84 protein-coding genes and 1 tRNA gene are annotated in these 83,947 nt (G+C 65.9%); 41 read left to right on the top strand and 44 right to left on the bottom strand.

The window, feature by feature from the left end; translation table 11 throughout:
- Positions 1 to 272: 272 nt before the first annotated feature.
- The 5 genes from J2Y55_RS27880 to J2Y55_RS27860 form a co-directional block, all read right to left on the bottom strand.
- On the bottom strand, positions 273 to 926 hold the full coding sequence (locus tag J2Y55_RS27880) for a 3-oxoacid CoA-transferase subunit B (protein WP_310159847.1): 654 nt from the start codon (positions 924 to 926) through the stop codon (positions 273 to 275).
- Positions 927 to 938: 12 nt separating this feature from the next.
- On the bottom strand, positions 939 to 1,646 hold the full coding sequence (locus tag J2Y55_RS27875; RefSeq protein WP_310159846.1) for a CoA transferase subunit A: 708 nt from the start codon (positions 1,644 to 1,646) through the stop codon (positions 939 to 941).
- A gap of 146 nt (positions 1,647 to 1,792) precedes the next feature.
- Positions 1,793 to 2,413 carry an Isoquinoline 1-oxidoreductase subunit gene (locus J2Y55_RS27870; RefSeq protein WP_310159845.1) on the bottom strand — a complete coding sequence of 207 codons (621 nt, stop codon included), beginning with the start codon at positions 2,411 to 2,413 and terminating at the stop codon, positions 1,793 to 1,795.
- A complete protein-coding gene (locus tag J2Y55_RS27865; RefSeq protein ID WP_310159844.1) occupies positions 2,413 to 4,578 on the bottom strand; it encodes a xanthine dehydrogenase family protein molybdopterin-binding subunit in 2,166 nt (721 codons plus the stop codon). Before J2Y55_RS27865 ends, J2Y55_RS27870 begins: the two co-directional genes overlap by 1 nt.
- Before the next feature lie 2 nt (positions 4,579 to 4,580).
- Positions 4,581 to 5,042, bottom strand: coding sequence for a (2Fe-2S)-binding protein (locus J2Y55_RS27860; protein ID WP_310159843.1), 462 nt, complete (start codon positions 5,040 to 5,042; stop codon positions 4,581 to 4,583).
- Positions 5,043 to 5,233: 191 nt separating this feature from the next.
- Here J2Y55_RS27860 and J2Y55_RS27855 point away from each other — a divergent pair, with 191 nt between their 5' ends.
- The 6 genes from J2Y55_RS27855 to J2Y55_RS27830 all read left to right on the top strand — a co-directional run bounded on the left by J2Y55_RS27855 (position 5,234) and on the right by J2Y55_RS27830 (position 10,982).
- Entirely contained in the window at positions 5,234 to 5,875 is a 642-nt protein-coding gene (locus J2Y55_RS27855; protein WP_310159841.1) for a TetR/AcrR family transcriptional regulator, read from the top strand.
- Positions 5,876 to 6,039: 164 nt separating this feature from the next.
- Positions 6,040 to 6,804: an ABC transporter ATP-binding protein gene (locus J2Y55_RS27850; RefSeq protein ID WP_310159840.1), complete on the top strand. Its 765-nt coding sequence runs from the start codon at positions 6,040 to 6,042 to the stop codon at positions 6,802 to 6,804.
- Complete coding sequence (locus tag J2Y55_RS27845; protein WP_310159838.1) at positions 6,794 to 7,537, top strand: ABC transporter ATP-binding protein; 744 nt, start codon at positions 6,794 to 6,796, stop codon at positions 7,535 to 7,537. Before J2Y55_RS27850 ends, J2Y55_RS27845 begins: the two co-directional genes overlap by 11 nt.
- A 92-nt stretch (positions 7,538 to 7,629) precedes the next feature.
- Positions 7,630 to 8,835: an ABC transporter substrate-binding protein gene (locus tag J2Y55_RS27840; protein ID WP_310159836.1), complete on the top strand. Its 1,206-nt coding sequence runs from the start codon at positions 7,630 to 7,632 to the stop codon at positions 8,833 to 8,835.
- 232 nt (positions 8,836 to 9,067) lie between these two features.
- Entirely contained in the window at positions 9,068 to 9,955 is an 888-nt protein-coding gene (locus tag J2Y55_RS27835) for a branched-chain amino acid ABC transporter permease (RefSeq protein WP_310159835.1), read from the top strand.
- Positions 9,956 to 9,989: 34 nt separating this feature from the next.
- Entirely contained in the window at positions 9,990 to 10,982 is a 993-nt protein-coding gene (locus tag J2Y55_RS27830; protein ID WP_310159834.1) for a branched-chain amino acid ABC transporter permease, read from the top strand.
- Between the two features lie 172 nt (positions 10,983 to 11,154).
- Here J2Y55_RS27830 and J2Y55_RS27825 read toward each other — a convergent pair whose 3' ends face one another.
- The 3 genes from J2Y55_RS27825 to J2Y55_RS27815 form a co-directional block, all read right to left on the bottom strand.
- Positions 11,155 to 11,535, bottom strand: a complete 381-nt coding sequence (locus J2Y55_RS27825; protein WP_310159832.1) for a c-type cytochrome — start codon at positions 11,533 to 11,535, stop codon at positions 11,155 to 11,157.
- Positions 11,532 to 12,536 carry a Vgb family protein gene (locus tag J2Y55_RS27820; protein ID WP_310159830.1) on the bottom strand — a complete coding sequence of 335 codons (1,005 nt, stop codon included), beginning with the start codon at positions 12,534 to 12,536 and terminating at the stop codon, positions 11,532 to 11,534. Before J2Y55_RS27820 ends, J2Y55_RS27825 begins: the two co-directional genes overlap by 4 nt.
- Positions 12,537 to 12,737: 201 nt before the next feature.
- Entirely contained in the window at positions 12,738 to 13,268 is a 531-nt protein-coding gene (locus J2Y55_RS27815; protein ID WP_310159829.1) for an isochorismatase family protein, read from the bottom strand.
- A gap of 108 nt (positions 13,269 to 13,376) precedes the next feature.
- Here J2Y55_RS27815 and J2Y55_RS27810 point away from each other — a divergent pair, with 108 nt between their 5' ends.
- The gene (locus tag J2Y55_RS27810; RefSeq protein ID WP_310159828.1) at positions 13,377 to 13,781 is read left to right on the top strand and encodes a VOC family protein; all 405 of its coding nucleotides are present in this window, start codon (positions 13,377 to 13,379) and stop codon (positions 13,779 to 13,781) included.
- A gap of 112 nt (positions 13,782 to 13,893) precedes the next feature.
- On the opposite strand, the gene J2Y55_RS27805 is transcribed toward J2Y55_RS27810, so the two are convergent.
- The 3 genes from J2Y55_RS27805 to J2Y55_RS27795 form a co-directional block, all read right to left on the bottom strand.
- Positions 13,894 to 14,976, bottom strand: a complete 1,083-nt coding sequence (locus tag J2Y55_RS27805; protein ID WP_310159826.1) for an alpha/beta fold hydrolase — start codon at positions 14,974 to 14,976, stop codon at positions 13,894 to 13,896.
- A gap of 260 nt (positions 14,977 to 15,236) precedes the next feature.
- Positions 15,237 to 15,443, bottom strand: coding sequence for a hypothetical protein (locus J2Y55_RS27800; protein WP_310159824.1), 207 nt, complete (start codon positions 15,441 to 15,443; stop codon positions 15,237 to 15,239).
- Positions 15,444 to 15,494: 51 nt separating this feature from the next.
- Positions 15,495 to 15,758: a DUF1488 family protein gene (locus J2Y55_RS27795; RefSeq protein ID WP_310159822.1), complete on the bottom strand. Its 264-nt coding sequence runs from the start codon at positions 15,756 to 15,758 to the stop codon at positions 15,495 to 15,497.
- 465 nt (positions 15,759 to 16,223) lie between these two features.
- On the opposite strand from J2Y55_RS27795, the gene J2Y55_RS27790 reads away from it, so the two are divergent.
- Positions 16,224 to 17,717: an MDR family MFS transporter gene (locus J2Y55_RS27790; protein ID WP_310159821.1), complete on the top strand. Its 1,494-nt coding sequence runs from the start codon at positions 16,224 to 16,226 to the stop codon at positions 17,715 to 17,717.
- A gap of 162 nt (positions 17,718 to 17,879) precedes the next feature.
- Positions 17,880 to 18,431: a DUF1269 domain-containing protein gene (locus J2Y55_RS27785; protein WP_310159820.1), complete on the top strand. Its 552-nt coding sequence runs from the start codon at positions 17,880 to 17,882 to the stop codon at positions 18,429 to 18,431.
- A gap of 67 nt (positions 18,432 to 18,498) precedes the next feature.
- On the opposite strand, the gene dapD is transcribed toward J2Y55_RS27785, so the two are convergent.
- From dapD to J2Y55_RS27770, 3 genes are all read right to left on the bottom strand, one after another.
- On the bottom strand, positions 18,499 to 19,344 hold the full coding sequence (gene dapD, locus J2Y55_RS27780; RefSeq protein WP_310159819.1) for a 2,3,4,5-tetrahydropyridine-2,6-dicarboxylate N-succinyltransferase: 846 nt from the start codon (positions 19,342 to 19,344) through the stop codon (positions 18,499 to 18,501).
- 160 nt (positions 19,345 to 19,504) lie between these two features.
- On the bottom strand, positions 19,505 to 19,774 hold the full coding sequence (locus tag J2Y55_RS27775; protein WP_310159818.1) for a BrnA antitoxin family protein: 270 nt from the start codon (positions 19,772 to 19,774) through the stop codon (positions 19,505 to 19,507).
- The gene (locus tag J2Y55_RS27770; protein ID WP_310159817.1) at positions 19,737 to 20,006 is read right to left on the bottom strand and encodes a BrnT family toxin; all 270 of its coding nucleotides are present in this window, start codon (positions 20,004 to 20,006) and stop codon (positions 19,737 to 19,739) included. Before J2Y55_RS27770 ends, J2Y55_RS27775 begins: the two co-directional genes overlap by 38 nt.
- 95 nt (positions 20,007 to 20,101) lie before the next feature.
- Here J2Y55_RS27770 and J2Y55_RS27765 point away from each other — a divergent pair, with 95 nt between their 5' ends.
- Together J2Y55_RS27765 and J2Y55_RS27760 are read left to right on the top strand one after the other, a co-directional pair.
- The gene (locus tag J2Y55_RS27765; protein ID WP_310159816.1) at positions 20,102 to 21,436 is read left to right on the top strand and encodes an 8-oxoguanine deaminase; all 1,335 of its coding nucleotides are present in this window, start codon (positions 20,102 to 20,104) and stop codon (positions 21,434 to 21,436) included.
- Positions 21,437 to 21,512: 76 nt separating this feature from the next.
- Positions 21,513 to 21,764: a hypothetical protein gene (locus J2Y55_RS27760; protein ID WP_069689820.1), complete on the top strand. Its 252-nt coding sequence runs from the start codon at positions 21,513 to 21,515 to the stop codon at positions 21,762 to 21,764.
- A 96-nt stretch (positions 21,765 to 21,860) separates the two neighbouring features.
- Here the strand turns inward: J2Y55_RS27760 and J2Y55_RS27755 are convergent, their stop codons facing one another.
- Entirely contained in the window at positions 21,861 to 22,379 is a 519-nt protein-coding gene (locus tag J2Y55_RS27755) for a MarR family winged helix-turn-helix transcriptional regulator (RefSeq protein ID WP_310159813.1), read from the bottom strand.
- Positions 22,380 to 22,603: 224 nt separating this feature from the next.
- Here J2Y55_RS27755 and hydA point away from each other — a divergent pair, with 224 nt between their 5' ends.
- From hydA to J2Y55_RS27740, 3 genes are all read left to right on the top strand, one after another.
- Entirely contained in the window at positions 22,604 to 24,067 is a 1,464-nt protein-coding gene (hydA, locus tag J2Y55_RS27750; RefSeq protein WP_310159811.1) for a dihydropyrimidinase, read from the top strand.
- Positions 24,068 to 24,230: 163 nt separating this feature from the next.
- Complete coding sequence (locus tag J2Y55_RS27745; RefSeq protein ID WP_310159809.1) at positions 24,231 to 24,893, top strand: aspartate/glutamate racemase family protein; 663 nt, start codon at positions 24,231 to 24,233, stop codon at positions 24,891 to 24,893.
- Between the two features lie 160 nt (positions 24,894 to 25,053).
- On the top strand, positions 25,054 to 25,266 hold the full coding sequence (locus tag J2Y55_RS27740) for a hypothetical protein (protein WP_310159807.1): 213 nt from the start codon (positions 25,054 to 25,056) through the stop codon (positions 25,264 to 25,266).
- 21 nt (positions 25,267 to 25,287) lie between these two features.
- Here J2Y55_RS27740 and J2Y55_RS27735 read toward each other — a convergent pair whose 3' ends face one another.
- Together J2Y55_RS27735 and J2Y55_RS27730 are read right to left on the bottom strand one after the other, a co-directional pair.
- On the bottom strand, positions 25,288 to 25,455 hold the full coding sequence (locus J2Y55_RS27735) for a hypothetical protein (protein ID WP_175525563.1): 168 nt from the start codon (positions 25,453 to 25,455) through the stop codon (positions 25,288 to 25,290).
- A 49-nt stretch (positions 25,456 to 25,504) separates the two neighbouring features.
- A complete protein-coding gene (locus J2Y55_RS27730) occupies positions 25,505 to 25,732 on the bottom strand; it encodes a hypothetical protein (protein ID WP_310159806.1) in 228 nt (75 codons plus the stop codon).
- Between J2Y55_RS27730 and J2Y55_RS27725 the strand changes: the two genes are divergently transcribed.
- The 4 genes from J2Y55_RS27725 (at position 25,731) to J2Y55_RS27710 (ending at position 30,333) form a co-directional block, all read left to right on the top strand.
- Complete coding sequence (locus tag J2Y55_RS27725; RefSeq protein ID WP_310159805.1) at positions 25,731 to 27,227, top strand: ABC transporter substrate-binding protein; 1,497 nt, start codon at positions 25,731 to 25,733, stop codon at positions 27,225 to 27,227. The genes J2Y55_RS27730 and J2Y55_RS27725 overlap by 2 nt on opposite strands.
- Before the next feature lie 172 nt (positions 27,228 to 27,399).
- Positions 27,400 to 28,320 carry an ABC transporter permease gene (locus J2Y55_RS27720; RefSeq protein WP_310159804.1) on the top strand — a complete coding sequence of 307 codons (921 nt, stop codon included), beginning with the start codon at positions 27,400 to 27,402 and terminating at the stop codon, positions 28,318 to 28,320.
- The gene (locus J2Y55_RS27715) at positions 28,317 to 29,198 is read left to right on the top strand and encodes an ABC transporter permease (protein WP_310159803.1); all 882 of its coding nucleotides are present in this window, start codon (positions 28,317 to 28,319) and stop codon (positions 29,196 to 29,198) included. Before J2Y55_RS27720 ends, J2Y55_RS27715 begins: the two co-directional genes overlap by 4 nt.
- 151 nt (positions 29,199 to 29,349) lie before the next feature.
- Positions 29,350 to 30,333 (top strand): LysR family transcriptional regulator, encoded by a 984-nt coding sequence (locus tag J2Y55_RS27710; protein WP_310159802.1) that lies wholly within the window; start codon positions 29,350 to 29,352, stop codon positions 30,331 to 30,333.
- A gap of 31 nt (positions 30,334 to 30,364) precedes the next feature.
- Here J2Y55_RS27710 and J2Y55_RS27705 read toward each other — a convergent pair whose 3' ends face one another.
- From J2Y55_RS27705 to J2Y55_RS27675, 7 genes are all read right to left on the bottom strand, one after another.
- Positions 30,365 to 31,609, bottom strand: a complete 1,245-nt coding sequence (locus tag J2Y55_RS27705) for a Zn-dependent hydrolase (protein ID WP_310159800.1) — start codon at positions 31,607 to 31,609, stop codon at positions 30,365 to 30,367.
- Positions 31,610 to 31,771: 162 nt separating this feature from the next.
- The gene (locus tag J2Y55_RS27700; protein ID WP_310159798.1) at positions 31,772 to 32,971 is read right to left on the bottom strand and encodes a serine hydrolase domain-containing protein; all 1,200 of its coding nucleotides are present in this window, start codon (positions 32,969 to 32,971) and stop codon (positions 31,772 to 31,774) included.
- A 157-nt stretch (positions 32,972 to 33,128) separates the two neighbouring features.
- Positions 33,129 to 34,031, bottom strand: a complete 903-nt coding sequence (locus J2Y55_RS27695) for a LysR substrate-binding domain-containing protein (protein WP_310159796.1) — start codon at positions 34,029 to 34,031, stop codon at positions 33,129 to 33,131.
- A gap of 87 nt (positions 34,032 to 34,118) precedes the next feature.
- Positions 34,119 to 35,009 (bottom strand): ABC transporter permease, encoded by an 891-nt coding sequence (locus J2Y55_RS27690; RefSeq protein WP_310159794.1) that lies wholly within the window; start codon positions 35,007 to 35,009, stop codon positions 34,119 to 34,121.
- A 3-nt stretch (positions 35,010 to 35,012) separates the two neighbouring features.
- Positions 35,013 to 35,963, bottom strand: coding sequence for an ABC transporter permease (locus tag J2Y55_RS27685; protein ID WP_310159793.1), 951 nt, complete (start codon positions 35,961 to 35,963; stop codon positions 35,013 to 35,015).
- Positions 35,964 to 35,981: 18 nt separating this feature from the next.
- A complete protein-coding gene (locus J2Y55_RS27680) occupies positions 35,982 to 37,640 on the bottom strand; it encodes a peptide ABC transporter substrate-binding protein (RefSeq protein WP_310159792.1) in 1,659 nt (552 codons plus the stop codon).
- A gap of 65 nt (positions 37,641 to 37,705) precedes the next feature.
- The gene (locus J2Y55_RS27675) at positions 37,706 to 38,845 is read right to left on the bottom strand and encodes an NAD(P)/FAD-dependent oxidoreductase (protein WP_310159791.1); all 1,140 of its coding nucleotides are present in this window, start codon (positions 38,843 to 38,845) and stop codon (positions 37,706 to 37,708) included.
- 257 nt (positions 38,846 to 39,102) lie between these two features.
- Between J2Y55_RS27675 and J2Y55_RS27670 the strand changes: the two genes are divergently transcribed.
- The 4 genes from J2Y55_RS27670 (at position 39,103) to J2Y55_RS27655 (ending at position 43,076) form a co-directional block, all read left to right on the top strand.
- Positions 39,103 to 39,534, top strand: a complete 432-nt coding sequence (locus J2Y55_RS27670; RefSeq protein WP_310159790.1) for a Rid family hydrolase — start codon at positions 39,103 to 39,105, stop codon at positions 39,532 to 39,534.
- Positions 39,521 to 40,876: an NAD(P)/FAD-dependent oxidoreductase gene (locus tag J2Y55_RS27665; RefSeq protein ID WP_310159789.1), complete on the top strand. Its 1,356-nt coding sequence runs from the start codon at positions 39,521 to 39,523 to the stop codon at positions 40,874 to 40,876. Before J2Y55_RS27670 ends, J2Y55_RS27665 begins: the two co-directional genes overlap by 14 nt.
- A gap of 109 nt (positions 40,877 to 40,985) precedes the next feature.
- Positions 40,986 to 42,509: an aldehyde dehydrogenase gene (locus J2Y55_RS27660; RefSeq protein WP_310159788.1), complete on the top strand. Its 1,524-nt coding sequence runs from the start codon at positions 40,986 to 40,988 to the stop codon at positions 42,507 to 42,509.
- A gap of 120 nt (positions 42,510 to 42,629) precedes the next feature.
- Positions 42,630 to 43,076 (top strand): helix-turn-helix domain-containing protein, encoded by a 447-nt coding sequence (locus J2Y55_RS27655; protein WP_310159787.1) that lies wholly within the window; start codon positions 42,630 to 42,632, stop codon positions 43,074 to 43,076.
- 58 nt (positions 43,077 to 43,134) lie between these two features.
- Here the strand turns inward: J2Y55_RS27655 and J2Y55_RS27650 are convergent, their stop codons facing one another.
- A complete protein-coding gene (locus tag J2Y55_RS27650) occupies positions 43,135 to 43,356 on the bottom strand; it encodes a hypothetical protein (RefSeq protein WP_310159786.1) in 222 nt (73 codons plus the stop codon).
- Positions 43,357 to 43,411: 55 nt separating this feature from the next.
- Positions 43,412 to 44,449 carry a LysR family transcriptional regulator gene (locus J2Y55_RS27645; RefSeq protein WP_310159785.1) on the bottom strand — a complete coding sequence of 346 codons (1,038 nt, stop codon included), beginning with the start codon at positions 44,447 to 44,449 and terminating at the stop codon, positions 43,412 to 43,414.
- 271 nt (positions 44,450 to 44,720) lie between these two features.
- On the opposite strand from J2Y55_RS27645, the gene J2Y55_RS27640 reads away from it, so the two are divergent.
- Positions 44,721 to 45,920, top strand: coding sequence for a GNAT family N-acetyltransferase (locus J2Y55_RS27640; protein ID WP_310159784.1), 1,200 nt, complete (start codon positions 44,721 to 44,723; stop codon positions 45,918 to 45,920).
- A complete protein-coding gene (locus J2Y55_RS27635; protein ID WP_310159782.1) occupies positions 45,907 to 46,122 on the top strand; it encodes a hypothetical protein in 216 nt (71 codons plus the stop codon). The genes J2Y55_RS27640 and J2Y55_RS27635 overlap by 14 nt, the downstream gene beginning before the upstream one ends.
- 62 nt (positions 46,123 to 46,184) lie before the next feature.
- Here J2Y55_RS27635 and J2Y55_RS27630 read toward each other — a convergent pair whose 3' ends face one another.
- The 14 genes from J2Y55_RS27630 to J2Y55_RS27565 all read right to left on the bottom strand — a co-directional run bounded on the left by J2Y55_RS27630 (position 46,185) and on the right by J2Y55_RS27565 (position 62,536).
- A complete protein-coding gene (locus tag J2Y55_RS27630) occupies positions 46,185 to 47,609 on the bottom strand; it encodes an FAD-binding oxidoreductase (protein WP_310159781.1) in 1,425 nt (474 codons plus the stop codon).
- 4 nt (positions 47,610 to 47,613) lie between these two features.
- On the bottom strand, positions 47,614 to 48,378 hold the full coding sequence (locus J2Y55_RS27625; protein ID WP_310159778.1) for an SDR family NAD(P)-dependent oxidoreductase: 765 nt from the start codon (positions 48,376 to 48,378) through the stop codon (positions 47,614 to 47,616).
- The gene (locus tag J2Y55_RS27620) at positions 48,375 to 50,123 is read right to left on the bottom strand and encodes an SMP-30/gluconolactonase/LRE family protein (protein ID WP_310159775.1); all 1,749 of its coding nucleotides are present in this window, start codon (positions 50,121 to 50,123) and stop codon (positions 48,375 to 48,377) included. Before J2Y55_RS27620 ends, J2Y55_RS27625 begins: the two co-directional genes overlap by 4 nt.
- A complete protein-coding gene (locus J2Y55_RS27615) occupies positions 50,063 to 51,055 on the bottom strand; it encodes an NAD-dependent epimerase/dehydratase family protein (protein WP_310159774.1) in 993 nt (330 codons plus the stop codon). The genes J2Y55_RS27620 and J2Y55_RS27615 overlap by 61 nt, the downstream gene beginning before the upstream one ends.
- Positions 51,052 to 52,179: an ABC transporter ATP-binding protein gene (locus tag J2Y55_RS27610; protein ID WP_310159773.1), complete on the bottom strand. Its 1,128-nt coding sequence runs from the start codon at positions 52,177 to 52,179 to the stop codon at positions 51,052 to 51,054. The genes J2Y55_RS27615 and J2Y55_RS27610 overlap by 4 nt, the downstream gene beginning before the upstream one ends.
- A 15-nt stretch (positions 52,180 to 52,194) precedes the next feature.
- Positions 52,195 to 53,025 carry a carbohydrate ABC transporter permease gene (locus J2Y55_RS27605; protein ID WP_310159771.1) on the bottom strand — a complete coding sequence of 277 codons (831 nt, stop codon included), beginning with the start codon at positions 53,023 to 53,025 and terminating at the stop codon, positions 52,195 to 52,197.
- Positions 53,026 to 53,035: 10 nt separating this feature from the next.
- Positions 53,036 to 53,941, bottom strand: coding sequence for a carbohydrate ABC transporter permease (locus tag J2Y55_RS27600; RefSeq protein ID WP_092170704.1), 906 nt, complete (start codon positions 53,939 to 53,941; stop codon positions 53,036 to 53,038).
- 186 nt (positions 53,942 to 54,127) lie between these two features.
- Positions 54,128 to 55,390: an ABC transporter substrate-binding protein gene (locus tag J2Y55_RS27595; protein WP_404979052.1), complete on the bottom strand. Its 1,263-nt coding sequence runs from the start codon at positions 55,388 to 55,390 to the stop codon at positions 54,128 to 54,130.
- A 164-nt stretch (positions 55,391 to 55,554) separates the two neighbouring features.
- Entirely contained in the window at positions 55,555 to 56,724 is a 1,170-nt protein-coding gene (locus tag J2Y55_RS27590; RefSeq protein ID WP_310159770.1) for a mandelate racemase/muconate lactonizing enzyme family protein, read from the bottom strand.
- Entirely contained in the window at positions 56,721 to 57,653 is a 933-nt protein-coding gene (locus tag J2Y55_RS27585; RefSeq protein ID WP_310159769.1) for a dihydrodipicolinate synthase family protein, read from the bottom strand. Before J2Y55_RS27585 ends, J2Y55_RS27590 begins: the two co-directional genes overlap by 4 nt.
- A gap of 243 nt (positions 57,654 to 57,896) precedes the next feature.
- Positions 57,897 to 59,405 (bottom strand): argininosuccinate lyase, encoded by a 1,509-nt coding sequence (locus J2Y55_RS27580; RefSeq protein ID WP_310159767.1) that lies wholly within the window; start codon positions 59,403 to 59,405, stop codon positions 57,897 to 57,899.
- A gap of 133 nt (positions 59,406 to 59,538) precedes the next feature.
- The gene (locus tag J2Y55_RS27575; protein WP_310159765.1) at positions 59,539 to 60,702 is read right to left on the bottom strand and encodes a M20 aminoacylase family protein; all 1,164 of its coding nucleotides are present in this window, start codon (positions 60,700 to 60,702) and stop codon (positions 59,539 to 59,541) included.
- The gene (locus tag J2Y55_RS27570; protein WP_310159851.1) at positions 60,699 to 61,328 is read right to left on the bottom strand and encodes a glutathione S-transferase family protein; all 630 of its coding nucleotides are present in this window, start codon (positions 61,326 to 61,328) and stop codon (positions 60,699 to 60,701) included. Before J2Y55_RS27570 ends, J2Y55_RS27575 begins: the two co-directional genes overlap by 4 nt.
- An 11-nt stretch (positions 61,329 to 61,339) precedes the next feature.
- Positions 61,340 to 62,536, bottom strand: a complete 1,197-nt coding sequence (locus tag J2Y55_RS27565) for a diaminopropionate ammonia-lyase (RefSeq protein WP_310159763.1) — start codon at positions 62,534 to 62,536, stop codon at positions 61,340 to 61,342.
- Positions 62,537 to 62,652: 116 nt separating this feature from the next.
- Here J2Y55_RS27565 and J2Y55_RS27560 point away from each other — a divergent pair, with 116 nt between their 5' ends.
- Positions 62,653 to 63,132, top strand: coding sequence for an Lrp/AsnC family transcriptional regulator (locus tag J2Y55_RS27560; protein WP_310159762.1), 480 nt, complete (start codon positions 62,653 to 62,655; stop codon positions 63,130 to 63,132).
- 161 nt (positions 63,133 to 63,293) lie between these two features.
- On the opposite strand, the gene J2Y55_RS27555 is transcribed toward J2Y55_RS27560, so the two are convergent.
- Positions 63,294 to 63,626 (bottom strand): GIY-YIG nuclease family protein, encoded by a 333-nt coding sequence (locus J2Y55_RS27555; RefSeq protein ID WP_310159761.1) that lies wholly within the window; start codon positions 63,624 to 63,626, stop codon positions 63,294 to 63,296.
- A gap of 109 nt (positions 63,627 to 63,735) precedes the next feature.
- Between J2Y55_RS27555 and J2Y55_RS27550 the strand changes: the two genes are divergently transcribed.
- The 10 genes from J2Y55_RS27550 (at position 63,736) to J2Y55_RS27505 (ending at position 76,044) form a co-directional block, all read left to right on the top strand.
- Positions 63,736 to 64,356 (top strand): DUF2239 family protein, encoded by a 621-nt coding sequence (locus J2Y55_RS27550; RefSeq protein WP_310159759.1) that lies wholly within the window; start codon positions 63,736 to 63,738, stop codon positions 64,354 to 64,356.
- An 18-nt stretch (positions 64,357 to 64,374) separates the two neighbouring features.
- A complete protein-coding gene (locus J2Y55_RS27545) occupies positions 64,375 to 65,280 on the top strand; it encodes an alpha/beta fold hydrolase (RefSeq protein ID WP_310159758.1) in 906 nt (301 codons plus the stop codon).
- A gap of 401 nt (positions 65,281 to 65,681) precedes the next feature.
- Complete coding sequence (locus J2Y55_RS27540) at positions 65,682 to 68,879, top strand: chemotaxis protein CheB (protein WP_310159757.1); 3,198 nt, start codon at positions 65,682 to 65,684, stop codon at positions 68,877 to 68,879.
- Between the two features lie 47 nt (positions 68,880 to 68,926).
- Positions 68,927 to 69,301, top strand: coding sequence for a response regulator (locus J2Y55_RS27535; protein WP_310159756.1), 375 nt, complete (start codon positions 68,927 to 68,929; stop codon positions 69,299 to 69,301).
- Between the two features lie 375 nt (positions 69,302 to 69,676).
- A complete protein-coding gene (locus tag J2Y55_RS27530) occupies positions 69,677 to 70,090 on the top strand; it encodes a DUF1236 domain-containing protein (RefSeq protein ID WP_310159755.1) in 414 nt (137 codons plus the stop codon).
- A 380-nt stretch (positions 70,091 to 70,470) separates the two neighbouring features.
- Complete coding sequence (locus J2Y55_RS27525) at positions 70,471 to 71,430, top strand: class I mannose-6-phosphate isomerase (RefSeq protein ID WP_310159754.1); 960 nt, start codon at positions 70,471 to 70,473, stop codon at positions 71,428 to 71,430.
- Positions 71,427 to 73,706, top strand: coding sequence for a glycosyltransferase family 4 protein (locus J2Y55_RS27520; protein ID WP_310159752.1), 2,280 nt, complete (start codon positions 71,427 to 71,429; stop codon positions 73,704 to 73,706). Before J2Y55_RS27525 ends, J2Y55_RS27520 begins: the two co-directional genes overlap by 4 nt.
- A gap of 37 nt (positions 73,707 to 73,743) precedes the next feature.
- Positions 73,744 to 75,066, top strand: coding sequence for a glycoside hydrolase family 130 protein (locus J2Y55_RS27515; RefSeq protein ID WP_310159751.1), 1,323 nt, complete (start codon positions 73,744 to 73,746; stop codon positions 75,064 to 75,066).
- 314 nt (positions 75,067 to 75,380) lie between these two features.
- Complete coding sequence (locus tag J2Y55_RS27510; RefSeq protein WP_069689777.1) at positions 75,381 to 75,590, top strand: cold-shock protein; 210 nt, start codon at positions 75,381 to 75,383, stop codon at positions 75,588 to 75,590.
- A 184-nt stretch (positions 75,591 to 75,774) separates the two neighbouring features.
- The gene (locus tag J2Y55_RS27505) at positions 75,775 to 76,044 is read left to right on the top strand and encodes a hypothetical protein (protein WP_310159749.1); all 270 of its coding nucleotides are present in this window, start codon (positions 75,775 to 75,777) and stop codon (positions 76,042 to 76,044) included.
- Between the two features lie 98 nt (positions 76,045 to 76,142).
- On the opposite strand, the gene J2Y55_RS27500 is transcribed toward J2Y55_RS27505, so the two are convergent.
- A complete protein-coding gene (locus J2Y55_RS27500) occupies positions 76,143 to 76,340 on the bottom strand; it encodes a hypothetical protein (RefSeq protein ID WP_310159748.1) in 198 nt (65 codons plus the stop codon).
- A 323-nt stretch (positions 76,341 to 76,663) separates the two neighbouring features.
- Between J2Y55_RS27500 and J2Y55_RS27495 the strand changes: the two genes are divergently transcribed.
- Both J2Y55_RS27495 and J2Y55_RS27490 read left to right on the top strand, forming a co-directional pair.
- A complete protein-coding gene (locus tag J2Y55_RS27495) occupies positions 76,664 to 78,262 on the top strand; it encodes an alpha-amylase family glycosyl hydrolase (protein WP_310159747.1) in 1,599 nt (532 codons plus the stop codon).
- Between the two features lie 37 nt (positions 78,263 to 78,299).
- Positions 78,300 to 79,307 carry a glycosyltransferase family 4 protein gene (locus tag J2Y55_RS27490; protein ID WP_310159746.1) on the top strand — a complete coding sequence of 336 codons (1,008 nt, stop codon included), beginning with the start codon at positions 78,300 to 78,302 and terminating at the stop codon, positions 79,305 to 79,307.
- Between the two features lie 138 nt (positions 79,308 to 79,445).
- Here J2Y55_RS27490 and J2Y55_RS27485 read toward each other — a convergent pair.
- Positions 79,446 to 79,535, bottom strand: a tRNA-Ser gene (locus J2Y55_RS27485).
- Positions 79,536 to 79,708: 173 nt separating this feature from the next.
- Here J2Y55_RS27485 and J2Y55_RS27480 point away from each other — a divergent pair.
- From J2Y55_RS27480 to J2Y55_RS27470, 3 genes are all read left to right on the top strand, one after another.
- Positions 79,709 to 80,032, top strand: coding sequence for a hypothetical protein (locus tag J2Y55_RS27480; protein ID WP_310159745.1), 324 nt, complete (start codon positions 79,709 to 79,711; stop codon positions 80,030 to 80,032).
- A gap of 82 nt (positions 80,033 to 80,114) precedes the next feature.
- Positions 80,115 to 80,771: a peptide-methionine (S)-S-oxide reductase MsrA gene (msrA, locus tag J2Y55_RS27475; RefSeq protein WP_310159743.1), complete on the top strand. Its 657-nt coding sequence runs from the start codon at positions 80,115 to 80,117 to the stop codon at positions 80,769 to 80,771.
- Positions 80,772 to 80,884: 113 nt separating this feature from the next.
- On the top strand, positions 80,885 to 81,451 hold the full coding sequence (locus tag J2Y55_RS27470) for a TIGR00645 family protein (RefSeq protein ID WP_310159741.1): 567 nt from the start codon (positions 80,885 to 80,887) through the stop codon (positions 81,449 to 81,451).
- Positions 81,452 to 81,511: 60 nt separating this feature from the next.
- Here J2Y55_RS27470 and J2Y55_RS27465 read toward each other — a convergent pair whose 3' ends face one another.
- Entirely contained in the window at positions 81,512 to 82,021 is a 510-nt protein-coding gene (locus J2Y55_RS27465) for a GNAT family N-acetyltransferase (protein WP_310159739.1), read from the bottom strand.
- 190 nt (positions 82,022 to 82,211) lie between these two features.
- Here J2Y55_RS27465 and J2Y55_RS27460 point away from each other — a divergent pair, with 190 nt between their 5' ends.
- Positions 82,212 to 83,750, top strand: a complete 1,539-nt coding sequence (locus J2Y55_RS27460; protein WP_310159738.1) for a YifB family Mg chelatase-like AAA ATPase — start codon at positions 82,212 to 82,214, stop codon at positions 83,748 to 83,750.
- Positions 83,751 to 83,947 lie beyond the last annotated feature (197 nt).

Raw genomic sequence — 83,947 nt, 5'->3', positions numbered from 1 at the left:
CCAGAAAACTCGGCTGCCCTGAAACCCGGTGCATCGCGATCAATCCCCTTTATCCAAAGGGAATCACGACACTGCCGGTTATGCAAAGGTCTCCGTAGGGAGAGGGCAGGGTGAGGGGTCGGCCGTTTGACGCTTTGGCCGGAACCCAACCGCATTCCGCCGCAAGGTTGGCATTCCACTGGTCCAGGGGCCTACACCTCACCCCTGCCCCTCTCCTTACAGGAGAGGGGTTCCCCGCGCCTCCGACTGACAGCCGGTGCAGATTTTCAACGCTACAGCGCCACCTTGAACGCCGCTTCCGTCTTGCTGGTGATCTCCTCCAACGTGACGCCCTCGGCCAGTTCGATCAGGCTCATGCCGCCGCCATTCTCGTCGATCGAGAAGACGCCGAGATCGGTGATCACCATGTCGACCACGCCAGCCCCGGTCAGCGGCAGGTCGCAGGCCTTGAGCAGCTTGGCCGATTCCGAGCCGTCCTTGTTCTTGGCGACATGCTCCATCACCACGACGACCTTCTTGACGCCGGCGACGAGGTCCATGGCGCCGCCCATGCCCTTCACCACCTTGCCGGGGATCATCCAATTGGCGAGGTCGCCATTCTGGGCGACCTGCATGGCCCCCAGGATCGAGAGGTCGATATGGCCGCCGCGGATCATGCCGAAGGAGTCGGCAGACGAGAAATAGCTCGTCGTCGGCAGTTCGGTGATGGTCTGCTTGCCGGCGTTGATCAGGTCGGGATCCTCGTCGCCCTCATAGGGGAAGGGGCCCATCCCGAGCATGCCGTTCTCGGACTGGAGCTGAACCGAAACCCCCTCGGGGATGTAGTTCGAGACCAGCGTCGGAATGCCGATGCCGAGATTGACGTAATAGCCGTCCTTGAGTTCCTTGGCGGCGCGGGCTGCGATCTGTTCACGGGTCCAGGGCATGTCTCGAACTCCTTAAGCCGCGCGCTTGCGGGTGGTGCGCTGCTCGATGCGCTTGGCCGCATTGGTGACGTGGACGATCCGCTTCACGAAGATGCCCGGCGTATGCATGTGATCGGGATCGATCTCGCCCGCCGGCACGAGGTGCTCGACCTGTGCGATGGTCAGCCGCGAGGCCGAGGCCATCATCGGATTGAAGTTGCGGGCCGTCTTTCGGTAGACGAGATTGCCTTCGGTATCGCCCTTCCAGGCATGGACCAGCGAGATATCGGCGAAGAGGCCGCGCTCCATGATGTAGCGCTCGCCGTCGAAAATCCGCTCCTCCTTGCCTTCCGCGACCAAGGTGCCGACGCCGGTCTTGGTGAAGAAGGCCGGAATGCCCGCCCCGCCGGCGCGGATGCGCTCGGCCAGCGTGCCCTGCGGGGTGAATTCGAGCTCGAGTTCGCCGGCGAGGAACTGCTGGGCGAAGAGCTTGTTCTCGCCGACATAAGACGAGATCATTTTCTTGATCTGCCGGGTCTCGAGCAGGATGCCGAGGCCTGCGCCGTCGATGCCGGCATTGTTGGAGATGAAGGTCAGGTCCTTGGCGCCGCTCTCGCGCACCGCCTCGATCAGGAGATCGGGAATGCCGCAAAGGCCGAAGCCGCCGGCCATGAGGGTCATGCCGTCCTTGATGGCGCCGGCGAGAGCCGCCTTGGCGTCAGGAAAAACCTTCTTCGACATCGCGTTGCCTTTGCCGCTGGAATGACTGGCCGGAGGGCTTGCTAAAGCACTAGCCGAGCGCAAGGGGCGGTTGCAACATGAGGTAGACTAAAGGCGCGCAGACCCCCCACCCAAAAGCGAGGGGGGTCTGCGTCGCGTTGCCAGCCTTACGACGCCGGGCAGGCCGCGCCGCTATCCGCCCAGGCCTGCATCAGCGCGCCGAACTGGGCGTTGGTGCCAGGCGCCGGCTCACGGCCGGGGCCTGGATTCCAGCCCCAGAGCACCAGCGTGTCGGTGGTGACGTGCTTGACGATCGCCGCCAGGTCGCGGCCGCCATTGCGGCTCTGGTCCTTGAGCTGCAGGCAGATCTGGCCCAGCGTCTTGCCCTCCCAGGCCATCGAAGCCGGAGCGAGCGCCCAGTGCCCGTCGCCGGGCACGCGGGCGGGATCGTAGTTCTGCTTGCCGTGGCAAGTGGTGCATTCCAAGCCCGGCGCGCCATGGCCGTCCTTGCCGCGCACCACCACGGGCTGGTGCAGGCGGCGCGCATCGGTCTGGCGCGGGCGCTCGGTCGCCGGATGGCAGTTCATGCAGCGCGGATGCGTCAGCACCTTGCCGATCTCGCCGAACAGCGCAGCCGAGCGCGCCTGCTGGTTGGGGATGCTCGAGAAGCTCGCGGCATCCCGCAGGGGCGGGCCGCCACGCTGCGGTGCGGATTGTGCGAAGGTCAGCGCCGTGCCGCCGAGGCCGAGCGCCAGCGCCGCGGCGCTCGCAAGGAGGAGAGGCCGCATCAGACCGTTCCTCCTACCATCGGCAATTGCCGTGGCCGGACCTGCCCCAATCGCGCCAAGGCATTGGCCACCGCCGGCCCGATCGGCGGTACGCTGGGCTCGCCGACGCCGGTCGGCTTCTCCGTCGAGGCGATGATCATGACCTCGACCGCCGGCATCTCGTGGATGCGCAGCGAGCGGTAGCTGTCGAAATTCGTCTGCACCGGCTTGCCGGCGTCGAGCGTGATCTCGCCATAGAGTGCATGACCGATGCCGAAGCCGATGCCGCCCTCCATCTGAGCGCGGATGACGTCGGGATTGACCGCAACGCCGCAATCGACCGCACACCAGACCTTATGGACCTTGGGCTCGCCATCGCTCCCGAGCGAGACCTCGGCGATCTGGGCGACGAAAGAGCCGAAGCTCTCGACCACCGCGACACCGCGCGCCCTGCCCTCGACAGTGTTGGGCCCATTCCATTTGGCGAGCTCGGCCACGGCCTTGAGCACGCCCATCGCGCGCGGCTCCTTGCCCATCATGGCAAGCCGGCCGGCGACCGGGTCCAGCCCCGCCGCCTGCAGCAATTCGTCGACGAAGCACTCGACCGCATAGGCGGTGTGGGTGTGGCCGACCGAGCGCCACCACAAGGTCGGCACGCCGACCTTGGCGGTGTGAACCTCGCAGGCGAAATCGGCGATCTCGTAAGGCAGCTCGTTGGCGCCCTCGATCATGGTCGAATCGATGCCGTTCTTCACCACCATCGCCTCGAAGGGCGTGCCGAGGAAGAAGGACTGGCCGACGATGCTGTCGGTCCAGGCCGCGATCTTGCCGTCCTTCACCGCGCCGCGCAGCTTGTGCAGGAAAAGCGGGCGGTAATAGCCGCCGGTGAGATCGTCCTCGCGCGTCCAGACCAGCTTGACCGGGCGGTTGGGGCCGATCGCCTTGGCGACCATGGCGAGCTCGGCCGCCAGATGCTGGCTGACCTGGGCGCGGCGGCCGAAGGAGCCGCCCGCCAGCATGGTCTCGAGCCGGACCTTGTCCTGGGGCAAGCCCAGCACAGCCGCGATGGTGGCGTGCTCGGTCGTCTGGAACTGGCTGCCGAAGCGGGCGAGCGCCTGGGTTCCGTCCCATTCGAGATAGCCGTCGAGCGGCTCCATCGGCGCATGCGCCAGATAGGGGAAGACGAACTCGGCCTCGACCACCGTGTCGGCCTTGGCGAGCACGGCCTCGGCATCGCCATGCTTGCCGACGACGGTGCCCGGCGTGCGCGCGAGCGCCCGGTATTCGGCAATGAGCTCGCGGCTGCCGCGCTTTTCGGCGGCGCTCTCGTCCCAGGTGACCTTCAGCGCCTCGCGTCCCTTGATCGCGGGCCACATGCCGGTGGCATAGACCGCGACGCCGGAGCCGATCGGCTTGACGTCGACCACACCCTTGACCTTCAGCGTCTCGGCGGCGTCGAAGCTCGCCATCTTGCCGCCGAAGCGCGGCGGGCGGGCGACGACGACCGTCAGCATGCCCGGCGTATGGATGTCGATGGTGAACTGGGCCTTGCCGCGCGCCTTGTCGGCGCTGTCGAGGCGCTTGACCGCGCCTTCCCTGCCGATCAGGCGGAAATTCGCCGGCTGCTTCAGCGCCACGGTCTCGGGCACGGGCAGCTTGGAAGCGGCGTCGGCGAATTCACCGAAGCGGCCCTGCTTGCCGGTGGGATGCTTGAGCACGCCCGCCTCGACGGCGATCTCGCCAGCCGGGACCTTCCAGGCCTCCGCCGCCGCCTGCACCAGCATGGCGCGCGCCGTCGCACCGGCCTTGCGCATCTGCTCGAAGGAATTGGCGATGGCCGAGGAGCCGCCGGTGCCCTGCACGCCGAAGAGGAGGTTGGCGTAGAGCTTGACGTCGGCCGGCGCATGCTCGGCACGCATCTGGCCCCAATCGGCGTCCATCTCCTCGGCGACGAGCGTGGTGAGGCCGGTGAACGGCCCCTGGCCGAACTCGATATGCTTGATCAGGACGGTGACCGTGTCGTCGGCGGCGACGCGGACGAAGGCGTTGGGCGCGAAGACGGCTGCGCCACCCGCCGGGCGAGCGGACTGCGCCCTGGCGACCTCTGGCAGATGCAGCCCGATGACGAGAGCGCCGGCCCCGGCCAGGAGCGCGCGGCGCGAGAGAGTGATGTCGTGAGCGGTCATGATCAGGCCTCCAGCGAGCGGGCGGCGCTATGGATCGCGGCGCGGATGCGGGCATAGGTCGCGCAGCGGCAGATATTGCCGTTCATGGCGAGATCGATGTCCTGGTCGGTCGGCTTCTTGTTTTCCTTGAGCAGGGCGACCGCGCTCATCACCTGGCCCGACTGGCAATAGCCGCATTGCGGCACGTCGCCGGCGGTCCAGGCCGCCTGGACGGCTTCGGCCTCGCGGCCGGAAATTGCCTCGATCGTCGTGATTTCGGCGCCGGCCACGGCGGAGACCGGCGTCACGCAGGAACGCAGCGGCTTGCCGTCGAGATAGACGGTGCAGGCGCCGCATTGCGCGACGCCGCAGCCGAATTTGGTGCCGGTGAGGCCGAGATTGTCGCGCAGCGCCCAGAGCAGGGGCGTGTCGTCGTCGATATCGACGCTATGCGTCGTTCCGTTGACCTTGAAGGTATGGGCCATGACTGCCTCCGATGCTGATATGACGCAGCGCGGCACCATGGTGCGGATCGAGGCTCGCCCTCGCCGGCCCGATCTGACATATCAGAAGCGGGCTATCAATCCGTAGTCCTGGGTCGCGCGACTGGACTAATTAGACGTTTTCAGTCTAGTTAGGATAGTCGCGCTCAGTTTGGATCTTGTCAAGACTGCAAATGGCCGACAGCACCGAAAGTTCCGGCACCGGAGCGAATTCTTGTGCCGAGGATGCGACCACCCGTATCGACCAGATCGCGGACGCGGCCCTGCGCCGTTTCGCGCGATACGGTTTCAAGCGCACCTCGATGGACGACATCGCAAAGGAGGCCGGCCTCGCCAAGGCGACGCTCTATCTGCATTTCAAGGGCAAGGACGATGTCTTCAGGGCGATGATGCTGCGGACCGGGCAGCGGGTCGACGCCCGCTGTCAGCGCGTGATGACGATGGCGGCTCCATTTCCAGAGCGGCTCGCGGCGCTGCTCGACGCGCATTTCGGCACCGGCTACGCCTGTTTCGGCGCGGGTGAGCACCTCCTCGAGCTCAAGGCCGTGATGACGAGCGTCGCCAGCGCCGAGGTACAGGTTTTCGAGAACATCTTCACGCGCCACGCCACCGAGCTCCTGGAAAAGGCGGAAGCGGCGGGCGAGATCAGCCTGTCGCGCAGCGGGCTTTCGACGGCCACCTTCGTGGCGACATTGATGCAAGCCGCGGCCGGCGCGAAGGCCGGCGCCAGACTCTCGTGCGAAACTTACGGGGCCCGCCTGCGCGATCTCGCATCGGTCTTCGCCGCCGCCCTGGCGCCGACGGGCCGGGATTGAGGGTTTTCATCTCCCGCCTTAGCCAAACGTCGTAATTCACGCCGAAACCGCCGCAATTACGGGCAGGAGCCGCCGTTGACACTCGCTCACGGCGCAGTGCAGCATGACTGCAAGGGGAAACGTAACAAGAAGAAAGAACACGATGCTACGCTCTGGCAATCGCCATGGCTGACGACATCATTCTGTCGACGGCGGGACTGACCAAGGACTTCGGCGGCTTCAAGGCCGTCAGCGGCGTCGACCTCAAGGTCCGGCGCGGCCATATTCATGCGCTGATCGGCCCCAACGGCGCCGGCAAGACGACATGCTTCAATCTGCTGACCAAATTCCTCAGCCCGACCGAGGGCGCGATCGTCTATAACGGCCGCGACATCACGCGCGAAAAGCCGGCCGAGATCGCCCGGCTCGGCCTCGTGCGCTCATTCCAGATCTCGGCGGTGTTCCCGCAGCTCAGCGTGCTGACCAATGTGCGCATCGCGCTGCAGCGCAAGCGCGGCGACTCGTTCGATTTCTGGCGCTCGGAGAAGGTGCTGCGCGGGCTCGACGAGGAGGCGATGCGCCTCGTCGATGCGGTCGGGCTCGGCTCCTTCGCCAGCCTGACGGCGGCCGAACTCAGCTACGGCCGCAAGCGCGCGCTGGAGATCGCCACGACGCTGGCGCTCGATCCCGAAATGCTGCTGCTCGACGAGCCGATGGCCGGCATGGGCCGCGAGGATGTCGAGCGCATCGAGGCCCTGATCCGCAAGGTCTCGGTCAACCGCACCATTCTGATGGTCGAGCACAATCTCTCGGTCGTCGCCTCGCTCTCGGACCGCATCACGGTTTTGGCGCGCGGGCAGGTGCTGGCAGAGGGCGACTACGCCGCGGTCTCGAAGGATCCGCGCGTGATCGAGGCCTATATCGGCTCGGGGGGCGACCATGCTCACTAGGGCAACAGTGGCGGGGCAACCCGCGGCCGAGACCGCCCCGCTGCTGAAAGTGCGCGGGCTCGAAGCCTGGTATGGCGAGAGCCATGTGCTGCACGGCATCGATTTCGACGTCGCGCCGGGCGAGGTGGTGACGCTGCTCGGCCGCAACGGCGCCGGCAAGACGACGACGCTGAAATCGATCATGGGCGTGATGGGCAAGCGCCGCGGCTCGGTCGTGCTGGAGGGCACGGAGACGATCGCCCTGCCCTCGCGCGCCATCGCCCGGCTCGGCATCGGCTATGTGCCGGAGGAGCGCGGCATCTATGCCAGCCTATCCGTCGAGGAGAACCTGATGCTGCCGCCGCAGGTCAGGCCGGGCGGGCTCTCGCTCGATCAGATCTTCGCGCTCTTCCCCAACATCAAGGAGCGCTTGAAGAGCCAGGGCACGAAGCTCTCGGGCGGCGAGCAGCAGATGCTGGCGATCGGCCGCATCCTGCGCACCGGCGCCCATCTGCTCCTGCTCGACGAGCCGACCGAGGGTCTGGCCCCGGTCATCATCGAGCAGATCGGGCGCACCATCGCAAAACTGAAGCAGGACGGGTTCACCATCATCCTGGTCGAGCAGAACTTCCGTTTCGCCGCCACCGTCGCCGACCGGCACTATGTCGTCGAACAGGGCAAGGTCGTCGACATGATCCCCAATGACGAGCTCGACGCCAATATCGACAAGCTCCACGGCTATCTCGGAGTCTGAAGCCACACTCCAGGACCGGGACCTCCAAGACCAGGCACTTCAACCACAAAAACAACGTCGAAAACGACATTCACTCCAGGGAGAGAACCATGATGAAACTCAAGACCATTCTGGCGACGACGGCGCTGGCGACGCTGATGGCGAGCCCGGCGCTTGCCCAGCAGATCTCCGTCAAGGCCGGCGTGCTGAACGACCGTTCCGGCCTCTATGCCGATCTCTCCGGCGAGGGCTCGGTCATCGCCGCGCGCCTCGCGGTCGAGGATTTCAAGGCCGCCGAGAAGGGCATCAAGGTCGAGATCGTCTCGGCAGACCACCAGAACAAGCCCGATGTCGGCTCGACCATCGCCAGGCAATGGTATGATCAGGACGGCGTCGACCTGATCCTCGACGTGCCGACCTCCTCGGTGGCGCTGGCTGTCAGCCAGATCACCAAGGAGAAGAACAAGATCCACATCAATTCGGGCGCTGCGGCTTCCGACCTCACCGGCAAGGCCTGCACGCCCAACACGATCCACTGGACCTACGACACCTATGCCCTGGCCCAGGGCACCGGCGGCGCGATGGTCAAGGCCGGCGGTGACAGCTGGTTCTTCCTGACAGCCGATTATGCCTTCGGCCATGCGCTGGAGCGCGACGCCAGCGAGGTCATCACCAAGAATGGCGGCAAGGTGGTAGGCGCGGTGCGCACGCCGTTCCCGGGCACGGATTTCTCCTCATTCCTGCTGCAGGCGCAGGCCTCGAAGGCCAAGGTCATCGGGCTCGCCAATGCCGGCGGCGACACCATCAACTCGATCAAGCAGGCCGGCGAATTCGGCATCGTCGCCGGCGGCCAGAAGCTCGCGGGCCTGCTCGTCTTCGCCTCCGACGTGAATGCGCTCGGCCTGCAGACGGCGCAGGGCCTGGTCCTGACCGAGGCCTTCTACTGGGACACCAACGACCAGACCCGGGCCTGGTCGGAGCGCTTCGCCAAGCTCAACAACGGCAAGAAGCCGACCATGGTGCAGGCTGGCGTCTATTCCGGCCTGCTGCATTACCTCAAGGCGGTCGAGGCAGCCAAAAGCAAGGACACCGCCACCGTCATGGCGAAGATGAAGGAGATGCCCACCGACGATCCGCTCTTCGGCAAGGGCACGGTGCGCGTCGACGGGCGCAAGATGCACGACATGTATCTCTTCGAGGTCAAGAAGCCGTCGGAATCGAAGGGGCCGTGGGACTACTACAAGCAGCTTGCCGTGCTGCCGGCCGACAAGGCCTTCCGCCCGCTCTCCGAAAGCGAGTGCCCGCTCGTGAAGAAGTGAGCCTCCGGAAACCCGGCTCCGCCGGGTTTCCGCTCCCTCGGCGTCATCCCGGACAAGCCGCCCTCGGGTCCGGCCTTCGGCCGGCCCAAGGACAAGCTCCACGGCGCCGATCCGGAATCCATCCTAGAGCTCTCGCTCCCTTCGATGGATTCCGGGTCTCTGCTTCGCTCCGCCCGGAATGACGGCTGAGGTCTCGACAAGACCTTCGATGTCCAAACGATCGAGCCACTGAATGTTCGAGCTTCTCGGAATCCCGCCACAAGCGCTGTTCGGCCAGGTCCTGCTCGGCCTGATCAACGGCTCGTTCTACGCCATCCTCAGCCTCGGGCTGGCGGTGATCTTCGGATTGCTCAACATCATCAACTTCGCCCATGGCGCGCAGTACATGATGGGCGCCTTCGTCGCCTGGATGTGCCTGAACTATCTCGGCATCAATTACTGGGCGGCGCTCCTGCTGGCGCCCCTGATCGTCGGCGTCTTCGGCGTGCTGATCGAGCGCTTCCTGATCGCCAGGCTCGCCAATCTAGACCATCTCTACGGGCTCTTGCTGACCTTTGGGCTGGCGCTGATCATCCAGGGCCTGTTCCGCAACAACTACGGCTCGTCGGGCCTGCCCTACCAGATCCCCGACGCGCTCAAGGGCGGGCAGAATCTCGGCTTCATGTTCCTGCCCAACTATCGCGGCTGGGTCGTGGGCGCCTCGCTCGTGGTCTGCCTCGTGACCTGGTTCATGATCGAGAAGACCAGGCTCGGCGCCTATCTGCGCGCCGCCACCGAGAACCCGACCCTGACCCAGGCCTTCGGCATCAACGTGCCGCTCCTGGTGACGCTGACCTATGGCTTCGGCGTCGCGCTCGCAGCCTTTGCCGGCGTGCTCGCCGCACCGATCTATTCGGTCAATCCGAATATGGGCGCCGATTTGATCATCGTCGTCTTCGCCGTCGTCGTGATCGGCGGCATGGGTTCGATCATGGGCGCGATCGTCACCGGCTTCGGACTCGGATTGGTCGAGGGCCTGACCAAGGTGTTCTACCCGGAAGCTTCGGCCACGGTCATCTTCATCATCATGGTGCTGGTGCTGCTGGTGAAGCCCGCCGGCCTGTTCGGGCGGGCGGCGTGATGGCCGCGCTCCCAAACTCTGCGAGGATGTGACCATGGCTGACGTTCTTTCCGTCGAGGCGCCGGCCGGCGCAATTGCACTGGCCGAGACAAGCCGGGGCACCGAGCGGTTGCACCGGGCAATCTTCATCGGCCTTGCCGCGGTGCTGCTGGTCGCGCCCTACCTCGCCTACCCCGTCTTCGTGATGAAGGTCATGTGCTTTGCGCTGTTTGCGCTCGCCTTCAATCTGCTGCTCGGCTATGGCGGCCTGCTCTCTTTCGGCCACGCCGCCTATTTCGGCATGTCGAGCTATGTCTGCGCCTATGTCGCCAAGAACTGGGGCCTGACGCCGGAACTCGCCATCATCTCGGGCGTGCTGGTCTCGGCCGTGCTGGGCCTGGCCTTCGGGGCGCTCGCGATCCGCCGGCAAGGCATCTATTTCGCCATGATCACGCTGGCGCTTGCCCAGATGGTGTTCTTCTTCTCGCTGCAGGCACCGAAGTTCACCGGCGGCGAGGACGGCATCCAGGCGGTGCCTCGCGGCAAGCTGTTCGGTCTGATCGATCTGACCGGCGACAGGGCGCTGTACTACGTCGTCGCGGTCATCTTCATGGCCGGGCTGCTGTTGATCTACCGCATCATCCATTCGCCCTTCGGCCAGGTCTGCAAGGCGATCCGCGATAACGAGCCACGCGCGATTTCGCTCGGCTACCGCGCCAACCAGTACAAGCTCGCCGTCTTCGTGCTCTCGGCCTCCCTCGCCGGGCTCGCCGGTGCGACCAAGGCGATCGTCTTCCAGCTCGCCTCGCTCACCGACGTGCACTGGTCGATGTCGGGCGAGGTCGTGCTGATGACGCTGGTCGGCGGGCTCGGTACCGTCTTCGGGCCGATCGTCGGAGCGCTCGTCATCGTCTCCATGCAGAACTATCTGGCGAGCCTCGGCGCCTGGGTCACGGTGGTGCAGGGCGTGATCTTCGTGGTCTGCGTGCTGCTCTTCCGCGAGGGCATCGTGGGCGTGATCGCGAAGAAGATCGGGCGGCCGCTGTAGGCGCCGGGACCATTTTGGCGAGGCATGCCCCTCCCAACCGTGTCATCCTGGGCGACCGAAGGTCGTCCCGGGATCCATCGGAGGGCTCGGCGCTCTAGGATGGATCCCGGAGGTGCGCGGCTTCGCCGCTTGTCCAGGATGACGGTGCGGATTTGATCGACCTTGCCGGCCGTCACCGCCCGCGCATCAGGAAGGCCGTGACGGCTGCCCGGTCGGTCTCGTCGTCGAGACCCTGCGGGCTCATCCAGCCGCCCTTGAACATCGCGTCGGGGTCGGCGAGATAGGCGTTCAGGCGAGCCTCGTCCCAAATGACGCGCTTGGCGCGCGCCGCCTTGAAGGCGGGCGAATAATCGAAGCCCTCGGCCGAGCCGACGACGCGCCCCTTCAGCCCGGCCAGATGCGGCCCGGCCATGCCCTGCTTGGCGGGATCGAGGCTGTGGCAGGATTTGCAGGGCTCGAACAGCGCCTCGCCGCGCGCCAGATCCTGCGCCGCCGCGACGCCGCCCGAGAGTGCGAGCGCCACGGCCGCCACGATGGCAGAGGCGGATCTCACGCCTGCTTCACCGTCTGGATGCGCACGAGGCGGTCATTGCCGCTCTCGCCGCCCCAGGCCTCACCGGAGCGGCCGTCCATCTGGCGGACATTGGCGCCGGCCTTGTCGCTCGGGAAGCTGTTGAAAGCCTCGGTAACCGGATCGAAATGCACGATGGCGTTGGCGCTGAAATCGGTCAGCCAGACCTTGTCGGCGTCGTCGACATAGACCGAATAGGTGCGCGGCTTGTCGCCCGGCAGTTTCCAGGTCTTCCAGCTCTTGCTCAGCGTGTCATAGGCCGAGACATTGCCGGAATTCCATTCGCTGACCCAGACCCGGTTCTTCGAATCCGACCAGACGCGGCGCGCGCCCTGTCCGGGTGTCGGCGGTTCGACCACCGTGACCTGGGCCGTGCCGGTGTCGATCCTGGCGATGTGGTTGCCGGCGAGCGAGGCGTACCAGACCTCGCCCGAGGGCGTCAGGGTGATGCCGTAGGCGCCCGGCCCGCGCGGCGCGTCCCAGACCTCCATCTTGCGCGTCTTCGGATCGAAGCGGCCGATGATGCCGTTCTGGCCGGTGAACCAGAGGATGCCGCTCTTGTCGAAGACGCCGGTATTGAGGTTTGCCCGCGCCTTGCCTTCCGGCAACTTGAAAAGCTCGACCTCGTGGGTCTTGTCGTCGACCCGGGCGATGGCGTTCTGGCCGCCCTCCGTCACCCAGGCCGCACCATCGGGCCCGCGGATGACGCCATGGGGCGCTGCGCCCCGGCCGAGTTCGACCACCTTGAGCTGGCCGGAGCGCGGATCGAAACGCCCGAGTGTGCCATTGCGCTGGCCGCAGACCCAGATCGTGCCGTCGCCGGCATCGGTGACGTCGCGGGAGCCCTTGATCGCGGGAATATCGAAATAGGTGACGGCGAATTTCGTCTCGGTTGTCTCGGCTGCGATCGCGGCCGTCCGGCCGATCAAGGCAGGGGCGGCAAACCCGGCGAGGCCGAGCTGGAGAAAGGAACGGCGCAACATGGGGCGTCTCCTTCGTCAGGCAGAAGCTGGAACAACGCCCGATCCCGTTGGATCGTTCAATTGCTCCAATCTCTTATTTTTACGCGTTTTCTTCACGCGAACCGTATCCACTTCGCTCGAAAACGCTCTGGGATCGCGCTTGGCTCCTTGAGTAAACTGACAAGATGGTGAAACCGGGACAATGCCCAGCGCGCCTCCGCTTCAGCGGATCAGCTTCGCCGCCGCGCGAAAACGCGGATGGGCCGCGGTCCTGAGCCATTCGAACACCACCATTTCGGTGGTGACGATCTCGGCGCCATGGCGCGCCATGCGCGCGATGGCGACCTCCTTGGATTCAGGCGCGCGCGAACCGATCGCATCCTGCACCACGGCGACGCGGCGGCGATGCTCGAGCAGGCTCAAAACGGTCTGGCCGACGCAGACATGTGCCTCGCAGCCGCAAATGACGAGCTGCATGTCGCCGGCAAGCGCCTCGAGGAAGGCAGGCTCGGCGCAGGAATCGAAGCTCATCTTGGCGATCACGGGGCCGGCGCCCGCCAGCTCCGGCACCGTGCCGCCGAGCCCGGCCGGATTCTGCTCGGTCATCAGCACCGGCACCGCAAGGAGCCCGGCAGCGTCGACCAGGCGCCTGGCATTCGCGACCAAGCACGCGCCGTCATGGATCGCCGGCATCAGGCGCGCCTGGAAATCGATGACGACGAGGATGGCGTCGGTGGCAGAAAGCAGGGTCATGACTGCGTCTTTCTACAGCGGTTTCGTATAAGAGCGCACCGAAGAACCGCTCGGCGCCACCATGCTAACCTCACGCCGGGCCGGAAACCAGAAAAGGAAGGAAACGCCATGCCCCAGATGATCTTCGTCAACCTGCCCGTGAAGGATCTCGACGCCTCGGTCGCCTTCTTCACGGCGCTCGGTTTCTCGTTCAATCCGCAATTCACCGATGAGACCGCGACCTGCATGGTGATCAGCGACACCATCTTCGCGATGCTGCTGACCCATGAGAAATTCCTCAGCTTCTCGCCCAGGCCAATCGCCGATACGCGCCAGGCGGTCGAGGTGCTGACCTGCCTCTCCCGCGACAGTCGGGCTGATGTCGACGCCATGGTCAAGGCAGCCCTGGCGGCCGGCGGCACGACCTATAAGGAGCCGCAGGATTACGGCTTCATGTATGGCCACGGCTTCCAGGACCTCGACGGCCATGTCTGGGAGTTGATGTGGATGGACCCCGCCGCCGTGCAGGGGTGAAGTCTGACACCCTCGTCATGCTCGGGCTTGACCCGAGCATCTCGGGACCAGCCTCTTCCTTCACGAGCTTCCCGGGTCCGCGCTCTGCACGGCCCGGGAATGACGTCCTTCGTCAGTTCCCGCCCGCGGCGCGCTTCGGCACGGCGGCGAGCCAGACGCCCATCTCTTTGGCCCAGAACTTCGCGAGCCCCGTCGTGCCGTGGCCACGGGTATCCTCGCTCGCCGGAATCAGCAGCAGCCTGCCATTGGCGAGGCGCTTCAACTCACGCTCCATGATGCCGGTCTCGGGCGGGTTGCGCTCGTCATCGGCGGAGTTGATCGCCAGCAGTGGCGCCTTGATCGCGCCCAGGCCCTGGGAAGCGTCGTAGTCGCGCGAGGAATCCCACTGGTAGAGGAAGTCGTTGGCATCGGCGCTGAAGGCGGCCTTCAGGCGCTCGTCGAGCAGCGCGTCGGCCGCCTCGCGCGTCGGCGCCAGCTTCTGATAGGCGAGCGTGCCGCCGCTGGTGGCGATACCGAAGAACACATTGGCCGTGCGGAAAGCCGGCGGCTGCGTCGTGTAGTCACCGCCCTTCCACTCCGGATCGTTGCGGACGGCATCGATGATCATGCGCCGCATCATCCAGTTGCGGCTCGACATCGGCGTCGGCTGCGAAGCCATCGGCACCAGCGCGTCCATGAAATCGGGATGCCTGACGCCCCAGAGCCAGACATGCATGCCGCCCATCGAATTGCCGAGCACGAGCCGGACATGGCGCAGCCCCAGCCCCTCGCTGACCAGTTTGTGCTGGGCTGAGACCATGTCCTCGTAATTATAGCGGGGGAACTTCGCCTTCAGCCCGTCCGAGGGCTTGGAGGAGGCACCGGCTCCGATCGCATCCGGCAGGATGATGAAGTATTTCGCCGCATCGAGCGGCTGGCCCGGACCGAATAATTCGCCCGCGAAGGCCGGCGTCAGCAGGCTCGCCGCCGAGCCCGCCGTGCCGTGCAGGATCACCACCGGCTCGCCCGCGGGATCGCCGATAGTGGCGTAGCCGAGCTTCAATTCCGCCAATGTCTCGCCGCTCTGGAAGCGGAAATCCTTGGCCACCCAGACGCCGCGCTTGGGTGCGGGATAGTCGGCCGCCGAGGCCGCCATCGCGACGATGGACAGGATGAAGGCCGCGGCCGCGCGGCGCGGCCAGCTTGCGATGGTCATGATGGTTGCACCTTCGTTGTCGCCGCCACGGCTTGCCGCCGGGCGATCCTCCCTTGATCGAAGGATCGCGCCGAACACGCGATGAGGCAAGGGAGGCGGGGGAGGTCCTTCCCTTCTCCCCTCGCGGGAGAAGGGAAACGCGCGAAAATCCCCGCCGGCGTTTCCGCTGCGGAGAGGGGCTGACGGAGCGGCGCGAGGCGCGTGTTTGTCGTCGTCCGCATCCGTTGAGCCAGAGACGGCGCGGATGGATTAGGTCGCGCTCAGCCGCGCTTGATAGCTGTCTCGGCGATCTCGTGATGGCCGATGGCGCGTTCGAGACCGTCGGGCCCACGCACGCGATACTGCTCTTCCTTATTGTCGCGCAGCGGCATCACGCGCAGGATCTCGTAGAGGCCGAGCCTGGCTTGATTGGCGAAACCCGGTTCGAGATTGACCAGATCACCCGGCTTATATGGCTGACTGGCCATGTCATCATCCTCCGTGAGACGGATCGAGGCGTTTGAGCAGGTTGTCGACGGCTAGAAATCGGCGGGCGTCAGGCGGTGATAGCTGGCCCGGTGCCGCGCATAGGCGTTCGAGGCCGCCTTCAGGATCGTGTCCCGGTTCCGATCGAAGACATCGAGCACCTGCGCCTGACTGTCATCGATGCCGGAACCCAGCTTGCGCAGGGCGTCCATCTCGATCTGGAAGGTGATCTCCAGCGAGGCATCCGAGCCCCAGAAGCTGACGCAGGAACGCCCTGCGTCGAAACTACGGACCGGGTTGGGAAAATTCAGCGCCATGGTCGGCCTGCTTTCTTGCGGTTGCCTGTCACGAGCAGCTTCAGGACGCCAGCGCCGCAACCTGCTGGTCCACGGCCCGGAAGCACGATTGAGCCAGAGCACACCGGCCGCCAATGACCGGCGCAAGCGTGCGCCGAACGCAGCGAGCGCCCGCTCCACTGTGTATCTGCGCCGTCGGCTCCCGAGGGGCTCAAGCAAGCTGATCGTTTTCTCAAGGGCGGTCAGGCCAAAACAGATCAACCGCAAGGCGGCTTGTTCTCGACGACCGTCTTTCGGACATGGGGAAGGCTGCCGCGCATTGTAAGGGCCGCGCAATAATAAGGCTTTGATCTCGCGGACAAGATTTGGGCCTCGCAGGACTGGCCAGGCCGCTATGCAGCGGCGGCACGCCCCGCCTCTGGCGCATGGCATGCCCCGGCCTTACAAGTCTGCCATTCTCCCAACGCACGGGCAGGCCGAGTGACCATGGACAAACGGGTCGAGACGGCGGCGCATCCAGCGCCCCTTACCCATGAGGATATTCGCAGCATCCTGTTCGGCATCATGCTCGCCATGTTGCTGGCGGCGCTGGACCAGACCATCGTCGCGACCGCGATGCCGACGATCGGGCGCGAGCTCAACGACGTCACGCATCTGCCCTGGGTGGTGACGGCCTATCTGCTCGCCTCGACCGCGGTGACGCCGCTCTATGGCAAGCTCGCCGATATCCATGGCCGGCGGGTGACGCTGCTCTCGGGCATCGTCGTCTTCGTCGTCGGCTCCGTGGCCTGTGCGCTTGCTCCGAACCTCTGGCTCCTGGTGATAGCGCGTTTCGTCCAGGGGCTGGGCGGCGGCGGGCTGATCGCGCTGGCGCAGACCATCATCGCCGACATGGTGCCGCCCAAGGAGCGTGGCAAATATCAGGTCTATTTCGCCGCAGTCTTCATGGCCTCCTCCGTGCTCGGCCCGGTTCTCGGCGGTGTCATCGCCGAAGCGCTGCACTGGTCGGTGATCTTCTGGATCAACCTGCCACTAGGGCTTGCCGCCTATTGGATGACGAGCTCGGCCTTGAAGCGGCTGCCGCGCCATGAGCGACCGCACAAGCTCGACGTCGCCGGCGCCCTGCTGATGACCAGCGCGACGATGACGCTGCTGCTCGCGCTTTCCTGGGGTGGCACCTATTACCCTTGGGCTTCGGCCCGGATCATCGGACTCGTGGCCTTGTCCATCGTGTTGTGGGCCGTCTTCGCCTGGCGGCTGCGGACGGCAGCCGAGCCACTGATCCCGCTCGACCTCCTTGCCAATCCGGTGGTGCGGATGGGCACGACCGCCGCAGGCTTCGGCATGGGCACCTTCATCGGCCTGACGATCTACCTGCCGCTCTATTTCGAGACGGTGGTGGGGATGAGCGCGTCAGCCTCGGGCCTCGGCCTCTTGCCGCTGACCTGCGGCACCGTGATGGGCGCGACCTTATCGGGCCGCTCGCTGACACGATTGACGCATTACAAGCGCGTGCCGGTAGCGGGGCTGAGCGTCGCGACATTGGGGGCAGCGCTGCTGACGATCTATGCCGGGCAGATGCCGCTCCTGCCCTTCTCGCTGACGCTTGCCGTGATCAGCCTGGGGCTCGGCACCATGCTGCCCGTGGCGACCGTCTCGATCCAGAACGCGGTGCTGCCGCACCAGCTCGGTACGGCTACCGCGATCGCAAACTTCTTCCGCCAGATCGGCGGAGCGTTGATCGTGGCGGTGTTCGGCGCGATCGTGCTCGGCGGCGTCGGCGGGGCCGGCGTCGGGCTCTCGCCCGAGGCGCTGAAGCTGGGGACGGTCGATCGCACAGCGATGATCGAGCTGTTCCGCTATGTCTTCGCGGCGACCTGCTTCGGCTTCGCCATGGCGCTGCTGCTGATGGTGCGGATGAAGGAACTGCCCCTGCGCGGCAGCGCGGTGGAAGCGGCAAAGGCGGCCGGCGGCGAATAGCCGGAACAGTCGCCGCCCCCACGCGTTCGCCACCAGAGCAGGATGAGAGACGGATTCAGATTTCACACGCGATCACGAAGTGACCCGATCTGAAATCATCCGGCTCTAGCCCGCCGCATCGCCGCGGTGGGGTTTCGTCACGCCTTCACGCAGGAGCATCCCATGTCCGATCTCGTCGTCATCGTCTATCCGACCGAGGCCCGCGCCGAGGAAATGCGCCAGAAGGTCGTCTCGCTGCAGAAGGAGTATCTGATCGAACTCGGCGACGCCGCCATCGCGGTGATGCATGAGGGCGGCAAGATCAAGTTGAACCAGCTGCTCAACACCACCGCGCTCGGCGCCGTCTCCGGCTCCTTCTGGGGTCTGCTGATCGGCGCGATCTTCCTGATGCCGGTGTTTGGCGCGGCGCTGGGCGCAGCATCAGGCGCGCTCGGCGGGGCGCTGACCGATTACGGTGTCAATGACGGCTTCATGAAGGAGCTCGCCGCCAACCTCCAGCCGGGCAATGCCGCGCTCTTCCTGCTGATCAACAAGATGACCGCAGACAAGGTGCTCGACGCCGTCAAGGGCACGGGCGGCGTGGTGCTGAAGACCTCGCTCGACCATAGCCGCGAGCAGCAATTGCGCGATGCGCTGGCGGGAACCCCGAGGACGCCGGCGGCCGCCCCTGTCCCGGCTCCGGAAGGCGCGGGCGCACCTTCGCCGGTGGGGTGAGGCACCCAACCTCTCACATCATTCTCGGGCGACCCGAGGTCACCCGGGAATGACGCGGAGCCTGAGTTCAGTCGCGCAGCAATTCGTTGATGCCGGTCTTGGAGCGCGTCTGGGCGTCGACCGTCTTGACGATGACGGCGCAGGAGAGCGAGGGGCCGGGCGTACCGTCCGGGAAGGGCTTGCCGGGCAGCGAGCCCGGGACCACCACCGAATAGGGCGGCACCTTGCCGATATGGATCTGGCCGGTGGCGCGGTCGACGATCTTGGTCGAGGCCGAGATGAACACGCCCATCGAAAGCACCGAGCCCTCGCCGACGATCACGCCCTCGACCACCTCGGAGCGGGCGCCGATGAAGCAGTTGTCCTCGATGATCGTCGGGTTGGCCTGCAGCGGCTCGAGCACGCCGCCGATGCCGACGCCGCCGGAGAGATGGACGTTCTTGCCGATCTGGGCGCAGGAGCCGACCGTCGCCCAGGTGTCGACCATGGTGCCGCTGTCGACATAGGCGCCGATGTTGACGAAGGACGGCATCAGCACGACGTTCGGAGCAAGGAAGGAGCCCTTGCGCGCGGCGGCCGGCGGCACGACGCGGAAGCCTGCAGCGCGGAAGCGGTTCTCGCCCCAGCCCTCGAACTTCGAGGGCACCTTGTCCCAGAACACGCCTTCGCCGGGACCGTTGGCGATGATCATGTTGTCGGTCAGGCGGAAGGAGAGCAGCACCGCCTTCTTCAGCCACTGATGCACGACCCAGTCAGTGCCGATCTTCTCGGCGACGCGGGCCTCGCCGGCATCGAGCAATTCGATCGCCCGTTCGACCGCCTCGCGGACCGCGCCTTTGGTGTTGATGCCGATCTCGGAGCGAGCCTCCCAGGCAGCGTCGATGGTGGCGGCGAGATCGGTGAAGGACGTCATGGCTCAGCTCTTTCTCATCATGGTCGGCCCTGCGCCGACCATCCACGTCTGGCGGCGTGGACGATTGATCGAAGGCGTGGATGCTCGAGACAAGCCCGAGCATGACGGCCGGAGCGATGGCGGATGAGGGCGGCGGCGTCAAGGCACAAGGCCGGGCTACTCAGGCCTGCTTCTTGATCAGCTCGGCCAAGGCTTCATCGATCCGGGTTTGCCAGCCGGGGCCTCCGGCCTTGAAATGCGACAAGACATTACGCGACAACCGAATGGTCGTGGAGACCTTAGGTTCCGCAAGCGGCGGGCGTCCGCGTCGAACCAAGCGATCACCCTCATAGAGGTCTGCGCGCGCAAAGAACGCATCATCCAGTTCGGGAGCGTCATCGGGATCGTGCGCGTCAGAGCTCTCTTGAGTAACGCGTTTTTTCGCGGTCATTGGCCTTCCTCATGCTGATGATGCGCCGCCCACCCTCGCAAGGCGTCCAGACCACGACAACGAGTCTGCCATCGAGATGACCGGCGCTGATGAAACGGTGTTCGCCGTAGTCTTCTCGCAGATCCTCCGCCGTGACATGGCGGCCTGCAAAAACCTCGTCGCAACGCGCAAAATCCAATCCGCGATTTGCGAGTGTCCAATCGCGTTTGGGCGGGTCGAATTCGATTGCCACGATTTAATGTGGTTACGTTTAATTTGAACGTCAAGTTTCTTGTTTGCGGACAGAGCCCCTGCGATCACATGTCGTGCTGCATATAAGGAGCAACCATGCGCCTCTGGATCAAGAACCCGCTCGGCATCGTCGCGGACAATGCCGGCGGCGGGATCGTCGTCGATGGCTCGATCATCGCCGAACTCGTGCCGGCAGGCGGATCCCCTGCCCTGCCGGTCGATGCGGTCTTCGACGCCTCGCATCATGTCGTGCTGCCCGGCCTGATCAACACGCATCACCATTTCTACCAGACGCTGACGCGAGCCCATCCGGCCGCGATCGATCGCGAGCTGTTTCCCTGGCTGACCGCACTCTACCCGCTCTGGGCGAGGTTGACGCCCGATGACCTGCGGTTGGCCGTCCGCGTCGCGCTGACGGAGCTTCTGCTCTCAGGCTGCACCACGGCGGCAGACCATCATTACCTCTATCCGAAGGGGTTGGAGAACGCCGTCGACATCGCCGTCGCGGAGGCGCGGGCCCTGGGCATCCGCGCCACGATCTCGCGCGGCTCGATGAACCTGTCGCAGAAGGATGGCGGCCTGCCGCCCGACAGCGTCGTCCAGGACGAGGAGACGATCCTGACCGATAGCGAACGGGTGCTTTCCCTGTTCCACGATCCCGCGCCGGGCAGCATGGTCCAGATCGCGCTTGCACCCTGCTCGCCTTTTTCGGTGACGCCAGCGCTGATGAAAAAGAGCGCGGAGCTGGCAGCGCGCTTCGATGCGCCACTGCATACCCATCTCGCCGAGACCAGGGACGAGGACGCCTATTGCCTCGAAGTCTATGGCAAACGCCCGCTCGACCTGCTGGAGGAGACCGGCTGGATGCGGCCAAAGACCTGGCTGGCGCATGGCGTGCATTTTAGCTGCGAGGAGTGCGAACGGCTGGGAGCCGCCGGCGTCGGCGTCTGCCATTGCCCGACCTCGAACGGGGTGCTGGCTTCCGGCTTCTGCCGGACGCGCGAATTGGAGGCGGCCGGGGCGCCGCTGGGCTTGGGCGTCGACGGCTCGGCCTCCAATGACGGCTCGAACCTGATGGAGGAATTGCGCCACGCTTTGCTGATCAACCGCCTGCGCTATGAGAGCGCCACGGCCGTGACCGCGCGCGACGTGATCCGCTGGGCGACGGAGGGCTCGGCGCGCTGCCTCGGGCGCTCCGATATCGGGCGGATCGCGCCCGGCCTGCAGGCGGATCTGGCGCTGTTTTGCCTCGACGAATTGCGCTTCTCCGGCGCGCATGACCCGGTCGCGGCGCTGGTGCTGTGCGGCGCGAACCGGGCCGACCGGGTGATGGTCTCCGGCGCCTGGCGCGTGATCGACGGGGCCGTGCCAGGGCTCGATCTGGCGGCGCTGCGGCGCTCGCATGGAGCGGCGGCAAAACGTTACGCCTGAGAGACGGATTGCCCAGAATCTTGACGCATTTCTCGGCTTGATTCGTGGCAGATCACGGCCAAGGGAGTCAGGCGCCATGAAGATCGGTTTGATCGCAGCATTGGGGTTGGCTCTTCTCGGCAGCGGCTGCGTCACGATCGCCGAGCGACGAGCGCTCGATGAGGAGCGCTGCCGGTCCTACGGCTTCCGCCCTGGCACCGACGGCTATGCGAATTGCCTGCTCCATATCGAGCTCGACCGCTCGGCCAGCCGCAGGGTCTGGGTCGAGCGCGACTACTATGGCCCCTATTACGGCTACGGCTTCGGCTACGGTTTCCGACGCTGGTGACAGCCCACCCCGGGTCTTTGTTTTGACGCGTTTTCTCCGAGCAAACGCTTCGCGTTTGTCGCGAGCGAACCGGTATCCACTTCGCTCGAAAACGCCCTAGCTCGCGGGCGGGCCGTCGCGCTCCAGCCTGAAATCGCGCAGTTGCGGCAGCTTGGCGTGCAGCCGGTGCAGGAAGCCGGTCAGCTGCGCCTGCTCCTCCGCCGTGAAACCCTCGAGCAGCAGGCGCTCGCGGGCGGTGGCGAGCGCGATCAATTCGTCATGCAGGGCATAGCCACTCGGCGTCAGCTCCAGCACCTGCCGGCGGGCGTCGCGATCATCGGGGCGCTCGGTGACGTGGCGGGCGGCGACCAGGGCCGCGACGCTGCGGCTGACCGCGCCCTTGTCGAGCCCGATCACCTCGCAGATACGCTGCGCCGCGATCGCCGGCTCGATGGCGAGCTGCGAGATGACGCGCCATTCGGTGACACCGACGCCGAAACGCTCAAGATAGAGCCGCGACGAGCTGCGCGACCAGGTGTTGGAAATCGCGGTCAGGAAATAGGGAACGTAGCCGCCGAGATCGAGAACATCCCGCTCAGGGCCGGCAACGGCCTTGTGGCGCTTCGTCGAGGGCATGGCGCATCCAGACAATCAGGCCCGGTATCTCACACGCCGCTGCGGGATGCGGCAAGCACCATGAGCCGGCGCATCTCGTAGCGCCCGCCTTGTTGCAGAGCCTATCCTGGCCGACGCCTTGCATGCGCGCAGGCCCGCCATACGGGGAAGCCCGTGGCGCTGGCGCCGATGCCGGGCATACTGCGCCTGGCGACCAATCATCTGCCTGTTCAAGGAACCAGCCCATGCCGACCCCTGCCTACGACATCGTCATCCGCGGCGGCACGCTTGCGACGGCAACAGATGTGTTCGAGGCCGATCTCGGCATCCAGGCGGGGCGCATCGCCGCAATCGGGCTCGACCTGCCCACCGGAGCGCAGGAGATCGACGCGAAGGGCAGGCTCGTCTTGCCCGGCGGCGTCGATACCCATTGCCATATCGAACAGCTCTCGGGCAGCGGGCTGATGAGCGCCGACAATTTCGAGACCGCGACGCGCTCGGCCGCTTTCGGCGGCACCACCTCGGTGATTTCCTTCGCCGCCCAGCATCGCGGCGCCAACCTCGCCAGCGTCGTCGAGGACTACGCGGCCCTGGCCAAGAAGGGCGCGCTCATCGACTACGCCTTCCACCTGATGGTGGCGAACCCCGACGAGCAGACCGTCACGCAGGATCTGCCGGCGCTGATCCGCGCCGGGCACCGCTCGGTCAAGGTCTTCATGACCTATGACGCCGTGCAGGTCGATGACGGGCAATTGCTCGACGTCCTGATGGCGGCGCGCTCGGCCGGAGCGCTGGTCTGCGTCCATGCCGAGAACCACGGCCTGCTGAAATGGATGGGCGAGCGCTTGATGAAGCGCGGCTACACCGCGCCGAAATACCATTCCGTCAGCCACCCCCAGGCAGCGGAGGTCGAGGCCTTTCACCGCCTGATCGCCTTCTCCGAACTGCTCGACCAGCCGATCTGCATCTTCCACGTCTCGACGGCCGAGGGCGCCAGGGTGATCCGCGAGGCGCGCGGGCGCGGCGTCAAGATCTATGCCGAGACCTGCCCGCACTATCTCTTGATGACGGCCGCCGAGCTCGACAAGCCCGGCATCGAGGGCGCGAAATGGGTCTGCTCGCCACCGCAGCGGGGCTCGAACGACCAGGAGGCCCTGTGGCAGGCGCTGGCGCTCGGCGACCTGCAGATCCTCTCCTCCGACCACGCGCCCTATCGCTTCGACGAGACCGGCAAGCTGAAATACGGCCCCAATCCCGGCTTCAAGCAGATCGCCAACGGCATGCCGGGGCTGGAGATGCGGCTGCCCGTATTGTTCGACGCCATGGTGAGCAAGGGCCGGCTCGGGCTGAAAAAATTCGTCGAACTGACCTCAACCGCGCCGGCCCAGATCTACGACCTGCCGGGCAAGGGTTCGCTCGCCATCGGCATGGACGCCGACATCGCGATCTGGGACGCCGACCGCAAGGTCGTGCTCGCCGACAACCTGCACGACAACACCGGCTACAACCCCTTTGCCGGCCGCACCATCACCGGCTGGCCGGAGACGGTGCTCAGGCGCGGCGAAGTCGTCGTCACGCAGGGTGCGCTGAAGGCGCAGCCCGGCTCGGGCCGGTTGATGCTGCGCGAGGGCGGCGAGGCGACGCGACCGACCGGGACGCTCTCGCCCGAATTCGACCCGGCGCGGAATTTTGGCGCCAAGCTGTATTGATGCGCGCCAACCTCGCCCGTCATCCTGGCCGAAGCGTAGCGGAGCGCCGGGATCCATCGTAGAGCACGGCGCTCTATGATGGATCACGGATCTGCGCCGCTACGCGGGTTGTCCAGGATGACGGTGTGGTTCAGGCAAATATTCGTATTCTGAAGGAGCCCCCATGACCGGTACGATCTTCGTCATCAACCCGAACTCGACCGAGGCCGTCACCGCGGGCATCGACAAGGCAGTCGAGCCGCTGCGCTCGGCGGAGGGCCCCAAGATCGCCTGCCTGACGCTGACCGAGGGGCCTGCGGGCATCCAGTCGCAGCGCGACGCCGACGGCGTCGTCGGGCCGCTGCTGAAGAGGGCCGCCGGGCTGGAGAACGAGGCGGCAGCCTTCGTCGTCGCCTGCTTCAGCGACCCCGGCATGCATGCGTTGCGCGAGCAGAGCCGCCACCCGGTGCTCGGCATCGCGGAATCGGGCGTGTTCCAGGCCCTGACGCTCGGCCAGCGCTTCGGCGTGATCGCGATTCTGCCAAGTTCGATCCAGCGGCATCTGCGCTATTTCGGCGCCATGGGCGTGATGGGGCGTTTTGCCGGCGATCTCTCGATCGGGATGGGTGTGACCGAGCTCAGCAATGCGGAGAAGACGCTGGAGCGCATGACCGCGACCGGCAAGACGCTGCGCGACACCCATCATGCCGACGTCATCGTGATGGGCTGCGCCGGCATGGCGCGCTTCCGTCGCCCCCTGGAGGAGGCACTCGGCGTGCCGGTGGTCGAGCCGACCCAGGCCGCGACTGCGATGGCCGTGGGACGAGTGCGGCTCGCCGCGGCGTAAGAGCAGGATGCGAAAAAGTGGGCACCGGTTTTTCGCATTGATCCTGCCCTCACTGTGAGAGGAGAGCCGGAGCCACGCGAAATTTTTTGCAAGATCACCGGAACCCGGAGCGCGCCACGACGTTGCAAATGCCGCCGCTCTCTCTCCCGGAGTTCTCGCCGTGGATCAGGATCGCATCGTCCGGATCGCCAGGGCCATGTGCCGCGCCGCGCGCATGGACCCGGACAAGCCGCTTGCGATCCAGGCCGCCGGCGACGGGATACGGTTTGCCCAGGCCGAAGCGGACGCTTCTCCCCTGCCCGCCTGGCGGTATTTTCAGCCGGAGGCGGCCGCCTTCGTCGCGCGTCACCGCCTGCGGACGGAGACTGCCTGAACGGAGATGCGCTGAAGTGCGCTACTCCTCCGCCTCGTCCAGGCGCATCTCGAAGGCCAGCATCGCGTCAGCGAGCGCCGCGAGTTCGGCATCGCGCTCCGGGCTCTCGGGCGAGGCGCTAAGCTCCTGGGCGCGTTCCTGAGCCCGCTGATAATCTTCTTCGGTATGGACGACGATCGGCTGCTTCATCCTCACAATCGGCATTGCGATTGTGGCGTCTTCATGAGCGGCGCCACAATCAGCCGGCCCCTTGGCAGCTATTCCTGGCATAGGAACAGTCTATTAGCCCGGCGAATATGTCCTGACCTATGGTTGGCTCTGCAGCATCCGCATCGCTCGGCAGGGCGATGGCAGCACTGAAAAAATCCACGGCCAAACCGCCAGAGATGAAGCGGCGCGCCGAACGGGCCGGCACCACCAAAACAGGGGACAGATCGATGGCACGGTTGGGATTGGCATCATTCATGGGCGGCATCGCCCTGACGCTGCTGGGGCTCTCCGCCCCGCCAGCACTCGCCGGCAAGGCCGACGACACGCTCAACGTCGCCTTCGCGCTCGAGCCCGAGGCGCTCGACACCTACAAGATCGCCGGCCGCGAGGGGCTGATCCTGGCCCGGCACATCTATGACGGCCTGCTCTACAAGGATCTCGACACCGGCGAGATCAAGCCGGCGCTGGCCAAGGCCTGGCGCTTTACCGACCCGATGACGATGGAGTTCGATCTCCGCGAGGGCGTGACCTTCCACAACGGCGCGAAGTTCACGGCCGACGACGTGGTCTACACGCTCAACACCGTGCTCGACCCGAATTACGGCACGCGCTTCCGCATCGCCATCGACTGGATCCAGGCCGTCGAAAAGGTCTCGGAATTCCAGGTTCGCATCAAGATGGCGAAACCCTTCGCCGGCGCGGTCGAGATGCTGGCCGATGCGCTGCCGATCTATCCCGCCGCCTATTTCAAGGAGGTCGGCTCGGCCGGCATGGCGGCCAAGCCCATCGGCACCGGCCCCTACAGGCTCGTGGAGATGACGCCGGGCATCCGCTACGCCTTCGAGCGTTTTGAGGCTCACTATGCCGGCAGCCCCAAGGGTAAGCCGGCGATCGGCAAGATCGTCGTGCGCACCATCCCCGAGCTCAACACCCAGTTCGCCGAGCTTCTGGCCGGCAAGCTCGACTGGAGCTGGCGCATCCCGCCCGACCAGGCGGCGCGGCTCGCCAGCCGCATCCAGATCGTCAACGGCCCGATCATGCGCATCGCCTATGTCGGCCTCAACGTGACCGCCAAGGGCAAGGACTACCCGACCAAGAACCTGCTGGTGCGCCGCGCCATCAACCATGCCGTCAACCGCGAGGCAATCGTCAAAGCCTTCGCCGGCGGCGCCTCGCAGGTGCTGAACGCAGCCTGCAACCCCAAGCAGTTCGGCTGCGCCCAGGATGTCGCGACCTATGCCTATGACCCGGCCAAGGCCAAGGCGCTGCTGAGCGAGGCCGGCTTGCCCAACGGCGTCGATATCGAGATGGTCTTTGCCGCGATGCCGCGCCCGGTCGCCGAGGCGGTCGCTTCCGATCTCGCCAAGGTCGGCATCCGGGTGACGCTGAACGAGCAGCAATATGCCGCCGGCGTGCAGAAATGGCGCGCGGGCGAATTGCCGGCCTTCTTCACCAATTGGGGCAGCTACGGCACCGGCGACGTCGCCTTCGTCATCTCGAACTTCTTCGGCGGCGGCGCCGACGACCTCGTCCAGGACAAGGAGGTGATCGATCTCGTCACTGCAGCCGACACGGCGCAGGACCGGGCCTTGCGCCAGGAGAACTACGCCAAGGCGCTGAAGAAGATCGCCGACCAGGCCTATTGGCTGCCGATGTACGACTTCAACATCAATTACGGCCTGTCGACGGCGCTCAACTTCAAGCCGCATCCCGACGAGTTCGCCCGCTGGTGGCTGTCGAGCTGGAAGTAGCGCTCCACGCAGAACCGTCATTCCGGGCGACCGAAGGGAGACCCGGAATCCATCGTAGAGTGCGTCGCCATAGGATGGATTCCGGATCGGCGCAGCTTTCGCGGCTTGTCCGGGATGACAGCGTGTTCGGGTTGGACGTCACGCGCTCACACAGCCTCTGGATGGAACCGCCATGCTGCCCTTTCTCGCGCGCCGCCTGATCGTCGCCGCCCTCGTCGCGCTCGCGGTGTCGATGGTCGCGTTCGGGCTGATGTTCGTCGCCGGCGACCCCGCGGTCGTGCTCGCCGGCCAGGCCGGACGGGCCCAGGATGTCGAGATGATCCGGCACGCCTATGGGCTCGACCGACCGCTGCCGGTGCAGTTCCTCGGCTGGATCGGCCGGGCGCTGACGGGCAATTTCGGCACGAGCCTGTATTTCAACCTGCCGGTCGCCACGATCATCGGCGAGCGCTTGCCGGTGACGCTTATGCTCGGCAGCGCCGCCTTCCTGCTCGCCATGCTGGTTTCGGTGCCGCTCGGCATCGCCGCCTCGCTCAAGCCCGGCGGCCTGCTCGACCGCGCAGCCCTGCTGCTCGCCGTGCTCGGACAGGCGATTCCGAGCTTCTGGCTCGGGCTGATCCTGATCGTCGTCTTCGGCGTCTGGTGGGGCCTGGTCCCGATTTCGGGAACCGAGAGCTGGCAGGGCTATATCCTCCCGGTCGTCGTGTTGAGCTATTACGCCATGCCGGCGCTGATGCGCCTGACCCGGGCGGGCATGATCGAGGTGCTCGGGGCCGACTATATCCGCACCGCCCGCGCCAAGGGGCTGGCGCGGCTGCGCATCCTCATGGTGCATGCGCTGCGCAACGCCGTGCTGCCCCTGGTTTCGCTGGCGGCTGTGCAATTCGGCATGATGCTCTCGGGCTCGATCGTGATCGAGAGCGTCTTCGCCATCAACGGGCTCGGCCGCCTCGCCTGGGAATCGCTGCTGCGCAGCGACCTGCCGGTGGTGCAGGCGATCATCCTGATCCTGTCGCTGATCTATGTGACGCTGACGACCGCCGCCGATCTGGTCAATGCCTGGCTCGATCCTCGCCTGAGGAGCGCCCGATGACGGTGCTCGATCTCGACAATCGCATCCTGCAGCGGCGCAAGCTCTGGCGGCGCGTCAGCCGCAGCACCGGCATCCATCTCGGCGGCGGGTTGCTGGTGCTGATCGCCGCCATCGCGCTCCTCGCCCCGCTGCTCGCGCCGCATGATCCGATCGCGCAGGACCTGACGCGCCGGCTGCTGCCGCCCTTCTGGCAGGCCGGCTCCGACCCGGCGCATCGGCTCGGCACCGACCATCTCGGGCGCGACTATCTCTCGCGACTGATCTTCGGCGCACGGGTCTCGCTCGGGATCGGGCTCGGCGTGACGCTCTGCGCCGGGCTGATCGGCACGATGCTCGGGCTGCTCGCCGGCTATTTCGGCGGCAAGATCGATATGCTGATCAGCTTCATCATCACGACGCGGCTGTCGCTGCCGATCGTGCTGGTCGCGCTCGCCGCCGTCGCGCTCGGCGGCGCCTCGCTGCAGACGCTTGCCATCGTGCTCAGCCTCCTGCTCTGGGACCGTTTCGCCGTGGTGGTGCGCTCGGCGACGCAAGGGTTGCGCAACCGCGAATTCGTCCAGGCCACCGTCTCGTTCGGGGCTTCCAGCCTGCATGTCATGCTGCGCGGCATCCTGCCGAACCTGCGCAACACGCTGATCGTGGTGGCGACGCTGGAGGTCGCCAATGTCATCCTGCTGGAGGCGGCTTTGTCGTTCCTGGGGTTGGGCGCACGACCGCCGACGCCGTCCTGGGGGCTGATGATCGCCGAGGGACGCGAGCACATCCTGTTCGATCCCTGGCTGATCGCCTTGCCGGGTTCTGCACTCTGCCTGCTCATCCTCGCCGTCAATCTGCTAGGCGACGGCGTGCGCGACGCGCTCGATGCCACGAGCTCCTGAACCCGCCCCGGCCGCTCCCGAGAGCGAGCGGCACGCGCCCTGCATGGGCAGCCCGAGCTTGACGCGCGGCTCAAGCTGCGTTGCCATCCCGTTTCGTGGTGGCGGCGCGGCTGCGCGTGTTAGCGTGCAGGCCAGGCCGAAGGGAGAGTTCGTGACGGCGAAGCGCCCGAAACTGCATCACCTGAACTGGAATCTCCTCCACACCTTCCTGGTGATCGTCGAGGAGCGCAGCATCACGCGCGCCGCCGATCGGCTCTTGGTGCGCCAGCCCTCGGTCAGCGCCGCCCTGCAGCGGCTGGAGGAGACGCTTGGCGGCCAGCTCGTGCAGCGCGACAGCCGCCGCTTCGTCCTGACCAAGCGCGGCGAGCTCTTGCACAAGGAATGCGTCGACATCTATCGCAGCGTCGCCCGCATCGGCGAAAAACTCTCGGAAGAACATGACGAGCTGACCGGGCTCGTGCGCGTCCAGCTGATCACGCATATGGTGCTGCCGGCCTTCGACCGGGCGCTGTCATTGATGAGCCGCCGCCATCCCGGCGTCACCGTGCGGGTCGAGGTTGCGAGCAGCCAGGACATCGTCCGCTCCGTCTCGCAAAGGCTGAGCCCCTTCGGCTTCTGCCTGTTGCCAAACCCGCTCGCCGGGCTGAATTGCCGCCATTTGCTGCGCGAGGAGTTCGGCATCCTGTGCGGGCGCGACCATGCGCTCCATGGCCGGGCCGGCGTGCCGCTCCACGAGCTCGCCGACGAGCCTTTCATCGCACTCGCCTGCGGCCAGGACGGCGCGCTCGAGCCCATGGTCTCGCTGCGCGAAGGCGCCGGGCTGGGCAGCCGCACCGTCGGCGCGAGCCCCAATCTGGAGGAGGTCGCGCGCATGATCGCCGCCGGCATGGGCATCGGCATCCTGCCGCTCGCCTCGGTGCAGGATGCGATCGACACCGGCACGCTCTGGAACCTGTCGGGCGCGGGCCAGGAGCTCGGCGCCGATCTCTATTTTGTCAGCAGCCCAGCCATGGGGCTCAGCGCGGCCGAACTCGCCTTCCAGCGCCTGTTCGAGGACATGCTGGAGGCCGAAAGCGCGCCGCCCGAAATCATCGACAACCCGCTGATCGCAGGGCTGACGCTGCCGCTGGCCTGAAGCGTTGCGCTTTCCTGCAAACGCGGCCGGCCTACCGGTCCGCCCGCTCCAGAACGCATTGCAGCAGCACGTTCAGCCCCGGCTCCAGATCCTCGCGCGTGCAGAGCTCGCCATTATTGTGGGTGATGCCGCCCTGGCAGGGGGCGAAGATCATCGTCGTCGGTGCATGGCGGGCGATGTAATAGGCGTCGTGCCCGGCCTGGCTCAGAATATCCATGTGGCGATAGCCGAGGGCTGCAGCCGAGGCGCGGACCTGGTCGATCAGTTCCTGCGCGAAGATGCGCCCGCCCCATTTCCAGATATCGAGGATCTCGACGCCGCAATCGGCCTTCGCGGCCGCCTCGAAAGCGGCGCGGCGCATGCGCTCGGCCATCACCTCCGAGGTCACCGGGTCGGGATGGCGGACATCGCCGACGGCCTGGGCCCAGTCGGAGAGGATGCCCGGCTTGTTGGGCCAGGCGACGAGCCGCGCGGCGGTGGCCTTGCCGCCGCTGCCGGCATGATCCCAGCCGAGATCGTCGACCGCAACGAGGAAGCGCGCCCCGGCAAGCAGCGCATTCTTGCGCCGCTCCATCGGCCAGGGACCGGTATGGGCGGTCTCACCCTTGAACTCGACCAGCATGCCGGTCGAGGGGAAGCCGCCGGTGACGACGCCGAGCTGCATGCCCTTGCGATCGAGGATCGGACCCTGCTCGATATGGAATTCGAAATAGGCGTCGAAGGCGTGGGGCTTGTCCTCCATCTCGCCGAGATAGCCGATGCGCTTAAGCTCCGCGCCGATCGTCTTGCCGTCCTCGTCCGTGCGCCCGCGCGCCCAGTCCAGCGCATAGGCGCCGGTGAAGGCGCCGGAGCCGACCATGGGCGGCGAGAAGCGCGCGCCCTCCTCATTGGTCCAGTTGACCACCTCGATCGGCCGGCGCGTGCGCTTGCCCAGCGCATCCAGCGTGCGGCAGACCTCCAGCCCCGCCAGCACGCCGGCGATGCCGTCGAAGCGGCCGCCATTGAACTGGGTGTCGAGATGGCTGCCCATCACCACCGGCGGCAGGCTGTCCTCGGTTCCGCTCCGGCGGGCGAAGATGTTGCCGATGCCATCGACGCGGACGCTCAAGCCGGCCTCGCGGCACCAGGCGACGAACTGGTCGCGCACCTCCTTGTCGGAATCCGACGCCGCCAGGCGCGACAGGCCGCCCGGGCGGCCCGGGCCGATCTCAGCGGAGCGCTCGATCGTCGTCCAGAAACGTTCGATGTCGATGCGGGCGTCGCTCGGCACAGGCATGGCAATCTGCTCTCGGATAAGCGTTTCGGCGGGGCACCGCTCGCCGGACAGGTTAGGTCACCGTCCGGCCAAGGATAGTTGGCGAGCGCCCGGCCTCTGGCAAATAGATATTGGCTATGCCTGATATCCGGGTGGCGTGTTTCCCTGCATAAGCAGCAGCCCCTAGACGAGCCGCTGCAGCGCCTCGCCGACCCGGTTCAGAACCCCGATCTCGCGCTCGGACAAGGCGTCCTCGCTCGGCTCCGGGCGCGAGCAGAACCTGACCAGGACCAGGCGGCTTTCAGGGTCGACCCAGAGCCATTGCCCATGGATACCGACGCCGCAGAAGGCGCCGCGCGGATTGCCGGTGAGGTACCAGCAGGAGCGATAGCGCCCGTCCAGGAACATGTCCCAGAAATTGCCCGTCTCCCAGGCCCGGCGATTGCCCTTAGTGCGCATGTCGGCGACCCATTCGGCGGGAACGACCTGCCTGCCGTCGCGGGCGCGCCCGCCATCGAGGACGAGCTGGCCGAACCGCGCCAGATCGCGCGCCGTCGCGCAGATGCCGCCACTGGCGCGGGCCGTGCCGGCGCGATCGACCGTGACATAGGCCGCCCCGCTCGCGCCCATGGGCCGCCACAGGCGCTGCGCCAGATAGGCGTGATAGGGCGTGCCGGTGGCGCGCTCGATGACCAGGCCGAGCATGTCGGCATTAGGCGAGGCGTAGTAGAAGGCCTGGCCGTGCTCGGCGGCGCTGCGGTCAAGCGAGGTCAAGACCTGCTCCAGCGTCTCCGGCGTTTCGCCGGGACGCGCCGGATTCCACAGCATGGCGCGGCGATAGCGATCGAACAGGCCGGTGGTGTCGAGATAGCTCTCCTCGAAATCCAGTGCGACGGTCATGTCGAGAAGGTCGCGCACGGTGGCGCTCGCATAGGCGCTACCAGCGGGCGCGGCGACATACTGCGAGACCGGCGCGTCAGGATCGAGCTTGCCCTCGCCGACCGCGATGCCGGCGAGCATGCCGGTGAGCGATTTCGAGATCGAGAAGATGGTGTGCGGCCTGTCGCGGTCGAGATGCGGCGCATACCATTCGGCGATGACCTCGCCATCGCGCATGGCGACGAGCGCGTCAGTGCTGGAGCGCGTCAGGTGCTCGCGCAAGGTGAGCCGCTGGCCGTCGGGATAGTCGACCTCGATCCCGTCGAAGAGCGCGCTTCCGGCGTCGGGCTCGGACAGGCCGCGCTCGCTGATCGCCGCTGTCGGCACCAGCGCGTCAAGGTTCTGGAAGCTCCATTGGCAGAAGGGCGCGGTCCGCCAGTTCGCGAGCGTCGCCGTCTCCAGCGCCGTCGTCCTGGCCGCCATTTGGGGATCGATAGGGGTCATCGGACCATCCAGCATGATGAAATGGCCCGAGAGCGCGGCAGGCGCGCCCGGGCATCGTCGGCGTCACAGAGACCGGAAGGAAGCTGCACTGTCGATGTCAATAATCGCAGCCCCGCAGCGGAAAAACTCAGGCGGGCCGGCATGGGCGGCGCCAGGCTCAGTGCGTGTAGAGGCGAACGGTGTCGCGCGCCGCGCCGATCTCGTCGCAGATCCACTCGTCGAGCAGCTTGACCTGCCGCCGCCGGCGCATATCCGGCGGGCGGACCAGATAATAGGACGCCCCCGTCGGCACCGCCTTGCGCATGGGCGCGACGAGCCGGCCGGCCTCGAGCGCCTCATGGGCGAGCACGACATCCGTCATCGCGACGCCAAGCCCCGCCTCGGCTGCGCTGAGGGCCATGTCGAGGGCGTCGAAATCCAGCCCCTTGCGCGTGTCGAGCGGGTATCCGGCCTTCTCCGACCAGGTCAGCCAGTCCTGCCTGTCGGGCAGCGGGTGCAGCAGCGTCGCCCGGTCGAGATCGCCATCGGGACAATCGCTGCCCGACAGATAGCCAGGCGCGCAGACTGGCAGAATCCATTCCGGATAGAGCTCCGTGGCGCAGTCCTGGGGCCAGTTGCCGATGCCGTAGCGGATGCCGAGATCGGCGTCGGTGTCGTTCAGCGTCATGTCGTTGAGGCGGGTCTGGACATTGACCTTGATCAGCGGGTGTTGGGCCTGGAAGGCGCGCAGGCGCGGGAAGAGCCAGCGCAGGGCAAAGGTCGGCAGCACCTTGATCGTCACCGCGTCGCGATCGCTCTGGAAGGGATCGACGGCGCGGGCGATGTGGTCGAAGGCCTCTTTCACGCCCATGGCGAGGCGCTGGCCGGCATCGGTGATCTCGAGGCCGTTATGGGTGCGCAAGAAGAGCGGCGTGCCGAGCTGCTCTTCCAGGATGCGTACCTGCCGGCTGACCGCGCTTTCGCTGACATGCAGGGACAAGGCCGCCTTCTTGATGCTGAGCTGGGCCGCGACGACCTCGAAGCAGCGCAGGGCGTTCAGTGATGGCAGACGGCGTGTCATGACGGTTTCCGGCCTTTCAGGCGCCGCAATATCGCATGACGAGCCGGCTTTTGTCTCGCCATCGACGCGTCGCAGTGGCCAGCCCGCTCATCGGATGTCCATGCGCGGGTCGAGCGCATCGCGCAGGCCGTCGCCGATGAAGTTGAAACTGGTGACGGCGAGCGTGATCGCCAGCCCCGGCAGGATCGCGAGCCAGGGCGCGCTGGTCAGGTAGATCTGGGCGTTGTTGAGCATGTTGCCCCAGCTCGCCACCGGCGGCTGGATGCCATAGCCGAGGAAGCTGACATAGGATTCGAGCAGGATCGCCTTGGCGACGTTGAGCGTGGCCGCAACCACGATCGCCGCCATCGCATTGGGCAGTAGCGAGCGGACCATGACACGCCAATCGGAGGCGCCCATGGCCTTGGCCGCGACCGCGTAATCCTGCTCGCGCAGCGAGCGGATCTGGCCCTCGACGATACGGGCGACGCTCATCCAGGCGGTCGCGGCGACGAGCAGCGTCATCGAGACCAGGCTGGGCTCGACCAGCGCCGCCAGCGCCAGCAGCAGGAAGATCGTCGGGAAGCACAGCACAGCGTCGACGAAGCGCATCAGGAGCGAACCGATGATGCCGCCGTAGTATCCGGCGACCGTTCCGATCGTGGTGCCGACGACCACGGCGATCACCATCGCCATGAAGCCGATGGAGAGTGAGATGCGCCCGCCCATCATCAGGCGCGCGAGGATGTCGCGGCCGAGCTCATCGGTGCCCAGCCAATGCGCGCCCGAGAGCGGCCAGGCGAAACGATGCATCACGTCGATACGGGTGTCGTCGAAGGGCAGGAGATAGGGGCCGAAGAAGGAGCCCAGGAACAGCACGGTGATCGTCACTGCCCCGGCCATGGCGAGCTTGTGCCGGCGGAAGCGGCGCCAGGCGGCGTTCTCGGCAGGTGGCGGCACTAGGGCGGTGTCGTCGAGCAGCGTTTGCAGATTTGCCATGATTCAGCCCATCCGAATACGCGGGTCGGCGACGGCATAGAGCATGTCGGCCAAGAGCGAGCCGAGCAGCACCATGACAGCGGAAAACATCAGGATGCCCATCACCACCGGGTAATCGCGGTACTCGATGGAATCGAGGAAGAGCCGGCCCATGCCCGGCCAGGTGAAGACGGTCTCGGTCACCAGCGCGCCGCCGAGCAAAGTCGGGAACTGCAGCCCCGCCAACGTGATCATCGGCAAAAGCGCGTTGCGCGTCGCATGGCCGCGCAGCACCTGGCGCTCCGGCAGGCCCTTGGCGCGCGCCGTGCGGATATAATCCTGGCCGATCACCTCCAGCATGGCCGAGCGCATGAAGCGCGCCCAGATCGCGGTCTCGACCAGCGCCAGCACCAGGGCCGGCGCGATGAGATGGTGCAGGAGATCGAGCGGCGAGCCGTCCCCGATCGTCTGGCGATTGCCGGCCGGCAGCCAGCCGAGCTGGACCGAGAACAGATAGATCGCGATCAGCCCGAACCAGAAGGTCGGGATCGACAGCGCGACCATGGCGCCGATCGTCGCCAGCGTGTCGAACAGGGAATAGCGCCTGATCGCGCCGAGGATGCCGATCCAGCAGCCGAGCCCGATCGCGATCACGGTCGAGACGGCCATGAGCTCGAAGGTCGCGCGCAGATGCGAACCGATGACGGCGGAGACGGGAGCGCCGTCGCGAAAGGACAAACCCCAATCGCCGCGCAGCATGCGCCAGAGCCAGTCGAGATATTGCGCCAGTAGCGGCCGGTCGAGCCCGAGCTGACGGGTGATCCGGTCGAGATCCTCCTGCGACATCTGCGAGGAGAGCGCGAATTGCGACAGGGGCCCGCCCGGCGCCAGATGCAGGATCGCGAAGCCGATCATCGAGACCAGCGCCAGGAGCAGCAGGCACTGCCCCAGGCGCTGCAGGAGATAACGCCCCATCTCAGTGCGCCCGGAACATCACGAGGCCCAGTACCAGGACCGCATGTTCCAGCAATTCGACGAGCAGTTGATGTTGGCAGCGAAGCCCTGCAGACCGTCCTTGAGCCCCTCCGCCATCACGGTCTGGTAGATCGGCAGCAGAGCGAGATCGTCGCGGATGATCTGCTGGATGCGGCCATAGGTGGCCTTGCGCGCCGCCTGGTCGAACTGCGTCGCGCCCTGCGCCAGGAGTGTGTCGACCTCGGTATTCTGGTACTGGCAGGTGTTGAGGCCGCTGCCGCCCTTGGCGGGAATGGCCGTGCTGCTGAAGCGCGGCGTCACGTCGGGGTCGCTGCCCTGCATGAAGTTCGAGCCGACCATCACCGACTGGAATTTCGACTTCTGCCAGAACTCGCCCCAGATCACCGCGGCGGGCATGTTGCTGATGCGCATGGCCGCGCCGACGGCCTGCCAATCCTGCGCCAGCAATTGCTGGGACTGTTCGCGACCGGGATTGCCGACGGTGGTCGAATTGGTGAATTCGAGCCTGACCCCGCCCTTGGCGCGGATGCCGTCCGGGCCGCGCGCCCAGCCCGCTGCGTCGAGCAGCGCATTCGCCTTGGCGGGGTCGTGACGGTGGACCGGAAGCGTGTCGGCATAGGCCCAGGATTGCTGCGGCAGGAAGGATTCCGTCGGCACCGGCAGGCCGTAATAGAGCGCGTCGATGCGCGCCTGCTTGTTCATCGCGAGATAGAGCGCCTCGCGCACCGCCTTCTCGGTGAAGGGGCCGTATTCGAGATTGAGCGCGATATGCTCGACGAAGGCCGTGGGCGAGAGCGAGACCTTGCGGCCGCGCAGGCCCTGCGCCTCCCTCACGAAATGCGCCGAGATGCCGGACAGCCCGAGATAATCGACCTGCCCGGTGCGGAACTGCGTGTAGAGCATCGTCAGATCGGGGATGTATTTGAAGACGACGCGTTCGAGATGCGGCCCCTGCCCATGATAGGCGGGGTTCGCCTGCAGCAGGATATGGTCGCCCGCCACCCGCTCGCCCCAGCGGAAGGGGCCGGTGCCGACAGGCGCGCTGTTGAAGGGCGCGGTGTTGGGATCGCTCGCCTTCTCAAGGATATGCCTGGGCACGATGAAGGTCAGCGCCAGGATCGAGAGATAGGGCGAATAGGCGCTTTCCATGCGCCAATGGATCTCGTCGGGCGCGACGACGCGGATGTCCCGGACGAGGCCGTGGCCGACACGGTTGCGGACCCGGAAGCCGGGATTGTTGATCAGGTCGAGCGTGTATTTGACGTCCTCGGCCGTAAACGGCGTGCCGTCATGCCATTTCGCGTCGCTGCGCAGCTTGACCTTCCAGACCAGCCCGTCGGCTGACAGGCCGCCATTCTCGAGCGACGGCACCTCGCGGGCGAGATCGGCGACCAGCTTGCCCTGGGGGTCGATGTACCAGAGCGGGCTGAAGACCTGCCACCAGACGCCCTGATCGACCTCGCTGCCGGGCATCAGCGGGTTGAAGACGGTCGGCTCCTGCGAGATGCCGGCGACGACCTGGCCGCGCGGGCTGGCGGGCGGACGCGCCTGCGCGAAACCCGATGTGGCGCGTCCGAGCCCGAGTGCGACTCCCGCGCCAAGCGCGATCAATCCCCGCCGCGTCGGGCTTGCGAAGTCCGAATTCCTGCTGGCCATGGTCTTTATCCCCTGGTGTTGAACGGGCTGTGTTCAGCCTCGACAGTGATGCGCAGGCCCCGGCTTCAAGCGGCTGGGCGCAGCGTCTCCCGCTGCGGCGACAGGTCGGCGCTGGACAAGCCGAGCGCGCGCAACCCCTCCGGCAAATCCCGATCGAACATGATCGCCGCGATCGCCTGCCCCATGGCCGGCGAGGTCAGGATGCCGCAACCGCCCTGCCCGGCGAGCCAGAAGAAGCCCTCGGTGTCGGCGGCCCGAGCCCCCGCGACGGGGTTCTTGTCGGCGGTGAAATTGCGCAGGCCCGCCCATTGGCTGAGCGGACGCCCGACCCTGAAGCTGGTGTCCTGCTCGATATTGTGGATCGCCTGTGCGACGTCGATATCCTCGGGATGGACGTCGCCCGGCTCGGTCGCGACCGCATCGGCGAGGCTGCCCATCAGGCAGCCGGTCTCGGGCTTCACATACCAGCGATAGTCGACATTGCTGACATGAGGCCATGCCGCCGTGCCGAGCCCTGCGGGCGAGGCGAAGGTGAAGGCCGTGCGGCGATGCGGGACGACACCGAGCGGCGCCACCCCGGCGAGCCCTGCGACCTGATCGACCCAGGCGCCCGCCGCGTTGAGCAGCAGGGGCGCGCGGATCTGCTGGCCGTCGAGCGAAACCAGCCACTGGCCTCCCCTACGCTCGATCGCGGCGATATTGGCGCCGGCGAGCAATTGCGCGCCCCTGGCCTTGGCGCCGCGCAGATAGCCCTGGAGCAGCGTGTTGACGTCGATATCCATCGCGTCGGGCTCGTAGACGCCAGCATCGACATGTTCGGCGACCAGGGCCGGAAACAGGGCCAGCGCCCCGGCCCGGTCGAGATGCTGCGCCCGGGCTCCGACCGAGACCAGATTGTCGTGCAGGCGCGAGAGGGATTGCTCCTGCCCGGCGCGGGCGACGGTCAGGCAACCGCGCGGCGTCAGGATGCGCTCCTCGGCGAAGCCGGGCGACGGGCTTTCCAGGAAGGCGCGGCTCGCCTGGGCCAGGCGCCGCATCGTGCCCGCGCCGATGCCGACGGTGAACTGCGCCGCGGTGCGGCCGGAGCTGTGATAGCCGAAATGCGCCTCACGCTCGATCAGGACGACCGAGCCTTGACCGGACAGGAAATAGGCGGCGGACGCGCCGGCGATCCCTCCTCCGATGATGATGACATCCGCCTGCATCTCGTGTCTCAACCTTTTCTCGTGGCGCGGCCTGCTTCTCCGGCGGTGCGGCCTGTCGACCCAGCCGGCTCGCCGTGCCGCAAGGAGGTCACCGCCCCCACTCGTTGTCGATGACAATTAATCGAAGCCGACCGCGCAAAAACCGGGGCCAGACCCCAGATTCCTCGGCCCCCGCCTCCAATTATTGAAATCGACACGGCCGGCATCCGGCGTGATCCCTGAGGCCATACGACCCTTAGGGATAGGCGATAGCGACCATGCCCGATTTGAAGACCGCCCAAGATTTGAAGACCGCCCCAAGTGGCCGCCGCCGGATCTCGTCCGGCAGCGAATTCGAGCGGACCTATAGCTACAGCCGCGCGGTCGTGGTCGGGCCGCATATCATGCTCTCGGGCACGACCGGCTACGACTATGCGACGAGCACGCTGCCGGCAGGCGCGCGAGAGCAGACGCTGCAGCTTTTCACCAATGCGGCGGCCGCCTTCGCCCAGGCCGGCGCGAGCCTCGCTGACGTCGTGCGCGTGCGGATGTATATCGCCGGTGCGGAACACTACGAGACCGTGATGGCGGTCTTCGCCGAGACCTTCCGCGGCATCGACCCGGCCTGCACCACGATCGAGGCCGGGTTGTTCGACCCGGCGATTGTCGTCGAGATGGATATGGACGCCGTCAGCGATGCCGGCGCTTAGTCTGTATTCGCATGTGCCCGATGACGTGATCGCGCGGCTCGGGCCACGGCCCTGCGCCTTTCCCAGCCGGGTCGATACCGTCGTCATCGGCGGCGGCATCGTCGGCGCGTCCTGCGCCTATGAATTGTCGTTGAAGGGCCTGAGCGTCGCGCTGGTCGAGCGCGACAAGATCGCCTCGCAGCAATCGGGCCGCAACTGGGGTTTTGTGCGCACACAGTATCGCGACCCGGCCGAATTGCCGCTGGCGGTCGAGGCGCTCTCGATCTGGCCGATGCTGGAACGGGAGCTTGGCCGCGAGATCGGCTGGCGCCGCAGCGGCTGCGTCTTCGTGGCCGAAAACGAGGCTGAGTACGAGACCTTCGCGCAGTGGCAGGCGGCGACCCGGGATATCGCCAGGGATGCGCGAATGCTGAATCGCGACGAGACCAGCGACTTGCTGCCGGCGCTGGCGAGCAAGGTTCCCGGCGCGCTCTTCACGGCATCCGATGGGCAGGCCGAGCCGGCCCTGGCGACGCTGGCGCTTGCACGCGCCGCCGAGGACAAGGGCGCCCTCATCCTGGAGGATTGCGGCGCACTTGCCATCGAGACTGCGGGCGGGCGCGTCACCGGCGTGCTGACCGAGCACGGGCTGATCGGCTGCACGACGGTGGTCTGCGCGGCGGGCGCGCAGGCGCATCGCTTCCTGAAACCGCTCGGCCTCGCCTTGCCGCAGCAGATCGTCCGCAGCACGGTCTCGCTGACCGCGCCCATGGTGGAGCTGAGCGCGCCCTGCTTCTGCGGCTTCGGGCTCGGCCTGCGCCAGAGGGCGGACGGCTCCTGCATCCTCGCCGCCGATTCCAGCTCCGATATCGATGTGACGCTCGATTCGATGCGCGCCGCCGGCTATTTCCTGCCCGAACTGCTCAGGCACCGCAAAGGCTTCGCCCTGCGGCTCGGCCGTCCCTTCATCGACGATGTCCATGCCCGCATCGCGCTGCCGGAGCATGAGCGCCTGGTCACGCCGCGCCGCCCGCGGATCCCGGCCAATGCGCAAAAAGCCGCCGACACGGCCGGGCTGTTCGCGCGCTTGTTCGAGGGCGCAGGCCTGGCCCGGATCGTGAAATCCTGGGCCGGACAGATCGATGTGCTGCCGGACGCGCTGCCCGTCATCGACGCGCCGCCGTCGATTCCCGGCCTGATCGTGGCGACCGGCTTCTCGGGCCATGGCTTCGGCCTCGGCCCCGCCGTCGGCCGCCATGTCGCCCGGCTCGCCGCCGGCGAACAGGCTGGTGAGGCGATCCGGCCGTTCCAGCTCGATCGCTTCGTCAAGGGCTCCTATTCGCGCCCGCACGCGCCGCTTTGACCCGACCCAGCCTCGCCCAGCCCTTTGTTTAACGCGTTTTCTTCACGCGAACCGGGGCCCACCCCGCTCGAAAACGCTTTCGCTCCCGCCCCATCGCACAGAGATCGCCATGATCCATGAAAGCCCGGCCTTCTACCAAGCCATCGCCGACAGGCTGCCGCTTCCGAGCAAAGCCTTCATCGATGGCAGCTTCGTCGCGGCGAAGTCGGGCGCGGTGATCGAGACCGTCAACCCGGCGACGGGACAGGTTCTCGCGGCTGTCGCCCATTGCCAGACTGAGGATGTCGAGCATGCCGTCGCCGCCGCACGGCGCGCCTTCAGGAGCGGCGTCTGGTCGCGCGTCGCGCCGGAGGCGCGCAAGGCCGTCCTGCTGCGCTTCGCCGAGCTGATCCGCGCCAACAGCACCGAGCTCGCCGTGCTCGAAAGCCTCGACAGCGGCAAGCCGATCAGAGACTGCCTGAAAGAGATCGCAATCGAGGTGCCCGACACCTTCCAATGGTATGCCGAGCTGATCGACAAGAGCTTCGGCAAGGTCGCGCCGACCGGCGAGCAGGCCTGCGCGATGATCCTGCGCGAGCCGATCGGCGTCGTGGCGGCGGTGCTGCCCTGGAATTTCCCGCTGCTGATGGCCGCCTGGAAGCTGGCGCCGGCCTTGGCCAGCGGCTGCTCCGTTCTCGTCAAGCCGGCCGAGCAGACCTCGATGTCGATCCTGCGGCTGGCCGAACTCGCTGCCGAGGCCGGGATACCCGCCGGCGTGCTCAACATCCTGCCGGGCCTGGGCGAGACCGCCGGCCAAGCGATCGGCCGCCATGGCGATATCGACGCCGTCTCCTTCACCGGTTCGACCGAGGTTGGGCGCCTGTTCCTGCGCTATGCCGCCGACAGCAACCTGAAGTCGATCGGGCTCGAAATGGGCGGCAAAAGCCCCTTCATCGTCCTCGACGACGCCGAGCTCTCGCCCGAGATGATCGACAACGCCGTCATGGCCGCTTTCTGGAATGGCGGCCAGAACTGCTCGGCGAATATGCGCCAGATCGTCGACCGGTCGCGGCAGGAGGAGTTCCTCGATCGTGTCGTCGAACGCGCCAAGGCCCTCGTCATCGGCGCGCCGCTCGACCCGGCGACCGAGCTCGGCCCGCTGATCACGCGGGAGCATCGCCGTCGCGTGCTCGACTATGTCGAGAGCGGCAGCCGGGAGGGTGCGCGGGCGGCACTCTCGGGCGCGGCTTTCGACAGCAACGCACCCGGCAGCTTCCTGGGACCGACGGTCTTCGCCGATCTTGTCCCGGGGATGACGATCGCGCGGGAAGAGATTTTCGGGCCGGTGCTCGGGGTGATGCCGGTCGATGGCATCGAGCATGCGCTCACGATCGCCAATGGCAGCGAATACGGGCTGCATGCGACTGTTTACACCAGGGATATCGACCGAGCCCTGTTCATGGCGCGGCGCTTGGCCTGCGGCACCGTCGCTGTCAACGGCTTCACCGAGGGCGACCTGAAGACGCCGTTCGGCGGCTATAAGCGCTCCGGCTCGCTCGCCCGCGACAAGGGCACGGAGGCGATGGCCCAGTATCTCCAGACGAAGACGATCTGGATCAGCCTCGGTGACGCATACGCCTCGATCCCCGGCTGAGCCCGGCGCGAGAACGCAGCTACTTTATACAATAACAAGTTTTATCAACCTTATAGGCTGTCCCATTGGCCATCAGAGTGCTAGCTGTCGCGTAGGGCTAACTTTCGGGGGAGGTGCCGCGTGAACGTCCAGAACTCCGCACTCGGCGCGCCGGTCGAAAGAAAGACGCCAAATCCGATCGACAAGCATGTCGGAAGCCGTGTCCGCATGCGCAGGATGCTTTTGAAGGTCAGCCAGGAGCGGCTCGGCGATGCGCTCGGCCTGACCTTCCAGCAGATCCAGAAATACGAAAAAGGCACCAACCGCATCAGCGCCAGCCGCCTGCAGCAAATCGCCAAGGTGCTCGACGTACAGGTGTCCTTCTTCTTCGAAGGCGCCCCCTCCGGCGATATGCCTGATGGCCGCTTCTCGGCCGCCGCCTCAACCGCTTATGTCTCCGACTTCCTGACGACCAGCGAAGGCGTGCAGCTGACCAAGGCCCTGATGCGGATCAAGAGCGACCGCGTCAGGCGGCGCGTCGTCGAGCTGGTCGAGGCAATGGCCGAGGAAGACGACAGGGACGCCTGAGCGCTCGAACGCGAACCGGGGGCCACTTCGCTCGAAAGCGCCATGGCCGCGCAGGCCGTCACCGGTCGTGCGAACTCTGGCCTTGAACCCCGCCGGCGCCCAGCGAAGTCTGCGCGCGCTCCAGCTTCGCGAGCTCGATCTCGACCTCTTTTTGGGCATGCTCCAGAATGCTGCAGAGCAAGGGGCTTCCGAGGATATTCGCTGCCGCCGCCAGTTTCGGAATATCCTTCGCCAGGATCGTCAGCGCTTCAGCCTTGGCCTTGTCCTTAGCCTTCGTCATAAGCCCGCCTCGAACGCAAACAGCGGCGGAACTTAGCGAGGCAACCCGGATAAATCTATGATGCCAGCCTCGCCACGGCTCCCGGAGTGAAGAAACTCATCATTTTTTTGCGCTCCATGTAGTGTTCTATCTCGGTGGGACTGACGAATTCCTCGCGGAACCAGGGATATAACGAGGCGTCGAAGGACTGCACGACCCAGTCTATCGTCTGCCTGATGTGGCGCAGCTCGGCCGCCTGCGGGTGGTAGGCCAGCCAGATGTCCCGCCGGAGGACGAAGTCCTTGGCGACATGGACGAGCCCGCTCGAGACGATGGGCGCATAGGTCGGCAGGGCCGTCACGCCCCAGCCGCTCAGCGCCGCCACGAACTGGGCGGAGCTGATATTGACCCGCATATTGACGAAGCGGCGCTTGTCCTCGCGGGTCATTTCCTCCTCGACCCTCTCGCTCCTGATCTGCGGAGCCTCGATCTCGACAAAGTGGTAGTCGGCAACGTCAGCCTTGCTGGCTGGCGCCCCGTATTCGTCGACATAGCTCTGCGCGGCATAGAGAACGACGTGGAGATAGCCGATACGCCGGACGATCAGATTGGGATCGGTCGGCTTGTCCAGCTGGATCGCCAGGTCGACCTCCAGATCCGAGATGTTCGGCGCCGTCATCGAGCATTTCATGTCGAACTGGATGTCTGGATGGGCCCGACGCAGATTGCCGAACATCGGCGTCAGCCAGAAGGCGCCGAGGCCCTCGGTGATACCGACACGCGCCGTCGGCTTCAGGTCCCGCCTGCCCCGCATCGAGAGCGCGCCGAAGACCTTGGCCTGCTTCTGGATTTCCTCCGCCGCAGCAATCAGGCGCTCACCGGTCTTGGTCAGCGACACGCCGGCGGCCGAGCGGTGAAACAGGACCGCGCCGGTCTGCGCTTCGAGGTCCATGATTCGGCTGCGGAGCGCCTTCGCGGAGTGCCCGGTCGCGGCAGCAACGGCGCGAATGCTGCCAAGCCGCGCGAGCGTTAGAAAGATTCGAATGTCGTCCCAATTGAAATTCACCTCGTTCCCACCCGTGGGGTGAGAACTTTTGGAGACCACGTGCCTCATTTTCGACTTATCCCCGACCCCAGAGATTAAGGTTAACCTAACCTTGTTGCGTACCTAGTTTCTCGTACCCAGAAGGATTTGCGTCATGGGATTCCACTATTCGCTGAAGGAGCACTTCAATATTGCGCAAACTCAGCGCAATTTCCGCACGCTCGACTACACGAAATACGGGCGCGGATACACAACGTTCAGCCCGACAAAAGGAATCATCGACTATTCGATGAGAATGGCAAGCGCCGATATACCCGGCCTGTCAACGCTCGAGCGGGTTATGAACGTGTTTCAGCATAATCCCGATACAATTTCGGCTTTCTCGCGCGGTTGGTCTGACGACCCCAAGGCCACGCCGATCGGCATCCTGGCGCATCTGCCGCTGAATCAGGCTGGGGCGCGTGCGCTCTTTACCGGCGCACTGGACACCGCCAACCCCGATCTGAAGTTCATCTGCCGGCCCAGCGAACGCGCCGCCGTGCTCTACTTCTGGTTCATCTACCTGCCGGAGGGCCAGGGCGGCGGCATCTCGCTCGTGATGGAGCGCATGACCAGCGACAAGAACCGGGGCCTGCCGATCTTCTGCAAGCCGGCGAACAAGAAGGCGCAGACTTTCTTCGAGAAGATGGGCTTCGTCATGGGCGCGGCCTATGACGGGCTGAAATCCTACCAGCTGATGAGCTGCGCCCTGCCCGACCCGGTCGCCGGCCGCAAGCCCTATGACAACTTCATGCCTGGCCTGAACGCCGGCACGAAGAAGACCTCCGTCACCGTCGTGCACTCGGCCGACGACCTCCTCAAATGCATCGCGATTCGCGGGGCCGCCTATGTCGAGGACCGGAGCATTCCCTATGCCGAGGATGTCGACGGCAACGACTACACCGCGACGCATCTGCTCGGCTATGTCGGCGACGAGCCCGCCGGCTGCATCCGGCTGCGCTACTGGGCCGACTTCATCAAGATCGAGCGGCTTGCGGTGCTGCCGCGCTGCCGGGGCGGCCTGGCGCTCGATCTCGTGCGGGCAGCGCTCGCCTTCGGCCAGGACAAGGGCTATCGGCGCTTCTACGGGCAGGCCGCCTTCCCGGTCTCGAAGATCTGGGAGCGCTTCGGTTTCAAGCGCCGGCCTGGCGCCGGTCTCTCCTATCTGACCGACGAGGTCTATTACGAGATGGACCTCGTCACCGAGCCGTCAGATTGGCGGCTTACGCCCGATTCGGGCGCCGCGGTGCTCGTCCGGCCGGAAGGCCAATGGGACCGTCCCGGCCCGCTGGAAGCCAATGCGGAGACACAAGATCTCCCTGACAAGTCCCTAGGCTCCGGCGAGTGGATCCCGGGTGTGAGCCCGGCCACGCTCTATCCCGACAAGGACATCCCCGGCTGCGTCAACCCTTTCTACGGGGAGTCCCCGACCTGCGGGAAGGATTCCTGGCCACCTCTGATCTACGGACGATTACAAGGAGTGAACGATGCCGCCGACTGACATCACGCAGCCGACAGCGATCTCCGAAGCCGACATCGATGCGATGATCGGGATGACCGAATATCTCATAGAGGAAGCCGTCAAGGTGAGCGCGGTCGCAACCGCCCTGCTGGGCTTGGCGAAGGGGGAGCTGCTTGCCAGCAAGATGATCCTGAGAGGCGAAGTCGCCTCTCTGAACGGACGTGCGGCCAGATTGATGTGATGCGAAGTTGATGTGACGCGAAACCCGCTGCGAGATCCGCAGCGGGTTTTCGCATGATGGCATCAGGATGGCGGCGTGGTTAGGACCGCACCCGGGTTCAGGATGCCGAGCGGATCGAAGGCGTTCTTGATCCCCGCCATGAGTTCGAGCGTCTCGGGTTGGGTCGCTCGGCGCAATGCGCCGACAAGGGAGCGGCCGACGCCATGCTCGGCCGTGATGCTGCCGCCGAACTGGCTGACGATCTCGAAGATGCAGGCGTTCACGCTCGCGGCCAGCGCTGCGAAGGCGGCCTCATCCAGGAACCCGCCCTTCCGGAATAGCAGAATGACGTGGATGTTGCCGTCGCCGACATGTCCGACGAAGAGAGGCTGCGCGGATGGGAAGCGCTCCACTGCTGCGCCCTGCACCGCTGCGATGAAGCGGGGAACATCCGCAGTCGCGACGCTGGTGTCGTGCGAGACGCCCGGGCCGGCGCGCTTGTTGGCTTCCGAGACGGCGAAACGCAGATGCCAGAGCGCCTTGGCCTGGGCACCGCTCTGCGCGACGACCGCATCGCTCAGCACACCGGCATCGAAAGCGAGCGCCAGCGCGCGCGTCAGGACCTGCTCCATGGCGGCATCGGGCGCGCTGTCGGCGATCTCGATGAAGACATACCAGGGGTGGCGGTCGTGGAACGGGAGCGCCGCCCCGCCGAGGAGATCGAGCGTCAGGCCCATTTCGGCGTCGCACATCAATTCGAAACTCGAGATTCGCTCACCGGCAACCTCGCGCAGCATGGTCAGCAGCCGGATCGCGGCCGTCGGATCCGGGATTCCGCAGAGCGCGGTCGCGCTCGCCTTCGGTCGGGCAAAGAGCCTGAACGACGCCGCAGTGATGACGGCCAGGGTGCCTTCCGAACCGATCAGCAGATCGCGCAGCGCATAGCCGGCATTGTCCTTGCGCAGCGGCTTCAGGCCATGGATCACGGCGCCATCGGCGCGCACATATTCGAGACCGAGCACGAGGTCGCGCACCGTGCCGTAGCGGATCACATTGATGCCGCCGGCATTGGTCGCAACGATGCCGCCGACCTGGCAGGAGCCCTCGCTGCCCAGGCTCAGCGGAAACAGCCGATCGGCCTTGGCCACCTCCTGCTGAAGCTGCGCCAGCACGCAGCCCGCCTCCGCGGTCACGCTATCGCCCTCCGTATCGACCGAGCGGATGCGATTGAGCCGAGCCAGCGAGAGCACGGCGCAACAGCCGCTCTCATCGGGCGTGGCGCCGCCGGACAGGCCGGTGTTGCCACCTTGCGGCACGATCGGCGTGCGCGTCACTGTCGCCCAACGCAGGATCGTCGAGACATCCGCGACGGAGCGCGGGCGCAGCACGGCCAGGGCACGACCATGCCTGCGTCCGCGCCAGTCGCCGAGGAACGGCGCCATCTCCTCGGACGCAGCCAGCACGCAGGACGGGTCGAGGCTCCCGGCGAGCTCAGAGAGCGGGGACATCGCGTCAGACCGTGCCGGCATCGACGATGAAGTTCTGGCCGGTGCACATGCGCGCCGCGTCCGATGCGAGGAAGAGAACCATCGCCGCGATATCCTCCGGCAGGATCTCGCCCTTGATCGCCTGGGCCTGCTGAGCAGCCTCCCATTTGTCCGGCGTGACCCAATGCCGGCGCTGGCGCTCGGTCATCACCCAGCCGGGCGTGACGCAGTTGACCCGAATGCCATCAGGCCCCAGCGCCCGCGCCAGCGAGCGGGTGAAGCCGAGTACCGCTGATTTCGCGGTCGTGTAAGCGATCATGTGGGGAGATCCCTTCATCCACGAGGTCGAGCTCAGATTGATCAGCGCACCGCCGCCAAGCGCGCGCATATCGGGAGCAAGCGCCTGGGCGACGAACATCATCGGGCGCAGATTCACCGCGAAACGGTCATCCCAATAGTCTGATGTCACGGTCTCGAAGGCGTGACGCTCGTCATGGCCGGCGTTGTTGACGCCGATCGAGAACGGGCCGCAGGCCTCGCGTGCCGCCATGATAGCGGCTTGCGTCGCGGCAATGTCGCGCAGGTCGACGGGCTGGAAGGAGACCATTCCGCCAGCCTCAGCCAATTCCGCCGCCAGGGCTTCGCCGCGCTCGCGATCCAGATCGAGAAAGGCGACCCTGGCCTTCTGGCGAATAAGCGCCGCGACGATCGCCCGGCCGATCCCGTCTGCCCCGCCGGTGACGAGCGCGGCGCGGCCGGCGAGATCGGGATAGATCGCCTGCGCGCTCATGCTGCGAATTCCGAGGCCGGCAGGCCGGCAACATCGACCGGCAACGTGAACAAGCCGCCGGAGAAGGGCGCCTCCGCCAGGATGCGCGACGGCAAGCGGACGCGGGCGCTGGTGATGAACAGCGTCTTCAGATCCTCGCCGCCAAAGGCGATGCTGGTCGGGCGCGGTATGGGCAGGCGGACCTCGCGCGCCAGCGCACCATTCGGCGCGTAGCGGTGCAGGCACCAGCCGTCCCAGACCGCGCACCAGACGAAGCCTTCGCTGTCGACGGCAAGCCCATCGGGGCGGCCGATGGTGGCATCGATCTCGGCGAAGACGCGGCGTCGCGCGAGCCGGCCCGTCTCCATCTCGAAATCATAGGCATAGATGCGGCCCGGCGCGGAATCCGCGAAATAGAAGGTCCGCCCGTCCGGGCTCCAGTCGAGGCCGTTGGCGACGGTCAGGCCGCTTTCCCGGCGCTCCCAGGTGAGATCGGGCGCTATCGCATAAAGCGAGCCGCTGGTGCGGCTGGCGTCGAGCCGCATCGTTCCGGCCCAGAGACGGCCCCGCCGGTCGCATTTGCCGTCATTGAAACGGTTGTCGGGAATCTCGGCCTCCGGATCGACCAGCGGGCTCAGCGCGCCGCTGGCGAAATCGAAAGCCTCGAGCCCGTCCTGCGTCAAGGCGGCCAGGCCGCCGCCTCGGCGCTCGACCACCGCGCTGACCAGGCGCGGCAGCATGACCTCCTCATTGGTCCGCGTCGCGGGGTCAAAGCGGTTGACCGAGGGGGCGAGGATATCGACCCAGTAGAGCCGCTTCTCCCGCGCCGACCAGACCGGGCCTTCCGCCAGATGCGCGCCCCAGGGCAGCACGCATTCGACCTGCGGATCGGTGGCGCGGCTAGACCGCGTGCTCGGCGTGATGTTCATCGGCGTGGCGCCGACATTGCCGGAGATCTGCCGGCCGGCGGCCATCAGGTCACGCCCGGTGACGTGGAGGCGCTCGCTGGTCAGGCGCGAACTCGGCCCGAACACGCCGATCGCGGCGACCGCACGGCCGGTATGGTCGAAGATCGGCGCGGCGACCGAGGAGACGCCCGCGACGTGCTCCTCGAGCGAAACCGCATAGCCGCGCGCCCGGGCCAGAGCGAGATCGGCGAGCAATGCGTCCTCCTGCGTGAAGCTGGCGTCGGTGAAGCGCTCGAGCCTGATCCGGTCGAAGATGGCGCGCTGCTCATGCGGCTGGGCGAAGGCAAGCAGGGCCTTGCCGCCGGCCGTGCAATGCAGCGGTGCGCGCCGGCCGATCTCGATGCGGAAGCCATAGGCGCCGCCGCGGCTGCGCTGGTCGATATAGAGCGCCTCGTCATTGTCGATCGCGCAGAGCGCCGCCGTCTCGCGGGTCTCGTCGGCGAGGCGTTCGAGCACGGGAGCAGCCGCGCCGCGCAGATCGAAGGATTCCCAGACACGGTGCGCCAGCTCGAACAGCCGGTGCCCGAGCCGATAGGTGTTGTCGCTGTCCTCCTGGCGGATGAGCCGGAACAGCACCAGCGTGTTGAGCAGGCGCGCAAGCGTGCCCTTGGGCAGGCCGGTCGCGGCCTGAAGGTCCTTGAAACGCGGCGGCGAAGGCGCCTCCCCGATCACGTCGAGCAGGTAGAGGCCCTTGGCGAGGGCGGCTGCGCCGGTGGGAACGTCGCGCTCGTCCGGTTTCAGGACCTGCGCTTCGCCCAGGCCTGCGCCGCCTCTTCGATCATGCGGTCGAACGTCCATCGCGGTTCATATCCCAGTTCAGCCCGAATCCTGGCGTTCGACGTCCGATAGAAGACGCCGTTGCCCGGCAGGTCGATGGTCTTCAGGGGAAGCCCCGTCAACTCCGCCATCCCCGGCAAAGCTGCGGCAAAGTCGGCGGGCTCGGTCGCGCCGAGATTATAGGTCCGGCCGGCCGCCGCCTCGTGGTCGAGCGCGAGCAGGATGCCGTCCACCATGTCGCGGGTGTCGGTGATGTGCATCTGGAAGGGGCGGCCCACCTCATTGCGCGACAGCACGAGCGCCTCGCGGCCATCATCGGCCTGCTTCAACACGGCGATGGCGGGCATGTTACCGAGCCCCTCCTGCTGCCGGATCTTCGGATGCAGGAAGAAACGCGGGCCGGAGAAGACGCTTTCGGGATCGAGCAGTTCGGCCGCGTCCTGCGTATGCGAAAAGCGCAGGATCGTCGCGGGCATGCCGCTGGCGCGCTCGAAGAAGCGGACGAGCTCCTCGCCCAGGAGCTTGCTCAAACCATAGGGCGAGCGCGGCTTCAGCGGGTGATCTTCATCGAGCGGCAGATAGTCGGGAACGTTCTCGGGGTAGACCTCGCCGGAGCTGGCGAAGACGAGGCGATGCGGCTTCACGCGCGCGGCCTCCTCCAGCAGCACGCGCGTGCCCTCGACATTGGCGCGGAACAGCCTGTCGCCGTCAGTCGGCAGCCAGGACATGAAGGCGCCGAGATGGAGGATGGCGTCAGCGCCGCTCACCGCGTCCATGGCCGCGGCCCGCTCGTCGAAGCCGCCGAGCACTTCGCGATAGGCGGAGTGCTCGATGCCGGCCGGGCGCAGATCGAAGCCCGTGACCTCGCGGCCGGCATCGAGCAGGCGCCGCACCACTTTCGAGCCGACGCGGCCGGCGCTGCCGGTGACGAGGATGCGCGCCGGGGCGGTCACCGGATCGCCTCCTGCGTCACCGCGTCGAAGACGTGCAATCGGGCCGGATCGAAGGAGAGCGTCAAGCGTTCGGCGAGCGGCGCGCCATCGGGATTGATCAAGCGCGCGATCAGCGCATTGCCGCGGCCATCCTCCTCGGCGGTCGCATGCGGCGTCTGCCCGACCCGGTTTTCCGGCGGCAGGTCGACATAGACATATTGCTCGCTGCCGAGGCTTTCGATCAGCCGCGGCTGGACCTCGAAGCTGACCGGGCCCGGCCCAGCCGAGATATGTTCCGGCCGCAGGCCGAAGACGGCATCCCGGCCCGCAAGCGTCGAGGCATTCGCCACCAGCAATGGCACCTCCTGGCCGAAGAGGCGGGCCTGGGCGCCATTCCCAGCCGAGGTCACCGGAGATTGCAGGAAATTCATCCCCGGCGAGCCGATGAAGCCGGCGACGAAGAGGTTGGCCGGCTCGCGGAACATCGTGTCGGGATGGGCGATCTGCTGGATCTCGCCATCCTTCATGATGACGATGCGGTCGGCCATCGTCATGGCTTCGGTCTGGTCATGGGTGACATAGATGGTGGTGACGCCGAGGCGCTTGTGCAGGGCGCTGATCTCGGCGCGGGTATGGACGCGCAATTTGGCGTCGAGATTGGAGAGCGGCTCGTCCATCAGGAAGGCGAGCGGCTCGCGCACGATGGCGCGCCCGAGCGCGACGCGCTGGCGCTGGCCGCCCGACAAGGCACGCGGTCGCCGATCGAGCAGATGGTCGATGCCGAGGATCTTTGCGGCCTCGGTGACGCGCCTGTCGATCTCTCCGGCTTCCGTGCCGCGCATCTTCAGGCCGAAGCCCATGTTTTTGCGCACGGTCAGATGCGGATAGAGCGCGTAGTTCTGGAACACCATGGCGATGTCGCGGTCGCCCGGCGCGAGGTCGGTGACGTCGCGCTCGCCGATCGAGACCTTGCCGGAAGAGGCCTCCTCGAGCCCGGCCAGGATCTTCAGCATGGTCGACTTGCCGCAGCCGGAGGGGCCGACCAGGACGACGAACTCGCCGTCAGTGATGTCGAGGGAAAAGTCCTTGAGAACGGTGAGCCCGCCATAGGATTTGGTGACGTGCTCGATGCGTATGCCGGCCATGGTCGGTCCTGGTCCTTACTTGTCCGAGCCGGCCGTGAGGCCGCCGACGAGATAGCGTTCGAGGAAGAGGTAGATCAGCAGGATCGGCAGGGCGACGAGGATCGAGGCGGCCGATATGTCGCTCCAGTTGCTGACATATTCGCCCTTCATCGTGGTGATGCCGAGATTGGCGGTCCAGTTGGTCTGGGCGTTGGTCAGGAAGGTGCGCGCATAGGCGTAGTCCGACCAGGACAGCACGAAGCCGTAGAGCGCAGTCGCAGCCAGGCCCGGCGCCGAGACCGGCAGGATCACCCGGACCATGGCGCCGAGCGGCGAGCAGCCATCGACCATGGCGGCCTGCTCGAGCTCGCGCGGGATCGTGTCGAAATAACCCTTCAGCATCCAGGTGGTGAAGGGAATGATCAGCGTCGCATGCGCCAGGATGATCGACCACAGGCTGCCGATCAGCTCCAGCTGCCTGAAGATGCCGAAAAGCGGGATGACCAGCAGCGTCGCCGGCAGCATCTTCGCGGTCAGGATGAACAGGCCCAGCGATTGGCCGCCGCGGACCTTGAAGCGCGACAGGCTGTAGCCCGCCAGCACCGACACCGTCATCGACAAGGTGACGGCGCCGATCGCCGCCAGCGCCGAATTGCCGAGCCATTGCAGGATCGGCCGCTCCGCCAGGATCTGGGCGAAGACGCCCCAGCGCGGCTGGTCGGGCCAGAATTTCGGCGGCAGCTGGCGCAATTGGTCAGGTTCGGAGAGCGCGGTGACGACGAGCCAGTAGATCGGGAAGACCAACAGCGCGCAGGTCAGGATCGCCGTGGCGTAGAGCAGGACGCTGTCGAGGCAGTTTCGTTTCATGGCCGCGTCCTCACATCGTGTCCGGTGCGCGCGCGATCATCAGCCGGCTCGCGATGATGCAGACGATCAGCGTGATGACGCCGATGGCCGAGGCGTAGCCCATCTTGAAGAAGCCGAAGGCCTGCTCATAGGTCATGATCGAGAGGCTCTGCGTCGCCTTCAGCGGGCCGCCGCCGGTCAGCACATAGATGATCGAGAAGTCGCGGAAGACCCAGAGCATCACCAGGACGAGCGTGACGCCGAGCACCGGCATCAGCGAGGGGATGGTGATGTTGAGCAGGCGCTGCCAGGCGCTGGCGCCGTCGACGCGGGCAGCGTTGTAGAAATCCTCCGGGATCGACTGGAGCCCGGCCAGCAGCATGATCGAGACGAAGGGATAGCCCTTCCAGATCATGACGACGCAGACGACGGCGAAGGAGGCACTGGGCGAGGAGAACCAGTTGATCGTGGTGTCGACCAGCCCGAGCTTGATGAAGATCCAGTTCATCAGGCCGAAGGAGGAATCGAACAACCAGGCGAAGATCACGACGGCGATGACCTCGGGCACGGCCCAGGGCAAGGCGACGAGGAGGCGAGCCAGGGCCTGGCCCTTGAAGCGGTTGTTGACTAGGAGCGCGGTCGCCATGCCGAGCAGGAAACAGCCGGTGCTGACGATGACGACGAGCTTGAAGGTGACCCAGCAGGCGTTCCAGAAATCCTCGGAGGCGAAGAGGCGCTCGTAATTGGCCGTGGTGAAGGGCCGGCGCGCCTGGTCGAGCCTGGCGATGTTGACGTTCTGGAACGACAGATCGACCGAGACGAAGAGCGGGTAGACGATGATCAGCCCGATCAGCAGCACCGCCGGCGCGAGCAGGAGATAGCCGAGCCAGTGCCGGCGGCTCGGGCGCGCAAGATCCAGGAACGCGGCTCTGGGCATGGTCGGGGCTTCTCCCTGTCGAAGCGTGTGGCGCGACATACCCCCTCTCCCCTTGCGGGAGAGGGTTGGGGTGAGGGGTCGCGCCGCCCTTGCGGGTTGGCGGATCGCAGAGCCAACCAGACAGCGCACGGCCACCCCTCATCCGCCCCTTCGGGGCACCTTCTCCCGCAAGGGGAGAAGGAAAGTTCACTGCTTCTGCAGCGCCTCGGCCTTCCGCTGCATCGTCGCGGCGACGGTTTTCGGATCGAGGTCCTGGATGATCATGCGCTGCGATTCCTCCATGACCATCTTGGCGAACTCGTTGAAGACGAGCTCCAGGCCCTTGGGGATGCGGTCGACCTTGGCGTCGGCGGCTGCCTTGGTCGCCTGCACCAGCAGGTCGAAATGCGGCGTCTCCTTCGACGCGGCCGAAACGTCGGCGCGCGGGCTCGGCGGCGGCGAGGCGCCCAGCGTCGCATAGCTGCTCTGGAACTTGTCGGAGGTTGCGATCTGGATGAAATCCCAGACCAGCTTCTTGTTGTCCTTCGGGATGTCGCTGGCGATGCCGAGCACATTCGAGGAACCGCCGACAGGCGGGCTGAACGGCGACATGGCGAGCTTGATCTGGTCCTTGGCCTTGCCCTTCTGGATGATCGGCCAGAGCCAGGGCCCGTCCGTCTTCAAGGCGATCTTGCCATCGGCGAACATCTGGCGGACCTCGCCGGCGGCGAGATCACGCGGCGTCAGGCTGTCCTTGACGATGGTCTTCCAGCGCGAGAGCCCCTCGACCATCTCAGGCGTGTCGATCGTCACCTTGCCTGCGTCATTGGTCCAGCGCCCGCCGGCATCGAGCGTGTAGTTCATCATCTCGCTCATATACTGGCCGCCGCCGCCCTTGGTCTCGTGGCCGGTGCCGAACTGGTCGATGATGCCGTCGCCGTTCAGGTCCTTGGTCAGCTTGCGCGCCGCCGCCAGGAACTCGGTGTAATTCTTCGGGACGCCCAGCCCCTCTTTCCTGAGCATCTCCTCGTTATAGGCGAGGAAATAGCCAAAATAGAGCATCATCGTGCAGACGGTCTGCTTGTTGAAGACGCAGGTGTCCTGGCCGGCCCAACCCTTCATGTCGAGCTTGGCATCCTTGATGTAGCCGTCGAGCGGCTCCAGCCAGCCGTTATCCGCGAATTTCTGGAACTCGAAGGAGGCGAGATGGACGATGTCGGGCGGCTTGCCGCCGGCGAACAGCGTCGTCATCGTATCGGCATAGGCGCCGCGCTCGACCTTGGTCCATTCGATCCTGACGCCCGGATGGGTCGCCTCGAACTCCTTGATGACCGAGCCCCACCAATCGCCGACGCCGCGCTCATCCTTCTGCCAGGAGACGAATTTGAGAACCTTGCCCTGGGCGAGAGCGGCGCTCGATGCGAACCCCGCCGTCAGCGCCAGGGCGACCGCGGCGGCGGATAGAAACAACCTAGAGCAATTTCCGATCCAACGGGATCGTTCAATAGCTCTAGTCCCTCGCTTTAACGCGTTTCCTTCACGCGAACCGGTTTCCACTTCGCTTGAAAACGCTCTGGTCCTCGGCATGACGTGACCTCCCCGGTCGTGTTTTGTTTTTAGTGCGTGTTTTGTTTTTAGTGTCTGCGCAGAAGCTCCAGCGCCGCTTTCGACGGCTCGACGCCCAGCCCCGCGCCCGTCGGCAGGCTGTAAAGGCCTTGGCGGCAATCCATGTCGCCGACCAGCAGCCGGCGATTGGGCTCGAAGATCGAGTGCTGGTATTCGTGGCACTCGACCGCGGCCAGGGCGGAGCTCGCGTGCAGGCTCGCGGCCAGGAACAGCCCGATGCCGATCGTGGCATGCGGAATGAGCTTGAGATGATGCGCCTGGGCATAGAGGCCGATGCGCATGAACTCGGTGACGCCCTTATGCCCCATCTCGGGCTGGATGATCGCGCAGGCGCGGCGCGCCACGCGCGGCACGAGATCATAGACCGTGCGCCACTCCTCGCCCGCCGCAATCGGCGTTGCGACACGAGACGCGACGAGGCTGAGCCCGTCGAGATCCTCGGGCTTGACCGGCGCCTCGGCGAACCAGAGGCCATGCGGCTCCATCGCCTTGATCAGCGCGACCGCCTCCTCGCCTGTGTGGACCCAATGCATGTCGCAGGCGATGCGCACGGAGGGCCCAAGCCGCGCGCGCAGGGTCTCCATTTCAGCGACCACACCATCATCGGCGACAGGCGCGGCGAATTTGAAGCTGTCGAAGCCCTGCGCCTGCCACTGCGCCGCGAAATCGGCGCGCTCGCCGCGCGTCGGCTTGGGCAGGCCGGAGATATAGGCCGGCAGGCGCTCATGGCGCTGCCCGCCCAGCAGCTTGACCAATGGCAGGTTCGCAAGCTTGCCGCAGATGTCCCAGAGCGCGATGTCGATCGCCGCCAGCGCGTCACAATAGAAGCCGCCGGTATAGCCGCGCACGCGCATCAGATCGTAGAGGTCGTCATGGATCACGCAGACATCGCGCGGATCGCGGCCGACGACGAAGGGTCCAAGCAGATCGTCGATGATCGCCATCGCGGCACCGGGCGCGACGATGCCATAGGTCTCGCCCCAGCCGACCGCGCCGCCCGTCGTCTCCACGCGCACGACCACGGTGCGGTCGACCACGGGATAGACCGTGCGGTTGCCCTTGCGCACGACATAGCCGCGCTCGTTGACGGTCTCACCCTGACGCAGCGCACCGAGATAGGGCGTGTCGCGCGGAATGGTGATCGAGAAGACCTCGACCTTGGCGACCCGTTCGCTCATCCCCGCGCTCCGGCGACACGCATGCCAGGCGAAGCCGCCGCCTGCATCAGATCGCCCGCCGCATCGAGCCAGGCGTCGATCTCGGCGAAGTCATGGGCGTCCATGTCAGGCACCTTCGCGCGCACGACCCGATTGTCGAGAACCCCACGCCGCGACAGCACATGCTTGGTGAAGGCCATGCGGAAATTCGCCTGGATCACCAGCAGTGGCAGCGTGCGCATATAGAGTTCGCGGGCGCGACCGATCTCGCCGGCGCGGAAGGCGCGGTCCATCGCGACATGGACATCGGAAAGCTCGACCGCCGGCATCGCCCCGCAGACACCGCGCTGATACTCGTCGATGAAATAGCGCGCCCCGCCACCGCCGATCACGCCCTTGAGATGGGCGGGCTTGCCGGCGATCAGCGCCGAGATCGCCAGCCCCGAGGGCAGCGTTTCCTCCTTGACATAGGTGATGGCCGGGTTGCCCCGGACGATGTCGAGGATCGTCTCGGGCTTCAGATCCGAGCCGCGCGGCGCCGGCGCGTTCTGCAGGACGATCTCGAGGCCGGGCACCGCATCGGCGATGTCCCTGTAGAAGGCGGCGACCGCCTCGAAGCCGGCGCCGACGCTCTTGGGCGCCTGGATCATCACTGTCGAGACGCCGAAACCCATGGCCTCCTGGGCATGGCCGACCGCCTCCGCGACGCTGGCGGCACTGGCGCCCGCGACGATCGGGACCCTGCCGGCGACGCGCTCGACCACGACCTTCAGCAAGGTCGCCCGTTCCACTGCGGTGAGATCGTCGACCTCGCTGGCGAAGCCGGGGAAGACGACGCCGTCCACGCCAGCGCCAAGCGCGAAATCGGTGACCCGCGCCATGGCGGCGGCATCGATGCCGCCTTGCGCCGCGAACGGCGTCGGCAGCACCGGAAGGATGCCCTGCAACACGACCTAACCTCCTGTTGATCCATATGTTGGATCGATTGTTATTGTATATGGATCGTAATTCGCACCTCCGATCAGGTCAAGCCGCATCACGGCGTTCCCCGGCGGCCTTCGACGACAGGAACGTCGTCGAGGCCACCGAAGCCGAAGTCACGATTCGAGGTTTGGAGATGTGGAACGCCGGAGGCCGCGCAGAGGGCGTCGGCGATTGTCTGGAGCTTGCTGTTTCTGCTCAGAACCGTGCCGTCATTTGGCGCGCTCCAGAACCTTTCCGAAATCGCGGTCGAGCGCGGCAAGCGCGCTATCGATCCTGCCGCGTCGCTCCTTGCTCCATTGTTCCTGCTGCGCCAGCTTCTGCTTGGCTAAGCCCAGCATGCGCGCCATCTCGGCAGGTTGCGGCCCGCCGGCGGTGGCGCGGTTGCGGACAATGGCGACCGGATCGAGCGTGGCACGAAACTCCGCTTCGCTCAGCGGCAGCTCCGCACCCGTCACGTTCATCTCCTTCAGCGTGGCCTTGTAGATCCGCTGGGCTTCCGCATAGGGGAAATCCGTGGGCCGGATATTGTTCGCCTTGGCGTAGTCGACGACTTCGGAGGCGAAGTGGTGGCCGACGCGGAAGGGCAGCTTGTACGTGCGCATCAGCACATCGGCGACCTCCTGGGAGGCTGTCCAGTCGCTGTTGAGCTCTTCCAGCGCCCGGGCGGGATCGATGACCAGCCCGTTCAGGATCCGGTCCCAGCCATCGAGCATCGCAATCGTGCCGGTGATCACCGCCGCATTATCGCGCACGCTCTTCGCGTCGCTCATGCCGGGCGGAATATTGTGAGCCTGGATGACGCGCCCGATGCCTGAGGTGATCACGCTCGAGGCCTGGCTGCGGGTGCTGTTGAGCAGGCCGGGATTGCGCTTCTGCGGCATGGCGCTGGAGACATAGGTGTTGCCGTCGCCTTCCGCCAAAAGGATCCAGGGGCGCGGCTGCGCATACTGGGTCATGACGTCTTCGATGAAGGCGCCGGCATGCAAGGCGATGCTGGTGGCGAGCGCGCCGACCTCGACCGGCATTTCGGTTGCTGCGATCTGGGCCGCGTCATAGGCATTGTCGACCGTGTCCGCGAAGCCGAGATAGCTCGCCATGCGGTTGCGGTTCAGCGGCCAGCTGGTGCCGTTCAGCACGGTCGTGCCCATCGGCGAGCGATCGAGCCGGGCGAAGGCCTCGCGCAGGCGCTGCGCATCACGATCAAGCCCCGCGACATGGCCCAGCAGATAGTGCCCATAGCTGTTGGGCTGGGCGGCAACGCCATTGGTGTAGTTCGGCACGATGGTGTCGACATGCTTCTCGGCGAGCCTAACCATGGTGGCCGTAAGCTTGCGCAGCCGCTCGTCCAGTCTCAGCAATTCGTCGCGCATGATCGCCGCACGCACGGTGGCAAGCATGTCCTGGCTCGAGCGGCCGGCATGCAGCAGGGTCGCCTCGACGCCGGCGGCTTCGATCAGCAGCGGCTCGAAAGTGATGACGAGCGTCGGCCGCTTGGCGCCGGGCTTCTCCGCCGCCTTGAGCATGCTGTCGAGGCCTGCCGCGATCCGTGGCGCGAGCGCAGGGTCAAGCAGGCCCTCATCCGTGTTGATGACGGCGCTCGCCTTGTTGATCTCGCCCAGCCAGTAGAATTCGTCGCGCTTGGGCGCCGATTGCGCGTGGGCCGTAGCAGCGCACGTGACAGCCAGCAGCGCAGCAAAGGCCGTTCTTCTCCCGAGCATTGTTGTCCTCCCGTAGGCAAACACATCCAGGCCGCGCATTCCATTCCAGCCGTGCAGCCAGGGCGCGGCTCCGGGTGAAAGCTACAGCCTCTGGCGAAAGCGCCAAAGAGAGATCGCCTGCTCGGGTGAAAGCCTATGCGGCAGGCAGACGCTGGCGTGCGATCGCGGCATGGAAGCGCGCGCCGAAGATCAGGCCCTCATCGTTGAAGTCGTAGGTCGGGTTGTGCAGCGGGGAGGACGCTTCGCCATTGCCGACGAAGGCGAAGCAACCCGGCACATGCTCCAGGAAGCGGGCAAAATCCTCCGAGCCGGTCATCGGCTCGCGAGCCGTCGTCACCGCCGCATTGCCGAAGACGTCACGCGCAGCGGTGAAGGCTTCCTCGACCAGGGCCTCGTCGTTCAGCAGCGGCACGAACTCGCGGGTATAGGTCATCTCGGCGGTGACATTGTACGCAAGCGCGGTGCCCTGGGCGATGATGCCCATCTGCTCTTCGATCCTGGCGCTGATCTCGGGCCGGAAGCTGCGCGCATCGCCGAGGATGCGGGCGAGACCCGGCAGGGCGTTGCGGGTGCCGTCGGTCAGCAATTCGGTGACGGAGACGACGCCGATATCGGTCGGGCTCAGGCGGCGCGAGACGATGGTCTGGAGATTGGTGACGAGCGCGCAGGCGGCGACGAGCACCTCATTGCCGATCTGCGGGCGTGCCGCATGGCCGCCGACGCCCTTGAGCACGATCTCGAAATTATCCTCGGCCGACATGATCGGCCCCGCCTTGGTCTGGAACTGCCCGATGGCGAGGCCGGGCATGTTGTGCAGCCCGAAGATCTCCTCGAAAGGGAACCGTTCCAGCAGCCCGTCGGCGAGCATGGCGAGCGCGCCCCTGCCCCATTCCTCTGCGGGCTGGAAGACGAAGCGCACGGTGCCGTCGAAGCCGCCTTGCTGCGCCAGCATTTTAGCGGCGCCGAGCAGCATCACGGTGTGCCCGTCATGGCCGCAGGCATGCATGACGCCCGGCGTCCGGGAGCGGTGAGCATGGTCGCCCTGCTCGGCGATGCGCAGTGCGTCCATATCGGCCCGCAATGCGATCGCTCGGTTGCCCGTCCCGCATGTCAGCGTGCCGACGACGCCGGTACCGCCGACGCCTTCCGCGACCTCGCTCAGGCCGAACTCGCGCAGCTTGGCCGCGACGAAGGCGGCTGTGCGGTTCTCTTCGAAACCGTGCTCGGGATGGGCATGGAGATCGCGCCGCCAGGCGGTCATCTCGGCTACCAGCGCGTCATGATCGAGCGTCGTCATTGCGGTCCTCCATCCTGCGTTTCGCCGTCATAGGGTGTGGCGCGCATCGAGGGCCGCTGGCAGAAATCATCATACCAGGCGGTGAGCCGCGGCGCGCGCTGCCGAAACCCTGGCAGGTCGCGGAATTCGAGCCAGGCCAGCGCCGTCGCCAGTGCGATCTGACCGATGCTCACTAGCGCCCCGAACTCGACTTGCGTTTCCAGATGCTCATAGGCTTCGAGCAGCTTCATTTCCTGTCCCTGCGCCAAAGGCGGATAGCGCAGGGCTTCCGGGCGCCGCAGCGTCTCCCAGCGCAGCGCGATGCCGGCATCGCAAAGGCCCTGAGCCAGTGCTTGCAGACGCAGCGCCTGATAGCGCGCCGGCCCCTCGCGCGGGATCAGCCGGCCTGCGCCGCCGAGCCGGTCGAGATAGTCGCAGATGACGACCGAATCGAAGAGCGCGCCGACATCCGGCGTCAGCAGCACCGGCACTTTCCCAAGCGGATTGGCTGCGAAGACGGCAGCGTTGCGGTTGGTCGGGCTGGTCTCGTGGTGGACGACATCGACGCTGTCGGCGAGTCCGAGCTCATGGGCGCTGACCAGCACCTTGCGGGCATAAGGGGAATGGCTCTGGTAGAGCAGCGTCAGGCCGTCGGGCATCACGCCACCCGGCCCACGACCTCGGCCGGCGTCAGTCCGACGAGGTCGGCATAGCGCTCGGGATCGGTCGCGCCCTCGGTGTTGATCACCAGCACGCGCGAAGAGGTGTCGAGGCCAAGCGCCTGCCGGATGGCCGGGTCCGCCACGGCGCGCATCAGCCCGGCTACGCCGGCGCAGCCGCTCTCGCCGGCAACGATCGCGGGGTCGCCTGCTTTGGGCCGGGCCAGGCGGTTCATCGCCGTGACAGCATCCGCATCCTCAACCGTCATGAAGGCATCTGCGACCCGCGACAGCACGCGCCAGGCGATCGGGGACGGCTCGTAGCACTCCAGCATCGCCATGACCGTTGGCTCGCCATGGGCCACCTTGACCGGCCGGCCCGCACGGGCGGCCTCGACGATGCAGGCGGCGCGGGCGGGGTCGACCACGGTGAAGACCGGCCGCGCCTCGCCCAGCACGAGCGCAAGATGCGCGGCCACCGCTGCCGCGATTCCGCCAACACCGGCCTGGACGAAGACATGGCTCGGCCTGGAGGGAAGCTGCTGCAAGGCCTCGCGCACGAGCGCGGTATAGCCCTGCATCACAAGGCCGGGGATGCGCTCATAGCCGTCCCAGGAGGTGTCGGAGACGACAACCCAGCCCTTCTCGCCGGCGATGCGGGCGGCCTCGACGACGGAATCGTCATAGGTTCCGGCGACGCGCATGATCTCAGCGCCAAAGCGGGCGATCGCCGCAATCCGCTCCTCGCTGACGCCGGCGTGGACGACGATCACCGCCTTTGCCCCCGCGAGCTGCGCGCCCTGCGCGACCGAGCGGCCGTGATTGCCGTCCGTGGCACAGGCGAAGGTCATGCTCGCGGCGACAGCGCGAACCTCCGGCTCGCGAAACGCATCCTCGCCCAGGCTCCGGCCAAGCCGCGCTTCGGCGGCCTCCAGCACCAGCCTGATCACGGCATAGCCCCCGCCCAGCGCCTTGAAGCTGCCGAGTCCGAGACGATGGCCCTCATCCTTCACATGCAAGGCCGCGATGCCCAATTCGGCCGCAAGCCCCGGCAAACCATGGAGCGGCGTCACCGCATGGTCGCTGCGCTCAGCGAGATGGCGCCCGATCGCGTCGGCTCCCGTGCCGCCGAGCGTCTCGGCATCGACGGGCGCAAGCCCGCTGCGGTAATCGGCATGCTGGTTGAGCAGGAACATCGCGACCTCGCTTGAATGCGGTCTCGAAGGAATATTGCAAGCGGTGCGAAAAAGGCGCTGCAATCGAGGGGCCTCAATGCAAATTTGTTTCGTCGCAAGTGTTTCATGAGATCACCGTGCCCGAGAATCCGCTCCATCCGCTCGATGCCTTCGACCGGGCCATTCTCGCGATCCTGCAACAGGACAACACCACCCCGCAGCGGGTCATCGGCGAGCACGTGAACCTGTCGGCGCCGGCCGTGCAGCGCCGGATCCGGCGGATGGAGCGGTCCGGCGTCATCCAGGCCAATGTCGCGATCGTCGACCCCGCCGCACTCGGCCATCCCATCACGATCTTCGTCGAGGTCGAGCTCGTCAGCGAAACCGCGGGGGATATCGACGAGGCCAAGCGCCGCTTCCTGGCGGCGCCCGAGGTGCAGCAATGCTATTATGTGACGGGCGATGTCGACTTCATGCTCGTCGTGCTGGTGCCGAGCATGGCGGCCTATGAGGCGCTGACGCGCCGGCTCTTCTTCGACAACGCCAATATCCGCAAATTTCGCACCTTCGTCGCCATGGACCGCGTCAAGGCGGGCCTTGCCGTCCCGGTGGCCTAGATCCCGTCTGGAAACTCCGCGAGCCCTCATCCTGAGGAGCCATTCCGTTGGGAATGGCGTCTCGAAGGATGCTTCAGGAGGCTCCCGAACCATCTGGAGCATCCTTCGAGACGCCGGTGCGCGGCTCCTCAGGATGAGGGCTGGCGTTTCCAAACGGGCTCTTAGAGCCGCCCCGCCTTGTGCCATTCGCACCAATGCGCAGCCCGCTCCTTGAGCCTTGCGGTCCGGATATAGGGATCGTCCTCTTCCAGCCGCTCGAGCACCTCGAACGAGAACGCCTCGGCTCCGTGCTCGGCCCAGCATTGCTGCAAGACTTTGTTCGGATGGTTCCCGAAGCGCAGCGTGAACCATATCCGGTTCTGGATCGTGCTCAGCTCGGCGCATTGACCGATCCAGGCCTCTCCCGACGCGGCGCAACGGATCAGATAGATTCCGCTGATGATCTTGCGTTCCTTGTAAGCGGAAACGGCCGCCTTCCTGTCCTCGGCGCGCATGCCGCTCTCTCCTTTGTCAATCAAAGACCCGCGCTCAATATTACCCGGGCGATATTGACATAAGATATTTTTACCCGGATATAAAGCGAGAAATCGCAGAGACCCCGCCATGCCCGACCCATTCGCCACATCCTGCACCGCCTTCGAAGGGCCCCGACGGCTGGCTTCGGGCTCCCTGAGCGAGGTCGCCCTTGCGGTGAAGGCGGCGGTCGATCGCGGCTCGCTCCAGCCCCTGCTCGTCTTCGACGACGCCTCGGGACAGGCGATCGATTTCGATCTCCGCGGCACCAAGGCCAATGTCATCGCGCGCTTGCCCGCGCTCGCCGCGCAACTGGCCCCACCGCAGACTGAGGAAGAGACGGCAGCCGGACCGCGCGGCAAGGGGCGCCCCAAGCTCGGCGTGATCGCTCGCGAGGTGACCTTGTTGCCACGGCATTGGGACTGGCTCGCCGTGCAGCAAGGCGGCGCTTCAGCGACATTGCGACGTCTGGTCGAGCAAGCCCGGCGCGCCGGCAGTGCGAGCCAACAGCGGCGGATGGCCCGGGAAACGGCCTATCGCTTCATCTCGGCGATGGCCGGCAACCTCGCCGGCTTCGAGGAAGCGACGCGCGCCTTGTTTGCCGACGACCGGCCCCGCATGGAAGCGCATATCGCGACCTGGCCGCAGGACATCCGCGACCACACGCTGCGCCTGGCCTGGGGCGATCACGTCCCGTCGACAGAGGCGTGAGGAGAGGAGCGTCAGGCCATGCCCTATGTGGAAACCAACCGCGTCACGATCGCCTATGAAAGCTTCGGCCCGGTTGATGGCGACGTGATCCTGCTGATAGCGGGCCTGGGCACACAGATGCTGCGATGGAGCCAGGAGTTTTGCGACGGGCTGACAGTGCAGGGCTTTCGCGTGATACGGTTCGACAATCGCGATGCCGGCCTGTCGACGCATCTGCACGACCAGCCCGCCCCGGATTTCGCCGCCCTGTCGGCCGCCGCCGCCAGCGGACGGCCGTTCGCAGTTCCCTATACGCTCGAGGACATGGCCGGCGATGCGCTCGGCCTGCTCGATGGGCTCGGAATAAAGCAGGCCCATCTGGTCGGCCGCTCGATGGGCGGGATGATCGCGCAGCTCGCTGCGAGCACGTATCCGCACCGCATCCTGTCACTCGCCGCGATCATGTCCGCGACCGGCAATCCCGAGCTTCCCAAGGCAGCGCCGGAGGTCATGACGATGCTGATGCGACCGGCACCGGCCCCTTCGGAGGACCTCGCGGGATATCTCGCCCACAGCCTCGCCTTCGCGCGTCGCATCGCCGGTCCAGGCCATCCCTTCTACGAGACGGCCCATCGCGCACTCGTCATGAGCGAACTGGAACGGGCATATGATCCAGCCGGCACGAGCCGCCAGATCGCCGCCATCGCCGCAACCGGCGATTTGCGCCCGCGCCTGAGCCAAATCACCGCGCCGACCCTGGCGGTGCATGGCGCGGATGATCCCCTGGTTCCAAAGGCAGCCGGCGCGGACATCGCAGCCTCGATCACCGGCGCCCGCCTCATGATCATCGACGGCATGGGTCACGACCTGCCCGCGGCGCTTTACAACAGGGTGGCTCGGGCGATCGCCGAAAACGCGCGCAGCGCGAGCCGGGCCTCGATTTGAGCAGCGGTCGGATCATCGAAAACGCTCCGCAGCTTCACATGCTGAACCGACTGCCGGTTCACGTGAAGAAAACGCGTTAAGAGCAACAAGCTCGGGTAGCTGAATGATCCAGTCGGATCGGAAACCGCTCCAGCGTCTCGGATTGGGGACCGGCCCATCCCGCCCCCTTCGAGGCCTTGCATCTCTCGTGGAATGAGCGCCACGTTCTTTCGCGCGCCGGCTCGATGAGGCCCGGCGATGGACCCCGGTGAAACTTGTGTCTACGGTGTCTCCAGTCGGGGGACGAAGCGGCCTGGCCTTTCCAATATCGCGAGGATTTTGCAAGGGAGCGCCTTTCGGCAAGCGGCCTCCTGCCTCGCGCGATAGCATCGCCACGTATTGCGTACCCCCAGGCGGATCTCATGACTCAGCAGAGCCGCAGCGACACGCTCGAAGCCGCCCGAAAGGCTGCGAGCGAGCGCCCTTCGGAGCCCGACGATTCTCGGGCATTGCCGGGCGGCCTCGGCCTGGTCGTCGGCATCGGCGCATCGGCCGGCGGGCTCAATGCGTTCAAGGCCTTCCTAAAAAGCATGCCGGCGGAGAGCGGCATGAGCTTCGTGCTGGTCCAGCATCTGGCGCCCGACCATAAGAGCATGCTGACCGACCTTTTGGGACAAGCAACCGGCATGCGCGTGCTGGAAGCCGAAGACGGCGTGATGGCGGCTGCAGACACGGTCTATGTCATTCCGCCGGACGCGACCCTGATCCTCCGGGATCGTCGCTTGCGGGTCACCAAACCCGCGCCGCCACGCGCCTTGCGCCGGCCTATCGATACGTTCTTCACCTCGCTTGCCGAGGATCAGGGTGAAAATGCCGTCTGCATCGTGCTTGCGGGCACCGGCAATGACGGCGCGCTTGGCCTGTCGGCGGTCAAGGAAAACGGCGGCCTGACCCTGGCTCAGGCGGAGTTCGACCACATTGCGATGAGCGGCATGCCGCAAAGCGCCACCGCGACCGGCTTCGTTGACGAGGTCATGCCAGTCGAGCAGATGCCGGCGCGGCTGCTCGACCATCAACGCCATCTCTCCCTGGTCGCGCCGCGCAAGGACGATGATGGCACGCGGCGCGATGCAGCCGGACATCTGGTCACGATCAGCGCCCTGCTGCGCGCCCAGATCGGCCATGACTTCGTCCATTACAAGGAAAAGACCCTGGTTCGTCGCGTCCAGCGCCGCATGCAGGTGCTGCAGATCGATGAAGTCCCGGCCTATATCGCCCGCCTGCGCGACGATCCGGGCCAGATCGACCTGCTCTTCCGCGAACTCCTGATCGGGGTGACCCAGTTCTTCCGCGACCCGGAGGCTTTCCAGGCGCTGCAGGCTGCCTTGGCGCCCAAATTTGCCGGCGACCAGCACGACGATGACACGATCCGGATCTGGGTGCCGGGCTGCGCCACGGGGGAGGAGGTCTATTCGCTCGCCATTCTCGTGAGGGAGATCATTGCGCAGCGACCGAGCGCGGTGAGAGTTCAGATCTTCGGCACCGATATCGACACCCCCGCGATCGCCTTCGCTCGCCAGGCGCGCTACCGCAAGACCATCGGCTTGACGCCCGAGCGGCTCGCGAAATGGTTTTCTCCCGACGGCGACGCGTATTGCCCGGTGAAGGTGATCCGCGAGATGTGCGTGTTCTCGACCCACAGCGTCACCAAGGATCCGCCCTTCTCCAAGCTCGATTTGATCTCCTGCCGCAACCTCCTGATCTATATGAACGCGGCTCTGCAGGATCGCGTGATGAAAACCTTTCATTACGCGCTCAAGCCGGATGGCATGCTGTTTCTCGGGCCGTCGGAAAGCATGACGCGCCAGAGCAGGCTCTTTGCCGACAGCGACAAGAAGCACCGCATCTTCCGGCGCGAGGATACGGTTGCCACCTTGCCTGACGTCACGCTCCGTGCGGCCTCCTTCGCAACTCCGGATCTGCCGCCGGCCGGACTTGCCGCCGGTCCCGGAGAAGACCGGATCGACAAGACCGCGCGCCGGCTGCTCGAGAAATACTCCCCCGCTTTTGTCGTCATCGACAAGCACAACGACATCCTGCGCTTTTCCGGCGGCGAGGCTGGGCACTATCTCGAACCTTCATCGGGAGTGGCGAGTCTCAACCTCTTCGGCATCCTGCGAAAGGCCTTGCGGCCGATCGTGCGCAGCACGCTGCAGCAGGCACTCTCCAAGAAAGCCGCGGCTGTCCACGAGGCCGTGCCGGTCCGGATCGATGGGCAGATTCGCGCTGTCACCGTCATCGTCGAGCCGCTCACTGAGGGGGGATTATGCGTCGTCGCCTTTCGCGATGACGGCATCCGCGTCGTCAGCCGCAGCAGGAAGGCGAGCATCGCCAACGAAGCCGCCGCGACGGCCGCCATGGAGCACGAGCTGCTGACGGCGAGGATGCAGTTGCAGGCGACGGTCGACGAGCTGGAAACGACCAACGAGGAAAGGCGGGCCGCGGCGGAGGAATATCAATCGGCCAATGAGGAGCTGCAATCGTCGAATGAGGAGCTGGAAACCTCGAAGGAAGAGATGCAGTCGATCAATGAGGAGCTTCAGACGGTCAATGCCGAGGTGGTCAGCAAGAACGAGGCCCTGACGCACCTGAACAGCGACCTGAAGAACCTGCTCGACAGCACCGAGATCGCCACCAGCTTCCTGGACAGCAATCTGCGCATCAAAAGCTTCACGCCTAAGATGACCGATATCTTCCATCTGCGCGACAGCGATCGCGGGCGCCCGATCACCGACATCACCTCCATGCTCGGCTATGACGAGATCGAGGACGATGCGCGCCAGGTCCTGCGCGAGCTCTCGGTCGTCGAACGCGAGGTGCAGATCAAGCACCACGGCATGAGCTTCCTGATGCGGATGCGGCCCTACCGCACCATGGACAATGTCGTCGATGGCGTCGTGATCACCTTCATGGACATCAATGAACGCAAGAAGGCGGAAGAGACGCAGGACCTCCTGGTCCGCGAACTGAACCACCGGATCAAGAACCTGTTTGCGGTCACCAACGGCGTGGTTTCGCTCAGCGCGCGCTCGGCCGGCACGCCGCAGGAGATGGCCAGGGCGATCCGGGGCAGACTCGAGGCCCTGGCGCGCGCGCATGAGCTGATCATCCCGGCGCTGGGCGGGAGCGGCGAGGCCTTCAAGCGGGGTACGACGCTCGATGCGCTGGTGATGGCGATCGCCTCGCCCTATCGGGAACAGGAGGGCGATCGGGAGCGCGTTACCATCGATGGTCCAAGCGTACCGCTTGGCGGGCAGGCGGTTACCAGCCTGGCGCTGGTTCTGCACGAGCTGGCGACGAACGCCACCAAATATGGGGCCCTGTCGTCCTCCAAGGGCCATATCGCCATCTCCTGGACTATCAGTGAGGGCGCCCTGGCGCTGATCTGGGAGGAGCGCGGGGGGCCGACGGTCGCCGGTCCGCCGCTCGGGCAAGGGTTTGGCAGCCTGCTCGTACGCCGCAGCATCGAGGGCCAACTCGCCGGCGTGCTCGCCTATGACTGGAAGGCGGAAGGGCTGATCGTGCGCCTGTCGACGCCAATGGAACGATTGCTTCAGTAAAATCGTTTCAATCTGCAAGTGCTCACGATTGGAGCAGGAGTCCTGCCTTGCTCCAAACCCTGCCCTTGCTGCCGGCGATCCTGATTGTCGATGACGAGCCGTTCATCGCCCTCGACCTTGCCTTGGCGGTCGAGGATGCGGGCTGTATTGTCGTCGGACCAGCCGGAAGCGTGCGCGAAGCTCTTAGCCTGCTCGCATCGAGCCGCGTGACGGCCGCCATCCTCGACGTGAATTTGAGCGACGGCGACGTGACACCGGTCGTCGATATACTGGTCGCGCGTGGCGTTCCGCTGATCTTCCAGACCGGCGTCGGACTGCCCGCCTCATTGAAGGCGCGCTATCCCGGCCTTCTCGTCTACGCCAAGCCCGTCATGTCCGAGCGGCTCGTGGACATGCTGATCGGGCTGATCCCGCAGGTTTGATCCTGTCGCTTCAAAAGGCTGACGCGAACCGCAGAAGCAGATGCAATCGCGAACCGGATCGCCGTTCGATCTCGTTCGCAAAAGCGCCTGTCATCCAGGTTCTCCCCCAATCTGCCATGTGAGGCACGTTGCGGCCTGGGAGGCATTTATGCATTCGGTGTGAAGGGTTGCATCGAAGCATGATGTGGAAGGCAAAATCTCTGAACTGATCCAATCGATCTGGTTTTTGTCCTAAAATTTTTCAGAATTTGCCCGATCTGTTGACGCAATTGCAAAATAAAAGAGCGGAACATTTCTGTAATCTGCGTGTTTTAAAGTCACCTGACCAATTCGCGGGATATCCTTTCCCACTGGTTCATGCGAAGGATTACTTCCATGCTGAAGACATTCGCCCTGATTTCTGCCATCGCCATCATTCCTGCGACGGCTTTTGCCCAGAATGCCCCGGCAGCCGGTGGCGCTGTTGGTGGCGCGGCGACCGGAGCGATTGGCGGCGCGATCGTCGGCGGTCCGGTTGGCGCCGTCGTCGGCGGTGTCGGCGGAGCGGTGGTCGGCGCGATCATCGGTGATCAGACGCCGCGGTTCCAGACCTATGTCGTGGAACAGCGCCGTCCGTCCTACACCTATGCCGAGCCGCTCGTCGTCGGCGCGACACTGCCGAATGAAGGCGTCACCTATTATGAGGTGCCGCGTGAATATGGCGAGACCAGCTATCGCTACACGGTGATCAACAACCGCACCGTACTGGTCGACCCCAGGACGCACCGCGTCGTGCAGGTCATCCAGTAAGCCGGATCGCCCGACCCGGGATCTGCCTGAGACAGGAGTGATCGCGCCCTCACGCGCAGCCTCTCCTCTATCAGGGTCACAGGCCTGCTCCAGCGATGGGGTGGGCCTTGGCCCGTTCGATGCGCGCTAGAGCAATTTCCGATCCAGTCGGTTCGCTCAATTGCTCTAGATCCTTGTTTTAACGCGCTTTCTTCACGCGAACCGGTATCCGCTTCGCTAGAAAGCGCTCTCGTTCGCGCAACGATGCCGCTCGTGCCGGGCTTTGCCCCTCGACATCTGCGCCCGGCATCTGAGCGCCACTACAAGCCGTCGCCGACCATTGCCGCACCGCTCGACAGCCCTGTCGAGCGATCGCCGGCAATGTGAAAGAGGAGACCGACATGGCGCTCGAGCAGACCCGTGTGCAGATCGTGCCCAAGCCTTGGGGGGCGACCGATCTCTTGCCGTGGAGCGAGGCAGGGCATGACGGCGTCGCGATCGGCGAGCTCTGGTTCCAGCGGCGCGACCCCAAGGCACCCGAACCTGCCTTGCTGCTCAAATTGCTGTTCACGCAGGAGGCCCTGTCGATCCAGGTGCATCCCGATGATGCGCTGGCGCAGGCGATGGGACAGGCACATGGCAAGACAGAGGCCTGGTACATCCTCTCCGCTACACCGGAGGCCACGGTCGGCGTCGGGCTGACATCCGTCCTCACAAGCGAGCAGTTGCGCTTCGCCATCGCGGACGGCTCGATCACCGAGCACCTGCAATGGCGCAAAGCCGTCAAGGACGACGTCATCTCCGTGCCGGCGGGAACGATCCACGCGATCGGCGCGGGCCTTGTGCTCGCGGAGATCCAGCAGCGCAGCGACACGACGTTTCGCCTGTTCGACCATGGCCGAGCGCGCGAGCTCCATATCGAGCAGGGCGTCGCCGCCGCCCATGCCGGGCCTGTCGAGATCCAGACGCCGCCTGAGCGCCTGAGCGATACCAGGACCCTGCTCGTCGCGAGCCTCTATTTCGTCCTCGAACGGCTTGATCTGGCGGCTGGCTCGACCTGGGAGCTGGACGCCACACACGAGACCTGGCTGGTCGTCATCGCCGGTGATGCTCAACTCGGACCATCCCAGGCAGGCATCGGCGAGGGCTGCTTCATCGAGGCAGAGACGATGCCCATCAGGGCAGGCCGCGATGGCCTGACCTGCCTCCTGGCCTATGAGGCCGCCAAGCCGAGCCACGACCTTCTGCGCGCGCTTGAGGCAAGCGCAGCGCCTGCATCGGGCGGCGCCGCTTTCCAGCCGCCCCTGCCCCTCCCCGCGCTCGCGGGTTCGCCAATCCCCCTCACGGAGGCACGACCATGAGCCCGCTCCACCGGATCGCTTTCATCGGCAATTCGCTCCCGCGCCGCTGCGGCATCGCGACCTTCACCACCGATCTGCAGCAGGCGGTCGCGGCGTCGGGCGTGGAGACTTCCATCATAGCCATGAACGACCATGGTCATAGCTATGACTACCCGCCTTCCGTCCATTGCCAGGTGGGCGACCAGCGGCTGGAGGATTACGCGCGCGCCGCCGACTTTCTCAATGACGGCCGCTTCGACGTCGTCTCGCTCCAGCACGAGTTCGGGATATTCGGCGGTGAAGCCGGGAGCCACATCATGGCGTTGCTGTCGCGTCTGACGGCGCCGGTCGTCACCAGCCTGCATACCGTCCTGTCCGCGCCGACTGCCGTGCAGCGCGACGTCATGGAGCGGATCATCGACGCCTCGGCGCGGGTCGTGGTCATGGCCGAGAAGGCGCGCGACTTGCTGCGGAGCGTCTACCGGCTCCCCGCCGACAAGATCGAGGTCATCCCGCACGGCATTCCCGCATTCGCCTTTCTCGAGCCTGACGAGGCCAAGGCCAGGCTCGGCTTCAGCGGCCGCTCCGTCATCCTGACCTTCGGGCTGCTCTCGCCCAACAAGGGCATCGAGGTGATGATCGACGCGATGCCCTCGATCCTGCGCCGCCGCCCCGACGCGGTCTATGTGGTTTTGGGCGCAACGCATCCCAATCTGGTTCGCGAACAGGGCGAGGCCTATCGCGCCAGCCTGATGAACCGCGTGCGCGAACTCGGCGTCGAGGAGCACGTGGTTTTCCTCGACCAGTTCGTCGACCAGGCGACGCTGCTCGGCTTCATCTCGATGTGCGACGTCTATGTCACGCCCTATCTCAACGAGGCGCAGATGACGTCCGGGACGCTGGCCTACAGCTTCGGGCTGGGCAAGGCGGTGGTCTCGACGCCGTACTGGCATGCGCAGGAACTGCTCGCCGACGGGCGCGGTATCCTGGTGCCGTTCGGCGATGCGGTTGCGATCGGCGACGAGATCGCCGGCTTGCTGACCGATGACGCCAGACGGCAGGCGATGCGGCTGCGCGCCTATGCGAGCAGCCGCTCGATGACATGGGAGCGAACCGCCAAGCGCTATCTCACGGCGTTCGAGACGGCGCGCCGGGGCCGCATGCTGAGCGTGGTCGCAGGCACAGCCCAGGTGAAGCCTCTGCCCCAGATCGCCGCGCCTCCCGAGATGCGGACGGGCCATTTCCTGAGCATGTGCGACGATACCGGCCTGTTCCAGCACGCCGTCCATTCCGTGCCCGATCGCACGCATGGCTACTGCGTCGACGACAATGCCCGGGCGCTGCTCCTCGCCTGCGTGCTGAACAGCACCAGTGAGCCGCGCCTGCCGGACGCACTGACGGCGCGTTTCGCCTCGTTCGTCCAGCATGCCTGGAACCCCGATACGCGGCGCTTCCGCAATTTCATGAGCTTCGACCGGCGCTGGCTTGAGGATACCGGTTCGGAAGACAGCCACGGGCGGACACTCTGGGCGCTTGGCGAATGCGCGCGCAGCGATATCAGCCCGTCGCGCCGGCAATGGGCCGCCGCCCTGTTCGCGGAAGCCTTGCCCGTGGTCGAGGAATTCACCTCGCCCCGCGCCTGGGGCTTCGCCTTGCTCGGTCTGGACGCTTATTGCGCCATTGCCGGCGCCCCGGCGGCGGCGATCTGGCTGCGCCCGCTGCTGGCCGACCGGCTGCTTGGCCTGATGTCGGCGGTCGAGACGCCGGACTGGGTCTGGTTCGAGGACGGGTTGTCCTATGACAATGCGCGCCTGCCCCAGGCCCTGATCGCCACCGGGGTTTCGATGAAGGTTACGGCCTATGTCGAAGCCGGCCTGCGTTCGCTGCGCTGGCTCACGGCGCTGCAGACCACGCCGGCGGGCTTGTTCAGGCCGGTCGGCTCGGACAGCTTCGGCGACAAGCGCTGTGCGCCCAAGGCGTTCGACCAGCAGCCGCTGGAGGCGACCGCGACGGTCTCTGCCTCCCTAGCCGCATGGCGCGCGGACGGCGATCCGCAATGGCGGGCCGAGGCCGGGCGGGCCTTCGCCTGGTTCTTGGGCCACAACGACCTCTCGTCGCCCTTGGTCGATCTCGACACGGGGGCCTGTCGCGACGGCCTGCATCGCGACCGACCGAATGAGAACCGCGGCGGCGAATCCGTGGTATCCTATCTCATCAGCCTCGCCGAGATTCGCCAGCTAGCCCGCATCAGCGGGGACCGCCCGAAACTGGCGCCGCTTCGGGCCTTGCACGCCTGAGCCTCCGGCGAACACGCACAAACAGACTGGGGTCGCCTTGTCCCAATCCAGCTTCCTGAACCGGCAGGCCCTGTATCTGCGCCCCGACCCCGCCAGGGTCGTGGTGCGCCGGTTCGGCCCCCAGGCGGAGCCCAGGGATCTCAACCACACCGACAGGATCCGGGCGAACCATATCGTCGGGCGGGTCCTGTCGCTCGATGCCGCGACGGCGGAGAGCCTGCTCGCCGAGGTCCTCGAGAATTTCAAGGGCCGGCACCGCAACCTGCTGGAACGGTTCGAGGCTCGCGCCGACGAGATGGAGGAGGCCTTCGCGACGCATGGCGACTTCACTCAGGTCCAGCGCCGGCTGGTCGGGTCCTACTTCCTGCATGAATATTCCTTCGAGGCGGCAGCGCTGTTCAACCCGAGCATCGTTTCGCATCCCGACCAGTCCGGCGCGCCCCCGGGCGGGCGCCGCTTCATCCTGAGCCTGCGCGCCGTCGGCGAAGGGCATATCTCATCCCTGACCTTCCGCTCCGGCTCGATCGCAGCCGATGGCAGCGTCAGCATCGACCCGACCTCGCGCCTGGCTTCGATCGCGACCTTGCGGAACCGGATGGCGCGCCTCGACGGCGAGGATGTCGAGGTCACCTTCTCCACCGATGGCGACATCAGCGAGCGGGTGATCTTCCCCGTGACCGCCGCCCAGTCGAACGGCATCGAGGATGCGCGCTTCGTCGCCTTCGAGGAGGACGGGAAGATTGTGTTCCGCGCGACCTACACGGCCTATAACGGCCGGGGTATCCGCTCCGAATTGGTCGAGACCAGCGACTTCCTGTCGTTCCGGATGTCGCCGCTGCGCGGCTCGGCGGCCGTCAACAAGGGCATGGCGCTGTTTCCGCGCAAGATCAACGGCCGCTACGCCATGATCGCGCGGCAGGACAGCGAGAACCTCTATCTGATCTATTCCGACGATCTCCTCACCTGGGAGGCCGGGGGCGTCGCGCTGCTGAAGCCGCAATTCCCCTGGGAATTCATCCAGATCGGCACCTGCGGCTCACCGATCGAGCTCGACGAGGGCTGGCTGCTCCTGACCCATGGCGTTGGACCGGTCCGGAAATACTCCATCGGCGCGGTCCTGCTCGACAAGGCGGACCCGTCGAAGGTGTTGGCGCGCACGCGCGAGCCCTTCGTCCGGCCCGAACCCTCCGAGCGCGAAGGCTATGTTCCCAACGTCGTCTATACCTGCGGTGCGATACGCCATAACGACCAGATCATCCTGCCTTATGCCGTCTCCGACACCTTCTGTAATTTCGCGACGGTCAGGATCGCCACACTCCTGCAAGCCATGGAACGCCATGATGCGGGAATGGGCATATGACGGAGACGAACCGCTTCCAGCAGGGCGATCCGGACAACTCGCCTCTACTCTCGATAAAAGCATCGATTTGCATTGATTTCGATATGATTTATCTTGATCTCGATAGCTAGTTTCGGCGCTAATTCGATTTCCGGTAGCGTTGAAATTTGACTTACTGAACTTATTCGCCTAGCTTGCCCTTGCCGATATTTGTCTGGTTGACTGTTTTTTCTCGTGCTTCGGCGCGTCTCTGACGAACTCCCTTTCGAAATCGTGCTGATTCCGTCGCGCATTCGCGTGATGGTCGACGAATATTATCAAAAGGAGAGTTCGCTATGGCCACTGGCACAGTGAAATGGTTCAATTCCACCAAGGGCTTCGGCTTCATTCAGCCTGATGACGGCAGCCAGGACGTCTTCGTCCATATCTCTGCCGTCGAACGCGCTGGAATGCGCGAGATCGTCGAAGGCCAGAAGCTCGGCTACGAGATGGTCAAGGACAATAAATCCGGCAAGATGTCCGCCGAGCAGCTGCAGGCAGCCTGACCGCCATTCAACCTCGCCGGCGACCACGGATGGAATGGCATCGCGACGAGGATGAAGAACACGAAAAGGCCAGGTTCACGCCTGGCCTTTTTTCTTAGCCTTTGCCGCCGGCGCTAAGGCGTTTTGTTGCCATGCATCGTCTTCACGCGAACCGGGCACCGCTTCGACTGATGGGATTCCGCCTTTGGACATCGACGTTACGCCAAAATCCGACGAAGCAGCCTGGCTGCTGACTGACCTGCTCGGCCGGCCCATGGGTCATGTCGCGGAGGAGCCTGCCGGCGAATTCAGGATCCATCCCGCAGGCCAGGCGCTGCTGACGATGGAGGCGATGAAATGTGGCCCCTTCAGAACACTTGATGATGCCTTGGCCGAGATCGAACTCTTTACCCGGGGCACCTGCAGGCGGGTGTTGGGCGGCGATCCGCCGGCAGAGGCAGACGTGGCCTCCTAAAGCGTTTTCCTATCCGGTTGGATCGTTCAATAGCTCTAGCTCTTTGTTTTAACGCGTTTTCTTCACGCGAACCGGCATCCACTTCGCTCGAAAACGCGCTAAGCCGGGCGTCGCTTGGCCGGAGTGCCGGCCGGCAGATTGATGAGCTTTGCCTTTCGCGAGGCCTTTGCCTCGTCAGATACCGGCATTGTGGACAGCGCCTTGTCGATATGGCGGCCTGCGACGGCCCGCGCCTTCAACTGCTGGCGCTTGCGGGTGACATTGCCGGGCGCATCCGCCGGCTGCGACAGATCCATGTCGTGGGCGATGGTCGGGGTGTCCGGCTCCGCGGCCTGATGAACGTGAGCAGGGTGGGTTATCTTGGTGGCGCTAGAATTGGTCATTTGGATTCAATGATCAGCACGCCGTTTTGTTCCGCTTTTTGCCGAAATCTCTGGCCTCGTCGAATTGATGCCAGACCAGAGACAAGAACTGCTAAGATTACGGGCAGGCGATGGCCGTTCGCGGGCGAGCCGCGACCAGCGCCCGGCCGGCGCCCCGATCAAGCCCTCGGCCTCGCGGGTTCCGGGTTTCAGAAGGCCTCAACCATGCTTATCGGCACGCCCAGAGGCCTGTTCGCATGACCGCGCCATGGTGGCAGGCGGGCGTGATCTACCAGATCTATCCGCGCTCCTTCCAGGATACGGATGGCGACGGCATCGGCGATCTCAAGGGCATCGCGCGGCGGCTCGACTATCTCGCCGGGCTCGGCGTCGACGCGATCTGGATCTCGCCGATCTATCCCTCGCCGATGGCCGATTTCGGCTATGACGTCGCCGATTATTGCGGGGTCGATCCGCGTTTCGGCACGCTTGCCGATTTCGACGATTTGCTGGCCCAGGCCCATGAGCGTGGGCTCAAGCTCGTGCTCGACTTCGTGCCGAACCACAGCTCCGACCGGCACCCCTGGTTCGTCGAGAGCCGCTCCTCGCGCCTGGATCCGAAACGGGACTGGTATCTCTGGCGTGACCCTGCGCCCGATGGCGGGCCGCCCAATAACTGGGTCAGCGATTTCGGCGGCTCGGCCTGGGAGTGGGACGAGGCTACCGGCCAGTATTATTACCACGCCTTCCTGAAGCAGCAGCCGGACCTCAACTGGCGCAATCCGGCCGTGCGGGCGGCGATGCATGAGGTGATGCGCTTCTGGTTCGATCGCGGCGTCGATGGTTTCCGCATCGACGTGCTCTGGCACCTGATCAAGGCGGCGGATTTCCCCGACAATCCACCAAACCCGGCCTATCAGCCCGCCATGGGCGAGATGCACCGCGTGCTCCAGCTCCACTCGGCCGATCAGCCCGAGATCCATACGATCGCCGCCGAGATGCGCGCCATCGCCGACGGTTACCGCGCTACAGAGCAAGGCGAGCGGCTGCTGATCGGCGAGATCTATCTGCCGGTCGATCGTCTGATGACCTATTACGGCGGGGCGCGGGCGGGCGTGCAATTGCCTTTCAACTTCCAGCTTATCGATGCGCCTTGGCAGGCGCGCGCGCTCGCGACCCTGATCGCCACTTATGAGGCCGCTCTACCGCCGGGCGGCTGGCCGAACTGGGTGCTCGGCAATCATGATCGGTCGCGCATCGCCAGCAAGCGCGGCGAGGCCCAAGCCCGCATCGCAGCGATGCTGCTGCTGACGCTGCGCGGCACGCCCACCCTCTATTACGGTGACGAGCTCGGCCTGAGCGATGTTCCGATTCCGCCCGAGCAGCTCCAGGACCCCCGCGAATTGCGCGAGCCCGGGCTCGGCCTGGGCCGCGATCCGGTCCGGACGCCGATGCCCTGGGACGCCGGCGCGCATGCCGGCTTCAGCACGGTCTCGCCCTGGCTGCCGCTCAATGCCGACTGGCCGACGCGCAATGTCGCGGGGATGGCGGAGGAGCCGACCTCCATTCTGACGCTCTATCGCCAGTTGCTGGCCGCCAGGCGTGCGCATCCGGCATTGGCGATCGGTGATTTCAGTTTGCTGGACTCCGAGGGCGATGTGCTCGCCTATGAGCGCCGCGACGCGGCGCAAGCGCTGATCGTGGCGCTCAATCTCGGGACAAGCGCACAGCGGCTGGAATTGCCGATTTGGGCAAGTCAGCACCGGCTGATCCTGTCGACGCGCGGCGAGGCGCCGCTCGTCGAAAGCAATGTGCTGCTGCTGCGCGCGGATGAGGGCGTGATCCTCGCGACCTGATCGCGGTTTTTAGAGCGTTTTCGAGAAGGACGACGATGTGCGTATCGCCATGCTGGCGCCGATCTCCTGGCGCACCCCGCCGCGCCATTACGGTCCATGGGAGCTGGTGACGAGCCTGTTGACCGAGGCGCTGCTGGCGCGCGGCGTCGACGTCACGCTGTTTGCCACTAGGGATAGCTGGACGGCTGGTACTCTGGCTGGCGTCTGCCCAGCTCCCTATTCCGAAGACCCCAGCATCGACGCCAAGGTCTGGGAGATGCTCCATGTCGCCCATGTCTTCGAGCGCGCCGGTGAGTTCGACCTGATCCACAACCAGGCCGATTTCGTCCCCCTGGCCTTCTCGCGACTGGTCGAGACACCGGTGGTGACGACGATTCACGGCTTCTCCTCGGAGCGCATCCTGCCGGCCTTCAAGGCCTATGAGGACCGCGTCCACTATGTCGCGATCAGCGCTGCCGACCGGCACCCGGATCTACGCTATGCGGCGACGATCCATCACGGCATCAGGCTGGAGGACTTTCCGTTCGATCCGGAGGGCGGCGAAGACCTGCTCTTCTTCGGCCGCATCCACCCCGACAAGGGCGCAGCCGAGGCGATCGCCGCCGCACACCAGGCGGGTCGGCGGCTCGTCATGGCGGGCATCGTCCAGGACCAGGACTACCACGCCGACCATGTTGTGCCGGCACTCGACGGCCGCCGCGTCGATTATCTCGGCCCGGTCGGCGGAGACCTCCGCACCAAAACCCTGGGCTCGGCGCGGGCACTGCTCCACCTGATCAATTTCGAGGAGCCGTTCGGGTTGTCGGTCGTGGAGGCGCTCGCCTGCGGCACGCCGGTCATCGCCACCAGGCGCGGCTCGATGCCGGAGCTGATCGAGCATGGCGTGACCGGCTTCCTGGTCGACAGCGTCGATGAAGCCGTCGAGGCAATTGGCCGCATTGGTGAGATCGATCGCGCCGCTTGCCGGGCATCGGTCGCGGCGCGCTTCACGGTGGACCGCATGGCGGATCGATATTGGGAGCTCTATCGATCGCTCCTGGCATGATGGCTAGGCCTTGTGAATAAGGCCCCTCCCCCGGAGTTCTTTTGAGTTTCCGCTCGGCGAGAGAGACCGACGCCACCGCCCGCAGGCTCCGCCGATTTCGGCGCAGCCTGCTGCAAATATGGGAGGTTGAGATTTAACTGGCGGACAGGGCGGGATTCGAACCCGCGATACGGTTTCCCGTATACACACTTTCCAGGCGTGCGCCTTCAACCACTCGGCCACCTGTCCGGCGCGCTGCTTATGACCGCCGAGCCGGCTTCTTTCAAGGGCCGATCGCAAGGCTTTTCACAGTTCGCGTGAATGAGGTGCTCCGGCTCGTTGCAAATGCGCGCCCGAATGGGCACATCGAGGCTGGGGCCGGCCCCGATCCCGGCATGCGGGCTCGGTTGCGCGAGGGAGCGATGGTGCGGTTTCTGCTGCGGCTGCTGGGCTATGTCCTGATCGCGGCCGGCTTCGTTTCGCTGGTCATCGACGGCGCACGCTCGATCGCCAATTCGGCGCTGCAGTTCACCCCACTCGGCGCCACACTCTCGGCCCTGCTTGGCGAGCGCTACCAATCGCTGCAGCCGGCGATCGAGCGCAATCTCCACCCGCTGCTCTGGGACCCTGTCCTGCTCAACCTGATGCGTTCGCCGACCGCGCTGGCAGCGCTCCTGCTGGGGTTCCTGCTGCTCAGGCTCGGCGCGCGGCCGGAACCGACGATCGGCATCGTCACGCGACGGTGAAGCCGTGGGCGCGGATTCACGCCTGTCGAAACCGCACCCGCATGCCTATCTTGGTGGCCGACAGCAAGATAGGGAGCCCAAGATGTTCTTCCAGCGCAAAAAGACCGTTCTGCCCCAGGCCGATGAGGCCCTGCCCGGCCGGCAGCAGGCGATCACGACCGCTGAGCGGCATTTTCTCAGCAAGCGCCCGCTGCAGGGCCCCTATCCCGAGGGGCTGGAGACCGCTGTTTTCGGCATCGGTTGCTTCTGGGGGGCGGAGCGCAAGTTCTGGCAGATCGAGGACGGCATCTGGGTCACGGCGGTGGGCTATACCGGCGGCCTGACCCCGAACCCAAGCTATGAGGAGGTCTGCTCGGGCATGACCGGGCATAACGAGGTCGTGCGCGTGGTCTACGACCCCAGCAAGCTGCCCTATGAGATGCTGCTCAAGACCTTCTGGGAGAATCACGACCCGACCCAGGGCATGCGCCAGGGCAACGATGTCGGCACGCAATATCGCTCCGGCATCTATGTCACCACGCCCGCGCAGAGCGAGGCCGCCGAACGCTCGAAGGCCGATTATCAGCAGGCGCTCAGCCAGCGTGGCTATGGCCCTATCACCACCGAGATCCTCGACGCGCCGGAATTCTACTTCGCCGAGGACTACCACCAGCAATATCTCGCCAAGAACCCGGCCGGTTATTGCGGATTGGGTGGCACCGGCGTCGCCTGCCAGATCGGCCTCAGTGTCGAAGCCTGACGAAAACGCTGCTCCGGCAGCCGCCTGACGCAACCGGAACGAGGCCCCGCAGGCTTGCCTGCGGGGCCTCTTCACGTCATGGCAGGAGGAGAGAGGACATCAGAGGGCACAGGATGGCACAGCATCAGACCGAAGCGGAGACCGCGCCCGATTTCACGCCATCAGTCCCTGAGCGCGTCCTGGAGACCTTCCTCTCGGCCAGCCGCTGGCTGCTGGCGCCGTTTTATGTACTGCTCGTCGTCGCGCTTGGCGGCCTGCTGGTGAAGGCGCTGCAGGAGGCCTGGCACTTCATCAGCCATGTCTTCTCCGCGACCGAATCCGACGTGATCCTCGGTGTGCTCTCGCTGGTCGACCTGACCTTCACGGGCTCGCTGATCGTCATCGTGATCTTCTCCGGCTATGAGAACTTCGTCTCGAAGATCGACCCGAAGGCGCATCGCGACTGGCCGGAATGGATGTCGCAGATCGACTTCTCCGGCCTCAAGCTGAAGCTGATCTCCTCGATCGTCGCGATCTCGGCGATCCAGGTGCTGAAGGCCTTCATGAATGTGAAGGCCTCCTCCGACCGCGACCTGATGTGGCTCGTCGCGATCCATGTCGTCTTCGTGGTGTCGGGGCTGGTGATGGCCTGGACCGACAGGATCTCCGGCGAGGGGCATGGCGGCAAAGGCGGGCATTAGAGCCGGATCAATGCGAAAAACCGGTGCCCACTTTTTCAGGCAAGCCTGCCGCCCGCCCGCTCAAGGCCGGATACGCTCGAACATGGTGACTTCAGCGCTTTTGTAGGACGCCTGCCCGAAAGGCGCATAGCCCAGCTTTCCGGCCAGCCGGACTGAGGCCGTATTGTTGGGATTGATGATGCAGACGGTGCGGGTCTGCGGTCGATTGGCGTCGAACCAGGCATGGGCTGCGCCCACGGCCTCCGCCGCGATGCCACGGCCATGCGCCGCTGTCGCGGTGATCCAGGCGGCTTCCGGATAGGGATCGAACATCTCGCCGAGGCCGCGATGGAAGTCCGCGAGCCCGGTCTGGCCAAGCAAGCGGCCGCTCTCCTTCTCGATGATGACAAAAAGCCCATAACCCAGCAGCGACCAGTGCCCGGCATAGCGCAGCAGACGGTGCCAACTCTCCTCCCGCGACAGCGGCCCGCCGATAAAGCTCATGACCGCGGGGTCGGAGAGCAGCGCATAGCAAGCCTCGAAATCGTCCAGGACGGGCGGGCGGAGCAGCAGGCGTTCGGTCTCGATCATGATGCACTTGAACCACTTTCAATGCGCCCCGCCAATGGCGCGGATACGCGCTCCTGGTTGCGCGCCCGACGCATCGGCGCGACAGCCCGCATTCCGCCACGGCATGAATCGGCGAGCATAAGTTCCTGATATGTTCTTGCGTGAGACTTGAAGCTCGATTAGCCTCACGCAAGGGCAAGGGGCAGCGCAGATGGTGACGCGGGTCACGACGGTAGCATTCGAGGGCATCGAGGCGCGCGCCGTCGATGTGCAGGTGCAGGTGACGCCAGGCGGCGTCGCCTTCATCCTGGTCGGCCTGCCCGACAAGGCCGTGGCCGAGAGCCGCGAGCGGGTGCGCGCCGCGCTGATCGCCTCGGGGCTGGCGCTGCCGGCCAAGCGCATCACCGTCAATCTCGCGCCGGCCGACCTGCCAAAGGAGGGCAGCCATTACGACCTGCCGATCGCGCTCGGCGTGATGGCGGCGATCGGCGCGATCCCGGCAGATGCGCTGGCGGGCTACACGGTCCTGGGTGAGCTCGCGCTCGATGGCTCGATCACGGCGGTAGCCGGCGTGCTGCCGGCCGCAATCGCCGCCTATGGCAGGGGCCAGGGGCTGATCTGCCCGGCGGCGTCCGGCCCCGAAGCGGCCTGGGCCGCCGCCGATATCGACATCCTCAGCCCGCGCTCGCTGATCCAGCTCGCCAATCATTTCAAGGGCACGCAGGTGATGGCGCGGCCCGAGCCCGCCGTGGCGCGGCAATCGGGCTCCCTGCCCGACCTCGCCGACATCAAGGGCCAGGAGAGCGCCAAGCGGGTTCTCGAAATCGCGGCGGCCGGAGGTCATAATCTCCTGATGAACGGACCGCCCGGCGCCGGCAAATCGATGCTGGCTAGCCGGTTGCCCTCGATCCTGCCGCCGCTGAACCCGCGCGAATTGCTGGAAGTCTCGATGGTGCTCTCGGTCGCAGGCCATCTCGCCGACGGCGCCCTGACCGACCGGCGGCCCTTCCGCGCGCCGCATCACTCGGCCTCGATGGCAGCGCTCGTCGGCGGCGGATTGCAGGCCAAGCCCGGCGAGGTCTCGCTCGCCCATCACGGCGTGCTCTTCCTCGACGAATTGCCGGAGTTCCAGGCGCAGGCGCTCGACGCATTGCGTCAGCCGATGGAGACCGGCGACGTGCTGATCTCGCGGGCCAATCATCGCGCCGTCTACCCGGCCCGCTTCCAGCTCGTCGCAGCGATGAATCCATGCCGCTGCGGCAAGGCGACGGAGCCGGGCTTCGCCTGTCGCCGCCAACAGAACGAGCGCTGCATGGCGCAGTATCAGAGCCGCATCTCCGGGCCGATGCTCGACCGTATCGACATCACCATCGACGTGCCGGCGGTCACGGCGTCCGACCTGATCCTGCCGAGCCCGAGCGAGGGCTCGGCCGAGGTCGCGGCCCGCGTCGCCGCGGCAAGGCGGCTCCAGACGGCGCGGTTCGAGGCGCTCGGTCTCGGCGGCATCTCGACCAACGCCGCCTGCCCGGCGACGGTGCTGGACGAGATCGCGCGGCCCGACAATGCCGGCCTCAAGCTGCTCAGGGACGCCGCCGACGCGATGCGCCTGACGGCGCGGGCCTATCACCGTGTCCTCAAGGTCGCGCGCACGCTGGCCGATCTCGACAGCGAACCCAAGGTCGGGCGTATCCATCTGGCGGAGGCCCTGTCCTACCGCTCGCGCATCGACCAGGTTGCGCAGGCGGCGTGAGCCTTGGCCTTCTCGTAGGCCTTGGCCTTCTCGCGAGCTTTGGCCTTCTCGTAAACCTTGGCCTGCTACGGACAGCGCTCACTTGCGAGGCTGCGGGTTGTGCGGTCTCCGGAACACCCGCAGGGTGAACGTTTCATGCGGTTCAATCGCTAAACTTCGACGGTCCAACCAACTCTTTCTCAATAGGGCGATGATAC

This window comes from Allobosea sp. BE125 (assembly GCF_031456075.1).
In the GTDB taxonomy this organism is placed as follows: Bacteria; Pseudomonadota; Alphaproteobacteria; order Rhizobiales; family Beijerinckiaceae; genus Allobosea.
This window is presented reverse-complemented; position numbering and strand designations above follow the sequence as displayed.

Excerpts from the sequence above, each read along its gene's own strand:
- J2Y55_RS27880 (WP_310159847.1), bottom strand. The coding sequence starts at position 926 with ATGCCCTGGACCCGTGAACAGATCGCAGCCCGCGCCGCCAAGGAACTC.
- J2Y55_RS27875 (WP_310159846.1), bottom strand. The coding sequence starts at position 1,646 with ATGTCGAAGAAGGTTTTTCCTGACGCCAAGGCGGCTCTCGCCGGCGCC.
- J2Y55_RS27870 (WP_310159845.1), bottom strand. The coding sequence starts at position 2,413 with ATGCGGCCTCTCCTCCTTGCGAGCGCCGCGGCGCTGGCGCTCGGCCTC.
- J2Y55_RS27865 (WP_310159844.1), bottom strand. The coding sequence starts at position 4,578 with ATGACCGCTCACGACATCACTCTCTCGCGCCGCGCGCTCCTGGCCGGG.
- J2Y55_RS27860 (WP_310159843.1), bottom strand. The coding sequence starts at position 5,042 with ATGGCCCATACCTTCAAGGTCAACGGAACGACGCATAGCGTCGATATC.
- J2Y55_RS27855 (WP_310159841.1), top strand. The coding sequence starts at position 5,234 with ATGGCCGACAGCACCGAAAGTTCCGGCACCGGAGCGAATTCTTGTGCC.
- J2Y55_RS27850 (WP_310159840.1), top strand. The coding sequence starts at position 6,040 with ATGGCTGACGACATCATTCTGTCGACGGCGGGACTGACCAAGGACTTC.
- J2Y55_RS27845 (WP_310159838.1), top strand. The coding sequence starts at position 6,794 with ATGCTCACTAGGGCAACAGTGGCGGGGCAACCCGCGGCCGAGACCGCC.
- J2Y55_RS27840 (WP_310159836.1), top strand. The coding sequence starts at position 7,630 with ATGAAACTCAAGACCATTCTGGCGACGACGGCGCTGGCGACGCTGATG.
- J2Y55_RS27835 (WP_310159835.1), top strand. The coding sequence starts at position 9,068 with ATGTTCGAGCTTCTCGGAATCCCGCCACAAGCGCTGTTCGGCCAGGTC.
- J2Y55_RS27830 (WP_310159834.1), top strand. The coding sequence starts at position 9,990 with ATGGCTGACGTTCTTTCCGTCGAGGCGCCGGCCGGCGCAATTGCACTG.
- J2Y55_RS27820 (WP_310159830.1), bottom strand. The coding sequence starts at position 12,536 with ATGTTGCGCCGTTCCTTTCTCCAGCTCGGCCTCGCCGGGTTTGCCGCC.
- J2Y55_RS27815 (WP_310159829.1), bottom strand. The coding sequence starts at position 13,268 with ATGACCCTGCTTTCTGCCACCGACGCCATCCTCGTCGTCATCGATTTC.
- J2Y55_RS27810 (WP_310159828.1), top strand. The coding sequence starts at position 13,377 with ATGCCCCAGATGATCTTCGTCAACCTGCCCGTGAAGGATCTCGACGCC.
- J2Y55_RS27805 (WP_310159826.1), bottom strand. The coding sequence starts at position 14,976 with ATGACCATCGCAAGCTGGCCGCGCCGCGCGGCCGCGGCCTTCATCCTG.
- J2Y55_RS27800 (WP_310159824.1), bottom strand. The coding sequence starts at position 15,443 with ATGGCCAGTCAGCCATATAAGCCGGGTGATCTGGTCAATCTCGAACCG.
- J2Y55_RS27795 (WP_310159822.1), bottom strand. The coding sequence starts at position 15,758 with ATGGCGCTGAATTTTCCCAACCCGGTCCGTAGTTTCGACGCAGGGCGT.
- J2Y55_RS27790 (WP_310159821.1), top strand. The coding sequence starts at position 16,224 with ATGGACAAACGGGTCGAGACGGCGGCGCATCCAGCGCCCCTTACCCAT.
- J2Y55_RS27785 (WP_310159820.1), top strand. The coding sequence starts at position 17,880 with ATGTCCGATCTCGTCGTCATCGTCTATCCGACCGAGGCCCGCGCCGAG.
- dapD (WP_310159819.1), bottom strand. The coding sequence starts at position 19,344 with ATGACGTCCTTCACCGATCTCGCCGCCACCATCGACGCTGCCTGGGAG.
- J2Y55_RS27775 (WP_310159818.1), bottom strand. The coding sequence starts at position 19,774 with ATGACCGCGAAAAAACGCGTTACTCAAGAGAGCTCTGACGCGCACGAT.
- J2Y55_RS27765 (WP_310159816.1), top strand. The coding sequence starts at position 20,102 with ATGCGCCTCTGGATCAAGAACCCGCTCGGCATCGTCGCGGACAATGCC.
- J2Y55_RS27760 (WP_069689820.1), top strand. The coding sequence starts at position 21,513 with ATGAAGATCGGTTTGATCGCAGCATTGGGGTTGGCTCTTCTCGGCAGC.
- J2Y55_RS27755 (WP_310159813.1), bottom strand. The coding sequence starts at position 22,379 with ATGCCCTCGACGAAGCGCCACAAGGCCGTTGCCGGCCCTGAGCGGGAT.
- hydA (WP_310159811.1), top strand. The coding sequence starts at position 22,604 with ATGCCGACCCCTGCCTACGACATCGTCATCCGCGGCGGCACGCTTGCG.
- J2Y55_RS27745 (WP_310159809.1), top strand. The coding sequence starts at position 24,231 with ATGACCGGTACGATCTTCGTCATCAACCCGAACTCGACCGAGGCCGTC.
- J2Y55_RS27735 (WP_175525563.1), bottom strand. The coding sequence starts at position 25,455 with ATGAAGCAGCCGATCGTCGTCCATACCGAAGAAGATTATCAGCGGGCT.
- J2Y55_RS27725 (WP_310159805.1), top strand. The coding sequence starts at position 25,731 with ATGGGCGGCATCGCCCTGACGCTGCTGGGGCTCTCCGCCCCGCCAGCA.
- J2Y55_RS27730 (WP_310159806.1), bottom strand. The coding sequence starts at position 25,732 with ATGAATGATGCCAATCCCAACCGTGCCATCGATCTGTCCCCTGTTTTG.
- J2Y55_RS27720 (WP_310159804.1), top strand. The coding sequence starts at position 27,400 with ATGCTGCCCTTTCTCGCGCGCCGCCTGATCGTCGCCGCCCTCGTCGCG.
- J2Y55_RS27715 (WP_310159803.1), top strand. The coding sequence starts at position 28,317 with ATGACGGTGCTCGATCTCGACAATCGCATCCTGCAGCGGCGCAAGCTC.
- J2Y55_RS27705 (WP_310159800.1), bottom strand. The coding sequence starts at position 31,609 with ATGCCTGTGCCGAGCGACGCCCGCATCGACATCGAACGTTTCTGGACG.
- J2Y55_RS27700 (WP_310159798.1), bottom strand. The coding sequence starts at position 32,971 with ATGACCCCTATCGATCCCCAAATGGCGGCCAGGACGACGGCGCTGGAG.
- J2Y55_RS27695 (WP_310159796.1), bottom strand. The coding sequence starts at position 34,031 with ATGACACGCCGTCTGCCATCACTGAACGCCCTGCGCTGCTTCGAGGTC.
- J2Y55_RS27690 (WP_310159794.1), bottom strand. The coding sequence starts at position 35,009 with ATGGCAAATCTGCAAACGCTGCTCGACGACACCGCCCTAGTGCCGCCA.
- J2Y55_RS27685 (WP_310159793.1), bottom strand. The coding sequence starts at position 35,963 with ATGGGGCGTTATCTCCTGCAGCGCCTGGGGCAGTGCCTGCTGCTCCTG.
- J2Y55_RS27680 (WP_310159792.1), bottom strand. The coding sequence starts at position 37,640 with ATGGCCAGCAGGAATTCGGACTTCGCAAGCCCGACGCGGCGGGGATTG.
- J2Y55_RS27675 (WP_310159791.1), bottom strand. The coding sequence starts at position 38,845 with ATGCAGGCGGATGTCATCATCATCGGAGGAGGGATCGCCGGCGCGTCC.
- J2Y55_RS27670 (WP_310159790.1), top strand. The coding sequence starts at position 39,103 with ATGCCCGATTTGAAGACCGCCCAAGATTTGAAGACCGCCCCAAGTGGC.
- J2Y55_RS27665 (WP_310159789.1), top strand. The coding sequence starts at position 39,521 with ATGCCGGCGCTTAGTCTGTATTCGCATGTGCCCGATGACGTGATCGCG.
- J2Y55_RS27660 (WP_310159788.1), top strand. The coding sequence starts at position 40,986 with ATGATCCATGAAAGCCCGGCCTTCTACCAAGCCATCGCCGACAGGCTG.
- J2Y55_RS27650 (WP_310159786.1), bottom strand. The coding sequence starts at position 43,356 with ATGACGAAGGCTAAGGACAAGGCCAAGGCTGAAGCGCTGACGATCCTG.
- J2Y55_RS27645 (WP_310159785.1), bottom strand. The coding sequence starts at position 44,449 with ATGAGGCACGTGGTCTCCAAAAGTTCTCACCCCACGGGTGGGAACGAG.
- J2Y55_RS27640 (WP_310159784.1), top strand. The coding sequence starts at position 44,721 with ATGAACGTGTTTCAGCATAATCCCGATACAATTTCGGCTTTCTCGCGC.
- J2Y55_RS27635 (WP_310159782.1), top strand. The coding sequence starts at position 45,907 with ATGCCGCCGACTGACATCACGCAGCCGACAGCGATCTCCGAAGCCGAC.
- J2Y55_RS27630 (WP_310159781.1), bottom strand. The coding sequence starts at position 47,609 with ATGTCCCCGCTCTCTGAGCTCGCCGGGAGCCTCGACCCGTCCTGCGTG.
- J2Y55_RS27625 (WP_310159778.1), bottom strand. The coding sequence starts at position 48,378 with ATGAGCGCGCAGGCGATCTATCCCGATCTCGCCGGCCGCGCCGCGCTC.
- J2Y55_RS27620 (WP_310159775.1), bottom strand. The coding sequence starts at position 50,123 with ATGGACGTTCGACCGCATGATCGAAGAGGCGGCGCAGGCCTGGGCGAA.
- J2Y55_RS27610 (WP_310159773.1), bottom strand. The coding sequence starts at position 52,179 with ATGGCCGGCATACGCATCGAGCACGTCACCAAATCCTATGGCGGGCTC.
- J2Y55_RS27605 (WP_310159771.1), bottom strand. The coding sequence starts at position 53,025 with ATGAAACGAAACTGCCTCGACAGCGTCCTGCTCTACGCCACGGCGATC.
- J2Y55_RS27600 (WP_092170704.1), bottom strand. The coding sequence starts at position 53,941 with ATGCCCAGAGCCGCGTTCCTGGATCTTGCGCGCCCGAGCCGCCGGCAC.
- J2Y55_RS27590 (WP_310159770.1), bottom strand. The coding sequence starts at position 56,724 with ATGAGCGAACGGGTCGCCAAGGTCGAGGTCTTCTCGATCACCATTCCG.
- J2Y55_RS27580 (WP_310159767.1), bottom strand. The coding sequence starts at position 59,405 with ATGCTCGGGAGAAGAACGGCCTTTGCTGCGCTGCTGGCTGTCACGTGC.
- J2Y55_RS27575 (WP_310159765.1), bottom strand. The coding sequence starts at position 60,702 with ATGACGACGCTCGATCATGACGCGCTGGTAGCCGAGATGACCGCCTGG.
- J2Y55_RS27565 (WP_310159763.1), bottom strand. The coding sequence starts at position 62,536 with ATGTTCCTGCTCAACCAGCATGCCGATTACCGCAGCGGGCTTGCGCCC.
- J2Y55_RS27555 (WP_310159761.1), bottom strand. The coding sequence starts at position 63,626 with ATGCGCGCCGAGGACAGGAAGGCGGCCGTTTCCGCTTACAAGGAACGC.
- J2Y55_RS27550 (WP_310159759.1), top strand. The coding sequence starts at position 63,736 with ATGCCCGACCCATTCGCCACATCCTGCACCGCCTTCGAAGGGCCCCGA.
- J2Y55_RS27545 (WP_310159758.1), top strand. The coding sequence starts at position 64,375 with ATGCCCTATGTGGAAACCAACCGCGTCACGATCGCCTATGAAAGCTTC.
- J2Y55_RS27540 (WP_310159757.1), top strand. The coding sequence starts at position 65,682 with ATGACTCAGCAGAGCCGCAGCGACACGCTCGAAGCCGCCCGAAAGGCT.
- J2Y55_RS27530 (WP_310159755.1), top strand. The coding sequence starts at position 69,677 with ATGCTGAAGACATTCGCCCTGATTTCTGCCATCGCCATCATTCCTGCG.
- J2Y55_RS27525 (WP_310159754.1), top strand. The coding sequence starts at position 70,471 with ATGGCGCTCGAGCAGACCCGTGTGCAGATCGTGCCCAAGCCTTGGGGG.
- J2Y55_RS27520 (WP_310159752.1), top strand. The coding sequence starts at position 71,427 with ATGAGCCCGCTCCACCGGATCGCTTTCATCGGCAATTCGCTCCCGCGC.
- J2Y55_RS27510 (WP_069689777.1), top strand. The coding sequence starts at position 75,381 with ATGGCCACTGGCACAGTGAAATGGTTCAATTCCACCAAGGGCTTCGGC.
- J2Y55_RS27500 (WP_310159748.1), bottom strand. The coding sequence starts at position 76,340 with ATGGATCTGTCGCAGCCGGCGGATGCGCCCGGCAATGTCACCCGCAAG.
- J2Y55_RS27495 (WP_310159747.1), top strand. The coding sequence starts at position 76,664 with ATGACCGCGCCATGGTGGCAGGCGGGCGTGATCTACCAGATCTATCCG.
- J2Y55_RS27480 (WP_310159745.1), top strand. The coding sequence starts at position 79,709 with ATGGTGCGGTTTCTGCTGCGGCTGCTGGGCTATGTCCTGATCGCGGCC.
- msrA (WP_310159743.1), top strand. The coding sequence starts at position 80,115 with ATGTTCTTCCAGCGCAAAAAGACCGTTCTGCCCCAGGCCGATGAGGCC.
- J2Y55_RS27470 (WP_310159741.1), top strand. The coding sequence starts at position 80,885 with ATGGCACAGCATCAGACCGAAGCGGAGACCGCGCCCGATTTCACGCCA.
- J2Y55_RS27465 (WP_310159739.1), bottom strand. The coding sequence starts at position 82,021 with ATGATCGAGACCGAACGCCTGCTGCTCCGCCCGCCCGTCCTGGACGAT.
- J2Y55_RS27460 (WP_310159738.1), top strand. The coding sequence starts at position 82,212 with ATGGTGACGCGGGTCACGACGGTAGCATTCGAGGGCATCGAGGCGCGC.